Below are 112,513 nucleotides of genomic sequence, written 5' to 3'. Positions count from 1 at the left end.
TCGTGCGCCACCTCCGAGCTGGCCGCGGCCGGTGACGGCGGCATGCACGTCGAGCTGTCCGGCGTCCCGCTGCGCGACTCCACGCTCGCTCCCGAGGAGATCCTCATGAGCGAGTCGCAGGAGCGGATGATGGCCGTGGTCGAGCCCGGCGACGAGGCGCGCTTCATGGAGATCTGCGCCAAGTGGGACGTCGAGGCCGTCACCATCGGCACGGTCACCGGCACCGGCCGGCTGGTCATCGACTGGGACGGCGAGACCATCGTGGACGTCGACCCGCGCACCGTGGCCCACGACGGCCCGGTCTACGAGCGCCCCTACGCCCGCCCGTCGTGGCAGGACGCCCTCCAGGCGGACGGCGCGGAGTCGCTGCCCCGCCCGGCGGCCTCCGAGCTCAAGGACCTGCTGCTGACGATGGTCGGCTCGCCGAACCTGGCCGACAAGAGCTGGGTCACCGACCAGTACGACCGCTACGTCCGCGGCAACACGGTCCTCTCCCAGCCGTCCGACTCCGGCATGATCCGGATCGACGAGGAGAACGGCACCGGCGTCGCGCTGGCCACCGACTGCAACGGCCGCTTCGCCAAGCTGGACCCGTTCGCCGGCGCCCAGCTCGCGCTGGCCGAGGCCTACCGCAACGTCGCCACCGGCGGCGCCACCCCGCTCGCGGTCTCCGACTGCCTCAACTTCGGCTCCCCGGAGGACCCGGACGTGATGTGGCAGTTCGCCGAGGCCTGCCGCGGCCTCAAGGAGGCCTGCCTGACGCTCGGCGTCCCCGTCACCGGCGGCAACGTGAGCCTCTACAACTCCACCGCCGGCAGCCCGATCCTGCCGACGCCGGTCGTCGCGGTCCTCGGCCTCATCGAGGACGTCGCCAAGCGCACCCCGTCCGCGTGGAGCGCCGCCGGCGAGCGGGTGCTGCTCCTGGGCGCCACCCGCACCGAGCTCTCCGGCTCGGAGTGGGCCCACGTCGTCCACGGCCACCTCGGCGGCACCCCGCCGCAGGTCGACCTGGCGGCCGAGATGTCGCTCGCCGCGCTGCTGGCCGAGGGCTCCGCGCTCGACACCGGCCTGGTCACGTCCGCCCACGACCTCTCCGACGGCGGCCTCGCCCAGGCGCTGGTCGAGACGAGCCTGCGCCACATGGTCGGCGTGCGCGTGTCGGTGGCCGACGTCGCCGACGGCGACCCGTTCGTCGCGCTCTTCTCCGAGTCCACCGCCCGCGCGCTGGTCACCGTCGCCGAGGGCGACGTGGCCGCCTTCTCGGCGCTGGCCGAGAAGCACGGCGTGCCGGTCACCGAGCTCGGCGTCACCGGCGGGGACGACCTCGTCGTCTCCGGCGCGGACGGCGAGGTGCTCACCGCCGGCCTGCTCGAGCTGCGCGCGGCGTGGACCGCGCCCATCCCGGCGGCCATGGCCTGACGGGGCCCGGCCCGCCCCACGGCGGGCCGCCCCGCGCCGGGTGACGCCCACCCGGTGCCGCAGAACGACGTGGAGGACCCGTGGCCGACGACCTCCCGGTGACCCGCAGCCTCACGGTGCGCGGCGCCGACCTGACGGAGCGGTTCAGCCGCTCGTCCGGGCCCGGCGGCCAGGGCGTCAACACCACCGACAGCCGGGTCGAGCTCGTGCTCGACCTCGAGGCGGCCGACCTGCCCGAGCCCACGCGCGCCCGGCTGCTCGAGCGGCTCGCCGGGCGGCTGGTGGACGGCCGCCAGCTCGTGGTCGCCGCGAGCGAGCACCGAGCCCAGCTCGACAACCGACGTGCCGCCCGGGAGCGGATGACGGCGCTGCTGGCCCAGGCGCTGGCCCCACCACCGAAGAAGCGCCGCCCCACGAAGCCGACACGCGGTTCGCAGAGGCGGCGCCTCGACGCCAAGAAGCAGCGCGGTGAGATCAAGAAGGGCCGGCAGAAGGGACGCGGCGGCGACTGGTCGTGAGCCGGCCCAGCCGCCTCGCCGGCCGGACTCAGACGCCCGCGGCCAGCCCGAGGGCCGCGAGGTCGGGGTGGTCCCCGGAGTTGTCGACGACGACGTGCTCGGCCCCGTGCCAGGAGCACTCCCGGCCGCTCGCGCCGGTCCAGAACTCGTCCCAGTGGGCGAGCTTCCAGGAGTCGCGGGAGTAGCCCCGCTCGACGACCCGCCGCCGCACGGTCTCCCCGTCGGTGACGACGTGGACCACCCGCCACAGGGCGGGCGGCCAGCCGTGCGTCGCGGCCTGGCGGACGAGGAAGTCCGGCTGGTCCAGGTAGGCGCCGAACGGCGCGTCCAGCACCACCGAGCGCCCGAGCCGCAGGTTGTCGCCCGCGACCCGGAGCAGGGCCGCGTACTCCAGCGGCATCACCTGCTCGGTGTACCAGGGGTTGTTGTCGCGGTCGCGCGGGTCGTGCCCGGCCCCGGCCAGCAGGGCCTCGACGAACTCCTTGGCCAGCGAGTCCTTGTCCAGGTAGGCCGCCACGGAGCGCGTGGCGATCTCCCGGGAGACCGCGCTCTTGCCCGAGCCGGCCGGACCGATGACCACGTCGACCACGGGGAGGTCGCCCGCGGCGTCGGCCACCTGGCTCATGCGAGGACTCCCTTGCGGTCGCGGACGAAGGCGCCGTAGGAGACGGCACCCACCAGCAGCAGGATGCCCCCGACGAGGAAGACGAGCGAGTAGGAGCCCGTGGCGTCGAGGATCCAGCCGGTCACGACCGGGGCGAAGGCCGCACCGACGAAGCCGCCGAAGTTCTGGATCGCGCCGAGCGAGGCGACCTGGTGGGCGGGGGCGACGTCGCTGGCCAGCGTCCAGATGACGCCGATCGGGACCTGCGAGAAGAAGTAGCCCAGGCAGAGCAGGACGATGGTGAGGCCGGTCGAGCTCACGTAGGCGACGGGGAGCACGGACGCGGCGGCGAGGGTCGCGCCGACCACGATCGGCAGCTTGCGGGCCCGCAGGACGGGCATGCCGGACCGGACGAGCGCGGCCGACGTCCCGCCTCCGACGAGGACGCCCAGGACGCCGCACAGGTAGGGGAGCGCGGCCACCCAGCCGGCGGTGGAGAGGGAGAAGCCCTGGTCGGTCTCGAGGTAGCTGGGCAGCCAGGTGAGGTAGACCCAGACCGTGTAGAAGATGCCGAACGCGCCGAGCACCATGAACCAGGTGTTGGCCTCCTTGAGCAGGCCGCCCCAGGTGCGCAGGGACGACTTCTGCTCGCCCTCGGCGGCGTCCTCGGCCGCGAGCGCCTCGGCGCCCTTGATGGCGAGCGCCTCGTCGTGCGACGGGTCGCGGTAGGACAGCAGCCACACGGCGACGAGCACCACGCCCAGGACGCCGACGGCGACGAACATGCCCTCCCAGTCGAAGGTGAGCAGCAGCCAGGTCAGCAGGGGCGGCGCGATGGCGTTGGCGATCTGCGAGCCCGTGTTGATGAGCGAGATCGGCAGCGAGCGCTCGTCCTTGGCGTACCAGCGGTTGGCGACCTTGAGGCCGGAGGTGAAGAACGGGGACTCCGCCACGCCCAGCAGCACGCGGAAGGCGTAGAGCGGGCCGAAGGCGCGTGCCGTCGCGGTGAGCAGCGTGACCGCGGACCAGGCGGTCGCGGCACCGGCGTACATCCGCTTGGGGCCGAACCGGTCGACCAGGAAGCCGGCCGGCAGGTTGGCGATCGCGTAGGGCCAGGAGAAGGCCGAGAGGAGCAGCCCCATCTCGGTGTTGGAGAGGCCGAGCTCGGAGGCGATCGTCGTGTTGCCGACGCTCAGCGTGGAGCGGTCGAGGTAGTTGACGATGCCGCCGAGCACCAGCAGGGCGACGAACCACCAGCGCAGCCGCTTGACGGCCGGGGAGAGCCCGGAGGACGTCGCGGTGGCGACGGACTCCGGGGCGCGCATCTGGGTCATGGGGAGTGCTCCTTGTCTGGGCGGGGCGTCAGCGGCCCGCGCGGGCGTCGGCGACGGCGCCGACGAACTCGGCGGCGGCCTTGGTGATGAGGACGGGGTCGAGGTCGGCGCCGCCGGCCTTCGTGATGTAGCTGGCCGCACCCACGGCGGTGGCGCCGGCGGCGAACCACTCGGCCGCATTGCCGGGGGTGACCCCGCCGGTCGGGCAGATCGGCACGTGGGCGAGGGGGGCCTTGATGCTCTTGAGGTAGCTCGGGCCCAGCGCCTCGGCGGGGAAGAGCTTGACCACGTCCGAGCCCGCCCGCAGCGAGGCGAGGACCTCGGTGGGGGTGAAGGCGCCGCCCAGGGCCAGCGCGCCGGCGGCCTTGGCCACGGCCAGGACGTCGGGGGCGACGTGCGGGGTGACGATGACCGAGGCCCCGGCGTCCAGCGAGCGGTGCGCCGCGTCCGCGTCGAGGACGGTGCCGGTGCCGACGGCGATCTCCTCGCCGTACTCGTCGGCCAGCGTCCGCACGACCGACAGGGCGTCCGGGGTGGTGAGCGGGATCTCGAGCACCCGGACGCCGCCCTCGATCGCCGCGTGGGCGACGCGCTCGGCCTGGGCGGCGGAGCCCATGCGAAGGATGAGGACGGTGGCGGTCTGTTCGAGGAGTGCGGCGGCGTGGTTCGTGGTCACGGTCACACGATAGAACACGGATTAACAAATAGGAACACCCATGTGAATCCATGTGAACCTGTGATCATCGGATGTGAGGTCGCGTGACCTCTCCGCGGCTCGGGCTGACAGACTGGCCGGGACGCGGTCCGACGGAGGAGGTGGCTGGTGGCAGGCATGATCCCGGTGCAGCGGCACGAGCGGCTGCTGCAGCTGCTGAGGCGCGACGGGGTGCTCTCCACCAGGGCGCTGACCGATGCCCTCGACGTCTCGCACATGACGGTGCGGCGCGACATCGCGGCGCTCGAGGCGGACGGCCTCGTCGAGGCCGTCGCCGGGGGCGTGCGCCTCGTGGGCACCGGCGCCGGCGTCCAGCCGCCCCGCGGGCGCGCGCAGCGTGCTGAGCTCGAGCTCGACCGCAAGCAGGCGATCGCCGCGATCGGCGCAGGCATGGTGGAGGACGGGGCCACCGTCTACCTCGACGCCGGCACGACCTGCCAGGCGCTCGTCCCGCTCATCGCCCGGCGCGAGGGCGTCACGGTCGTCACCAACGACTTCTTCTCGGTGATCGCCCTGCTGGACCACCCCCACGTCGAGACCGTGCACATCGGCGGCCGCGTCGACACCGACTCCGGCTCGTCCTGCGGGGTGCTGGCCACCCGGATGCTCGAGGCCTTCCATCTGGACGTCTTCTTCCTCTCCACCGGAGCGTGGAGCGTCGCCCGGGGAGTCACCGCGCCGACGGCCGACAAGCTGGACCTCAAGCGCGCCGTGATGGAGCGCAGTCGCGCGACCGTCCTGCTGGCGGACGCCACCAAGTACGGGGCCGCGGCGACCTACCGCGTCGCCGGGCTCGACGACCTGGACTCGATCGTGGTCGACGACCGGCTCGACCTCGGCGCGCGGGACCAGCTCGCGGCGCTCGACGTGGACGTCCGGCTCGCGGCCACCGTCCCGCCGGCCTGAGGGCTGACACCTCGGGCGGGCCCCCATCCGAGGACGCCGCCCGCCCCGAACCCCCCGCATGCTGCCCCGACCCACCACCGGTGCGCTGAGCCGCCGCCGCGTCCTGTCGCTGCCCGCCCTCACCGCCGTCGGGGCGACGGGCCTGGCCGTGACAGGCTGCTCCCGGACCCCGGAGGTGCCCGACATGACCGACCCCGACGCCGACCCCGGCGCTGGCCCCGACGCCGCAGCCGCGGGCGAGCCGCGACAGGTCGCGTACGGCGACGACCCCAGCCAGTACGGCGAGCTCACGCTGCCCGACGGCGAGCCGGTCGGCGTCGCCGTCCTGGTGCACGGCGGGTTCTGGCGGGCGCAGTACGGCCTCGAGTACGCCCAGCCGCTGGTGCCGAGCCTCGTCGACGCGGGCTGGGCCACCTGGGTGGTCGAGTACCGGCGGGTCGGTTCCGGCGAGGGCGGGGGTGGCGGTGTCCCCGAGACCCTGGACGACGTGCGCGCGGCCCTCGCGCTGCTCACCGAGCCGTCGAGGACCGGCGTGGACCTGCCGCTCGAGCGGGTCGTGGGGCTCGGCCACAGCGCCGGTGGGCACCTGGTCACGTGGGCTGCCGGTCCGCACGGGCCGGGCGTGCTCACCCACGTCATCAGCCAGGCCGGCGTCCTCGACCTGGCGGGTGCGGCGACGGCCGGGCTCGGAGCCGGCGCGGTCGAGGAGTTCCTCGGCCATCCCTACGGACCCGAGGACGCCTGGGTGGACCCGCTCACGCAGGTGCCGCTCGACGTCCCCGTGTGGTGCGTGCACGGCGACGCGGACACCAACGTGCCCCCGTCGCAGTCGCTCGCCTACGTCGAGGCGGCCACCGCGGCGGGGGCACGTGCGGAGCTGGTCGAGGTCGTGGGCGACCACTTCGTGGTGATCGACCCGGGCTCGCAGGCGTGGTCGAGGACTCTCGTCCTCCTCGACGGCCTGGTGGACGGAGCCGGGACGGCACCGACCAGCTGACGCGGCGACTCGACGGTCCGGGTCGGGGGCCCGGGCCGACGGCTCCTCCCGCCGCGTGGTCCAGAAGGTCTCCAGTCGGGCGTCTCAGCCCTGGTCCTGGGCGAGGTGGGCCACCTCGTCGGTGACCTGCTCGGTGGTGCGGGCGACCGCCTGGATCGCGTTGCGGGCCGTGTCCGCGGCGGCCTTCTGCACGGCGGCCGCGCTGGAGATGACGGCCTGGGCCTCGGTCACCCGGGCGAAGACCGACTCGATCTCCCCGGCGCTGGCCAGGACGTCGCGGGTGCCGTTGCGGACGTCGTCCACGACCCCACCGATGAGCTCGGTGGCGCGGGCGGTCTCGCCGGCCAGCTCCTTGACCTCGCCGGCGACGACGGCGAAGCCCTTGCCGGCGTCCCCGGCCCGGGCCGCCTCGATGGTGGCGTTGAGGGCGAGCAGGTTGGTCTGCTCGGCGATGCCGGTGATGGTCTGCGCGATGGTGGCGATCTGGGCCGCGGACTGCTCCAGGCGGCGGATCACCGCGTTCGAGGAGGTCACCGACGCGTTGGCCGCGTCGGCGGAGGCGGTGGCCGTGGCGGCGGCGGACTCGATCTCGCTCGCGGCGGCGAGCAGCTCGGCCATCACGGTCTCGGACTCGTTCACGCTGCCGCGGAGGCTGTCGCCGGCGGCGTTGAGGCCCTGGAGGCGGCGCTCCATGTCGGCGCTGCGCGCGGCGCGGGCCTCCAGCTCCGTGCGGGCCCGCTCCGCGGCGTTCGCCTGCTCCTGGGCCAGCTGCTGCTGCGCGGCCACCTGGTCGAGGGCGACGGCCTCGGCGCGGGCCTGCTCGGCGCGGCGGGCGGCGTCGGCGCGCTCGGTGAACGTCCAGGAGACGGCGAGCGCGACGCACTCGGCGAGCAGGAGGCCCGCGTGCAGGAGCGAGAAGAGGATGGGGTGCGCCTGGGCGCGGGGGTCGGAGAAGACCATCATCGGGTCCATGAGGCTCATGCCGATGTGGTGCAGCGCGACCACGACGATGGCGAGCAGGAACGGCGACCAGGTCTGGTAGAGCGAGACCACCGCGACGGTGACGAAGAAGTGCAGGTGCAGGTCCGTCATGCCGCCCGAGATGTGGACGAGCACGACCGAGCACATGGTGAGGCTGAGCGACATGGCCGTGGCGCGGGCGGCCTGCGAGCCGAGCACCCGTCCGGCGAGGAACGCCAGCACGACGACGCCGATGCCGGTCCACGCCATCCAGCCGTGGTTGTCGGCGGCCGACAGGTGCATCGAGTCCTCGCCCGCGAACGGGTGCCACACCAGCGCGAGGACGACGAGGACCGGGATGTGCACCGCGGTGACCGCCGAGATGCCGTTGTGCCGGGCGCGGAACTCCGCCTCGCTCAGCTCGGCGCCGCGGGGGATCCACGAGCGTCGCTCGGAGGCCCCAGGTGCCGCGGCGACCGCGGGCGCGGCGCCTCGAGGGGCCGCGGCCGGGGCGGAGGAGGGCGGGTCTGCGAGCAGCGTCATGCCTGGTGGATCGGGAGGGGCACGGTGTGCCGTGAGGGGCTGCACAACTTCTTCACGTCCCCGGGACCAGGGTCCCTCGCGCGGGTGAGGCGCTCGGGGGCCGGTCGTGCGCTCCCGTCGTGCCGTCGCGTCGTGCGGGTGTCTCAGGTGCCGAGGCTGCGGCCGGTGAGCCGGGCCTCGGGGCCGGGGCCGGGCTGGCAGTGGGGGCACCACTGCGTGAGCCGGTTGGCCGGGTCGTTGGGGATCTCCTCGGCGCGGCGGATCGGCGTGCCGCAGCGCAGGCAGCGGCGACGCCGGGCGCCGTAGACCCAGTGGTCCTCGCCGGGCCGGCTGCGCCCGGTCGTCACCTGGTAGGCGCCCGGCACCAGCGCCGAGTGCCGCAGGGCGCGTGCGCTGCGGGCGACCAGGCGCTCGACGTCCACCTCGCCCACGGGGGTCCAGGGGCTGACGCCGGTGAGGAAGGCGATCTCGTTGGCCCACAGGTTGCCGAGCCCGGCCATCCGGGTCTGGTCGAGCAGGGCGCTGACCAGCGGCCAGCCGGGGTCGGCCGCGAGGCGCCGCACGGCCTCGTCGGCGTCCCAGTCCTCGCGCAGGGGGTCGGGGCCGAGGTGGCCCACGACCCGCGACTCCTCGCTCGTGGGCACCAGCTCCAGGCGATGCACGCGTCGGCCCCACGCGGTGGTGCCCGACTCGGTGGTCAGCGCCACCCGGACGTCGTCCTGCAGCCGGGCGGGGAGGCGCTTGCCCGGGCCGGTGAGCGACCACTCGCCGTCCATCAGGAGGTGGGAGTGCAGGGTGACGTCCCCGCTGAAGCGGGTGAGCAGGTGCTTGCCGTGGGTGTCGTGGCCGAGCACCTCGCGGCCCGTCAGGTCGCGCGTGGCCAGCTGCGGGACGCGGAAGTCGGAGGCGGCGAGGACGTGGCCGGCCAGCGCGCGGTCGAGCGTGCGCGCCAGCAGGTAGACGGTGTCGCCCTCGGGCATGACGGTGACGCTACCGAGCGGGACCCACCCGGCCGGGTGCGGCGCCGGTTGCGGCGCCCGGCGGGCAGAGCCCTGGAGGCAAGGATCGGGGCGGGCCGAGCAGGTGCCGTCCCGCTCGGACCGCCCCGACCGGATCGGGGTCGCCCGCGCGTGGCGGGCGAGGTCTCGCCGTGGTCAGTGTGCCCCGACGGGGCGCGGCGAGTCGTCGGTTCCCTCGACGTCCTGTGCGGCGGGAGAGCGCCGCACGGCCAGGGAGAGGACCACTGCGACGGCGGAGATGATGCCGCCCCAGACCAGCGCGGTGTGGGCGCCGGAGGCGACGGCCTCCGTGACGCTGCTGCCGGCCGCCAGGGAGGCGGCGCTCTCGCGGCTGAGCAGGGTCACGAAGAGCGCGGTGCCGGCGGCGCCCGCCACCTGCTGCACGGTGCCGAAGATCGCGCTGCCGTGGGAGTAGAGGTGCGGCGGGACGGCGGCCAGCGCCGTCGTCATGAGCGGGGTGAAGGCGAGCGCGAGGCCCAGCGACATGAGCACGTGCATGCCGATGACGGCGGGGATGCTCGAGCCGGTGTCGAGGGTGGACATCAGCCACAGCGCGGCGCAGGTGAGCGCCACGCCGGGCGGCAGCAGCGGGCGCGGCCCGTAGGCGTCGTAGGCGCGGCCGACGAGCGGGGCGAGCAGCCCCATCACCAGGCCGCCGGGCAGCAGGACCAGGCCGGTCGTGAGGACGTCCAGCTCGAGCGCCTGCTGGAGGAAGAGCGGGAGCAGGACGAGGGTGCCGAAGAGCGCCGCCATCACCACGGCGGTGAGCACGATGGAGAGGGAGAAGGTGGGGCTGGCGAAGGTCCGCAGGTCCATGAGGGCGCGGTCGCCGAGCGCGAGCTGACGCGCGACGAAGCAGGCCAGCGCCACGCCGCCGACGGTGAGCGGCAGCCACAGGGGCAGCGGGGCGTCGCCGGACTCGCCGATGGAGACGAGGCCGTAGATGAGCCCGGCGAAGCCGAGCGCGGAGAGCGCCACGGAGAGCACGTCGAGGGGGACGGCGCGGGGCTCGGTGACGTTGCGGACCCACCGGGCGCCGGCGACCAGGGCCACCAGGGCGATCGGCAGGACGAAGCCGAACATCCACCGCCAGCTGAGCGACTGGAGGATGAGGCCCGAGATCGTGGGGCCGATGGCCGGTGCCACCGAGATGACGATGGAGATCGTGCCCATCATCCGCCCGCGGTGCTCCGGGGCGACGACGGTCATGACGGTCGTGATGAGCAGCGGCATCATCACGGCGGTGCCGCTGGCCTGGACGACGCGCCCGAGGACCAGCACCCCGAAGGCGGGCGCCAGCATGCTGAGCAGGGTGCCCGCGCTGAACAGCGACATGGCCAGGACGAAGACGGTGCGCAGCGGCAGCCGGGTGAGCAGGTAGCCGCTCACCGGGATGACGACGGCCATGGTGAGCATGAACGCGGTGGTGATCCACTGCGCCGTGCTGGCCCCGACGGAGAACTCGAGCATGAGGTCGGGCAGGGCGACGCTCATGATCGTCTCGTTGAGGATCACCACGAACGCGGACGCCACCAGCAGCCCGATGAGCAGCCCGGTGCCGGAGGAGCCCTGGGTGGCCTGGGGCGAGTGGGGGGCGTGGGGCGCGGGTCGGCCGGCGGTGCCGGTCCCGGTGCTGGTTCCGCTGCTGGTTCCGCTGCTGGTTCCGGGGGCCTGGTGGTCGGCGACGGACGACACGGGGTGCTCCTGCTTCGATGACGAGGTGGGGGGGTGGCTGCCTGGCGGCTGCTGACATTGTGACAGTCAGTGCCATGTCTGCGCCAGATGCCAGGCGCGGGTCTACAGTGCTCGCATGGAGACGAGCGCCACTCTCGAGGTCGCCGAGCCCGGGCTGCGGGAGCGGCGGCGGCTCCAGACCGAGCGCGAGATCGCCCTGGCCGCCCTCGGGCTGTTCGAGGCCCAGGGCGTCGACGGGACGACGGTCGAGGACATCGCCCGCGCCGCAGGCATCTCCCCGCGCACGTTCTTCCGCTACTTCCACTCCAAGGAGCTCGCCGCGTTCGTCCCGGAGGTCGACATCGACCTGCGGTTCCAGAGCCGGTTGGAGCAGATGGACGCCGCGCAGCCGCTCGCTCCCCAGCTGGTGGGCATGTTCCGGGAGGTCCTCGAGGGCCTGGTCGAGGACGACGCGGCGGCCGTGGTCCGAAGGGTCCGCCGGCTCGAGCTCGCCGAGCCGGCCGTCCGGCTGGCCGGGATGCGGCGGGACGAGGAGCACACGGACGCGTTCGTCGCCCGGCTCGCCGAGGTGTTCGGCGCGGGCAGCGACCTCGAGGTGAAGGTCGTCGTCGAGGGCTGCCGGGCCGCGCTGCGCATCACGCTGGACCGCTGGGCCAGCGGCCTCGACCGCGGTGCCGAGGTCGACGTCTGCGCGACCTTCGACGTGTGCCTCGACGCGCTGTCCGCCCTCGGTCGCCGCGCCTGATCCCACTGCCGCGGGGGCTGATCCCGATCGGTCGCGGCCGATCCCGGCCGGCGTCCGCGTCTGCCGGGCAGACTGGGCCCGTGTTCCTGCGCTGGAAGCTCGCGGTGGTGACCGACGTCGGCAGCCCGGCCGGTCGTGACGCCGCGCTCCGGCTCGCCCGCGTGGGGGCGGGGCTGCTGTGCGCCGACCCCGACCGGGCCGCGGCCGAGGAGGTGGCGCGCGAGGTGGGCGCCCTCCGCGTCCAGGCGTGGACGTGGCAGGCCGACGTGACGGTGGCCGGCGACCGCGGGTGGCTCGCGGCCCGCGCCGAGGACCTGGGCGGGGCGGACCTGCTCGTGGCGAGCGGCACCGAGGCGCACGTGGCCGACCTGGCCAGGCGCCTGCGCCTCGACCCGGAGGTGCTCGAGGCCGCCGACCCCGCCGCCGCGATGCGGCACCTCACCGACGCCGAGCCCGGCACCGCGGTGCGGCTGACGGACTGACCCAGCCCCCCGGGGGCGTCAGTGCAGCGGAAGGTACGGCGAGAGGTCGGTGCGCTCGCCCGACGCGGAGACCTTGCCGGACTCCCGGGCCTCGGCCCAGCTCAGCGCACCGGTGGCGAGGCCGATGAAGGTGGCGCCGTCGGTCTCGACGACCGCCGGCGGCGTCCCGCGCGTGTGTCGGACCCCGGGGATGCACTGCACCGCCGCGAACGGCGGCACGCGGACCTCCACCGAGTGGCCCGGAGCCTTGTCCTCGAGCGTGGCCAGGTAGTGCTTCACGAGCAGCTTGAGGTCGGACTTCTGCGCCGTCCCGCCCTCCACGGCGGCCAGGGCCGCGCGGACGTCCTCGATCGGGGCGCGGCGGAGTCGGGCAGGCACGTCCTCGATCGTAGGCGGCGCTCAGGCCGCCACGGTCGCTGCCTCCGGCGGAGGGGTGGCCGGGGGGACTGGTGGGCGGTGTGTGGGCAACGGTTCGGCTGCCGGCTTCGGTTGGTGGGGCACCGCCGCATGTGGGACGTCATACGAACGGTGGCTTCGTAGGGCCGGTTCGTATGACGTCCGACCGAGGGGGCGCGGGACGTCATACGAGGCGGTGTGCCCCAGGGCCGGTTCGTATGACGTCCACGGCAACCGGCAACCGGCAACCGGCAACCGGCGGCCGGCGACGGGCGCCGGGGGACCGAGGACGCGGGCGGCTAGGTTGGCCCCATGAGCACCCCTCAGACCACCCCCCTGACCACGGAGGCCGCCCGCGAGAAGGTGGCAGCGATCCTGCCCGGCATCCGCAGCGACCTCGAGGACCTGGTGAAGATCGAGTCCGTCGGCGCCGACCCGGCCCGCCGCGGCGAGGTCGACCGCTCCGCCGAGGCCGTGCGCGCGCTGTTCGCCGCCGAGGGCTTCGACGCCGAGATCGTCTCCCACGAGGGTGGCTTCCCCGCCGTCCTCGCGCACAAGAGGACGACGGTCGAGGGTGCTCCCACCGTCCTGCTCTACGCCCACCACGACGTGCAGCCCGAGAACGACCACGCCGACTGGGACACCCCGCCGTTCGTCCCCACCGAGCGCGACGGCCGCCTGTACGCCCGCGGCGCCGCCGACGACAAGGCCGGCATCGCGGCCCACCTCGGCGCGATCCGCGCGCTCGGCGACGACCTGCCGGTCAACGTCACCATGTTCATCGAGGGCGAGGAGGAGCTCGGCTCCGAGACCCTGCCCGACCTGCTGGCCACGTACAAGGACCGGCTCCAGGCCGACGTCATCGTCATCGCCGACTCCGGCAACTGGGACATCGGCATCCCCGCGCTCACCACGAGCCTGCGCGGCCTCGTCCGGCTCGACGTGGAGGTGCGCACCCTCACCCACGCGGTGCACTCCGGCATGTGGGGCGGCCTCGCGCCCGACGCCCTCATCGCGCTCTCGCGCCTCATCGCCTCCCTGCACACGGACGCCGGCGACGTCGCCGTCGAGGGCCTGCACTCCGGCCCCGCGGCCGACGTCGACTACCCCGAGGAGCGGCTGCGCGCCGAGTCCGGCGCCGCCCCGGGCCTGGAGTGGATCGGCAGCGGCTCGGCCGTCGAGCGGCTGTGGACCAAGCCCGCCCTCAGCATCACCGGCCTGGACGCCCCGAAGGTGGACGGCGCCTCCAACACCCTCGTCCCCGCCGCCCGCGCCCGGATCTCGATGCGGATCGCCCCCGGCGACACCACCGCCAACGCCGAGGCGTGCCTGCGGGCGCACCTGGAGAAGCACGTCCCCTGGGGTGCGACCCTCTCGATGCGCACCGTCGACACCGGCGAGGCCACCGCCATCGACGCCACCGGCCCGCACTACGACGTCGCCCGCAGCGCCTTCACCGACGCCTGGGACGGCACCGAGCCGGTCGACATGGGCGTGGGCGGCTCGATCCCGTTCATCGCCGAGTTCCTCGAGTCGTTCCCGGCCGCCAGCGTGCTGGTCACCGGTGTCGAGGACCCGGACACCCGCGCGCACGGCGCGAACGAGGGCCTGCACCTGGCCGAGTTCGAGCGCGTCCTCGTCGCAGAGACGCTGCTGCTCTCGCGCCTCGGCGGGGCCTGAGCCACCTGCGGGGCGCTCAGCCCCCGGGCAGCGCCACGGTGAAGGTGCTGCCCCGGCCGAGGGTCGAGGCGACGTCCACGACCCCGCCGTAGCGCTCGGCGGTGCGCCGGACGATCGCCAGGCCGAGGCCGGAGCCGGGGCGGTCGGCCGCCACGGGGTCGCTGGAGCGGAAGAACTCCTCGAACAGGCGGAGCCGGTCCGCCTCGGGGATGCCGATGCCGTCGTCGCTCACCGACAGGGCGACGCTCGGCTCGTCGTCCTCCGTGGCGGTGAGCCGCACCCGCACCTGCCCGCCGTCGTGGGAGTACTTCACCGCGTTGCCGACGAGGTTGGTGACGAGGGTGACGAGGTCGTCCCGCTCGGCCCGCACGAGCACCTCGCCGTCGGGGCCCTCGCTGGCCAGGCGGACGTCGCGGGGCAGCGCCTGCCCGGCCATGACCGTGAGGACCTCGGCGACGACCGCCGTGAGGTCCACCGGCTCGAGCTGCGCCGGCTCGGGCGCCTGCTGCAGCCGGGCCAGGGCGAGCAGGTCCCCGACGATCCCGGTGAGCCGCTCGGAGGCCCGGTCGATGCCCGCCAGCGAGCGGACCAGCTGGTCGGCGATCGCGGTGGGCAACATCGGGCGGGCGTCGTCGACGAGGTCGCCCATGACGACGCCGAACCCGCTCACGGCGGCGAGCGGGTTCTTCAGCTCGTGCGCCATCGTGCGGACGACCTGCTGGCGGTAGCGGGCCAGCTCCGCCTCGCGCAGCCGCAGGCGGTGGTTGAGGACGGCACGGCCGAGGTCGTGGCCGATGTCGAGGGCCGCGTCCGCCTCCTCGTCGCTCCAGTCCTCCCTCGTGTGCCGGACCAGCACGACGTGGCCCAGCACCTCCCCGCCGCCGCCGATGGGGGCGAGCAGCAGGGACGCGGCGCCCTTCTCCTCCAGCGTCCGGACCAGGGCGGTGTGCTCGGGGCCGCTGAGCAGGCCGGGGGCCGTGCGCTGCGGAGAGCAGATCGCGACGCGCTGCGCGCGCCAGCACCGGGCGGCGACCTCGTCGAGCAGGGCGGCGGTGCGGTCGGTCGTCCAGGTGCACGCGGGGCCGGCGGCGCGGGCGTACCCGTGGTGGTGGGCGTGGCCCTCCGCCTCCACCACCATGCCGGGCTCGAGCGGGACCTCGCCCTCGTCCAGCGCGACGTGCACCTCGTCGACGCCGAACCCGTCGCGCACGGTCTCCTGGACGGTGCGCACGAGCTGGTCGAGCCGCTGCTCGGAGTGGGCGACGGTCCGGACGACGCGGCGGGTCGCGCCTGCCAGCCGGACGGACTCGGTCAGGTGCTCGCGCTCGACCGCCTGGGCCAGGGCCCGGACGGCGCGGTTGACGTGGGTCTCGATCACGACCCGGCGCCGGCGCCCGGGGCGTCGGCCGTCGACGGGGCGGTCGAGCCACAGCAGGCCGACCAGCGTCCCGCGCTCGTCGCGCACCGGCGCCATGAGCAGGTCGTAGGGGTGCCAGGCGCCCTCGTCGAGCGGCTCGTCCTCGTCGGCGGTCCACACGTGGTCGGCGTACTGGAGCGCGCGCTCGTGCGGCACGAAGCGCAGGGGGCCCCAGTCCTCCGCCTGGGCCAGCATGCCGAGGATCTCCGCGGTCGGCGTGACGTCGCCCTGGAGCGCCGCCTGGGCGTCGGGGTCCCCCGCGATCGTGACGAACTCGAGCTCCTCGGACCCGCGGAACAGGCTGACCGCGGCGGTCACGAAGCCGGCGCGGGTCGCGACGGCCTGGGCGACGTCGTGGAGCGTGACCACCAGGTCGGGCCGGCGGGTGACGGGGCGCCGGGCCGGGGGAGCGGGGCGGTCCTCGGGGCGCGCGGGGGTGACCGTCGTGGACGTCCGGTCGGTCGGGCCGGGGGTCGGGACGGATTCCGCGCGGAGCGAGTGCTGGGTCACGTCAGGCCTTGGGGGAGGAGTCGGCGCAAGGTTAAGGGTTCACCCGACCCAGCAGGTCCTGAACACCTGTGCATTCCTGAAGGTCTGCGGAACCGCTGGCCAGAGGGCGCGCGGCGGTCCGCGCAGGCGGTGCCGGACGGCCCCAGCGGTCTAGTCGGCCGGGCGTCCTGCGGTGCGACAGCGGCCGGTAGAGGGCGGGAGAGGCCGGCGTCAGCGCCGCGGGGCCGGCGCGGAGGGCAGGCGGACGCGGAACGTGCTGCCCTGCCCGAGCTCGGACTCGACCTCGATCGCACCGTGGTGGCGCTCCACGATCCGCGCGACGATGCTCAGGCCCAGCCCGGTGCCGGGCTGCGCGAGGGCCTCGGGGTTGGTCGACCGGAAGAACTCGGTGAACAGCCGGGCACGGTCCTCCTCGGCGATCCCGAGGCCGGTGTCGATGATCTCCACGACGCACTCGCTGCCCTCGGTGAACAGCCGGGTGGAGACCCGGCCGCCCTCGCCGGAGTACTTCACGGCGTTGCTGACGAGGTTGGAGAGGACCCGCTCGAGCTCCTCGGGATCGCCCTGCGCCACGACCGGCTCGGTGCCCGGCTGGTTCTCCACGACGAGCCGCTTGCGCACGGCGCCCACCGAGCTGATCGCCCACACGTCGTCCATGAGCGCGCGCAGGTCGACGGGGCGGCTGGCCACCGGGTAGTCGGGGTCGCCCACGCGGCCCAGGAGAAGGAGGTCGTCGACGACGCGCACCAGCCGGCGGGCGGCCCGACCGATGGAGTGGACGCTGGTCTGCACGTGCCGCGGGAGGTCCTCGTCCTCGAGGATCTCCAGGTGCCCGGTGATCGCCGCGAGCGGGTTCTTCAGCTCGTGGGACACGGTCGCGATGAGGTTGCCCTTGTAGCGGTCGACGGCGCGCAGGTCGTCGAGCATGGCGTGCTCGCGGGCGAAGGTGCGGGCGTTGAGGACGACGCGGCCCAGGTCGTGGCCGATGTCCAGCGCGGCGGCGGTCTCGGCGGCGGTCCACTCCGGGCTGCCCGGGCGCCGCAGGAGCGCGAAGCCGCCGAGGCAGGCACTGCCGGCGCCGATCGGCACGAACATCACCGAGCCGACGCCGTACTCGCGCAGGTGCGCCCGGAGCGCCGCGGCCTCGGCGTCCTCCGGGAGGGTCGGTGCGTCGCGGGCCGGGTCGTCGCGCGGGACGGGCTCGACGCCGGTGCCGACCAGCCGCAGGAGCGGGGTGTCGGCGGTGGGGGAGGCGATGCGCATGGTGACGACGGTCTGCTCGGCCCACGCCTGGCGGGCGGAGCGCTCCCCGGCCCGGGCCAGGGCCGCGTCCACGCCACCGGCGGTGTCGCCGAGGAGGACGTCGCCGTCGTGGCCGTCGCCCTCGAAGACCTGGAGGGTCACGCCGTCCGCCTGGAAGCCCTCGACGAGGGCGTCGGTGACCTGCTCCAGCGTCTCCCGGACACCGCGGTTGGCGGGCGCGTTGCGGACGATCTCGCGCGCCGTCGTGGCCAGGCGCACCTGCTGCATGAGCTCGGCCCGCTCGAGCGCAAGGACGCCGGCGTGGGTGGCCTGGGCGGCGTACTCGGAGAGCACCCGCTGCTGCTCGGGGCCGGGGCGGCGGCCGTCCACCGGCAGGTCGATGAAGAGCAGCCCGAGGAGCTCGCCGTCGTGGCCGGTCAGCGGGGCGGAGAGGGAGTCCAGCGGGTGCCAGGCGTCCTCGCCCTCGAGCGGGGTGAAGTCGGGCACCCAGCCCCAGGTGTCGCTCTCGAGCCGGTCGTGCGGCTTGAAGCGCAGGACGCCCCACTCGTCCGCGCCCTCGAGGTCCGCGAGCGCCATCGAGAGCGGGGTGCAGGTGCCCAGGAGCTCGCCCCTGGCCTCCTCGCTGCCCGCGACGGAGACGATCTGGAGCATGTCGCCGCGGACCAGGCCGATGGCGGCGACGCCGAACCCGGCGATGCGCGTGACGCCCTCGGTGACGAGGTCGAGCATCTCGTCCGCCGGCAGCAAAGGCTCGGACTGCGCGTGGCTCTGCGTCACTGGGCCCTCCTGCCGTTCGGCGCCCATCCTAGGGCCCGAGGTGCCCCGGCCGTCCCGGAGTCCACGCAGGACGTGGCTCGGAACACCTGACGGGGGCCGGCTGAGCGGGCCCGCGGTCACCGAGGCGGCATATCGCGCGCGGGCCCGTAGACTGACGCCCGTGCCCTACGACTCTCGAGGCCATCGTGTCCGACGCGGGGACGGCCGCCTCACGGCCGCACTCGACCCGCAGGACTCCGGACCGCAGGACGCCTGCGGCGTCTTCGGCGTCTGGGCGCCGGGCGAGGACGTCGCGAAGCTGACGTACTTCGGCCTGTACGCGCTCCAGCACCGGGGCCAGGAGTCCGCCGGCATCGCCGTGAGCAACGGCCGGCAGATCCTGGTCTACAAGGACATGGGCCTCGTCTCCCAGGCCTTCGACGAGACGACGCTGGACTCGCTCCAGGGGCACCTGGCCATCGGTCACTGCCGCTACTCCACCACCGGCGCGAGCACCTGGCAGAACGCGCAGCCGACGTTCCGGCCGACGCCGGACGGCTCGGTGGCGCTCGGCCACAACGGCAACCTGATCAACACCCACGAGCTGCGGGAGGCCGTCGAGGCGCTGCCGGACCCCTCCGACCAGCTCGACCTGCACTCCCGCCAGCAGGAGACCGCCACCAACGACACCAGCCTGGTGACGGCGCTCCTGGCCCACCACCCGGACAGCAGCCTGGAGGACCGGGCGATGGAGGTGCTCCCGCAGCTGCGCGGCGCCTACTGCTTCGTGTGGATGAACGAGGACACCCTCTTCGCGGCGCGTGACCCGCAGGGCATCCGCCCGCTCGTGCTGGGCCGCCTCGACCGCGGCTGGGTCGTGGCCTCCGAGGACGCCGCCCTCAAGACCATCGGCGCCAGCGTCGTCCGCGAGGTCGAGCCCGGCGAGATGATCGTCATCGACTCCTCGGGCCTGCGCTCGCGCACCTTCGCGCAGCCGGAGCCCAAGGGCTGCGTCTTCGAGTACGTCTACCTGGCCCGTCCGGACGCCACCATCGCCGGACGCTCGGTGCACCAGGCCCGCGTGGAGATGGGCCGCCTCCTGGCCCGCGAGTTCCCCGTGGAGGCCGACCTCGTCATGCCCGTCCCGGAGTCCGGCACCCCGGCCGCCGCGGGCTACGCCGAGGAGTCGGGCATCCCGTTCGGCCAGGGCTTCGTGAAGAACGCCTACGTCGGCCGCACGTTCATCCAGCCGTCCCAGACCCTGCGTCAGCTCGGCCTGCGGCTGAAGCTCAACGCGCTGGAGCACATGGTCCGCGGCAAGCGCCTGGTGGTGGTGGACGACTCGATCGTCCGCGGCAACACCCAGCGCGCCCAGATCCGGATGCTGCGGGAGGCCGGCGCCCTCGAGGTGCACGTGCGCATCTCCTCGCCGCCGGTGAAGTGGCCGTGCTTCTACGGCATCGACTTCGCGACGCGGGCCGAGCTCATCGCCAACGGCCTCGACGTCGACGAGATCGCGGCCAGCGTCGGGGCGGACAGCCTCGGCTACATCTCCCTGGAGGGGATGGTCGCCGCCACCGGTCGCGAGCAGGGGCAGCTCTGCACGGCCTGCTTCACCGGCGAGTACCCGGTGGAGCTCCCGGAGGAGAGCCAGCTCGGCAAGCACCTGCTCGAGCAGAGCCTCTCCTCGCCCACGCTCGGCCGGGCCCTGCCCGTCCTGAACAACCCCTGATCCGCGCCCCGCGCACCCGCGAACACTGCGAAGACGCAGCGAAGACCCGAGAGGCTCGTGACGTGACCGAGACCAACGCCTACGCCCAGGCGGGCGTCGACATCGAGGCGGCCGACAAGGCCATCGAGCTCATGAAGGTGTGGGTGGAGAAGGCCAAGCGCCCCGAGATGATCGGCGGGCTGGGCGGCTTCGCCGGCCTCTTCGACGCCTCGGCCCTCACCCGGTACACCCGGCCGCTGCTGGCGACCTCCACCGACGGCGTCGGCACCAAGGTCGCCATCGCCCAGGCGATGGACGTCCACGACACCATCGGCCACGACCTCGTCGGCATGGTCGTGGACGACCTCGTCGTGTGCGGCGCCGAGCCGCTGTTCATGACGGACTACATCGCCACCGGCCGGGTCGTCCCCGAGCGGATCGCGGCCATCGTCAAGGGCATCGCCGAGGGCTGCGCGCTCGCCGGCTGCGCCCTCGTGGGCGGCGAGACCGCCGAGCACCCCGGCCTCCTGGCCCCCGACGAGTACGACGTCGCGGGTGCCACCACCGGCGTCGTCGAGGCGGACGACCTCCTCGGCCCGGCCCGGGTGCGGCCCGGCGACGTGGTGCTCGCGATGGCGGCCTCCGGCCTGCACTCCAACGGCTACTCGCTGGTCCGGCACGTCTTCCTGCGCCCGGCCGAGGCCGGCGGCGCCGGGTGGGCGCTCGACCGCGACGTCCCCGAGCTCGGGCGGACGCTGGGCGAGGAGCTCCTCGAGCCGACCCGCATCTACGCCAAGTCGTGCCTGGACCTGGCGCGCAGCGTCGAGGTGCACGCGATGTCCCACGTCACCGGTGGCGGCCTGGCCGCGAACCTCGAGCGGGTCATGCCCGTCGAGCTCGAGGCCCGGATCGACCGCGCCACCTGGACGCCGTCGCCGATCTTCGACCTCACCCGCAAGGTGGGTCGCGTCAGCCAGCCCGACCTCGAGGCGACCCTCAACTGCGGCGTGGGCATGGTGGCGCTGCTGCCGGCCGACGCCGTGGAGGCCGCTGTGGCGCTCCTGGCGGGTTACGGCATCGACGCCTGGGTCGCGGGCGAGGTGCACCCGGCCGGCGAGCGGGGCGGGGCCGTCACGCTGCACGGCCAGCACCCCGGCTGGTGATCCTCGACTCGCCGGGGCGCCGGCCCGCGCGGTGATCCCGGTCACGTGCGCGGGCCCTCCGGCGGGTCGTGCCCGCCGTCCGGCACGCTCCCGCGGGCCGTTCGGCGGCGAGGCGTCGCCGGTGGGTGAGCCCCGATCTGGCGACGGGTGTGCGTGAATCGGCGAGCAGCAGGTAACCTCTCCCCCACGAGTATTCGAGAGTCAGCCCGGGTGCCTTAGGCCCCGGCCAAGTGTGCGAGGGGGCTGGACCCTATGGGCCGCGGCCGTGCGAAAGCCAAGCAGACCAAGGTCGCTCGCGACCTGAAGTACCGGAGTCACGAGACGGACTTCGACGCTCTCGCCCGAGAGCTCCATGGTGACGAGTCCGGCAGTGATGCCGAGGACGACTCGGACGACTGGGCGGACTACTCGGGCCCCTCGGGTCGCGGCTGACCCGTCGCGGTCCGGACCCGGTGCCTCTCGGCCCGGGTCGACCCGCCGGTCCCTCCGGTGATCAGGCCTCCGTCGTCGACGGGGGTCGAGTGCTCAGGACGACCACGTCACCGTGGGTCCCGTACCCGAGCACCCGGCCTCCGGCGGCGGTGCCGTTGAAGGTCACCATCAGCCAGTGGGCGGCGTCCTGTGTGGGCACCAGCGTCGGCCACGGCAGGTTGGTCGGGTAGGGCGCGTCGAGCGTCCCGACCTCCGTGAGGTCGAGGTCCCACACCGGGTAGCGCTCGCGCTGCCCGCGCGGGTTGTCGCGCCCGTCGCTGGCCAGCACGCGCCAGCCCTCCTCGGTGCGCAGCAGCGTCGTCCCCTCGGTCGCGCGGCGGTCCGGCGCGGCCGCCCGCAGGCGCAGCGCGTCCAGGCTGGGCCCTTCCGCCACGACGGGGTGGAACTCGAAGAACTTGCGTGCACTGACGTAGCCGACCAGCCACCGGTCGCCGTCGCGGACGACGTGGCTGTCCCACACCGCCACCGACCGCAGCCCGTCCGTGGGCAGCGGCAGCTCCTCGGCGTCCAGGACGTGCTCACCCGTGGTGAGGTCCTCGCCGCTGCGGGCGAGCAGCACGGCGACGCGGGCGCCCTTCTCGTCGGGGTCGAAGTCGCCCCACGAGGACGTCGTGACGAGCCACCCGTCCGGCAGCGCCACCAGGTGGGTCGCGTGGTCGCCGTAGACACCCGGGACGGTCGCGCCGCCGGCCTCGTTGCTGGCCGCGGGGTCGTGGCGCCCCGGACGCCGGAAGAAGAGGTCGGCCCGGTGCTCGAGCCGGAGCCCGTCGAGGGCGAGGCGCCACACGGACGTGTGCGCGGTCGGGAAGAACCCGGGCCCGGCGCTGGTCGCGGTGAACCACCGTGCGTCCGGGTCGCCCTCGGCGACCCAGGGGCTGCCGTCCTCGGTGGTGACGAGGCGGACGTCGCGCAGCCCGAGCTGGCCGAAGCGTCCGGCCCGCAGGTTCCGCACCTCCCCGCGGTGGCGGACGACCAGGCCGGCCAGCCACGCGGGGTCGCGGACGAGCCGCTCGGCGCCCGGGGCGCTCCGGGTGAGCTCCCGCAGGTCGGTGCGGGCGCGGCCGGTCCACGTGCCGGTGCTGCCCGCGGCGTCCAGCGTGAGGGCGGTGACCTGGGTGCCGGTGAGCACCAGCGCGAGCGCGACCGGCGAGCCGGCGTCCCCTCCGCGGCGGCTGGCGTGCGTGGTGGTGCCGTGCGGGCCGTGGACCTCGAGGTGGCAGCGGCCGCCCTCGACGACTGCGACGCAGCGCAGGACGCTCTCCCCTTCCTCGCCATCGTCGTCGCCATCTTCGTCGCCGAGACGGGCGGAGAGCTCCAGCTCCACGCGGTCCCGGCCCCAGCCGACGAGCTCGACCGTCGCCGCCACACAGGCCGCCCGCACGGGCAGCGGGTGCTCGCCGGCGACGTCCGGCTCCGCGACGTCCACCTGGACGGCGTCCGGGCTCACGATCGCGACGGGGCGTCGCCGGGCGACCTGGGTGAAGCGGGCCGTGAGCGGATCGGTGCTGGTCATCGGCCCCACCCCATCACGGGCCGGGGCCGGCGGGCGGCAGGAGGTCGCGTGTCCCCCGCGCCCGTGGGCGAGGGCACCGGTCAGCCCAGCGACCGGCGCAGCTCCTCCACGGCGTAGGCGCACTCGGCCTCGACCCGCGCCAGCAGGGTGGGGGCGTCCTGGGTGCGGCCCCGGTGCGCCTCGTCCTCCAGCGCGAGGGCGGCCGCGGCGACCCGCGGGAGACCGAGGTTGAGCGCGCTGCCGCGCACCAGGTGCACGGCGGTGAAGGTGGTGTGCGTGTCGTGCGCCTCGACCGCCGCTCGGACCGCGGCGAGCTGCCCGTCGATGCGGCTCGCGAACGAGCGGGCCGTGCGGTCGAAGAAGCTCTCGCCGTCCTTGACCAGCTCGGCGAGCATCGACCGGCGCTCGGGGTCGATGACGGGCAGCGCCCCCGCGCCCGCGGCGGGGGAGGCGTCGGAGGGGAGGTCGCGAGCGGTGGCGGGCTGCGCGGCGCCGTCGTCGCCGGGCGACCCCGGCTCGGTGGCCCCCTCGGCCGCCGACGGGTCCGCCCCGTCGCCGGGGTCGGTCGTGCGGTCGGGCAGCCAGCGGCGCAGCGCCTCCTCGAGCCGCGCGGGGTCCACCGGCTTGGTGAGGTAGTCGTCCATCCCCGCGGCCAGGCAGCGCTCGCGCTCGCCGGTGAGGGCCGAGGCGGTCATGGCGATGATCGGGACGGGGGTGGCGCCCCTGGTGCGCTCGAGGGCCCGGACGGCGCGGGTGGTGTCGAACCCGTCGAGGCCCGGCATCCGGCAGTCCATCAGGACGAGGTCGGCGCGGGGGCCGTCCACCGGGTCGAGCGCGTCGAGGGCGGTCTCGCCGTCGTCCGCGAGCGACACCTCGACGCCGAGCGCCTCCAGCAGCCCGGTCGCGACGAGCTGGTTGACGGGGTTGTCCTCCACCACGAGCACCCGGACCGTCCCCCCGGGCGCGAGCAGCCGGACCGGCCGCCGCTCCTCGGCGACGTCCGCGTACCCGGCGATCCTGGCGAGGGCGGAGCGGAGCTCGTGGTGGCGGACCGGCTTGCTGAGGACGTCGCGGACGCCCGCGTCGTGGGCCGCTCGCGATCCCACGCCGTGGTCGGTGGTGAGCAGGACGACGAGCGGGGGCTCGGCCCCGGCGGCGGCCTCCTGCGCGGCGAGCAGCGCGACGGCGTCCAGCCCGCCCGGCCCGTCCTCGACGGGGAGGCCCGCGTCGAGTAGCAGCACCTGGTAGGGGCGGCCGGCGGCGCGCGCCCGGGCGACCTCCGCCAGCGCGGCCGTCGCGTCGGCGGCGACCCCGCCCTCGGACCCCCACGCGTCGAGCTGCGCCCGCAGCACGGTGCGCTGGACGGTGTGGTCGTCGACCACCAGCGAGCGCACGGAGGACAGGTCGACCTCCGCAGCGGCCTCGACGGACGCCCTGCCCAGCTGCGCCGTGAAGGTGAACTCGGAGCCGGTGCCGGGCGCGCTGCGCAGCCCGATCCGGCCGCCCATCGCCGCCACCAGCTGGCGGCAGATGGCAAGGCCCAGCCCGGTGCCGCCGTGGTGGCGGGTGGTGGCGAGCTCGGCCTGCGTGAACGCGTCGAACAGGGTGGCCTGCGCCTCCGGCGGGATGCCGATGCCGGTGTCGCGCACCCGGACGCGCAGCCAGACCGAGCGGCCCCGGGCCCGCTCGACCGTCGCCTCGACGACCACCTCGCCGGACTCGGTGAACTTCACCGCGTTGGAGCCCAGGTTGGTGAGGACCTGCCCGAGCCGCGTGGGGTCGCCGCACAGGTACGTCGGGACGTCGGGGGCGCACGAGACGACGAGCTCCAGGCCCTTCTCGTGGGCCCGTCCGGCGATCGCGGCCGCGGACTGCTCGAAGACGGAGCGGACGTCGAAGTCGACCTGCTCCAGCTCCAGGCCGCCCGCCTCGATCTTGGAGAGGTCGAGGACGTCGTTGAGGATGGCCAGGAGCCCGAGCCCGGCCTGCTCCACGCCGTGCGCCAGCCGCGCCTGGTGGTCGTCGAGGTCGGTGTGCAGCAGCAGGTCGTTGAGGCCGATGACGCCGGTCATCGGGGTGCGGATCTCGTGGCTCATCGTCGCCAGGAACTGCGACTTGGCCAGGCCGGCCCGCACGGCCTCGTCGCGCTCGTCCGCGAGGTCCGCCGTCGTCCGCTCCCGGGCGGTGACCGCCGCGAGGGCGCTGCCGAGCTCCACCAGCACCGGGTCGTCGACGGCCACGGGGTAGGAGTCCGCCAGCACCTCGAGCACGGCCACGACCGGCTCGGCCCCGCGGCCGGCGGGTGCCTCGGGCGCGAGCACCGGCAGGGCCACGAGGGCGCGGGCGTCCCCCGGGCCGGAGGCGCTCACCACGACGGGCCCGCGCTCCTGCCGGGCGCGCTCGGCCAGGACCGGGTCGGGCACGACGAGGCCCGACGGGTCGTGCACCCGTTCCAGGGCTCCGGCGCCCTGGGCCGGGCAGCGGTACGCGCCGACGCTGCGCCACCCGGTGCCCGGGACGAGCACCTCGGCCAGCGCCGGGAGCGCCGCCTCGAGGCCGGTGCAGGGCTGGACGGCGCGGTGCAGGTCGAGCAGCAGCCGCGTCACGTCCCCACGACCGCTCACGTGCACCTCCGGCCGTGCTCGCGCCGGGCGCCCGAGCGGCGCCTCACCTGGGAGGAGTCTGCCGCCTGGGGCCCGTTCGGGCGAGGGCGGGTGAGCCGTGTCGTCGTCGGCGTCAGCCCGCCGAGGACGGCGGTGCGGTGCTGGAGCGGACCACCAGCGTGTGGTCCAGGACGACGGACAGCGGCTCCGCCGCGTGACCGACCTGCTCCGCGGGGTCGACGGGATCGCCGTCCGCGGTGCGGCCGACCAGGTGGAGGACCGTGGTCACCGTGCGCGCGGCCTGCTCGGCCACGTGCTGGTCGACGGTGGTGAGGTCGAGGAGCTCGGCGATCGGGTGACCGTCGACGCCGATCACCGAGAGGTCCTCGGGGACCCGCAGCCCGGCCTCGCGGGCGCCGACGACCACGCCGGCGGCCAGCTCGTCGGAGTAGGCGAAGACGGCGGTCGGACGCTGCGGCAGGGCGAGCAGCCGCTGCACGGCCTCGACGCCGGCCCGGGGGCCGATCTCCACGGTGACCCGGAGCTCCTCGCGCGGTTCGAGCCCGTGGTGGCGCAGGCGCTCGGACCAGCCGCGGCTGCGCAGCAGGTCGGCCTCCCAGGGGGTCTCGTCGGTGTCGGAGGTGCGGACCATCGCGATGTCGCGGTGGCCGAGCCCGACGAGGTGGTCGACGGCGGTGTGCGCGACGGCGAGGTCGTCGACCTCGACGTGCGGCAGGTCGCGCAGCCGGCCGCCGGCCACGACCACGCGGACGCCGAGCAGGTCGAGGCGGTCGCGCTGGGAGGGCGTCAGCGGCAGCGCCAGCAGGACGACGGCGTCCACCTTGCGGCGGGCGGGGAGCTCCTCGACGAAGCGGCCGCGCTCCTCGGGGCCGTCCACCTCGTACAGGAGGGTGTCGAGGCCGGCGTCGCGCAGGAGGCGCACCACCTCGCCGACCATCGTGGCGTAGAACCACGGCGCCAGCTGGGGGACCACCACCGCCACGCGGCCGGTCTCCCGGCGCGAGAGGTGCGAGGCCTCGGGGGACACGACGTAGGCGAGCCGCTCCGCCACGGCCCGGATGCGGCGGCTGGTCTCCTCGCCGACGCCGGGGCGCCCGCGCAGCGCACGGGAGACGGTCGCGATGGACACGCCGGCCTCGCGCGCGACGTCCGCCATGTTGGCGTGGGGGAGGGGTCCGGACCCTGGGGTCCCGGGACCGTGGGAGGCATCCACCCTCGGCACCATATGACCAGGGAACCCTGCCGACCAGTGATCCCCCCGGCGGGTCGCGACCGGTCTCGACCGGTCCCTGCGTCCACGGGGGCGGGGCTACCGTGGCCCGTCATGAGGCGGGCGCCGCACGAGAACGTCGCCACGGTCCTGGTCGACCCGGGCCGGCTGGCGGAGCTCGAGCTCGCCCTCGTGGCGCACGACCTGTGGGTCTGGCCGGTCGCCACGGCCCCCATCTGCGTGGACGGGCCGCGCCAGGCGTTCCAGATCCGCCGCCGGCTGGTGGAGTCCCAGCAGGGCCGGTGGGACTGCGCCCGCGCCTGGGTGCCCGTGTGGGTCTCGTTCGGGGAGTCGTGGGGGCACCGGGACGGCCCGGTCACCTGGCCCGCCCGGCGCGCCCTCTACGACGTGCTCGACGCGTTCGCCGCCCACGTGCGCTACCGCCGGGGGCTGGGCGGGGTCGCGCCGCTCCCGCTGCCGCGGGAGCAGGCGGGCTGAGCGGGGCGCTTGCTTGCCGGGGTCAGCGCACGACGTCCAGGACCTGCATGGTGACGCCGTTGGCGTAGGCCTCGTGCTCGACCACCTTGAGGCCGGTCTTGGGGGAGTCGGCGAAGAGTCGCTTGCCGGAGCCGAGGAGCAGCGGGAACGTCAGCAGGTGGTAGCGGTCGACCAGCCCGGCCGCGGCCAGGCCCTGCGCCAGCGTCGCCGAGCCGTGGACGATCAGCGGGCCGCCGTCGGTCTCCTCCTTGAGCGCCGCGACCTCGTCGAGCGAGCGCAGGAGGTGCGTCTCGCCCCAGCCGTCGACGAGCTCGTCCTCGGCCAGGGTCGTGGACACGACGTACTTCGGCATCGCGTTGTACTGCGGGAACTCCTCGGTCATCGACGGCCACACCGGCGCGAACTCGGTGTAGGAGACCCGGCCGAGCAGCATGGCGCCCGCCTCGAGCTGCTCGCGGCCCTTGATCGCGTAGGCGGCGGGGTCGAACGCGACGTCCTTGAAGGTCCAGCCGGCGTGCGGGTGGTCCCCGTTGCCGGGGGAGTCGACGATGCCGTCGAGGGTGAGCATCTCGGTGACGACGAGGGTCCGCACGGTGGTCTCCTGGGGTGGTGGGTGGACGGTCGGGGGTACCGACCGGCGGGGACAGCCTGACTCATCGCCGCCGCTGGACCCAGTGCGGCCGGCCGGGGTGACAGTCCCTGACGAACGGACCGTCTTTCGGGCCGCGTAGCGGTCCGTTCGTCAGGGACCATCGCGAGCATCAGGACGTCGCGCGCGTCCGACATCTCACAGTTCCTGGTCTGGTGCGGGCCGTTCACGCACCCTTGACCGAGTGAGTGTCCTGTCCGCTGCCGACGTCGAGGTCGGCCCCGCCGACGGCGACCCGCGGCACCGGCCGGGGAGCGCCGGGTACCGCCGGCTCAATGTGGCGATGTTCTTCGCCGGGCTGGCGGCGTTCGGGCTCATGTACGGCACGCAGCCGCTGCTGCCGCAGCTGACGTCGACCTTCGGGGTGGACGCGACCCGCGCGGCGCTCACCGTCTCCGTCACCACCGGCGCCCTGGCGCTGTGCACCGCGCCCGCGGCGGCGCTGGCCGAGCGGGCGGGCCGGGTCCGGGTGATCCGGGTGGCGCTCGTCGTGGCCGCGCTCGCGTCGCTGGCCTGCGTCGTCGCGCCCACCTTCGAGGTGCTCGTGATCGCCCGGCTGGTCCTGGGCGCGGCGCTCGGCGGGGTGCTCGGCACGGCGATGGGGCACGTCGGCACCGAGGTCCACCCGGCCGGGCTGGGCGCCTCGATGGGGCTCTACGTCGCCGGCAACACCATCGGTGGGGTCAGCGGACGTGTCCTCACCTCGATCGCGGCCGACCTGGCCGGCTGGCGGGGCGGCCTGCTCACCCTCACCGTCTTCTGCGTCGTCGCCATGGTGCTGTTCTGGGCCCTGCTGCCGCAGCCGGTGCTGTTCACCGACGCCTCCCGCGGGGCCGCCGGGGCGGGCCGCGACAAGGTCCTCGCCCTCGTCGTGCTCGTGGTCGTCCCGTTCGCGCTCATGGGCGGCTTCGTCGCGGTCTACAACTACCTGACCTACCGGCTCACCTCCGCGCCGTTCGACCTCACCCCGGCCCTCGCCGGCCTCGCCTTCCTCGCCTACCTGGCGGGCACGGTCACCTCGGCCACCGCCGGACGCCTCGCCGACCGCGTCGGCCGGCTGCCCGTCCTCCTGGCGGGGACCGCGGTGATGCTGGTCGGGCTGGCGATCACGCTCTCGGGCAGCCTGGCGCTGGTGATCCTCGGCCTCGTGGTGTTCACCGCCGGCTTCTTCGCCGCGCACGCCACCGCCAGCGGCTGGGCGCCGCAGCTGCTGCCCTCCGCGCCGGGTCGCGCCTCGGCGTCCTACGTGATGACGTACTACGCGGGGTCGAGCATCTTCGGCGCGGCCCTCGGCTTCGCCTGGCACGGCGGCGGCTGGCCGGGCGTCGCGACGGCGGTGGCCTGCCTGACGGTCGTGGGGGCGCTGGCCGCCACCACCGCGTGGGCGCTGTCCCGCGAGCGCGGCTGAGCCGGTAGCTCCTCGCCCCACCCGCAGGGACCTGCTCGCGCTGCCCCCGGCGGGTCAGCCTGGGGGTGTGAGCACGCCCCGACTGTGGAGCACCGCGCTGTCCCCGGACCCGCGGGTGCTCCTCGCGCCCGACGAGCCCTGGCTGCTGCTGCACGCGTTCCCGCTCGGCTCGGCGATCTTCTCGCGCCTGGTGCCGGCGCTGCTGGGGTGCGGGCGGCGCGTGCTCCTCGCGGACCTCCCCGGTCTGGGCGCGAGCCCCGTTCCCTCCGAGGAGCCCACCATGGACGTCGTGGGGGATGCCGTGGCCGCGGTGCTCGACGCCCACGAGGTCGAGGCGGCCCACGTGCTCGGCATCTCGACCGGCGGCTACGCGGCCCTGGAGGTCACCCGCACGCGGCCTGACAGGGTCGCCGGGCTCGTCCTCGCCTCCACCACACCGTGGCGGATCGAGCCGGACGAGCCGGACGTCCGCCGCGAGACCGCCCGGACGGTGGAGCGCGACGGCTCGACCGCCTCGCTCGCGGACGTCCCGGAGGCCGCGCTGGGCCCGACCGCCCACCGCGAGCAGCCGGACCTCGTCGACCTGGTCGCGGGACTGGTGGCCGCCGCCGACCCGGCCGGCGTCGCCTGGATCGCCCGCGCGATCGCCGCCCGGCACGACACCGCCGACGTGGTCGCCGCGTTCCCGCGGGAGGTCCACCTGCTGTTCGGCGCCGAGGACCGGGACACCCCGCCCGCGCGCGCCGAGCAGATCGCCGCCCTGCGGCCCTCCGGCGCGCCCACGCGCGTCACCGTCCTGCCCGCGACCGGGCACCTCACCGTCCTGGAGCGGCCGCGGGAGGTCGCGGAGTCGTTGCTGGGCTGAGGTGCTCCCGCGGCTGGGCCGCGGCCGGCTGGGGCTGGCTGGTGGGCGGTGTCGGAGCAACCGGTGGGGTGCGGCAGTCGGTTGCTGGGGCACCGCTGGTGGTGGCGGGGCTGACTGGCGGTGTGTGGGCAACCGGTGTGGTGCGGCAGTCGGTTGCTCAGTCACCACCCGCGCCGCAGATGATCCGGCGCACGCGGCGCACAGCCGGAGAGCGTCCCGTAGCGGACTCACAGGTTTTACCCGGACGCACTGGACGCACCCGTCCCACGAGGACTAGACACTTGCCACTGTCAACTGGGTTCCGAGCATCTCGGGCCGTGAATCTCCAGGAGCGACAACAGTGAGAAGAAGTGTGTCCTCAGCCGCCCTCGCGGCGGCGTCCCTCGTCGTGGCGGGTCTCGTCGGGCTCGTCCCGCAGGCCTCGGCGGCACCCTCCCCCACGGGGCAGCTGCACAGCCAGCGGGTCTGCGCCTCGAAGGCCTCCGCCGGCGAGGCCACGTGCTTCGCCGAGAAGCTGGTCGACGCGGCCGGCAACGCGCCGAAGGCCACCGCCCCGCCCTCCACCGGCCTCACCCCCAGCGGCCTACAGGACGCCTACGGGCTGACCGGGCTGTCCTCCGGCGGTCGCACCGTCGCGATCGTCGACGCCTACGGCTACACCAACCTCGAGAAGGACCTGGCCACCTACCGCGCCCAGTTCGGGCTCCCGGCCTGCACCACGGCCAACGGCTGCCTCACGATCATGGACCAGAACGGCGGCACCAGCCTGCCGCGCATGGACGTCGGCTGGGCCCAGGAGCAGGCCCTCGACGTGGACGCCGTCTCGGCGGCCTGCCCCGACTGCAAGATCCTCGTCGTCCAGGCCAAGAGCCCGACGTTCGCCAACCTCGGCACCGCCGTGCAGACCGCGGCCAAGCAGCCCGGCGTCGTCGCGATCTCCAACTCCTACGGCGGCTCTGACGCCCCGGACTCCACCTACGGCGCCTACTACAACCACCCGGGCATCGCGGTCACGGCGTCCACCGGCGACAACGGCTACCAGGGCGGCAGCTACCCGGCGTCCTCCTCCTACGTGACCGCCGTCGGCGGCACCTCGCTGGTGCCCGCCTCGAGCACCGCGCGCGGCTGGACGGAGTCCGTCTGGGACGGCGCCGGCTCCGGCTGCTCCCAGAACGTCGCCCTCGCGGCGGCTGCCTCCTTCAACACCGGCTGCTCCGGCCGCGCCATGGCGGACGTGTCCGCCGCGGCCGACCCGAGCGAGGGCGGCCTGGCCGTCTACTACCCGTCCTCGCGCAGCGCCTCGACGTGGGGCCAGTTCGGGGGCACCAGCGAGTCCGCGCCGATCATCGCCTCGGTCTACGCCCTCTCCGGCAACACCTCGGGCTACGCCAACGCCAAGCCCTACGCCCACCCCGAGCTGCTCAACGACGTCACCTCGGGCAGCAACGGCACCTGCTCGCCGGCCCAGCTCTGCACGGCTCGCGCCGGGTGGGACGGTCCGACGGGCCTCGGCACCCCGAACGGCGTCGGCGCCTTCTGACGCAGCGGGAAGCAAGCAGGAAGCAACCAGGAAGCAAGCAAGCACCACCCGGCCGCACCGGCCGGGGCGTGATCAGGCGGGCCGTTCCCTCGGGGAGCGGCCCGCCTGCTCGTCCAGTCCCTCGCCGACGTCCCCGCCCCGCGCCGACCACCGCCGGGCCAGCCCGGGCACCGAGCTCAGCAGCAGCGCGGCGACCACGACCACCGCGAGGGCGACCTCCTGGTGCGGCAGGAACGAGCCGAGCACGCCCACGCTGGCGTAGCAGAGGGACCAGAGGGACGCGGCCCCGACGGCGGCCGAGGCGAACCGGTACCAGGGGTAGCCGGTCAGCGCGGCGACGAGCAGCACGGGCACGCGCCCGCCCGGCACCAGCCGCGAGACCAGCAGCGTGCGCAGCTCGTGCCGCTCGATCCGTGCCCGGAGCGTCTCCAGCCGGTCGTGGGCGGTCCCCTCCTCGAGCCAGCCGGCCCGCTCGGCCAGCCCCGTCCCGGCGACGAGCAGCGCGGCGTAGACGACGAGGTCGCCGGCGTAGGCACCGACGGCCCCGGCCACCACCACCGGCACGACCTCCCACACGTGGGTGTCGACGGCCAGGACGGCGGCCGCCGAGACCGCCGCCCCGGTGGGGACGACGGGCAGCACGGCCCCGAACGCCACCACGGCCGCGAGCACCAGCAGCGCCCACGGCGTCACCTGGTCGATCACGGCACGAGCCGCTCGCCGTGGCGCGCGATCACGGCGCGGGTCCGGGGCGCCCAGCGACCCATCGACGCGACGAAGCGCTCCCCGGGCGTGGCGAAGAAACGGTGGAACGTCCCGGGCGCGAGCCGCTGCAGCCCGATCGGCCAGAACGTCCCCCAGTGCACGGGGACCGCGGCCGCGGCGCCGAGCAGCGACACGGCCTCCGCGGCGTCCTCGGGACCCATGTGGCCCTCGTCCAGGCTCGGCCCCCACCCGCCCACGGGCGGGAGGGCGAGGTCGACGGGGGCGAGGTCGTGCAGCGTCCGGCGCAGGACGTCGTCCAGCTCGGTGTCGCCCGGGAACCACACGGACCGGCCGCCCGCCGCCACGTGGAAGCCGATCGCCGGGGCGACCAGCGAGCGGGGCAGCGGCAGCCGCCGCCCGTCGTGGGTGGCCGGCAGGACCGTGACGGTCACGGCCACCCCGCCGGCGGTGGTCAGCTCGACCACGTCGCCGGGCACCACGCCCCGCACCGCGCAGCCGCGCAGGCCGGCCCCGAGCAGCTTCTGCCCGCCGTCCGGGACGAGGACGACCGCGCCGGGCACCAGCCGGCGCAGCGACGGCACGTGGAAGTGGTCGGCGTGCAGGTGGGAGAGCAGGACGACGTCCGCCTCGTGCGCGTCGACGCCGGGCGTGGGCGTGCGGCGGCGCAGGTGGTGCAGCCGGTCGTCGAGCACGGGGTCGAGCAGGACGCGGGCGCCGCCCGGCTCGGCGGTGGCGGACGCGTGCCCCCACCAGGTCAGCGGCACGCTCATGCGACGACCTCGGGGGCCTGGGGCGTCTCGGGTGCCTGGGGAGCCTCGGGTGCCTGGGGAGACTCGCGGGCCGTCCGCGCCGCGGGACCCGCGTCCGGCGTGCCGGGGCGCAGCCCGAGCTGCTCGAGCCGGTGGACGAGCGCGGCGTGCACGTCGACGCCGCGCAGCGCCGCGTCCGGCACGTCCCAGGAGGCGGGGTGGAGGAAGAGCGCCTCGGTCTGGTCGCCGCCCACGCCGCCGTGGCTGCCCACCAGCTCCTCGAAGGCGACCACCTCGCCGAGGTCGGGGTCGCAGGCCCCCAGCAGCACCAGGTCGCCGACGCCGTCCTTGCCCTCGAGCTCGAGCAGGTCCGCGGCGGCCAGGGGGCCGAACGGCGTGAGCGGGTCGGGGCCCTCGCCGCCCTCCACCAGCACGTCCTCGGGGCCGGGCCGCACCAGCCTCCAGCCGGTCGGGCCGGTGACCCGCAGGTGGCCACCGCCGGTGCGGGTGACCACGAGCCCGATGCCCTCCTGGTGCGCGAGGCCGTCGACGAGGGCGGGATGGAGGCGGGCGAGGTCGTCGTGTGTGAGGCGTCCGGGCAGGTCGGTGCGGTAGACGTGGGCCAGACCGCCGGAGGCCGCCACGACGATCGGGGACGCGGGCTGCTCGGCGTGCCGGGCGCGGCTGCGCTCGGCGGCACCGGTGACGGCCCGGGCCGCGGCCTGCTGGCTGCGGGAGCCCCCGGCGAGCAGCAGCGAGGCCGGGAGCATCCGCTCCCCGCCGTCCAGGAGCCCCTCCGCCGCCGCCTGCGCCGCCGCCTGGGCCGCCCCCGCCTGCGTGGCCAGCGGCCCGCTGGGCTCGCAGGCCCCCGCGAGCCCCTGCACGACGTCGCGCAGCGGACGCCCGGTGAGCTGCTCGAAGGTGCGGCCCTGGGCCTGGCCGTGGTCGGAGACGACGACGATCTCGTAGGCGCGGTCGGCCTCGGCGGCGATGTCGGTGAAGAGCTGGAGGGTGCGGTCGAGGTTCTCCAGCACCCGCATCGACTCCGGCCGGCTCGGGCCGGCGTGGTGGGCGACCTCGTCGTAGTCGACGAAGTCCACGAAGATCGCGGGCGTCCCGGAGGTCATCAGGTCGGCGACGATCGACAGGTTCAGGTCCCGCAGGACGACGGTCGTGAGGCCGCGCAGGAAGAGGAACGGTCCCAGCCGGCTCACGCGGGGCTCGACGCCGCGGATGCGCTGGCGCCGCGCCTGGTGCAGCTCGGTGACGATCTGCCCGACGAACAGCACGATCGAGCGCAGGAAGCCGGAGCGATAGGTGGCGAACGCGGCCGCGCCACGTCCGCCACGGGGCAGGCCGGCCTCGCTCATCGTGAGCAGCTTGGTGGGGGCGTCCCCGGAGAAGAGGACGGCGACGCTCGCGCCGCCGTCGGCGAGCAGGCCGCGGTGCCCGGACGTCGCGGAGAGCCGCGGCTGGATCACCGCCAGGTCCGGCTGCTTGCTGACGACGAGGAGGCGGCCGAGGTCCTTGTCCCACCAGCGGTACCCGGGCACGGAGGTGTCGTCTCCGTGCAGCAGCACGGCCTGGCCCGCGGGGGTGGTCGAGGGGATGCCGGTGTGCCAGCGCCGCAGCCGGTAGTCGCCCGAGCGCAGCCAGCGCGAGACGGTCGGCACCGCGCCGGAGACCACCGCCTGCCGCAGCAGCGGCTCCGAGACGCCGTCGAGCTGGACGACGAGCAGTCCGGCGCCCGCGTGGCCCGGGTGTCCCGAGCCCTGGGTCGCGCGGCGCAGCACCTGGCCGAGGAACGCCTCGTCGCCGCTGGCGTCGAAGAGCCAGTTCACGCCCGCCGCGGCCACCGCCGCGCTCCAGGACGCCAGCAGGATCTCGGGCCACGGGAACGGGTCGACCGTCGGGATGACCGCGAGGGCCACCGCGAGCACGAGGGCCTGGGTGAGCAGGCCGGCGAGCAGCAGCCCGACGACGCCGGTGAGCACCGTCAGGCGCGTGAGCAGGGGGCGCAGCAGGGCGCCGACGACCAGCACCCCGACGGCCAGCGCCGCCACCGACTCGGCGCCGTGGTCCGCCTGCGTGCCGGGCAGCGCCCAGAGGCTGAGGGTGAGGGCGAGGAACGAGACGACGAACGAGCGGACGACGTCGAGGGCCCAGGATCGCGAGGGACGGAACCGGGCCAGCCGGGTCGCGCCCAGCCGGGCCCGACGCCAGCGCGTGCGCGTCAGCGACCGCTCGTCGCCGGCCCGTTCCCGCTGGTCCTGCCCCTGCCGTTGCCCCACCTGCCGATCGTAGTTCCGGGTGCCGACGCCGGACCTGTCCGCTCGGGTGGGCAGCGGGCGAGAGGCTGCTCACGCGTCCCCCGTCCCGCGTCTCGCGCAACCGCGCCGCGCGCCGGCTCGGCGCCCGGCCGAGGACCGCCCTGCGTAGGCTCGCCTCCGTGGACGCCCCCGACGACGCCTCCCGGGACCCCTTCCCGCCCGCCGCCACCGGCGCCGGTGGCCCGGCGTGGGCGGTCGGCTCGATCGTCGCCGGCCTCCTCGGCGTCCTGCTCTCGTGGACGGGCGTGCCGGGCCTCGTGCTCGGCCTCGTCGCCATCGGCCTGGGGGGCACGGGGACGTGGCGGTCCGGCCGGGGTCTCGCGACCGGACGACTCGGCGCGATCGTCGGGTGGGTCCTCGGACTCATCGCGACCGCCGTCGCCGGCGGGGCGCTGCTCCTGGACGCCTGGCTGCGCTGGCAGATCACCCGCTGACGCGCGTCCCGCTGCCCCGCTGCCCCCGGGACGTCATACGAGTCGGCCCTGGATCGCGCCGGGATGGATGACGTCTGCACCCTGCCGGCGGGAGGTCATACGAGTCGGCCCTGGATTGAGCCGGGATGGATGACGTCCGGGGGCAGCGGCCGCGGAGGGCGGTCCGACGGGAGGGGTGGTGTCGAGGTCCGGCGTTCCGGGTAGCAGGACGCCTGCAGCACTGACAGTCATGACCACCGACCCGGACCACTCCGAGGACCAGGAGCGACGATGAGCGGCGAGCAGCAGACCGGCGAGACCCCGTACCCCACCGAGGCGGGCACCGCCCCCACCCACGAGAACCACGCGGCCTACGCGGCCGGCCACGGCGCCCCGGCGACCGAGAAGCGCGGCGGACCCGGCCTCGCGATCGCGGCCCTGGCCGTCGGCATCCTGGCGTTCCTGCTGTCGTGGACCGTTGTCGGCGGCATCATCGGCGGACTCATCGCCCTCGTGCTCGGCCTGGTGGCCTCGAGCAAGGCGAAGAAGGGCCGCGCGAGCGGCCGGGCGATGGCCGTCATCGGCTGGCTGCTGGGCCTCGTCAGCATCCTCATCGGCGGCGCCGTCCTGGCGGCCGGTGTGGCGTTCTTCCAGTCCGACTCGGTGCAGAACCTCCAGGACTGCCTGACCCAGGCCGGCAGCGACCAGGCCGCCATCGACTCCTGCACCCAGGAGTTCGGGAACTCGGTCAGCGGTAGCTGACCCGCCGGCGCACCCCCGGACGCCCTGAGGGGCCGCCCCGCCGACGCACCCGCGTCAGCGGGGCGTCGCGCGCATCCGCTCGCCCAGCCGGATCGCGGCGGTGACGACCACGTCCGCCTCGTCGGGGTCCGTGGCCAGCACCTCCGGCACCGCGCCGCCCAGCAGCGCGGCCGGCTGCGTGAGCCACGACCAGACCGCGAACGGGTCGCCCTGCGCGGCCAGCAGCGGCTCGAGCACCGGCGAGAGCTCGGGCCGCGGCTCGCCGTCCTCGAGGAGCTGGAAGGCCGGCACGAGGACGTCCCCGCCGTCGGGCGCGGGCACCAGCAGCAGCCGCCGTTCCTGCGCGGCCTTGTGGACCGCGAAGCGCGCCGCGTTCTCGCTCACGCCGCGCAGGGCAGCGAGCGAGGCGTAGGTGTGGGTCGGGGAGGCGAGCAGCCGCGCGCGGGTCTCGGCGCGACGGGCCACCTGGATGAGCCCGACCGGCACGGCGTGCCGCGGGTCCTCGCCCTGGCCGCGCAGCTCGGTCTCGAGCTCGCGCAGCCGCTCGAGGCTGAGCGGCGTGCCGTCCGCCTCGCGCCAGACCGGCACCCCGGCGCCGGTGCGCTCGACCGTCGGCAGCCCGGCCTCGGCCAGGTGCGGCAGCAGGCCCAGCCCGTCCAGCCAGTCCGCCAGCTCGGTGCCCAGCCGCTGCGTCTCCTCGCGCTCGCTCACGCCCCCCAGCATGCCCCGCGCCCGGCCCCTCGGCCCTCACCGGCCCCCGTCGTCCACGCTGCTGCGCCAGGAACCGGCGATAGTCCCTGACCAACGGACCGCCGAACAGGCGGATCAAGGGTCCGTTGGTCAGGGACTATCCCCGGCCAGGGGAGGCCCCGCTCAGCGGCGCCGGGCGCGCAGGACGGCGTCGTGCCAGGTGAGGTCGCCGGAGCCGTCGCGGGCCGGAGCGACGCGCTCGCGGGTCTCGGCCAGGACGTCCCAGACGGCCGGGTCGAGCGCCGGCACGAGCGACTCGGGGGTGTGGGTGTGGCGGCCCGGCCCGGAGCCCGGCGGCATGTCGACCGGGTGGTGGCCGACGACGAGCAGCGTGCCGCCGGGGGCGACGGCCGCGGCCAGCCGCCGGGTCACCTCGACCATCCCGCCGTCCGGCAGGTGCAGGAAGTGGCAGGTGACGAGGTCCCAGGACTCCTCGCCGGCGTCGAAGGTGCGGACGTCGACGTCGCGCCACTCCACGCGGTCGCCGAGCCCGCGGCGCTCCGCCTCGGCCGCGGCCCGCGCCCGTCCGGTGGAGGAGAACTCGAACCCGGTCACGCGCCAGCCCCGCTCGGCCAGCCACAGGGCGTCGCCGCCCTCTCCGGAGCCGATGTCCAGGGCCCGCCCGGGGGTCAGGTCGGCCGCCTCGTCGGCCAGGACGGCGTTCACCCGCCCGCTCCACACGTGCTCGTCGCCGGCGTAGCGCTCCTCCCACGAGGGACGCTCGAAGATCCGCGCCCGCGCCGCGGTCACGGCGCGCTCGGCGTCCTCCGAGACGAGGTCGACCGTGATCTGCGCGCCCGCCCACGCGCCCCCGGCCATCGCCCCCACGACCTGCGCGTGCAGGTCCGTGACGTTGCCGGCGGCGTACACGCCGGGCACCGAGGTCTCGGCGGTGGGGGAGACCTCCACGCGGGTGCCGTAGGCCGTCCCGCCCACCTCGAAGGGCACGACCGGCACGCCCAGCCCGGCGAGCACGTCGCTGCGGGCGGTCATGGTGCCGGGGCAGACCACGACGTCGGCGGGCAGCGTCCGCCCGTCGTCGAGCAGGACGCCGACCACGCGGTCGTCCTCCACGACGACCTCGACGCAGCGACCGGTCTCGGTGCGCACGCCGCGCGCCTCGAGCCGCTCGGCGTCGGGTCCGCGGGGGTCGATCAGCGCCTGCCCGCCGTCCTCGACCGCGGGCACCACCAACGTGACGTCGTCGCTCCACTGCCGCCACAGCAGCCCGGCGTGCGCGGCCATCGGGGTCAGCCCGAGCACGACGAGCCGCCGGTCGGCCACCTCGAAGCCGTGGCAGAAGGGGCAGTGGACGACGTCGCGACCCCAGCGCTCGGCCAGCCCGGCCACGTCGGGCAGCTCGTCGACGAGGCCGGTGGTGACCAGCAGCCGCCGCGCGAGCACGGTGCGGCTGCCGCCGTCCGCGCCCTCGACGGTGACGGCGAACCCGGTGCCCGGGTGGTGCCACGGCGCGGCGGCGCTCACGCGTCCGGACTCCACCACGGCGCCGAACCGCTCCACCTCCTCGCGCCCGAGGCGGGCGAGCTCGGCGGGCGCGGTGCCGTCGCGGGTGAGCAGGTTGTGGACGCCCTCGGCGGGGGCGTTGCGCGGCTCGCCGGCGTCGACGACCAGCACGGAGCGGCGCGAGCGGGCCAGGGAGAGGGCGCCGGCCAGACCGGCGGCGCCCCCGCCGACCACGAGGACGTCGACGTCCTGCGGCCCGGGCGGCAGCTCGACGGGCGGCTGGGGCGTCCCGTGCCCGTGCCCGTGGCCGTGCCCGTGCCCGTGGCCGTGCCCGTGGCCGTGCCCGGTGGCGTGCGTGTCCTCTGGCGGCGTCATGGGGCGAGCCTGTCGCCCCCCGAAGAAAAGCGCAAACATTCTTGCCGTTCTGGCAATTCCTGACGCATCCTGGCGCGATGGGAGCGAGGCGAGCGCAGGACGAGGGGGCCACCGGCGGCCCGCCGGCGGTGGCGTCCACGCTCACGCCCACCCCGGCGCCCGGCGACGAGGACGGCACCCAGGCCGCCCTGGAGCAGGTCGGCCCGCGCCTGCGGCAGCTCCGACTCGAGCGCGAGGCGACCCTCGCCGACCTCTCGGCCGAGACCGGTATCTCCGTCTCCACGCTGTCGCGGCTCGAGTCCGGGCAGCGCAAGCCCACCCTCGAGCTGCTGCTGCCGCTGGCGCGCGCGCACCGGGTCGCCCTCGACGAGCTGGTCGACGCCCCCGAGACCGGCGACCCGCGGGTCCGGCTGACCCCGCTGACCCGGCACGGGCGCACCTACCTGCCGCTGACCCGGCGGCCGGGCGGCGTCCAGGCGTTCAAGATGGTGATCCCCGTGGAGCCGGGCGAGCCCGGCGAGCTGCGCACCCACGACGGCTACGAGTGGATGTACGTGCTCTCCGGCCGCGTGCGGCTGGTGCTCGGGTCGCGCGACCTGCTGCTCGGGCCGGGGGAGGTCGTCGAGTTCGACACGCGCACCCCGCACTGGTTCGGCAACCCCGGCCCGCACCCGGCCGAGGTGCTGGCGCTCTACGGTCCGCAGGGCGAGCGGATGCACGTCCGCTCCTGACCCGGCCTGCCCCCAGGTGGTAGGCAGGGCACCGCAGTCGTCGAGGGGGGTTCCATGAAGGTGCAGGGCAAGGTCGTCGTCATCACCGGAGCGGCACGCGGGCAGGGCCTCGCGGCCGCCCGGCTGCTGGCGGCGGAGGGGGCGCAGGTCGTCGCCACCGACGTCCTGCCCGCCGAGGTGGTGGTGGAGGGGGTCGAGCACCGGCACCTCGACGTCACGGACGAGGCGGGCTGGGCCGCTCTCGCCGAGGCGCTGCGCGAGCGGCACGGCCGCGTGGACGCGCTGGTCAACAACGCCGGCATCGCCGCGCGCGAGCGACTGCCGCACGTGAGCGCCGAGGGCTGGCGCCGGGCCCTGGACGTCAACGCCACGGGCCCGCTGCTGGGCATCCAGGCGCTGGTGCCGCTCATGCCGCCCGGCTCGAGCATCGTCAACGTCTGCTCGGTGGCCGCCGTCTCCGGTCACGCGGCGGCGGCCTACACGGCGAGCAAGTGGGCGCTGCGCGGGCTGACCCGCTCCGCCGCCCTGGAGCTCGGCAGCACCCGCGGCATCCGGGTCAACGCCGTGATGCCCGGCTTCATCGACACCCCGCTCATGGCGAGCGCGTCGGGGGCCTTCCTCGGCGCGGCGGTGGCGGAGGTGCCGCTCGGCCGGGTGGGCACGCCCGAGGACGTCGCTCCCACGATCGCGTTCCTCTGCTCGGACGACTCCGCCTACTACAACGGCGCGGAGCTCGTGGTGGACGGCGGGCTCACGGCCCACGTCTCGCACAAGCGGATCGCCGACGAGACGCGGCCGGCCGCCGAGGACGTCAGCCGCTGAAGGCCCGCAGGACGCGTCGGGGCGCGTCCTCCAGGCCCGGCTCGTGCTCCAGGTTCACGCGCTCGGGGCGGTAGTCCATCGTCATGGGCGAGCCGGGGGTGAGCGCGCGCACCTGGTGGCCGCGCTCCTCGGCGAGCCGGGTGGCCTCGGCCAGGGGGAGCCCGGCCAGGGAGTCCAGGAAGGTCTGCTCCGCGGGATCGGTCATGCCTCGAGCCTGGCACGGTCCTGCCCGGGGGGCGGTCACCCCTTCGCGTCCGACATATTCCTTGACGGGAATACGTGACGGCGCCTAGCGTCGCGCCATGACCGGGACAGGGGCGCGGCCGTGAGTGCCGCAGCCGCCACCTTCGCGGCGCTGGGCGAGCCCAGCCGCCTGCGGATCGTGGAGCTGCTGCGCACGGGCCCGCGCGCCGTCGGCGACATCGCCGACGCCCTCGGCCTGCGCCAGCCGCAGGTCTCCAAGCACCTGCGGGTGCTGGGGGAGGCCGGGCTCGTGCGGGTCCGGCCGCAGGCGCGCCGCCGGGTCTACTCCCTCGAGCAGGACGCGTTCGACGACCTCGCCTCGTGGCTCGACTCCTTCCAGCGGGTCTGGGAGACGCGGCTGGACGCGCTCGGTGCCCTGCTGGAGTCGGGCGCGGCCGACCTGCCTACCGATCTGCCGACCGACCTGCCGACCGACCTGCCGCCCTCACCACCGGCGCAGCCCGGCGCCACCTCACCCACCCAGGAGACCTGACGTGCCCGTCCTCAAGAAGCAGAAGACGTTCGACCTCGAGCGCACCTACGCCGCCCCCGTCGCCGCCGTGTGGCGGGCGTGGACCGAGCCCGACCTCCTCGCGCGCTGGTGGGGCCCGGACAAGACGTTCGTCCCCGAGTGCACCCTCGACCTCCGGGTCGGCGGGGAGATCGCCCTCGTGATGGAGGCCGGCCCCGAGATGGGCCGCTACGCCGGGACGCGGTGGCCGATGGCCGGCACGTTCACCGAGATCGAGGAGCACGCGCGGCTCGTGTGGTCCGCGCGCTCGTGGACCGACGGCAAGGACGACGTCACCACCATCGAGCACGTCAACACGGTGACCTTCACCGAGGTCGAGGGCGGCACCCACGTCCGCCTCGACGTGGCGATCAGCGCCATCGGCGCCAAGGCCCGGATGGCCGCCTTCGGGATGAAGTGGGGCTACAAGGCCCAGCTCGGCCGGCTGGACGGCGTCCTGGAGCCCGCGCCGGCGGGCTGACGCGCGCCGCCGGCGGGCTGGCGCCGACCCCTGCCCAGCCGCCACCGTCGGTGGTCCCCACCTCCCGGAGCCGTCCGGCGAGGCGTCCGCGCCGTTCGTCGCAGTTCTCGACGTCCGTCGAGTTCTGCCTTGAACGAGCGGCGCGCGCGGGCTTGCGTGGAGGTGACCACCCGCACGGACGGCCGGCGCCCGCCGGCCACGGCAGAGGAGCTGAGGACATGCGCGCAGCGCGCTACTACGACCGGGGCGACATCCGCATCGAGGACGTCGAGGAGCCGTCGGTCGAGGCCGGCACGGTCGGCATCGACGTCGCCTGGTGCGGCATCTGCGGGACGGACCTGCACGAGTACACCGAGGGCCCGATCTTCGTGCCGCCGCACGGCCACCCGCACCCGATCAGCGGCGAGTCGGCCCCCGTCACGCTGGGCCACGAGATGTCCGGCGTCGTCTACGCCGTGGGCGAGGGCGTGACCGACCTCGAAGTAGGCCAGCACGTCGTGGTGGAGCCCTACATCATCCGCGACGACGTGGACGCCGGCCCCGACTCGGTCGACTACCACCTCTCCGACGACATGAACTTCATCGGCCTCGGCGGCGGCGGTGGCGGCCTCGGCGAGAAGATCGTCGTCAAGCGCCGCTGGGTGCACCCCGTGAGCAACGACGTGCCGCTCGACCAGGCCGCGCTCATCGAGCCGCTCTCGGTCGGCTACCACGCCGTCCAGCGCTCGGGCGCGAAGGCCGGGGACGTCGCGCTCGTCGTCGGCGCCGGCCCGATTGGCCTGCTGACCGCGGCCGTCCTCACCGCCCTCGGCGTCGAGGTGATCATCTCGGAGATGAGCGCCCTGCGTCGGCAGAAGGCCGCCGAGACCGGCGTCGCCAAGCACGTCCTCGACCCCGCCTCCCAGGACGTCGTCGCCGAGGTCCGCGCGCTCACCGGGGGCAAGGGCGCGGACGTCGGGTTCGAGTGCACCTCGGTGCAGGCCGCGGTCGACACCCTCACCGACGCGCTGCGCCCGACCGGCGTCCTCACCGTCGTCTCGATCTGGGGCAAGCCCGCCCAGTTCGACATGCAGAAGATCGTCCTCAAGGAGCTCGACGTCCGCGGCACCATCGCCTACGTCAACTCCCACCCGGCCACGATCGAGCTCGTCGAGTCCGGGAAGATCGACCTCGCCCCGTTCATCACCGGCCGGATCGGCCTCGACGGGCTGGTCGACGAGGGCTTCGACACCCTCATCCACCGCAACGAGACGGCCGTGAAGATCCTCGTCTCGCCGTCGGGCAAGGGCCTCTGACCGCTCGACGCCGCGAGAACGGCGAAGGCCCCCACCGCACGCGGTGGGGGCCTTCGTTCGCGAGTCTGAGCCTCGCGGTGCTCGTGGGCAGGGGCGGGGTCGAACCGCCGACCTATCACTTTTCAGGCGATCGCTCGTACCAACTGAGCTACCTGCCCGAGCGGGGAAGACTCTAACGCAGCGGTGCGTCGGGTCACGAATCGCCCGGGGCTCCGGGGCGGAGGGGCCGGGCGGAGGGGGCTCTCAGCGCTGCGGCGGCGGGGCCGTGCTGCCCCGGACCACCACGCTCGTGGGCAGGACGTGGCGGGGCTGCTCGTCGGGGGTCTGGCCGTCGGGGGCCTGCTCGCCGGCCCGGGTGCTGGCGATCGCGTCGACGAGCAGCTGGACCGCGAGGCGGCCCTTCTCGGCCAGCGGCTGGCTGACGGTGGTGAGTCCCAGCGCCTGGGCCACGCTGCTGTCGTCGAACCCGACGACCGAGAGGTCGTCGGGCACCCGCAGCCCCAGCGACTCCGCCGCGCGGACCGCCTGCGCGGCCAGGGTGTCGGAGAAGCAGAGGAGCGCGGTCGGTCGCTGCTCGGCGTCCAGCATCTCCCGCACCACCTCGAACGTCCGGGTGCGGGGCTGGACGGGCACCAGCCGCACCGCGGCCGGCTCGACCCCGGCGGCGGCGAGGGCCTCGCGCCACCCGCTCATGCGCTCGGTGGCCGGCGGGTTGGAGATCTCCTGCGCCCGCTCGGCGGAGTCGGTGTCCTCCTGGACCGGCGCCAGCTGGACCAGCCCGATGCGTCGGTGACCGAGGTCGAGGAGGTGCTGGGCCGCGGCCCGGGCGCCGCCCCGGTCGTCGACGTTGATGGCCGCGACGTCGGGCAGCGGCACCTGGTCGATCGTCACCAGCGGCAGCTCGCGCTTGCGCAGCCACGCCACGTCCGGGGAGTCGGGCTCGCAGGTGTAGACGAGGGCGCCGTCCATCGGCACGTCCCGGGTGGGGACGACGTCCTCGCCGGCGAGCCCCGCCGGCAGCAGCGTGAGCGCGAGACCCCGCTCGGCGAGCGCGTCCGCGACGGTGACGAGCATCTGCATGCTCACCGCGTCGTCGGCGTTCTCGCCCAGCCAGCCGGTCCACAGCAGCCCGACGGTGCCGGTGCGGCCGCGCGCCAGGGCGCGGGCGGCGGGGTCGGGCCCGACGTAGCCCATCTCGTCTGCCGTCGCGAGGATGCGCGCGCGCAGCTCGGCGGAGAGCTTCTGCGGCCGGGAGAAGGCGTTGGACACCGTCATCCTGCTGACGCCCACGGCGTCGGCGATAGACTGGAGCGTCACCTTCGCCATGTCCTGCGCCCCTCGCCTGGCCGGTCGTCCGCGGTGTCTCGCCGACACCCGTGCACCGCCCAGCCTGCCACGTCCCCGCCGCGCCGGGCGGGTCCGCCGGGCGGCGCGGCTGATCGAGCGAAGGGATCGAGGCCTCCCTCGGGCCGGCGTTGCTTCAGGGGAACACGCACGAGCCCGGGGGAGGCGGGGACCGTGTCGGTCGGGGAGGCGTCACGGCCCACTCAAAACCTAGTGACCACTTGATTTAATGGTCAACGGTGATCCCGGTCATGCCGGCGCCCCCGGGATGGCGCGGGCCCCGCGGTGGCGCCGTAGGATGCCGCTCGTCCGGCCCCCATCGTCTAGCGGCCCAGGACCCCGCCCTTTCACGGCGGTAGCACGGGTTCGAATCCCGTTGGGGGTGCCACGTTCCTTGTTGGACGATGGGAGCCATCGTCGAGCGGGCGGGTCTCAGGACCGCGTCCTTTCCGTTCCCGACGGTGTGCGCTGCGTGCCGCGCGACCACGCGGGCGTGGGCGCACTTGTCCTCGCTGGATACAGTGGCCGCGTCGACATCGATCGCGCGCGCGTCCTGGGCGGCGCCGGTGTGCTGGCGGAGTCGATCCGGTGGTTCGGCGGCGAGGATCAGCACGACGGGCCGTGGGAGATCGACCTCGAGCTCTTCCTCGACCGCGTCGAGGGCCTCCGCGCCGAGTGTGATCGTGCTCGGCACGTCCTTCGGGGCCGAGGCCGCGTTGCTGACCGGCGCCTTGTCAGATCGCGTCGACGCGGTGGTCGCGTTCGCGCCGTCCGATGTCGTCTGGGCGGGCGTCACGGCCGAAGGGCGAGTCACCTCGCACTGGAGCCGTCACGGGCGGCCGCTCCCGTTCGTCTCGTTCGACGAGACATGGGAGCCCACGGAGGACCCACCCGCATACACCGACCTTACCGCCGTTCATTCCTGCGGTCCCCCGAGGCAGCCGAGGGCGCGACGATCCCAGTCGAGCGGATCCGTCGACTCGTGCTGGTCGCCGGGGGTGATGACCGGGTCTGGTCGTCGGCCGAGCACGCCGATTGGATCCGCGCACGCCGTGCCGCGCACGGGCTGGAGACGACGCTGATCACGGACCCGGAGGCGGGACATCGCACGATTCTGCCGGGCGAGCCGGTCGTGGCTGCGGGCGTGCGGATGCAGCGCGGCGGGACGGAGGCCGCGGACCGAAGGCTGGGGGCGGCCGCGTGGGGAGCGATCGAGACACTGCTCGCCTGAACGATTCCTCCTCGCGAGATCACCGCAACCGGATCCGCTTACGAGACGGCTTGGGGCGCCGTCCTATGGCTTCTTGAACACGTCGTGGTCGCCGACGCGGCGCCACCGGCATCGCAGTTCGCCATCGACGGTGACCAACTCGAACGTGGCTCGGCCGTCGGGGCTCGCGAAGGACCAGGTCATCTCCAGCACGCCGTCGGCGCCCTGAACCGACTTCACTCGGAGCGATGCCGGCCACGGCGTGCTGGGGTCGGCGGCGTAGGCGTCGCAGGCCGGTGCGAACTTGTCGCGGACGACCTCCTTGAAGGTGGCGAGGTGTTCGCGCTTGAGGCGCCGGACGTCGCTGTCGAACGCCGGCGTCGTCTCGAACTTCACTCCGCGGTGACGTCGTCGACGTGGGCCAGGAAGTCGTCGACATCGTCGTGGACGGCGACCTCGCCGGCGACGACGTGGGCGTCGACCTGGCGTTCCCGCTCTTGCCAGCGCTGGGTCCAGAACCAGGCCTGGTCGGCCGGAACGGGCAGGGCGGCGCGGAGCTCGAGGACGCCGTCCTCGCGCTCGGTGATCTCGAGCTGCGCTCCGGGCTCATCGAGGTGCATCCGCTCTCGCAGCTCTGCGGGCAGGGCGACGACGCCTCGCCGCTGGAGGCTCACATAGCCGTGGAACCGCTGCTTCGTGCCCATGTCTTCATTGTGCCGCGCCGTGCGATATCGCCGCAATGCCGCAAAGCGGCGATCCGGTGGAGCGTCGGGGGAGCGGTCGACCAGATCAGAGGTCGGAGGGGTGACCTTCGATGGGGCCTGAGGAGCCTCTGGGGCAACACTGGGGCAACACGAGGTCCAGATTCGGCCCGATTCCGCCATCGGCGACCAACCGCAGATAGAGGTTCTGGCCTGCAGTTTCATTGACCGTCAACGTCCTCCGGATACCCCTCGTTCGCCCTTTCACGGCGGTAGCACGGGTTCGAATCCCGTTGGGGGTGCCACGCGTCCGGCGGCGGCATTCCCAGGGGGAGGCTGCCGCCGAGTCGTTTCCCGGAGGGTTGGGGAAGTGTCCAGACAGCGCGTCCTTGCTGGTCAGACGCCCGGACGAGCCCTCCGCTCTCCCGAATTGGGTGCCGCGAGGTCTCTGGGTTAGAGTTCTCACGCTTCACCGGTTCGGCCGGGAAAGTCACCTGGCCCCGTAGCGCAGTTGGTTAGCGCGCCGCCCTGTCACGGCGGAGGCCGCGGGTTCGAGTCCCGTCGGGGTCGCCACCAGCACAGCCCGGTCCTCATCGAGGGCCGGGCTGCTGTCATTCTCGGGCACCCCGACCCGGTCGGGGTGCGCCTGGCAGGATCGTCCCCATGCCCCTGGAGCTGGACCCCGCGCAGTTCGACGCGCTGGTGGACGACGCGCTCGACGGCATCCCGCCCGAGCTCGCAGCCCTGGTCGAGAACCTCGTCGTGCTGGTGGAGGACGAGCCGCCGGAGGACGAGCCGCCGGAGGACGAGCCGGACGACCTCCTCGGCCTCTACGACGGGGTCGCCCTCACCGAGCGCGACCTCGGCGCCCCGCCGCAGCTGCCGGACCGGATCTTCCTGTTCCGCGGGCCGCTGCTGGACTTCTGCGACACCCCCGAGCAGCTCGCCGAGGAGGTGCGGATCACCGTGGTCCACGAGGTCGCGCACCACTTCGGCATCCCCGAGTGGCGGCTGCACGAGCTCGGCTACGGCTGAGCCCTCCCGCGTCCGGCGCGCCTCAGGCCAGGGCGGTGCCGGCCGCGTAGCCCAGGCTGCACAGGGCGAGTGCCGGCAGCAGCGTGAGCAGCGCGTAGGCGACGCCGATGCCCCAGCCGGCCCGGCCGGGGCGCCGCGCCTGCCCGTGCGTCTGCACGGCGAACGAGGAGTACGTCGAGAGCGCGCCGCAGAACCCGGTGCCCAGCAGCGCCAGCGGGTGACCGCCCAGGGCCAGGCCCGTCAGCAGCCCCAGGAGGGTGGAGGCGAGCAGGTTGGCGGTCAGCGTCCCGCGGTGGAACCCGGGGGAGTCCAGCCGGAGCCCCAGCCAGTACCGCAGCGGCGCGCCCACGGCGGCCCCGGCCGCCACGAGCAGGACGTCGGGGCTCACTCGTCGGCCCCCGCGGACTCCAGCTGGCGGCGCTGTAGTCGGGTGGAGAGCAGGTCGGCGACGGCCACCGCCAGGACGGCCGCGACCAACGTCCCTCCGACGTAGGCGACCGCGACGACCTCCTGGCCCGAGGCCAGGAGGGCACGCGTCTGCTCGGAGGCCGTGGAGAGCGTCGTGAAGCCGCCGAGGACGCCGGTGCCGAGCCCTGTCGCGAGGGTCGGGCGCCGACGGACGGCCGGGATCGCGGGGAGGAGCGCCAGCAGGAATGCGCCCACGACGTTGATGGTGAAGGTGGTCAGGGGGAACCCGGTGCCGTCCGGGGCCCACTGGCCCAGCGACCACCGGGCGACCGCGCCGACGGCTCCGCCCACGGCGACGGCCGCCAGGGCGGACGGTCGGGGGCTGGGCACGGTGCGAGGGTAGGCGACGGCGCCGGGGGCTCCCGAGGGAGGCCGGGCTCAGCCGGCCGCCTGGGCTCCCGGCTCGAGGGCGGGGTCGGGCACGAGGGTCTCCAGCCGCGGCGCGGGCGTCGGCGCGGCGCCGCGCGCCTGGGCGGCGAGCTCACCGAGCACCCACGTCTGGAAGGCGCGCTGGACGTTGTCCCGGGCCAGCGTGAGCAGCCGCTCGTCGCTGCAGAAGTGGTCGGCCAGGTCGAGGAGGGCGGGGAGCCGCTCGAGCGCGTCCAGGTGGTCGAGGTCGACGTGCAGCTCGAGGTCGAGCAGCCCAGTGGCCTCGTCGACGACGGCGCGGTCGGGCTCGGTGACGAGGGGGCGCAGCTGGGCGTCGAGGACGGCGAGCACCCGGTCGAGCTCGAGGATGACCGGGTAGTCGGCCCCGTGCGCCAGGGCCAGGAGGCGGACCTCGCGGCGCAGCGCGCCCTGCTGGAGGCCGAGGCCGTGCAGGAGGTCGCCGCGGACGCCGGCCAGGCGGACCGGGCGGACCTCCCCGGTCGCGACCGCCCCGGCGTCCTCGCCCGTGACGACGCCGTGCGGCCCCTCGTCCTCGGCGACGGTCTCCGCCGGCGAGAACCAGACGACCTTGCCGTGACCGTCGGCGTCGACGTCCACGCCCCACGCGTCGGAGCAGCGGGCCACGATGTCGAGCCCCCGGCCGAAGGTGGCGAGCAGGTCGGCCTCCTCGTCGGGGACGGACGGGCTCGGCAGGGAGGCCTCGTGCGGGAGGATCGGGAGCACCGCCGTCCCGTCGTGCACCTCCACCCGCGGGTGGAGGCGGGTGCCGCGCACCTGCACGGAGATGGGCTCGCGGGCGTGGAGGACGGCGTTGGTGACGACCTCGCTGACCGCGAGCTCGCCTGTCTCGACCAGGTCCTCCCGGTCGATGTCGCGGAACGTCCCGACGACCCATCGTCGGGCCTCGGCCACCGCCTGGGGACCCGGCATGAGACGCCGCGCGGGTCGGTTCAACGGCACGTCCGGTCCTTTCGCCAGCTTTTCTGCGCACCGAGAGGAGAACGCCTCGCGTTCCTCTCGGACCAGGTGTGCCCGGCCGATGGGGAACACAAACGCCCTTCTAGACCTTTCTGTTCTACAGATGTAGTTCAGGTGTGTCCGTGCCCGAAGAGGGTAGGTGCGTCTGGGAAGGCCGTGACCCGCGCGCAGCGCAGGTGCGACCTGGGTCACAGAGACTACCCACAGGCCCATGGGGGTAGTGCCGATCGACCCGAGGGAGCGCGACACTGAGTCGCGGGTAGGCCTGCGAACGTGGCCCGGAAGGGCCGATCAATGAAGGAGAAGTCGATGTCCAACGAGCAGGTACCGCAACCGACCGTCCAGCCTCTGTCCTCGTCGGGCAAGCACCGGGTGGTCGTGATCGGTTCGGGCTTCGGTGGGCTCTTCGGCGCCAAGGGGCTCAAGCACTCCGACGTCGAGGTCACGCTCATCGCGAAGACCAGCCACCACCTCTTCCAGCCGCTCCTCTACCAGGTGGCGACCGGCGTCCTGTCCGAGGGCGAGATCGCGCCCTCCACCCGCGAGATCCTGGCCAGCCAGGACAACGCGCGCGTCCTGCTCGGCACCGTGACCGACATCGACGTGGAGAACCGGCTCATCACGTCCGAGGTGCTGGGCCGCAAGACCGTCACCGGGTACGACTCGCTGCTGGTCGCCGCCGGCGCCGGCCAGTCGTACTTCGGCAACGACCAGTTCGCCGAGTTCGCCCCCGGCATGAAGTCGATCGACGACGCCCTCGAGCTGCGTGGCCGCATCTTCGGCGCCTTCGAGATGGCCGAGATCGCCGCCAGCCGCGGTGAGTCCGTCGACCACCTGCTCACCTTCGTGGTGGTGGGTGCCGGCCCGACCGGCGTCGAGATGGCCGGCCAGATCGCGGAGCTCGCCCACCGCACCCTGCACAAGGACTTCCGCGCCATCAACACCAAGCAGGCCCGCATCGTCCTCCTGGACGCCGCGCCGCAGGTGCTGCCGCCGTTCGGTGCCCAGCTCGGTGACAAGGCCAAGCGGGAGCTGGAGAAGGTCGGCGTCGAGGTGAAGCTCGGCGCGATGGTGACCGACGTCGACGAGCGCGGCGTCGAGATGAAGTACAAGGACGGCACGGTCGAGCGCATCGAGGCCGTCACCAAGATCTGGTCCGCCGGCGTGGCCGCGAGCCCGCTGGGCAAGACCCTCGCGGAGCAGACCGGCGCCGAGCTCGACCGCGCCGGCCGCATCGCCGTGAACGCGGACCTCACCCTCCCGGGCCACCCCGAGATCTTCGTCGTCGGCGACATGATGAGCCTCAACCACCTCCCCGGTGTCGCCCAGGTGGCGATCCAGGGTGCGAAGTTCGCGGCGAAGGAGATCGACGGGCGCCTCAAGGGCAAGCCGTCGCAGGGCACCTTCCAGTACTTCGACAAGGGCTCGATGGCGACGATCAGCCGCTTCAGCGCGGTGGCCTCGATCGGCAAGCTGAAGCTCACCGGCTTCGTGGCCTGGCTGATGTGGCTCGTCGTCCACCTCTTCTACATCACCGGCTTCAAGAACCGGGTCACGGCCGTGCTGCACTGGCTGGTCTCGTTCCTGGGTCGTGGACGCTCGGAGCGGACCACGACCGAGCAGCAGGTGTTCGGCCGCTCGGCGCTGGAGCGGCTCGATCGCGGCGCCTCGGACCTCATCTCCGACCCGGGCGTCTTCGACGCCAAGCGGGACCGGGACGAGGAGCGCCGCAAGGAGCTCGAGCACTGGGCGAAGGTCGAGGCGGACCTCACCGACTCCGGTCGTCGCGGCGTCGGCTCCGCCAGCGCCTGACGGCCCCACTCAGCACGACCCGGACCCCCGGGCGGCCCTCACCGGCCGCCCGGGGGTCCTGTCGTTCCGGGCCGCGCAGCGGGACGGAGTGGACTGGCCATTCGGCCGCGCGACAGCGGAGTCAGGTGCATAGTGACGCCGTCGGTCTCGGTGGGAGGTGTGCAGGTGGGTCTCGGGGAATGGTGGGCACGGCTGAGGGGTCGGGGTCCGGTCGGGCCTCAGCCGGCTCGGAAGACGTCGTCCGAGGGGAACGGTGTCCGGCCACGAGCCGCGGGAGATCCCTTCGGGTCGTCCGCGCGCTACGCAGTCCTGGACGTCGAGACGACCGGACTGTCACCGCAACGGGACCGGATCGTCGAGATCGCCATCGTCACCACCGACGAGTACGGCCGAGTGCTGGGTGAGTGGTCGACGCGAGTCAACCCGCAGGGTCCCGTGGGCGCGACTCACATCCACGGCATCACGGCCGCCGACGTGGCCGGTGCTCCCACGTTCGAGGCGCTGGTCCCCGAGGTCAGCACCCGCCTTGCCAGCCTGGCCGTGGTGGCGCACCACGCCCGCTTCGACCTGGCCTTCCTGCGAGCCGAGTACGAAAGGGCTGGGTGGCTGCTGCCGCACCTGCCTGCGATGTGCACGCTGCAGGCGTCCGAGTACCACCTCCCCGCGCTGGAGCGCCGGCGACTGGCGGACTGCTGCTGGGCGGTCGGGCACCCGCTGACCTCCGCCCACTCCGCCCTGGGCGACGCTCGAGCCACGGCCTTCCTGCTCGCGGCCTACATGCACCCCACGTGGGGGCGGGCTCCGTTGCTCGAGCACCGGGACCTGCCACGGGTCGCGGCCGCGGTGCGATGGCCGACGGGCCCCACGGGAACGACACGGTCACCAGCAGCTCGGCCGAGCGCCGTCGCGAGGAAGTCCGCCCCGCCGAGGACCGCTGCCCACCAGGCGAGGGAGGCCACCTCTGCCCAGCGGCGCGAGCTGGCAGCGCTGGTCGAGCGGTTCAGCCTGGACGACGCCTTGGACGAAGGCGCGCCGGAACTGTCGATCCCCTACCTGGAGAAGCTCGCGGAGGTGCTCGAGGACGGCGAGATCACTGCGGAGGAGGCGACCGACCTCGAGGCGGTGGCGGCCGTGGAGGGGCTCGATGACGCGTCCGTGGCTCTGGCCCATCGGGCCTTCGTCCAGGCGCTCGCTCACGAGGCGCTGCGCGACGGGGTCGTCACCAGAGCGGAGCGGCAGGAGCTGACCGGGGTGGCAACCCTCCTGCACGTCCCGAGCAGGGCGGTCGCCGCTCTGCTGGAGACGGCCGAGAGCGCCAGGAATGCGCGGTTGGCTGTGGGTCTGACCCCGCTGCCTGCGGACTGGAGGTGGGGGGAGCCCCTCCGGGTGGGGGACAAGATCGCGATCACAGGCTGTGACGACGCCTGGCGGACCAGGACCGAGGCCGCTGCCGAGAAGCGAGGCGTGCGTGTCATGGCCTCGGTCTCCCGCCGAACGGCTCTGCTCGTGTCGGACGGTGCCGTGGCCGGTGTGAAGGCGTCGCGAGCGGACGAGCTGGGTGTCCGCGTCGTCGCTCCTGACGTGTTCGACCAGTTGCTGCGACACCTCCAGCCTCAGACGTCGGTGACGCCGAGGACGGGTGCCGAGCCTGGCCCGCGGGTCGATGAACCCGTTGTCCGCGCGGTCTCATCCGAAGCCGAGCCGCTGCCGCCCCCCGCGGTGGTGCCTGCCTGGGCTCGGGAGGCTGGCTTGGAGGTCGGCGTCCGTGGGAGGCTGCCCGTCGAGGTCAGCGAGGCGTACCGACGCGCTCACGCCACCGTCTGATCGCGTCAGAGGGTGGGGCGGTGCCAGCGCAGCGCCTCGGTGAGCGGCACCGAGTCGACGTCCGCGGCGGTGAGGCGGACGCTCGCGCCGCCGAGCTGCTGGAGCGCGAGCTCCCAGCCCAGGCGGCCGGCGACGCCCTGCACCTCGACCAGCACGTAGGGGCTGGCGAGGTCGAAGGTGTGCCGGTGGGAGCCGGTCCGCACCTCGAGGAGGCCGTGCTTCAGCCGCACGTGCACGGGCGTGGTGCGGGCGCGGGCGATCCAGAGCGCCGCGACGGCGAGCCCGAGCACGGCCACGGCCACGGCGTCCGCGGGGCGACCCGAGGCGGTGGCCACGACGGCGGCTGCCGCGGTGGCGGCCACGGCGACGACCAGCGCCCCCGTCGCCAGCGAGTGGACACGGCGCCGCGGGGTCAGCACGAGGTCGGGGGAGGGGCCGCTGCGGCCAGGGTGCCGCCCGGGGCGCGGGCTGCGGGGGATGAGCGGGAGCCCGCCGGGCAGCCCGTGGGGCAGGCCGGTCGCGGTGGCTGCCGGCCGGCGGGGGCCGGTGCTGCGCGGCAACCAGATCCCCGGCGCGACGTCCTGGACGGCGGCGCCCGGCTCGGGTGAGGGCCCGGGGACGTCCGCGGGGCCGGTGGAGCGGCTCGAGGCGCGCGGAAGCGCCTCGGGGGCCGGGTCGGCGGCCGCCTCCCGTTCCGGTGGCTCCATGGTCCGAGAGTAGGGGTCCGCCGGGTCTCCCGTCGTCCCCCAATTCAGGAAACGCCTGTACTGGCACAGTCCTCAGGTGTCGGTCACCCCGGCCGAGGCGGCGTAGTCGATGACGTGGCCGGGTGGGGTCAGCGCTCCGGCAGGAGTCGCGGGCGCGCGGCGAGGACACCCGCGTTCACCGCCACGACGAGCCCCGCGGCGACCGCCACCCAGCGCAGGCCGGCCGTGTCCAGGACGAGGCCGCCCACCGCGGACCCCACGGCGATGCCGCAGTTCGACGTCGCGTTGACCCAGGCGCCGGCCATCTCGGGGCTGGCGTCGCGGGCGCGCACCGCGGCCGTCTGGAACAGCGTCGGCACCGCCCCGAACGCCGTGGTCCACACGAGGCCGAGGCCGAGCACCAGGACGGTCGCCGGGAAGGTCGCGCCGATCAGCAGCATCGCGGCGGCGATCGCCGACACGCAGGTCAGCAGGGTCGCCCGCAGGTGTGCGTCGATGAACCGGCTCGCGATGCCCAGGCCCACGAGCCCGGCCGCGCCGAACACGAGCAGCACCCCGCCGAGGAGCCCGGCGGGGGTGCGGGCGCCGAGCAGCAGCGTGCTCACGTAGGTGTAGAGCACGTACTGCCCGATGAACAGGGTCAGGTTCAGGGCGGCGACGGCGCCCAGCCGTCGCCCGATGACCCGCGGTCTGCCGGTGGGCGCGTCCGGCTCCACCCGCGGCAGGACGACGGCCGCCAGCACCAGGAGGAGCACCGCCAGGACCGCGAGCACCGAGAACGTCACGCGCCACCCGACGGCGTGGCCGAGCGCGGTGCCGAGCGGCACGCCGAGCACGAACCCGGCCGACGCCCCCGTCGAGACCAGGGCGAGGGACGCGCCCGTCCGTCCCGGGGGAGCCAGCCGGGCGGCGAGCCCGATGCAGACGGAGAAGAACAGGGCGTGCACGAGGCCCCCGACGGCGCGGCCCGCGGCGACCATCGCGAAGCTCGTGGCGGTGGCCACCAGCACGTTGCTGACGGCGTAGCCGGCCAGCGTCGCCAGCAGGAGCGCGCGGGCGCCGATGCGGCGGGTCAGCAGGGTCAGGGGGATGGCGAAGAGCGCCACCATGAGCGCGTAGACGCTGACCAGCAGACCGGTGGTCGCCGGGGAGACCGCGAACCTGTCGCCGATCTCGGGCAGCAGTCCGACCGGGAGGAGCTCCGTCGTCAGCGCCACGAACTGCGAGGCGGCGAGCACCAGGAGCCGCGGGAGCTGTCGCGAGTCGGCCGCGTCGGGGGCGACGGGGCTGCGTCGGGTGTCGGTCACGGCCGCAGTCAACCCCCGGAGCCGCGTCCACCACGAAACGGCGGCGCTAGCCCTCCAGGGCGCGCCGCAGCGCGGGCAGGACGGACTCCGCGTCCCGCGGCGTGCGCAGCACGAGGACGGTGGTGCCGGGGTCGTCCGCCGGTCCGGACCCGGCCGCGACCACCGCCATGGCGTCGGCGAACGCGGCGCGGGCCCGCGCGTCCACCTCGGGCCCGGTGGTCGCGCTGCGCAGCCAGGCGCGCAGCACGTGGTTGTGGGCGGTGCTCACGGACGCCGCCAGGAGCTCGGCGCGCAGGTCCGATCCCGGCTCCTCGCCGGTCCAGCCGCGCAGGGCGTCGCGGAAGACCCGCTGGTAGCGCAGGGAGCTGGCGGCCTCGCGGTCGCGCAGGGTGGGGACGTCGCGGATGAGGCGGTACCGCGCCCGCGCCAGCTCGCCCTCGGCCAGGTAGTGGGCGAGGACGAGACCCGTGGCGTCCGTGACGTCCGAGAGCGTGGTGGTGCCGGACAGGGGAGCGGCCAGCCGGGCCCGCACCCGCGCGAGGATCTCGTCGTGGTCGGGGAAGACCACGTCCTCCTTGGTGCCGAACGCGCGGAAGAACGTGGTGCGGCCGACGCCGGCCGCGGCGGCGATCTCGCCGACGGTCGTGGACTCGTAGCCCTGGGCGTCGAAGAGGCGGAAGGCCTCCTCGCGCAGCCGGTCGCGGGCGCTGGCGCCGGTGGCGGTGGTCGCCTCGGTCATGGCTGGTCTCCTCTCCGGCCGACGCCGTCGTCGTGCCGGTCATGGTGCCTCGCCCGGCCCGTCCGTCCGCGATCGAGGCGCGGGCGTGGGGCGGGACGATCTCCTGAGCGGACGCCGTCGTCCGACATCCGCCCCTTGGAAACGCTTGGTGATACGCAGTTCCAGGAGTAAGGTACTCCGTACCAAGCGAAAGGAAGTGGCGTGGGACACATCGAGCGGGTCGGGGTCGTCGGATGCGGCCTCATGGGGGCGGGCATCGCGGAGGTCTCGGCGCGGGCCGGGCTGGACGTGGTCGTCGTCGAGTCGACGCAGGCGGCGGCCGACGCGGGACTCTCCCGGCTGGAGTCCTCGCTGAAGCGGGCCGAGACGCGCGGCAAGATCGAGTCCGCCGCCGACGTCCTGGGTCGCATCACCCTCGCCACCGACCTGGAGGCGCTCGCGTCCCGCGACCTCGTGGTCGAGGCGATCGTCGAGGACGAGACGGCGAAGGTGGAGCTGTTCCGCACGCTCGACCGCGTCGTCGCCGGCGAGGACGCGATCCTCGCCTCCAACACGTCCTCGATCCCGATCATGAAGCTCGGCACCGTCACCCGACGCCCCGAGCAGGTCATCGGCATCCACTTCTTCAACCCGGTGCCGGTCCTGGCGCTGGTCGAGCTGGTGCCGAGCCTGCTCACCAGCGACGAGGTCACCGACCGCGCGCGGGCCTTCGCCGGCGAGCAGCTCGGCAAGCACCCGATCCTCAGCCAGGACCGGGCCGGCTTCGTCGTCAACCAGCTCCTGGTCCCGTTCATCCTCTCCGCGATCCGGATGCTCGAGTCGGGCTTCGCCTCGGCCGAGGACATCGACAACGGCCTGGTGCTGGGCGCCGCGCACCCGCAGGGGCCGCTCGCGCTGGCCGACCTCATCGGCCTCGACACGACCAAGGCCGTCGCGGAGTCGCTGTACGAGGAGTTCAAGGAGCCCCTCTACGCCCCGCCGCCGCTGCTGGCCCGCATGGTCGACGCCGGCCTCCTGGGCCGCAAGACCGGCCGCGGCTTCTACACGTACTGACCCACCCACCGCCAGGCCCGCAGCGTCGCGGGCGAGGAGGAGAACCACCCGATGTCCGACTTCCCCATGTACGGCCTCTCCGAGGAGCAGCAGGCGGTCCGTGAGGCCGTCCGCGAGCTCGCGGACGCCAAGATCGCGCCGTTCGCCGCGGAGGTGGACGAGCAGGCCCGCTACCCGCACGAGGCCGCGGCCGCGCTGCTGGCGTCCGACTTCCACGCCCCGCACGTGCCCGAGGAGTTCGGCGGCGCCGGCGCCGACGCGCTGTCCACCGTCATCGTGATCGAGGAGGTCGCGCGGGCCTGCGCGTCGTCCTCGCTGATCCCGGCCGTGAACAAGCTCGGCTCGCTGCCGCTGATGATCGCCGGTTCCGAGGAGCTGAAGAAGCACTACCTCGGGGCGCTCGCCCGCGGCGAGGGCGGCTTCTCCTACTGCCTCTCCGAGCCGGAGGCCGGCTCCGACGCCGTCTCCATGAAGACCCGCGCCGTGCGCGACGGCGACCACTGGGTCCTCAACGGCACCAAGCGCTGGATCACCAACGCGGGGGAGTCGCAGTTCTACACGGTCATGGCCGTCACCGACCCCGACGCCCGCTCGAAGGGTATCTCCGCGTTCGTGGTGGAGAAGTCGGACGCCGGCGTCTCCTTCGGCGCCCCCGAGAAGAAGCTCGGCATCAAGGGCTCGCCGACCCGCGAGGTGTACCTCGACAACGTCCGCATCCCGGCCGACCGGATGATCGGCGCCGAGGGCACCGGCTTCGCCACCGCCATGAGGACGCTCGACCACACCCGCGTCACCATCGCCGCCCAGGCCGTCGGCATCGCCCAGGGCGCCCTGGACTACGCGCTCGGCTACGCCAAGGAGCGCCAGCAGTTCGGGAAGCCGATCGCCGACTTCCAGGGCCTCCAGTTCATGCTCGCCGACATGGGCATGAAGGTGGAGGCGGCCCGCCAGATGACGTACGCCGCCGCCGGACGCTCCGAGCGCGGCGACGCCGACCTCACCTTCTTCGGCGCGGCCGCCAAGGCCTTCGCCTCCGACACCGCCATGCAGGTCACCACGGACGCGGTCCAGGTGCTCGGCGGCTACGGGTTCACCCGCGACTACCCGGTCGAGCGGATGATGCGCGACGCCAAGATCACCCAGATCTACGAGGGGACCAACCAGGTCCAGCGGATCGTGATGGCGCGCCAGCTCCTCGCCGGCGTGCAGTCGGAGCTCTGAGCAGGCATGACCGAGAAGATCCTCCTCGTCGACGGCGCCCGCACGCCCGTCGGCTCGTTCGGCGGCGTCCTCAAGGACGTCCCGGCCCACGAGCTCGGCGCGGCCGCCGCGACGGCGGCCCTCGAGCGCTCCGGCGTGCCGGCCGAGGCGGTCCAGGAGGTCGTCATGGGCTGCATCGGCCAGGTCGGCCCGGACGCCTACAACGCCCGCCGCGTCTCCGTCACGGCCGGGCTCCCGACGTCCACGCCCGCCTACACCGTCAACCGCCTGTGCGGCTCCGGCCTCCAGGCGATCTGGTCGGCGGCCATGGAGATGCGCTGGAACGGCCTCGACGTGGCCCTGGCCGGCGGCGACGAGTCGATGTCCCGCATGCCCTTCTACGACTTCGGCGCGCGCAACGGCTACCGCCTCGGCGACCGCGCTCTCGTCGACGGCACCGTGATGATGCTGACCGACCCGTTCCACGGCATCCACATGGGCGTCACCGCCGAGAACGTCGCGAACAGGTACGGCGTGAGCCGCGAGGAGCAGGACGAGTTCGCGCTCCTCTCCCAGCAGCGCGCCGCGACCGACGCGGCCCGCGCCGCCTTCGCCGAGGAGATCGTCGCGGTCTCCACCGGCGGGCGCCGACCCGTGACCGTCGAGACCGACGAGCACCCCAAGCCGGGCACGACCCTCGAGGCGCTGGCCGGCCTGCGGCCCGCGTTCGCGAAGGACGGCTCGGTCACCGCCGGGAACGCCTCCGGCATCAACGACGGCGCCGCGGCGCTCGTCCTGGCTTCGGAGAGGGCCGTCGCCGAGCGCGGGCTCTCCCCGATGGTGGAGCTGGTGGCCGTGACCACCGGCGCCATGGAGCCCGAGCTCATGGGGTACGCCCCGGTGCTCGCGCTCCAGGCCCTGTTCGAGAAGACGGGCACCAGCCCCTCGGACATCGGCTCGGTCGAGCTCAACGAGGCGTTCGCCTCGCAGGCGCTCGCGGTGATCCGCGACGCGAAGCTCGACCCCGAGCGGGTCAACCCCTACGGCGGAGCCATCGCGCTCGGTCACCCCGTGGGCGCCACCGGCGCGATCCTCTCCCTGAGGGTCGCGAAGGACATGGTGCGCCGCGACCTCGAGCTCGGCATCGTCACGATGTGCATCGGCGGCGGCCAGGCCCTGGCCGCCCTCTTCCGGAGGGTCTGAACATGACTGTCACCACCGTTCCCACCACGTCCGCCGCCACCACCGCGCCGCGGGTCACCGCGCGGCTCGGCACCATGACCCCGGCCGTGCCGGCCCCGACCGGACGGACCACCGCGCCGACCCGTCGCCCGGCGCCCGGCGCCCCTGCCCGGCCCGCGGCGCGCCCCGCCGTGCGTCCTGGTGCCCGCCCTGTCGGTCGTGGCGCCGCTGCACCGGCCGGCGCTCCTGCCGGCGCTCCTGCCGCCGGGGCGGGTGCCGCGGCCACCGCCGCGCCGCGACGCCTCCCGGCCTGGTTCGTCACCGGCCCGATGATCGAGTTCACCGTCCACGGCGACCCGGTCTCCCAGGGTGGCCTCGTGCACGCCAAGCGGCTGGGCACCACCGTGACGGCCTGCGGGATGCCCGCGCTGACCTGGGAGAAGGCCTACGAGCGGGCCTTCCCGCTGCCCGGCGCGGCCGCGTGCCGCGACTGCCACGACGTCGTCGCCGCCCAGCTCGAGCGCGCGCGCCGCGGGGGTCGCTGACCCGCAGCCCCCTGTCGCCACCGGACGCCGGTCACCCCACCTCGGGGTGACCGGCGTCTCGTCGTCCGGGTGGAATGAGGTCGCGTGGATCGGGGTTCCGAATAAGTGGAAGGCATCCTTCCACTTATCTGTCACCGATCTGAGGAGCCCTTGTGAGCCAGGCATCAGCCACTCCCTCGCAGGCCGCAGCCGGCGCGAACCACCGCTGGTGGATCCTCGCCGTCCTGGGCCTCGCCCAGCTGGTCGTCGTCCTCGACGCCACCATCGTCAACATCGCCCTCCCCGACGCCCAGGCCGACCTGGGCTTCGGGGACGCCTCCCGCCAGTGGATCGTCACCGGCTACTCCCTGGCCTTCGGGTCCCTCCTGCTGCTCGGCGGTCGCCTCACCGGCATGCTGGGCCGCCGCAACACGCTGATGATCGGGGCGGTCGGCTTCGCGCTGGCCAGCGCGGTCGGCGGCGCGGCACCCAGCTTCGAGGTGCTCGTCGGTGCCCGCGTCGCGCAGGGCGTCTTCGGCGCGCTGCTCGCGCCGTCCACCCTCTCCCTGATGACCGTGACCTTCGCCGGCAGCAAGGGCCGCGACAAGGCGTTCGCCGTCTTCGGCGCCATCGCCGGCGGTGGCGGCGGCGTCGGGCTGCTGCTCGGCGGGCTGCTCACGGAGTACGTCTCGTGGCGCTGGTGCATGTACGTGAACCTGTTCATGGTCGCCGTCGTCGTCCTCGGCGCGTTCGTCTTCATCCCGCAGCAGCCGCGTGAGGACCAGGGCCACGGGCTCGACCTGCGCGGCGCGGTCCTCTCGTTCGTCGGCGTCTTCGCGCTCGTCCTCGGCTTCGCCCAGTCCGAGACCGACGGCTGGGCCTCGATCACCTCGTGGCTCCCGCTCGCCGTCGGCGTCCTCGCCCTGGTCGCCTTCGGCCTGGCCGAGCACCGCAGCACCCACCCGCTCCTGCCGCTGCGCGTCCTCGCCGACCGCTCCCGCGGGGCGTCCTACCTCACCGTCCTGATCGCCGCGATCTCGATGTTCGGCGTCTTCCTCTTCCTCACCTACTACCTGCAGGAGACCCTCGGCTTCTCGCCGATCCGCTCCGGCGTCGCCTTCCTGCCGATGGTCGGCTCGATCCTCGTGACCGCCCCCGTCGTCGGTGCGGTGCTGCGCCCCCGCGTCGGCCCCCGCCCGCTCGTGCCCCTCGGCGCGCTCATCGCGGCGTCCGGCATGCTCTGGCTGACCCAGATCGGGGTCCACACCGCCTACCTCACCCACGTCCTGCCCGGGCTCGTGCTGTTCGGCGTCGGCATGGGCTTCGTGTTCTCGAACGCGATGAACTCCGCCACGAACAACGTGCGGCGTGAGGACGCCGGCGTGGCCAGCGCGGTCGTCAACACCTCCCAGCAGGTCGGCGGCTCGATCGGCACCTCGCTGCTCTCCAGCATCGCGGCGTCCGCCGCCACCGCCTACGCCGTCGACCACGCCTCCGACGCCGACGTCGCGATGGCGGCCGCGGTCCACAGCTACGCCACTGCGTTCGCCTGGTCGGCCGCGTTCTTCCTGGTCGCCGGCGTGCTGGCGGCGATCCTCTACCCGTCCGGCGCCCCCTCGGGCGACGCGGACTCCCACGCCGCCCCCGGCGAGGCGGCCGGCGAGGCGGCCGGCCCCCGGCACCTGTCGGCGCACCCCGCGGGCGTCCACAAGGACGGCGTGCCGACGCACGCCGGTGCGGGTGCCCCGTCCGGCTCCTCGGCCGGCTCCTCGGCCGGCTCCTCGTCCGGCAGCGCCGGGCACCGGGGCTAGGGTCCGGTCATGGCACTGCGGGCCGACGCGGCGGCGAACCGCGAACGACTCCTCGTCGCCGCCCGCGAGGTGTTCGCCGAGGACGGCCTCGAGTCCACGATGACCGAGGTCGCCCGGCGCGCGGGCGTGGGGGTGGGGACCCTCTACCGGAGGTTCCCCACCCGCGCCGACCTCGTCCTCGCCGTGGCCGGCCAGCGGGTCGCGGCACTCGTCGACACCGCCGAGCGCGCCCTCGCCGAGGAGGACGCCTGGGAGGGCTTCCTCCTCATGCTCCGCACCCTCGTCGACGCGTTCGGGGAGGACAGGGCGCTGCGGGAGCTCATCATGCAGACCAAGGACGACGGGCTGCCGGCCTCGCTCGCGGACGAGGCCCGGGTCAGCGCCGACCGGCTCCGCGCCGGCATCGCGGCCCTGGTGGCCCGGGCCCACGCCGACGGCGGGCTGACCGAGCGGTTCACCCCCACCGACGTGCCGGTGCTCGTCACCGCGCTGCTGGCGGCCCGCGAGTTCGGGGGCGACGTCCGCGACGATCTCGACCGGCGGCTCGTCGGTCTCCTCCTCGACGGCCTGCGCCCCGGCCTGCCGGCGCACGCGGGCCACGAGCGGTTCCTGGCGGTGCCGCCGCTGGAGCCGGCCGAGCTCCAGCAGATCATGCGGGCGCGGCCGGGCGAGGGTCGCTGAAGGGTCCTCGGGGTCGCTCCCCGGGCCGGCGGCCTCAGCCGCCGAGCGTCGTCTCGAGTCGGCCCAGCAGGTGGGCGAACCACAGGTCGTAGTCCAGCACCGCCTGGTTGAAGTGGCCGAACAGCTCCAGCGAGACGGCGCCGACCAGCGCCGACCAGGCCGCGAGTCCGTCCGCGGTGCGGCCGGCCTCGATGACCGGCCCGTGGCCGGCGTCCGCGAGGGCCGAGGAGACCGGGAGCAGCGCCTGCGCGAGCGCGGGCTCGGGGGTCCGCCCCCTGCCTTCGTCGCCGGCCTCCGCTCCGGCCTCCACGCCGGCTGTCTGCCGGTCCTGGAGCAGTCGCAGGAACGGCGCCACAACCCGGGTGGCCGGGCCGACCGTGGTCTCGGGCGCGGCGTACCCCGGCACCGGGCTGCCGTACAGCAGGGCCCACCGGTGCGGCTGTGCCCGCGCCCAGTCCCGCAGCGCGTGGCCGAGGGCGTGCCAGCGGCGCCCGAGGTCGTCCTCGGGTCGCTGGCTCGCCTCGAGGGCGTCGGCGAGGTCGTCGTACCCGGCGACCAGCAGCAGCGTGAGGAGGGCGTCGCGCGAGTCGACGTACCGGTAGACCGCCGAGCTCGCCATGCCGAGGTCGCGCGCGACGGCGCGCAGCGACAGTGCCGCGGGGCCCACCTCGGCGAGCTGCTGCTCGGCGCGCTCGAGGATCGCCCGGGTCAGCTCGACGCGGGCGCGCTCGCGGGCGGTGCGGGGGGCGGGCTCGTCCATCGCCCCCGATGGTGCCGTGCGAGAGCGCTGCACGCAAATGAGAGCAGTGCTCTTGCGTTTGCCTGCGGGCGGGTCCATGCTCGGTTTCGAGAGCAGTGCTCTCGAAGTTGTCGGAAGCGAACGAGGAGCGGACATGAGCAGGTACGTCGTGGTGGGGGCCGGGCCGGTGGGGCGGGAGACGGCGCGTCTCCTGGCCGAGCGCGGCGAGGAGGTGCTGCTGGCGAGCCGCAGCGGCCGGGGCGAGGAGGTGCCCGGGGCCCGACGCGTGGCCGTCGACGCGGCGGACGCCGAGGCGCTCACCGGGCTCGTCCAGGGCGCGAGCGCCTTCTTCAACTGCGTGAACCCCGGCGACTACACGCGCTGGGAGCGGGCGTGGCCGCCGGTCGCCGCCGCCCTCCTGACCGCGGCCGAGCGCACGGGCGCGCTCCTCGCGGTGACCGGGAACCTGTACCCGTACGGGCCGGTCGACGGGCCCATGACCGAGGACCTCCCGGACCGGCCGAACGGGCACAAGTCGGCCCTGCGGGCCCGGATGTCCGCGGACGCGTTCGCCCTGCACGAGGCGGGGCGCGCCCACGTCGTCGAGGTGCGCGGCTCGGACTACACGGGCCGCGGGGTCCGCGGCAACGGCCACCTCACCCTGGCCGGCTCCATGGCCATCGGCGGCCGGACCGCCTGGATGATCGGCGACCCCGGCGTGCTGCACTCCTGGACCAACGTGACCGACATGGCCCGCGCGCTCGTCGCGGTCGCCGACGCCCCTCGGACCTGGGGGCGCGTCTGGCACGCGCCGACCAACCCGGCGCGCAGCGGGCGCGACGCCGTCGCCGACCTCTGCCGCGCCGCCGGCGTGCCGGTGCGCGGGGTCCGCGGCTTCCCGCCGGGGACCCTCGGCCTCGGCGGGCTCGCCGTGCCGCTGCTGCGCGAGCTGAAGGAGACCGCGTACCAGTTCCGCCGCGACTACGTCCTCGACTCCTCAGCGATCACCCGCGAGCTCGGCCTGGCCCCGACCCCGTGGGAGGAGTCCTGCCGCGTCACCGCCGAGGACCTGCTCGCCCAGCGGGCCGAGCGCGCCGCGGCCTGAGGCTGCTCCGCGGCGCCGGTGCCCCCCGGGTGCCCGCGACGTCATGCGTCTGGGTGTGTCTCAGGGGCGGTTCGTATGACGTCCGGTGGGGCCGGGCGCGGCGGGGGTGGGACGTCATACGTCCGGGTGCGTCCCAGGGGCGGTTCGTATGACGTCCGGTGGGGTTGGGCGCGGCGCGGCCGCCGCGAGGAGGTCAGACGTAGCGCTCGAGGATCGTGGACTCGGCCAGCCGGGAGAGGCCCTCGCGGACGCTGCGGGCACGCAGCTCGCCGACGCCCTCGACGGCCTGGAGGTCGTCGATGCCGGCGGCGAGCAGCTTCTGCAGCGTCCCGAAGTGGTCGACCAGCCGGTCGACGACCGCGCCCGGGAGGCGCGGGACCTTGGCGAGCAGCCGGTAGCCGCGCGGTGCGACCGCGCCGTCCAGGTGCTCCCCGTTGCCCAGGCCGAGGATCTTCGCCGCGGCGGCGGGGTCGACGAGCTCGGTGGCGGTGAGCGCGGCCATCGCGGCGAGCGGGCCGTCGGGGGCCTCCTCGCGGCGGTCCGCGGGCAGGTAGTCGCGGACGACGAGCTCGCGCTCGGCGTCCACCCCGGTGACGAGCTCCTCCAGCTGCAGCGAGAGCAGGCGCCCGTCGGTGCCGAGCTCGAGGACGTAGTCCTCGATCTCCCGCGCGATGCGGGTGACCATCTCCAACCGCTGGGCGACGACCGCGACGTCGCGGACGGTCGCGAGGTCCTCGATCTCGAGCGCCGACAGGGTGCTGGTGACCTCGTCGAGGCGCATCTTGTAGCGCTCGAGGGTCGCGAGGGCCTGGTTGGCGCGGGAGAGGATCTGCCCGGAGTCCTCCAGGACGTGCCGGGTCTCGCCCACGTAGGCCGCGATGATCTGCATCGACTGGGACACCGAGATGACCGGGTGACCCGTCTGCCGGGCGACCCGGTCGGCCGTGCGGTGCCGCGTGCCCGTCTCGCTGGAGGGGATCGTGTGGTCCGGCATCAGGTGCACCGCGGCGCGCAGGATGCGCGTGAGGTCGGCGTTCACGATGATCGCGCCGTCCATCTTCGCCAGCTCCCGCAGGCCGGTGGCGGTGAACGGGACGTCGAGGGTGAACCCGCCGGTGGCGATGCCCTCGACCACCTTGTCGTGGCCGAGGACGATGAGCGCGCCGGTGCGCCCGCGCAGGATGCGCTCGAGGCCGTCGCGCAGGGACGTGCCGGGGGCGATCTTGGCGAGCGTCTCGCGCAGCCGCAGGACGTCGTCGGAGCGGTCGTTGGCGGGCACGGTCCTCCTTGGGGAGATGGCGCTGGGGGGTCCGCGGTGGAGTGGTGTGAGTGTAGGCCGTCGCGGCTCCTTGACGGCGATCGTCCCGCCGCGGGTCGCCCGGCGTGCCGGTCCGTGCGCCGGGCGGTGGCCGGGGCGTGACCGAGGTGGGTGGTGACCGGGGCGGGTAGGGACGTCAGCCGTGCTGCGGGCCCAGCCCGACCAGGCCCAGCGCCTGCCGGACGGTCGGGGCCTCGACGACGGCCATCCCCTCCACCTCACGCCGGCCCGGGCGGCTGCCCGGCTCGGGCGGCACGACGGCCAGCGAGAAGCCGAGCCGGGCAGCCTCGGCGAGCCGCTGCGGCAGGTCTCGGACCCGACGGAGCTCGCCCGAGAGGCCGATCTCGCCGATGGCCACCAGCCCCTTGCCGGGTGCCTCGCCGCGGAACGAGGAGGTGAGCGCGATGGCGGTCGCGAGGTCGCTGGCCGGTTCGTGCAGCCTGGCCCCGCCGACGGTGGAGACGAAGACGTCCTGCCGGGGCATGGGCAGGTCGCAGTGCTTCTCGAGGACGGCGAGGACCATCGCGACGCGGGAGCTGTCGAGGCCGGAGAACGCGCGGCGGGGCTTCTCGGTGGACTGGCTGGAGACCAGCGCCTGGACCTCGGCCAGCATGGGCCGGCGGCCCTCCATCGTCACCGCGACGCAGGTCCCCGAGACGAGGGCGTGGTGCTGCTCGACGAAGAGGCCGGTGGGGTCGGCGACGGCGAGGATGCCGGACTGGGCGAGCTCGAAGCAGCCCACCTCGTCCACCGGCCCGAAGCGGTTCTTCATCGCCCGGACCATCCGGAACCGCGAGTTGCGGTCGCCCTCGAAGTGGAGGACGACGTCGACCAGGTGCTCGAGCACGCGAGGCCCGGCGATGGAGCCGTCCTTGGTGACGTGGCCGACCAGCACGGTCGTGATGTTGCGGGTCTTCGCCACCCGGATGAGGGCCGCGGCGACCTCCTTGACCTGGGTGACGCCGCCCGGGACGCCGTCGATGCCAGCGGCGCCGATGGTCTGCACCGAGTCGACGACCAGCAGCTCGGGCCGGACCTGCTCGATGTGCGTGAGCAGCGCGCCGAGGTCGGTCTCGGCGGCGAGGTAGAGCTCCTCCTGCACGGTGCCCGTGCGGTCCGCGCGCAGCCGCACCTGCGAGGCCGACTCCTCGCCCGTCACGTAGAGCGTGCGCCGCCGGTAGCGGGCGGTCTGTGCCGCCACCTCCAGCAGCAGCGTCGACTTGCCGACGCCCGGCTCGCCGGCGAGCAGGATCGCGGCGCCCGGGACGAGGCCGCCGCCGAGCACGCGGTCGAGCTCCGGGACGCCGGAGCTGCGGAACGCCGACTCCTCCACCGAGACCGACCCGATGGGCACGGCCGGGGTCGCCACGGGTGCCGCCTCCGTGCGGGGTGCGGGGGAGGCGGCCGCCTCGGCCACGGAGCCCCACGCCTGGCACTCGCCGCAGCGTCCGACCCACTTCACGGTCTCCCACCCGCACTCCGAGCAGCGGTACGCGGGGCGGGTGCGGGCGGTGGATCGGGCCATGGCGCAGACCCTAGGCGGCGGCGCCGACAGGGGCGGCGGGCCGGGTGGTGCGGCGGGGCCGGGAGCCGGCCACGGGCCACCGGGACGTGCGGCCCAGGTCACGCCTCGGGCGGGCCGCCGCGTCGATATGCTCACGAGGTGAAGGCGTGACCCGGGGCACACCCGGGCCGGCAGAGGGGAGTGGAGGTGGCGATGGCGCGCGGTGCACGCACCCCGTCCGGCCCGCCGACGCTCGCGGACGTCGCGGAGCGCGCCGGGGTCTCCCGGCAGACCGTCTCGAACGCGGTCAACAACCCCGACCTCCTGCGGGCCGACACGCTGGCCCGCGTCCAGGCCGCGATCGCGGACCTCGGCTACCTGCCCAACCGGGCGGCGCGGAACCTGCGCACCCGGACGTCGCACCTGATCGGCCTGCGCATCCAGCCCGCCCAGGAGGGCACGGCCAACGCGACGATGGACCGCTTCGTCCACTCGCTGGTCGAGACCTCGCGGGAGGCCGGCTACCACGTCCTCCTGTTCACGGGTGATCCCACGGACCCGCTCGCGGGCTACGACGACCTGCTCCGGTCGACGGCGGTCGACGCGTTCGTCGTGACCGACACCTACCTCGGCAACCCGCAGGCCATGTGGCTCGACCAGCGCCGCGCACCCTTCGTCGCCTTCGGCCGGCCCTGGCAGCAGCCGGGTGCCACGCACGCGTGGGTCGACGTCGACGGGGCGGCCGGGGTCGCCCTCGCCACCGACCACCTCCTCGACAAGGGCCACCGGCGCGTCGCCTGGATCGGCTGGCGCAAGGACTCGGCCATCGGCGAGGACCGTCGCTCCGGCTGGACCCGGGCCATGCACCTGCGCGACCTGCCGACGACGGGGCTCGCCTCGCGGGTCGAGGACACGGTGACGTCGGGACGCAGCGCGGCCGGCGTCCTGCTCGACGAGGCCGCGCCCACCGCCTTCGTGTGCGCCTCCGACACCCTCGCCATGGGCGTGCTGCACGCCCTGGCGGAGCGCGGCCTGCGGGCGGGCGACGACGTGGCCGTGGTGGGCTTCGACGACAGCCAGGTCGCCCAGGTCGTCCGCCCTGGCCTCTCCTCCGTGCGCCAGCCGCTGGAGCAGGTGGCGGTCGAGATCGTGGCGACCCTCGAGGGGCTGCTCGCGCACCCCGCGGTGCCGCAGGCGCAGGGCGTGCTGCTCACGCCCACGCTCGAGGTGCGCGACACCTCGGGCCCGGTGCGCGGCTGAGCCGCTACCAGGTGCGGTGCCAGAGGTTCACCGCGTAGTCCACGGTGAGCGGCGCGCCGGCCGCGCGGTGCTCGCCGAGCACCTCCTCGGCGACCGGCGCGGGGAGCTCGATGCGGACGACGGCCTCGAGGTCCTCGAGGGACTCGAACTCCCACCGGGTCAGCACCGGCACGCGGGCGAACCCCTGCGCCTCCCAGAAGGCCTCGACGACGGCCGGGGCATGGAACTGCGGGTAGCCGCGGCGGAACCAGCCGCCGAACGTCGAGCGGGTGGCGTCGTTGTCGATGACGAACGCGGTGCCCCCGGGGCGCAGGACGCGCGCCACCTCGGCGAGCCCGGGCTCGCAGCCGGGGCCGAAGAAGTAGGCCCAGCGGGCGTGGACGACGTCCACCGACGCCGCCGGCAGGCCGGTGGCCTGGGCGGTGCCCTCCAGGACGCGGACGTGCTCGAGGCGGCGGGTGCGCCGGGCGGCGATCGCGCGGAGGTCGGGGTGCGGCTCGACGCCGGCCACGCTCGCGGCGGCACGCCCGAGGCGCGGGAGGTGGAAGCCGGAGCCGCAGCCGAGGTCGAGGACGTCGGTGCCGGCCCAGTCGCGGACGCCGCGCATCGCCTGCTCGACGAGCCCGTCGGGGTCGAAGGCCCGGTTCTCGGTCTCGTAGACGTCGGTGTGGTGCCAGATGTTCGGGCTCGGGCGCGTGCCCTCCGGCAGCCGCTCGCGCAGCTCGTCCGGGACGCCGGCCCACGGCTGCGCGCCGGGCCCCGAGCCCTCCGGGGCGGTCGCGCGGCCGTCGTCCTGCCCGCGCTCGGGTGCCTGGCCGCTCACGGCTGGTGCCAGGGGCGCCCGCTCAGAGGCGGACGAGGCCGTTCGGGGTCTGGACCTGGACGGCGACGATGCCGGGGGTGCCGTGCGGGGCGACCCACTCGACCTTGACGTCCTCGAGGGGCTTCTCGACGGGCTCGCCCATCCAGTCGCTCACGCGCTGCGGGTCGCCGGCGATCTCGAGGGCCACGAGGCTGAAGCGCTCGTCCGCGCCGACGGAGGGGTGCAGCGCGGGGTCGATCTCCCAGTGCAGGAAGTACGGCAGCTGCGGGTCCGCGGCGGTGCTGGTGAGGCCCATCTGCTTCCAGCGGAGCTCGACGCCGTCGGGGCGGTGCCGGCTGCCCTGGTACGCCTTGCGGCCGAGGCGCTCCTCGATCGTCGGGAGGTCGGAGACGGCCACGGCCCAGCCGAGCCAGCCGCCGCCGAGGCTGGAGCGCGCGCGCACCGCCTGGCCGAAGGAGGCCTTCTGCGAGGCGGGGTGGTCGAGCACCTCGACGACCTCGAGGTACATGGAGCCCGCCAGCGGCAGGATCATGTTGCGCGTCCCGAAGCGGGGGTGGATGCCACCGTCGAGGAACGTGGCCCCGAGCAGGGTCCCGATCCGCTGGGCGGTGCCCTCGAGCCCGTCGGGTCCAGCGGCGTAGGAAAGGTGGTCCAGGCGCATGCAGGCATTGTGGACACCGTCGTCCCGTCGGGTCACATCGGGGTCGAGGTCTCTCGATGTCGAGACTTTTTACCGTGCCCGGTGAGGTGTCCGGCGCGTCGGGTTGACGCCGCGGCGCCAGGCGTCTTCGGACAGGTCGTCAGGGCTGGTGCGGAGAGCTCTCGGGGCACGGCGGCCACCCGGTCGGGTGGGCGCGCGGCGTCCTGCTGCGTCCTGCTGTGCCCGCTCTTTCGTGAGCTGCGCTGCCTCAGCGCGGGCCGTGCGACGGGTCGGCCGGGTGCAGGAGGACGGGCAGCCGACGGCGCTCGTGGGCCTCGCAGTGCCGGACGAGCTCGTCGTAGGCGGCCTGCCCCATGAGCTCGACGAGCTCGGCGGCGTTCGAGCGGTAGACGGCGGTGCTCCCGCCGTGGGCCTCGGTGGCGCCGGAGCAGTACCAGTCGAGGTCGTGCCCGCCCGGACCCCAGCCGCGGCGGTCGTACTCGCCGATCCCGACCTCGGTGTAGGCGGTGCCGTCCGGCCGCTCGACCTCGCGGAACGTGCGGCGGATCGGCAGCTGCCAGCACACGTCCGGCTTGGTGGTGAGGGGCTCGACGCCCCGCTGGAGGGCCAGGCCGTGCAGGGCGCAGCCGGCGCCGGCGGCGAAGCCGGGTCGGTTCTGGAAGACGCACGCGGTCTGACCGTCCACCTCGACGGTGCGGGTGACGCGGGCGCCCTCGTCGTCGGTGACGACCCAGTCCTTCCGGCGGACCTTCCCGCCCGGCTTCACGCTCGGCCGCAGCTGCCAGGTCTCGGCGTCCAGGTCGGCCACGTAGGCGGCCACCCGGTCCTCGTCGTCCTTGTCGGTGAAGTGCGCGCCCAGGGTGCAGCAGCCCATGTCGGGGCTGTCGGCGTCGATCCCGGCGCAGCCGCGGCCGAAGATGCACGTCCACGTGGACGTCAGCCACGTGAGGTCGCAGCGCAGCACCTCGGTGTCGTCGTCGGGGTTGACGAACTCGACCCAGGTCCGCGCGAAGTCCAGGTCCACCTCGGGCACGGCGCCAGCGTAGGGGACCGACTGGCGGTGCGTGGGCAACCGGGTTGGTGGCTGCTGGGGTTGCTCTGCCACCTCTGGTCGGCCGCGGGGTGGGTGGGCGGTGTGTGAGCAACCGGTGGGGCGGCTGGCTGGGTTGGTGAGGCACCTCCGGTCGGTGGCGGCTGGGGACGTCATACGCCTGGGTGTGTCTCAGGGCCGGTGTGGATGACGTCCCGGGGCGGCGGTGTGTGAGCAACCGGGTTGGTGGAGGGGTCGGTTGGTGGGGCACCTCCGGTCGGTGGCGGCTGGGGACGTCATACGCCTGGGTGTGTCTCAGGGCCGGTGTGGATGACGTCCCGGGGCGGCGGTGTGTGAGCAACCGGGTTGGTGGAGGGGTCGGTTGGTGGGGCACCTCCGGTCGGTGGCGGCTGGGGACGTCATACGCCTGGGTGTGTCTCAGGGCCGGTGTGGATGACGTCCCGGGGCGGCGGTGTGTGAGCAACCGGGTTGGTGGAGGGGTCGGTTGGTGGGGCACCTCCGGTCGGTGGCGGCTGGGGACGTCATACGCCTGGGTGTGTCTCAGGGCCGGTGTGGATGACGTCCCGGGGCGGCGGTGAGTCAGCAACCTGGCCGGTGGAGGGGTCGGTTGGTGGGACACCGCCGGTCGGCCGCGGGGTGGGTCGGCGGTGTGTCAGCAACCGGGTCGGTGGCGGGCTGGGTTGGTGGGACACCGCCGGTCGCCCCACGGACGGGCGGCGGTGTCCCAGCAACGCCCCAAGCGTCCAGGCACGTTGCTGACACACCGCCCATCAGCACCCCCACGCACACCGCCCATCAGCACACCACCGCACCGACCCGAGGAGGCGGATCCGCAGGGGGCGGGCGCGCAGGGACGCCGACGAGTAGCGTGGGCCCCATGCGCTTGGGCGTCCTGGACATCGGCTCCAACACCGGTCACCTGCTCGTCGTGGATGCCCACGGCGGGGCGCGGCCCCTGCCGGCGTACTCCTACAAGGAACCGCTGCGGCTGGCCGAGCACCTGGTGATGGAGGGTGACGACGCGGGCGCGGTGTCGCCCAAGGGCGTGAAGGCGCTGACCCAGTTCGTCGCCCAGGCGCTGGTCGTGGCGGAGGACAAGGGCTGCTCCGACATCCTCGCCTTCGCCACCTCGGCGGTCCGGGACGCGACCAACTCCGACGCGGTGCTCGAGCACGTCGCCGAGTCGACCGGGGTGCGCATCGGCGTCCTCTCCGGCGAGGACGAGGCGCGGCTGACGTTCCTGGCGGTCCGCCGCTGGTTCGGCTGGTCGGCGGGTCGGCTGGCGGTCTTCGACATCGGCGGCGGCTCCCTGGAGATCGCCGGCGGCGAGGACGAGGCGCCGGAGGTGGCGTGGTCGCTGCCGCTCGGTGCCGCGAGGCTCGCGCGCGAGCACCTCGCGGGCAGCATCGACGAGGACGTCATCCGCGGGCTGCGCCGTCGCATCCGGGCCGACATCGCCGCGGACGCCGGCCACCTGCTGCGCGCCGGCGCGCCCGACCGGGCCGTCGCGACGTCCAAGACCTTCCGCTCCCTGGCCCGCATCTGCGGCGCCGCGCCCTACTCCGACGGGATGCTCGTGCCCCGGAGCATCCCGAAGAAGACGCTGTCGGACTGGATCCCCAAGCTCGCCGCCATGGGCGAGGACGAGCTGGCGGCGCTGCCGGGCGTCTCGGCCAGCCGGTCGCACCAGATCCTGCCCGGGGCCCTCGTGGCCGAGGCGTGCATGGACATCTTCGACCTGACCGAGCTGGAGATCTGCCCGTGGGCGCTGCGCGAGGGCATCATCCTCGAGCGCCTCGACCAGCTGCCGTTCCGCTCCCGCTGAGGAGCGCTGGAGACCCACCGTGCCCACCCGTATCGGCCTGTCCACGTCCTCGGTCTACCCCGAGTCGACCGCCCACGGCTTCGCGTACGCCGCCCGCCTCGGCTACGACGCGGTCGAGGTGATGGTCGGCATCGACGCGCTCTCCCAGCAGACGTCCGCGGTCAAGCAGCTCTCGGAGCACCACGAGATCCCGATCTGCGCGATCCACGCCCCGACCCTGCTCTTCACCCAGCAGGTCTGGGGCCTGGAGCCCTGGGGCAAGCTCGAGCGCTCGGCGGAGATGGCCCACGAGGTCGGCGCCGGGACGGTCGTGGTGCACCCGCCGTTCCGGTGGCAGAAGGAGTACGCGCGGGGGTTCGCCGAGGGTGTCGCGGCGCTCGAGGCGTCCACCGGCCTCGTCTTCGCCGTCGAGAACATGTACCCGTGGCGGGCGACCCAGAAGCGCGGCATGGAGATGTACCTGCCGCACTGGGACCCCACCCACCAGCCGTACGCGCACACCACGATCGACCTCTCGCACGCCTCGATCGCGCACGACGACGTCCTGGACATGGCGGCCGCCCAGGGCGAGCGGCTGCGCCACGTCCACCTCACCGACGGCACCGGCTCCGCCAAGGACGAGCACCTCGTCCCCGGCCGCGGCTCGATGCGGGCCGCGGAGTTCCTCCGGCAGATCGCCACCAGCGGCTTCGACGGCGACATCGTCCTCGAGATCAACACCCGCCGCTGCGACTCCCGCGAGGAGCGCGAGGCCGACCTCGCCGAGTCACTGGCGTTCGCCCGCGAGCACTTCGCCCCTGCCGTCGAGGGCGCCTGAGGACGAGGCTGGTCCCATGACCAGCGAGGAGCCGTCATGACCAGCGAGCAGCAGCCGGGCTCCCCGCCGCCACGGCACGCTGCTGCCCGCGGGGTCGTGGAGGTCCGCGGCCTCGTGGTGCGGCGCGGTGGCCGCGCCGTCCTGGACGGCCTCGACCTCGAGGTGGGCGCCGGCGTCACGGGGCTCCTCGGCCCGTCGGGGTGCGGCAAGTCGACGCTCATGCGGGCGCTCGTCGGCGTCCAGCGCACGCACGGCGGGGACGTCACGGTCCTGGGCGAGCCCGCGGGCAGCGCCGGGCTGCGCGAGCGCGTCGGCTACGTGACCCAGGCGGCCGCGGTCTACGACGACCTCACGGTCGCCGAGAACCTCCGCTTCTTCGCGCGGGTCCTCGGCCTGCGGCGAGGGGAGGGGACGTCGGCCGTCGACCGCGTCCTGGGCGAGGTCGACCTCGCCGGCCACCGCGACGACGTGGTCGGTCGGCTCTCCGGCGGCCAGCGCTCCCGCGTGAGCCTGGCGGTCGCCCTGCTGCGCCGGCCCGACCTCCTCGTCCTCGACGAGCCCACCGTCGGCCTCGACCCGGTCCTCCGCCAGGACCTCTGGGCCCTCTTCCACCGCCTCGCCGCCGGTGCCGACGGCGAGCCGGGCACCGCGGTGCTCGTCTCCAGCCACGTCATGGACGAGGCGGAGCGCTGCGACCGCCTCCTGCTCATGCGCGAGGGCCGGGTCATCGCCGACGACACCCCCGCCGCGGTCAAGGCCGCCGCCGGGGTCGCCAGCGTCGAGGAGGCGTTCCTCGCCCTGGTCCACGACGCCCCGACGGAAGGAGGCGCGGCATGAGCGCCCCGGTCACCGGCGCGGTCGCCGCCCGCGTCCTCACCCAGCTGCGGCGCGACCACCGCACCGTCGCCATGCTGCTGGCCCTCCCGACGATGCTCATCGTCCTGCTGTGGTGGGTCTTCTCGGACGTCGCGGGCGACTCCTTCGACCGGATCGGCCCCGCCCTCCTCGCGATCTTCCCCTTCACCGTCATGTTCCTGGTGACCTCGGTGACCACGCTCCGCGAGCGCTCCTCGGGCACGCTGGAGCGGCTCCTGGCGATGCCGATGGGCCGCGTCGACTTCCTGCTCGGCTACGCCGCCGCCTTCGCGCTCACCGCGGTGGTGCAGTCGGCGCTGGCGGTGGGGGTCGCCGTCGGGCTCCTCGGCCTGGACGTCGAGGGCCCGCTGTGGCTCCTCCTGCTCGTGGCCGTCGTGGACGCCGTCCTGGGCACCGCGCTCGGGCTCTTCGTCTCGGCCTTCGCGACCACGGAGTTCCAGGCGGTCCAGTTCATGCCGCTGGTCGTCATCCCGCAGCTGCTGCTGTGCGGGTTGTTCGTGCCGCGCGACGCCCTGCCCGGCGTCCTCGGTGCGATCTCCGACGTCCTCCCGCTCTCCTACGCCGTGGACGCCATGGACCTGCTCACCCGGCCCGACCCCGGCCTCGGGGAGGTCCTCGGCGACCTCGCCGTGGTCGCCGGCTTCGCGCTCGCCGGCCTCGTGCTCGGCGCGGCCACGCTGCGGCGTCGCACTCCCTGACCGAAACTTCTGTCCGAGCTCTGAGGCCGGACCCCGGAGGCTGAACCTCGAGGCCGGACCCCCGGAACAGGGCGCGCCCTGCCCGTTCCGTGCCCGTAATGTGGGTCACATGCCCCTGCTGCGAGCCCCGCTCCTGATGCTGGCCCGCAACGACCGCGCCCGCCAGGCGCTCACGTCCGTGCCCGCGACGGCCGCGCTGGTCGCCCGGTACGTGCCCGGGCCGTGGCTGGAGGACGCGCTCGACGCGGCGGCCGCGCTCCAGGCAGAGGGACTCACCGTCTCGCTGGACCACCTCGGCGAGGACGTCACCAGCACCGAGGACGCCGAGGCGACCGTCGAGGCGTACCGCGCGCTCCTCACGGGGCTGGTCGAGCGCGGGCTCGCCCCCGGCGCCGAGGTGTCGCTCAAGCTGTCCGCGCTGGGTCAGGGACTGCCCGGCGGCCAGCGCGCCAGCCTCGAGCGCGCCCGCACGATCTGCCGCGCCGCCCGGAACGCGGGCACCGCGGTCACGCTGGACATGGAGGACCACACCACCACCGACGCCACGCTCGCCACGCTGCGCGAGCTGCGCAAGGACTTCCCGGAGACCGGGGTGGCCGTCCAGGCGCAGCTGCACCGCACCGAGGGCGACGTCCGGCTGCTCACCGGGGAGGGCTCCCGGGTGCGGCTGTGCAAGGGCGCCTACGCCGCCCCGGCCTCGGTCGCCTTCACCGACCCCCTCGACGTGGCCCGGTCCTACGTCCGCTGCCTCAAGGTGCTCATGGGCGGCTCCGGCTACCCCATGGTCGCCACCCACGACCCGCGGCTGGTGGGGGTCGCGCTCGCCGTGGCCGCTCGGCACGGCCGCGCCCCGGGCAGCTACGAGTTGCAGATGCTCTACGGCATCCGCGAGGTCGAGCAGCGACGCCTGGCCGCGGCCGGCGAGACCGTCCGCGTCTACCTGCCGTACGGGTCGCGCTGGTGGGGGTACCTCGTCCGCCGGCTCGCCGAGCGCCCCGCGTCCCTGCGCCTGTTCCTCACCAGTCTCGTCCGACGGGGCTGACGGGCGGCCGCCCTCGTTGGCTGCCCCGGGACGTCAGACGAACCGGCCGTGGGACGAGCCTGGACGGATGACGTCCGGTGACGGCAGGCTGCAGCAGCCGCGGGACGTCATACGAATCGGCCGTGAGACGCACCAAGACGTATGACGTCCGCGACCCCGGGAGGGTCCAGCAGGTGACCCGAGGTGCGGTCGGCGGGGCGGACCGGCGACAGTAGGCCCCATGAGCGAGCAGACGGCCGTCATCGGGGCCGGCGTGATGGGGGAGACCCTCATCTCCGGCCTGGTCCGTTCGGGGCACGCCCCCGCCGACCTCCTGGTGGGCGAGCGCCGACCGGAGCGGGCGGCCGAGCTCCAGGAGCGCTACGGCGTTCGCGTGGTCGACAACCTCGAGGCCGCGCGCGCCGCGCAGACCGTCGCGCTCGTCATCAAGCCGCAGGACATGGGTGCCGTCCTCGACGAGATCGCCCCGGCCCTGCGCCCCGGCCAGCTGCTCGTCAGCCTCGCCGCCGGCATCACCACCGCCTTCGTCGAGTCGCGGGTCCCCGAGGGCGTCGCGGTCGTGCGGGTCATGCCGAACACCCCGGCGCTCGTCGACGAGGGCATGGCCGCGGTCTCCGGCGGCTCGAGCGTCACCGAGGAGCAGCTCGCCTACGCCGAGTCGCTCATGGCGAGCGTCGGCAAGGTCGTGCGCATCCCGGAGAAGCAGCAGGACGCCGTGACGGCCATCTCCGGCTCCGGCCCGGCCTACGTCTTCTTCGTGGTCGAGTCGATGATCGAGGCCGGGGTGCACCTCGGCCTGCCCCGGGCCACGGCCACCGACCTCGTCGTCCAGACCCTCGTCGGTTCCGGCGCCATGCTCAAGGAGACCGGGACCCACCCGACCGTCCTGCGCGAGCAGGTCACCTCGCCGGCGGGCACCACGGCCGCCGCGCTGCGCGAGCTCGAGGTGCACGGCGTCCGCGCCGCTTTCCTCGCCGCGATGGAGGCAGCGCGCGACCGCTCGGCCGCCCTCGGCAGCTGACCCCGCCACCACCAGCGGCCGGCAGCCCGCCGGCCCACCCGGCCGGCCCGCCACCCAGCAGCCCTCACAACCCCATGGCGGCCGTCGCGGCGGCGAGGACGGGCTCGCTGACGGCCCGCGCCCGGGCCGCCCCCTCGGCGTAGACGGCCGAGACGTGGGTGAGGTCCGCGGCCAGCGCGCGGTACCGCGCCTGCACCGGCTCGAGCTCGGCGACGACGGCGTCGGCGACGGTCCGCTTGAGCGCGCCGTAGGTGGTGACGCCGGCGGCCGACCCGCCGCACGCGGCCAGGATCTCCAGCAGGTTGGTGACGCCGGGCTTGGCGTCGCGGTCGCGGCGCACGGCGTCCGGGCCGGTCTCGGAGTCCGTGACGGCGCGCGAGACCTTCCGGACGATGGTGTCGGGGTCGTCGAGCAGGTGGATCGTGCCCGCCTCCTGCGAGCCGGTCTTGCCCATCTTCCGGGTCGGGTCGTCCAGGGCCATCACGCGCGCCCCGGCGGCCGGGGTGGCGATCTCGGGCACCACGAACACCTCGCCGTAGGTGCGGTTGAACCGCAGCGCCAGGTCGCGGGTGAGCTCGACGTGCTGGCGCTGGTCCTCGCCCACGGGCACCTGGCGGGGGGAGTAGAGCAGGATGTCGGCGGCCATCAGCACCGGGTAGGTGAACAGCGAGGTGCGCGTCGAGTCGACCCCGCGTCCCTTCTCCTTGAACTGGATCATCCGGTTCAGCTCGCCCGTCGAGGCCACGCACTCCAGCAGGTAGGAGAGCTGGCGGTGCGCCGGCACGTGGGACTGCACGAACAGCGTCGAGGGCTCCAGCCCCACGGCGAGCAGCGTGAGGGCGAGCTCGAGGCTGCGGGAGCGCAGCTCCTCGGGGGAGTGCTCGACGGTGAGGGCGTGGAGGTCCGCGATGCCGTAGAAGCACTGGGCGGACGGGTCGGGCAGCGCGTCCTGCGCCGCGACCATCGGCCGCAGGGCGCCCAGGTAGTTGCCCAGCGTCAGCCGGCCGGTCGGCTTGAGCAGCGACAGGCGGCGGTCGGGCACCGCGGCGAGCGCTCCCGGCGCCGGCCGGGCGGCAGTGGTGGCAGCGGTGGCGGCACCGGTGGTGGCGAGCGTGGTCATGAGAGGTCCTCTCGGCCCGGGGCGACCGGGCCGGGGCTCTTCCCCGGACACGCGAACGGCCGCCCGTGGGCGGCCGTGCGTGGGTGCTGTGAGTCCCTGGTGGCCGCCTCAGGCGGGCCACCAGTCCAGGGATCGCGTGAACTGCAGCACGTCTGCAGCGTACTCCAGCGGTAGCGTGCGGGTGTGCCCGAGTGCCAGACGCCCGCGGTCGCCGTGTTCGACGACTCGCTGACCCAGTACGACTTCGGGCCTGCCCACCCCATGTCGCCCGTCCGCGTGGACCTCACGATGCGCCTGGCGCACGAGCTCGGGGTCTTCTCCGGGCCCCGCGCGCTGCGCCTGGTCGACGCCCCGGTCGCCGACGACGACCTCCTCTCCACCATCCACCTCCCGCGCCTCATCACGGCGGTGAAGGAGGCCGGCCGCACCGGTGAGGCCAACGAGCGGCTGGGCATCGGCACCGAGGACAACCCCGTCTTCTCCCGGATGCACGAGGCCGGCGCGCACGTCGTCGGCGCCACCGTGGAGGCCTGCCGGCAGGTCTGGGAGGGTCACGCCGGCCACGCCGCGAGCATCTCCGGCGGCCTGCACCACGCGATGCCGCACCGGGTGAGCGGGTTCTGCGTCTACAACGACGTGGCCGTCGGCATCCGCTGGCTCCTGGACCACGGCGCCGAGCGGGTCGCCTACGTCGACGTCGACGCGCACCACGGGGACGGCGTGGAGCGGATCTTCTGGGACGACCCCCGCGTCCTCACCATCTCCCTGCACGAGACGGGCCAGGTGCTGTTCCCGGGCACCGGCTTCCCAGCGGACACGGGCGGGCGCGGGTGCGAGGGCTCGGCCGCGAACGTGGCGCTGCCGCCCGGCACGGCGGACGCCGGCTGGCTGCGGGCCTTCCACGCGGTGGTGCCGGACCTGCTCGCCGAGTTCAAGCCGGACGTCCTGGTCTCCCAGCACGGCGCGGACTCGCACTCCCGCGACCCGCTCACCCACCTCGGCCTCTCCGTCGACGGCCAGCGGGCCACGCACGCCGCCCTGCACGAGCTCGCCCACTCCACGGCCGGCGGCCGGTGGGTCGCGGTCGGCGGCGGTGGCTACGAGCTGGTCGGCGTCGTCCCCCGCACCTGGACGCACCTGCTGGCCGAGGTCGCCGGGGCGCCGCTGCCCCCGGAGGCCGAGGTGCCGTCCGCGTGGCTGCGGTACGTCGACGAGCGCTTCGGACTCGCCGGGCCGACGCTCATGACGGACGGCGTGACGCCGGAGTACCGCCCCTGGTCCCAGGGCTACGACCCCGCCCAGTGGCTCGATGCGGCCGTCCACGAGACCCGGATGGCGCTGTTCCCGCTGCACGGGCTCGACCCGATGCCCTGATCGATGCCCTGACCCTGCATGTGGGGGGCCTTGGCCCACCGAGGAAACTGGGGTCGAAGTGACCCCTCGGGTTCTTGACAGCGAGTGCCTGAACGCCGATCTGGGTACGAGATCAACTCGACACGCCGAGTCCTTGGCTAAGAATCAGGTCCAGCCTTCCCCACCAGTCACATCAGGCACTAGGCTCCCGCACAACGAGCCCGCGTGGCCGACGGTGGGGAAGCCGTCGGGCGGGCCCACGAGAAAGCGGTGGCACATGGCGTCCAACCCGTCCGGGGACATCTCCGAGGCGAAGTTCCTGACCGTGGCCGAGGTCGCGCAGATGATGCGCGTCTCCAAGATGACCGTGTACCGCCTGGTGCACAACGGCGACCTGCCCGCCGTCCGCGTCGGTCGCTCCTTCCGCGTCCGCGAGGAGGACGCGAGCGAGTACCTGCGCCGCAGCTTCTACGACGCCGGCTGAGCCGACCGCCCGGGGCTGCCCCGGGCCGCGTCCACCGGTCGCCGGCTGGGAATTCTGCGCCCCTGAGTCCGCCCGCTAGGCTGGGCCGGTCCTCCGTGCACCCGGAGCGACCCAGGAGTCTGAAAGGTTCACCGTGGGATCTGTCATCAAGAAGCGTCGCAAGCGTATGGCGAAGAAGAAGCACCGCAAGCTGCTGAAGAAGACGCGCGTCCAGCGTCGCAAGCTCGGCAAGTAAGCCCGAGCGCACAGCAGCACGGCTGACGTTCGGGGGCTGCGGATGGGGCGCGTCGTTCTCGTCACCGGGGTCTCTCGTGACCTCGGTCGGCGGTTCGCGCGCTCGCTCGCGTCCGACCCCGAGGTCGACCGGGTCATCGGCGTCGACGTCGTCCCGCCCCGCGGGGACGTCGGCGCCGTGTCGTTCGTGCGGGTCGACATCCGCAACCCGGTGATCGCCAAGGTGATCGCCAAGGAGGACGTCGACACCGTCGTCCACATGAGCGTCATCGCGACCCCCGGTACCGCCGGGGGTCGGCACACGATGAAGGAGCTCAACGTCATCGGGACGATGCAGCTCCTGGCCGCGTGCCAGCGGGCCCGCACCGTCCAGCGGCTGGTCGTGAAGTCGACGACCACCGTCTACGGGGCGTCCCCGCGTGACCCGGCGATGTTCACCGAGGACATGCAGCCCCGGCGCGCCCCGCGCTCGGGCTACGCCAAGGACGTCGCCGAGATCGAGGGCTACGTGCGCGGGTTCGCCCGGCGCCGCCCCGACGTCGGCGTCCTGACCCTGCGCTGCGCCAACGTGGTGGGCCCGCACGTCGCGAGCCCCATCACGTCCTACCTCCGGCTCCCCGTGGTGCCGACGGTCCTCGGCTACGACCCGCGGATGCAGTTCCTCCACGAGGACGACCTCTTCCGCGTGCTGCGCCTCGGCGCCGTGGGCGACGAGCGTGGCCGGGCGACCGGCACGGTCAACGTCGCCGGCGACGGGGTCGTCGTGCTCTCGCAGGCGCTGCGCCGGCTGGGCCGGCCGATGGTCCCGATGCCCGGCTTCGCCGTGGGACGTCTGGGCCAGGTGCTGCGCAGCGCGCACGTCGCCGACTTCTCGCCCGAGCAGCTGGCGTTCCTCACCTATGGTCGGGGTGTGGACACCACCCGGATGCGCGAGGTGCTCGGCTTCGAGCCGGGCTTCTCCACCGAGGACGCCCTCGCGGACTTCGGCTCCACCCTCAGCCCGACCCTCGACGCCGTGCTCGCGCCCGCCCAGGCCGGCGCGCAGCAGGCGCTCGACGCCCTCGGCCGGCTCGTCCCCGCGGGCGGCACCCGTGGGTGACGCCGAGATCATCCCGATCGGGACGCGCGGCCGACCCGGCCGCGGCACCGGCACCACCCCCTCCTCCGCCGCGCGCGGCCTCGCCCCCGGCGGTCGGCCCCCGGCGGACCGTTCCACCGGGCGTCCCACCGCCCCCCGGGCCACGCAGGACGGCGCGCACGACGGCTGGGTCGACGAGGAGTCGATCGGCGGCCCCCGGCCCGTGGAGGACACGGCCCCGGCCGCCCCCGACGCGGCCACCGCCGATTCCGGCCCCGAGCCCGCCGCCCCGGCCTCCGAGGCCCCCGATGCGGACGACGCCGGCACCGCCACGTCCGGGACGACGACCGCCGACCGGCACCCGCTCGGCGCGGTCTCCCCGGCCGAGCTGATGGCCGCGCTCACCTCGGCGGCCAAGGAGGTGCTCGGCCCCGACTGGGAGGACGAGCTCGCGCGGCTGCTGGCGTTCGTGCGCCGCCGGCTGACCGGCGACTACGCGGTCGACGAGTACGGCTTCGACCCCGAGGTCACCGAGCGCTTCTTCCTCACCGCGCTGCGGCCGATGGCCAGCAAGTGGTTCCGGATCGAGGTCCGGGGGATCGAGAACATCCCGACGGACTCGGGTGCCCTCATCGTCTCCAACCACTCCGGCACGCTGCCGTGGGACGGCCTGATGACGATGGTGACCGTCCACGACCACACCGGGCGCTTCGTCCGGCCGCTCGGCGCCGACCTGGTCTTCCGCACGCCCCTCGTCGCGCAGCTCGCGCGGATGGGCGGCGCGACGCTGGCCTGCAGCGAGGACGCCGACCGGATGCTCGCCGGCGGCGAGCTGGTGGGCGTGTGGCCCGAGGGCTTCAAGGGGCTGGGCAAGCCGTACTCGGAGCGCTACAAGCTCCAGCGCTTCGGCCGCGGCGGCTTCGTCTCCGCGGCGCTGCGCACCCGCACGCCCATCGTGCCGCTCTCGGTCGTGGGCGCCGAGGAGATCTACCCGATGCTGTCCTCGATGCCGACGCTGGCGCGCATCCTGGGGGTGCCGTACTTCCCCGTGACCCCGCTCTTCCCGTGGCTGGGCCCGCTCGGCATGGTGCCGCTGCCCAGCAAGTGGCTGATGGAGTTCGGCGAGCCGGTGCGCACCGACGAGCTCGAGGAGGGCGCGGCGGACGACCCGATGCTGGTCTTCGACGTCACCGACCAGGTCCGCGAGTCGATCCAGCAGACCCTCTACCGGCTGCTCATGGAGCGCCGGTCCGTCTTCGGCAGCTGAGCGGCTGACCGGCCGGCTGGGCTGGTCAGTGGCTGCTCAGTGGCGGCTCAGTTGCCGAGCAGCGGGTCGGTGAGGTCACCGATCCCGGAGGTGGCGTCGTCCACCACGCCGCCCACCGCCGACGTGGCGCCGTCGACGACCTCGCCGACGGCCGAGGTCGCGTCGCTGACCACGGCACCGGCGCCGTTGCCGGCGCTGGCACCCCCGGTGAGGGTGTCGCCGAGGTCGCTGACCAGCCCGCCACCGGTGGCCTGGGCCGTGGGCACGGAGACCGGGTCGTCCTGCGTGGTGGTGGACCCGGAGCCACCGCTGCTGCCGGAGTCGGAGGACGACGTCCCCGAGCCCCCGCCGGTGGTGGAGCCCTCGGCCGTGCCGCCGCCGGTGCTCTTCGAGCCGGAGCCCTTCTTCGTGCCGCCGCCGGCCGCGGGCTTCACGGTGATGCCCTCGACGAGGCTGCCGTCGGTGAGGTCCTCGACGCTGCTGGACAGGAACAACGGGACGTCGACCAGCGACCCGCCCGTGCAGGACGGGCACAGCTTGCTGGTCTGCGCGTCGAGGTCGGTGAGCACCTCGCCGGCCGCCACGAGGGCGGCGTCGGCCTGGCCCGGGAGGAGGTCGGCGAGGGTGTTGAGCGAGTCCATGCTCTCGACCGTCCAGGCCTGGAGCTGGGTGATGGTCTCGGCGTCGCCGCTGCTGGCGTAGTCGCCGAGCAGCAGCGCGCTGCCGGCCTCGGTCTGCTCGCGGAAGTCGGCCAGGACCTCGTCCGCGGCCGCGCCGGTGCCCTTGCCCTGCTTCGACAGCTCGGTGAGCTCGGCGAGGCGGTCGCTGGCGCTCGCCAGCAGGACCTCGCCCTTGGCGGTGTCGCCGACGGTGAGGTCGGAGTGGACGTTCTCGATGGCCCGCTTGACGGGGTACAGGGCCTCGCCGGGCAGCGCGGACTGCGCGGCCACCGCCACGGACGTCGTCGCGCCCAGGACGGCGAGGCCACCGACGGCGACGGCGATGCGCCGGTCGCGGCGACCGGTGGTGCGGGTGCCGCCCAGGCGCAGCGGGTCGGCCGCGGCCTCCTTGCCGGGGACGAGCTCGACGGCGGCGGCGGCCATGAGGCGCTCGCGCAGCTCGCCGGCGAACGCGGGACGCTGCGGCGGCGGGGGCGCCGTCCGCAGGGCGCTGACGACGCCGACCAGCTCGGCGTAGCGGGGGTCGGGCACAGGGCGACCCGCGAGGGCGGCCTCGACGATCGCGTCGAACTCCTCGGCTCGACGCCGTGCGGCGAAGACGGGGCTCATCAGCGGGTTCCCTTCCTGGGAGCGACGGGGTGCGGCGTACCGGACCCCGCGACCGGGTGGGGGAGACCCGGCACGCTGCTCAACGACGCGCCCGGGTACACGGTTACGGCCCGCCCCGCAGTGGCGTGCGTCACGTGCAGCCCGGCGCTCATCGGATGCCCTCCGGCATGAGCTTGGCGAGGTTGCGCACGCCCCGCAGCTGGAGCTGCTTGACGGCGCCCTCGCTGCGCCCGAGGGCCTCGGCGACCTCGGCGATGCTGAGCCCCTGGAGGAACCGCATCACCACGCAGTCCCGCTGCTCGTCGGGCAGCTGCCGCAGCGCGTCGACCAGCACCTCGTGGGTGAGCCCCTCCAGCGCCAGCGCCTCGGGGGTGGCGTCGTCCGCGTCGTCGTGGAGGCCCATGTCCTCCGTGGTGAGCTCGAGCCGCGTCCGGCTGGCCTTGAAGTGGTCGGTGGCGAGGTTGCGCGCGATCGTCATCAGCCAGGCGCCGAAGTCGCGGCCCTGCCAGCGGAAGCCCTGCATGGAGCGCAGCGCCCGGAAGAAGGTCTCGGACGTGAGGTCCTCGGCCAGCTGCACGGAGCGGGTCCGGTAGTAGAGGAACCGGTACACCGACGACTGGTAGTGGTCGTAGAGGAGCCCGAACGCCTCGGCGTCGCCCTTGCGCGCCAGCTCGACCAGCGCGATGAGCCGCTCGCGGTCGGCGGCGGAGGTCTCCGAGGACGCCGCGAGGTCGGAGTCGTCACCGGCTGAGCCCTGGCCCGATCCCTGGCCCGCTGCAGGTCCCGACCCAGGAACCGGGTCACCGGGGGAGCCGCCCACCTGGACGCCGCCGGACAGGGCCTCGGAGAGCACGCCCAGGACGAGGTCGGCGCGGGCGCCGGGACGCGGTCGCGGCGCGGGGGAACCGGCGGGGCCGGCGAGCGCGAGCGCGGGCGTCGGGGGGAGGCTGGGGGTCCAGAGGCCGTCGGTGACGGCGGCGAGCACGCGTGCGTGCAGGGCGCGGAGCCCCTCGAGCCCGCGCACCACCTGGGTGGCGTCCACCGCCATGTACAGCTGTCCCTCCCACTCGACGCTCCCCCCAGAGCGTTCATCGACTGTAAGGGTCATCCGTCCCGACCGGAACAGCCTCGCGGGAAACCTGACCGCCCGTCGAGCGGGGGTAGTCCGTTCGGGCCATGCCCGGCCGGGTGTCGCCGACCGCCGCCCGGCCACTCGTGTGCACTGAGCTCGGCGGGAGGGCCGGCGGGAGGGTCAGCGGCGGTTGCGCAGGGCGCCGGCGGCGGCCGCGGCGCCGGCGGCCGCTCCGGCGGTGGCACCGGCGGCCGCGCCGACCATCAGCCCGGCGCGGGCCGCCTTGCGCGCGGTGCGGTAGTCACGGACGCGCCAGCCGTGCTCCTTCGCGTGCTTGCGCAGCCGCCGGTCGGGGTTCACCGCGCACGGGTCGCCGACCAGGGTGAGCATCGGCAGGTCGTTGGCCGAGTCGGAGTAGGCGGAGCAGCGGTCGAGGTCCAGACCCTCCCGCTCGGCCAGCGCCCGGACGGCCTCGGCCTTCGCGGGGCCGTGCAGCATGTCGCCGACGAGCCGGCCGGTGTAGACGCCGTTCTCGTGCTCGGCGACGGTGCCCATCGCGCCGGTGAGGCCGAGCCGGCCGGCGATGATGCGCGCGATCTCCACGGGGGCGGCGGTGACGAGCCAGACCCGCTGGCCGGCGTCCAGGTGCATCTGCGCGAGCGCCCGCGTGCCGGGCCAGATCCGGTGCGCCATCGCCTCGTCGAAGATCTCCTCGCTCAGCTCCTCGAGCTCGGCCACGGTGTGGCCGGCGATGAACTGGAGCGCCGAGTTGCGGGCGTCGGCGACGTGCTCGGGGTCCTCCACGCCCATGACGCGGAAGTAGGCCTGCTTCCAGGCGGCCGAGGCGATCTCCCGGGTCGTGAAGAACTCGCGGCGGTACAGGCCGCGCGCGAGGTGGAAGATGCTCGCGCCCTGCATGATCGTGTTGTCGACGTCGAAGAACGCCGCGGCGCGCGGGTCGGCCGCGTCCTCCAGGGCACGCTCGACCTCCGCCGACGCCGCCGAGGCCTCGCCCGCGAGCGTGGACCGTGCCTTGAGGTCGAGCAGGCGTCGGCGTTCCGACGACCGCCGCTCCGAGGGTGCTGCCACGCGCTCACTGTAGGCCCCGGCGGCATGGCGTGGGACGCCCTCGACCGGACCAGTCCGGACAGGCGTCGTGCAGCGTCCCCACGGTGGGGTAGGGAACGTCGCGGTCCGATGGGGAAGGGGACCCCTGCGGGCGCGCTCGGCGTGGCAGAGTGGCCTCCATGCCCGCGAGCCCGGTCGCCGACCTCACCGACCTCCTGGCCTCCGCGGCGCGGGAGGCGCCCGAGCGGGTCGCCGTGGTGGAGTCGGGCGGGCGCCGGGTCACGTGGGCCGAGCTGGACGCCGAGACGAACCGCGTCGCGCACGGCATGGTCGCCGCCGGGCTGGTGGCCGGGCACCGGGTCGCGATCGCCTCGGCCAACCGGCTGGAATTCGTCACCACCTACCTCGCGGTGCTCCGCATCCAGGCCGTCGCGGTGCCGCTCAACCCGCGCAGCTCGCCCGCCGAGGTCGAGCACGCGCTCGCCGACTCGGGCGCCGTCATGGTCGTCGCCGACGAGGTCGCGGTGGGCGCGGTGCGGACCGCGGTCGCGGCGCTGGCCGAGCGGGCCGCCGGCGACGGCACCCTGCCGCGCCCCGGCGTGCGTCGCGCGCCCCGGATCGTGCTCGTCGGCAGCACCCTCGCTCCCGGCGAGCGCTCCTACGACCACCTGCGGGCCACCGGCACCCAGCTCGTCCGGCCGGTGCTCGACCCCGAGAAGCTGGCGGTGCTCCTCTACACCAGCGGTGCCACCGGCCGCCCCCGCGCGGCGATGCTCAGCCACCGCGCCCTGCTGGCCAACGTCGACCAGCTCGCGCAGGTCGACCCGCCGCTCATCCACGGCGACGACGTCGTGCTCGGCGTCCTGCCCCTCTTCCACGTCTACGGGCTCGGCGCCGTCCTCGGGTCGGTGCTGCGGCACCGTGCGCGGCTGGTCCTCGTCACCGCCTACGACCCCGTCGACACCCTGGAGCTGGTGGAGGACGAGGCGTGCAGCGTCGTCCCCATCGCCCCCGTCGTCCTCCAGCAGTGGCGCACCGCCGAGAACCTCGCCGAGCGCCTCGGGCCGGTCCGGCTGCTCCTCTCCGGCTCCTCCATGCTCGAGCCGGCGTTCGTCGAGGAGGTCACCGCGCTCACCGGCGTGCCGGTGCACCAGGGCTACGGCCTCACCGAGGCGGCCCCGGTGGTCACCTCGACCCTCTGCTCGGTCCACAACCACGCCGGCTCCGTGGGCGCGGCGATCCCCGGGGTGGAGATCCGGCTCGAGGACGGCGCCGGCCGCGCCCCCGAGCCGGGCGACCCCGGGCAGGTGCTCATCCGCGGGGACAACCTGTTCTCCGGCTACTGGCCCGACGGCGCGGACGGGCCCGGCCCCGAGGGCTGGTGGAACACCGGCGACGTCGGCTTCCTCGACGAGGAGGGCGACCTCTGGCTCGTCGACCGGGTCAAGGACCTCGTCATCGTCTCCGGCTTCAACGTGTACCCGGTCGAGGTCGAGGAGGTGATCCTCGACGTCGAGGGCGTGCGCGCCGCGGCCGTGGTCGGCGTCGCCGACGCCCGGACCGGCGAGGCGGTCGTGGCCTACGTCCTCGCCCCGGGCCTGGACGAGGCGGGCGCCGCGGCGCTGGCCGAGCGGGTCCGCGCCCACTGCGCGAGCCGGCTCGCCCGGTTCAAGCAGCCCGCCCACGTGGCGGTCGTCGACGAGCTGCCGATGACCGTGACCGGCAAGGTGCGCAAGGGCATCCTGCGGGCGGCCGCGCGCCGACGGGACACGGAGCTGTTCTCGTGATCGGCGCGGACGGGGCGCCGGCCCCCCGCGTCCGCCTCTACACGCGCGCGGGCTGCCACCTCTGCGAGGTGGCGGAGGCCGTGGTCGCCGAGGTCTGCGCCGAGACGGGGGAGTCCTACGACACCGTGGACGTCGACACCGACCCCGAGCTGGTCCGCCGGTTCACCGACGAGGTGCCCGTGACCTTCGTCGACGGGCGGCAGCACGACTTCTGGCGGGTCGACCCCGTCCGCCTGCGGGCCGCGCTCGACCGCTGAGCGGTGCGCCGGGCCGCGCGGGCCCGGCTCGGCGCGGCCGACCAGGGCACCCCCGCCCGCCCCCCGCCGTCCACCCTGTGGTACCTCTGTGGCGAGAGTGGGCCCTCACGCGTTTTGTTCCTGCGTTCACGAACTCCTACAGTGATCGCGCCGAGCGCCGGGGGGTCGCACCGATCCCTGTTCCGCGCCCGGCTGGCAGGGAGTGGACCAGTGTCGGAGCGGAACCCCACGGAGGCGGGCCGGGACATCCCGGAGGCCACCGTCGCGCGGCTCCCGCTCTACCTGCGTGCGCTGACCGCCCTCGCGGACGCCGGCACGGCGACCTGCTCCTCGGAGGACCTCGCCGTCTCGGCGGGCGTCACCAGCTCGAAGCTGCGCAAGGACCTCTCGTACCTGGGCAGCTACGGCACGCGCGGGGTCGGCTACGACGTCGACTACCTGCGCCACCAGATCGCCCGGGAGATCGGCCAGACCCAGGACCACGCCGTCGTCATCGTCGGCATCGGCAACCTGGGCCACGCGCTGGCCACCTTCTCCGGGTTCCGGAGCCGCGGCTTCCGGGTGGTCGCGCTCCTCGACGCCGACCCGCAGCGTCAGGGCGACGTGGTCGGCGGCCTCGCCGTCCGGTCCTTCGGCGACCTCGCCGAGGTCGTCGCCGAGCACCGCGTCACCATCGGTGTCGTCGCCACGCCCGCGCAGGCGGCCCAGTCCGTGGCCGACTCGCTGGTCGGGGCGGGCGTCCGCAACATCCTCAACTTCGCGCCGACCGTGCTGACCGTCCCCGAGGGCGTGGACGTCCGCAAGGTCGACCTCTCGATCGAGCTCCAGATCCTGGCCTACCACGAGCAGCGGAAGGCCCAGGCCGAGGAGAACGAGCAGGACCTGGAGAGGGGTCTGGCATGAGCGTCCTCGTCGTCGGGATCTCGCACAACACCGCACCCGTCTCGTTGCTCGAGCGCGTGGCCGCCTCCGACCCGGGTGCCGTCTCGGCCCTGGTCAAGCAGGCCGCCGACTGCGCGCACGTCACCGAGGCCGCCATCATCTCGACCTGCAACCGGCTCGAGCTCTACGCGGACGTCGACCGGTTCCACGGCTCCGTGGAGGAGCTGAGCAGCCTGCTCGTCGAGCGGGCCGGCGAGCGCACCGAGACGATGCTCCCGCACCTCTACGTCCACTACGACGACGGCGCGGTCTCGCACCTCTTCCAGGTCGCGGCCGGCCTGGACTCGATGGCCGTCGGCGAGGGCCAGATCCTCGGCCAGACCCGCGAGGCGCTGCGGGTGGGCCAGGAGCTCGGCACCGTCGGCCCCGCGCTCAACTCCCTCTTCCAGCAGGCGCTGCGGGTCGGCAAGCGCAGCCGCGCCGAGACGGACATCGACCGGGCCGCCCCGACCCTCGTCGGCGCCGCGCTCGCGCAGGCCGGCGCGGCCCTGCCGCTGGCAGGTACCGCGGCGGACGACACGGACGGTGCGGACGGCGCCGGCCCGCTCGCCGGGATCAGCGTCGCCGTCCTGGGTGCCGGTGCCATGGCCGGCCTGGCCACGGCCACGGTCCACCGCGAGGGCGTCCGCGACCTCGTCGTCCTCAACCGGACGCCGGCGCGCGCCGAGCGCCTGGCCGAGGCCTACGGCGGCCGCCCCGCGCCCGTCGCCGACCTCGAGGCCGAGCTCGGCCGGGTCGACCTGCTGCTCACCTGCACGGGCTCGACCGGCGCCGTCGTCACCGCGGAGATGCTGCGCCGGGCCCGCCCGGACGGCCGCCCGCTCACGATCATCGACCTGGCGCTGCCGCACGACGTCGAGCCGCACGCCGGCTCCGTCGAGGGCATCACCCTGGTGAACCTGGCCTCGCTGGCCTCGGAGGTGCACGGCTCGGACGCCGCCGCCGAGATCCACGCGGTGCGCGAGATCGTCACCCAGGAGGTCGCGGCCTTCCTCACCGCGCGGCGCCAGGCGTCCGTGACCCCCACCGTCGTCGCGCTGCGCACCATGGCCACCGGCGTGGTGGAGTCCGAGATGACCCGCCTCGAGGGCCGCCTGCCGGAGCTGGACGAGCGCACCCGGGGCGAGGTCCTGCACACGGTGCGCCGGGTCGTCGACAAGCTCCTGCACGAGCCGACGGTCCGCGTCCGCGAGCTGGCGAACTCCGGCGGCGCGGTCTCCTACGCCGCCGCGCTCGCCGAGCTGTTCTCGCTCGACCCCGAGGCCGTCACCGCCGTCACCCGCCCCGACATGCCCTCGCCGGGCACCACCCCCGCCGGGGGTGACGCGTGAGCGAGCGCCCCCTGCGGCTGGGCACCCGCCGCTCCCTCCTGGCCCGCACCCAGTCCGGCCACGTGGCCGACCTGGTGCGCGCGGCCCTCGGCCGCGAGGTCGAGCTCGTCGAGGTGACCACCGACGGCGACCGCAGCCAGGCCAGCAACACCAGCCTCGTCGGCTCCAGCGCGACCGGCGTCTTCGTCTCCGCGCTGCGCGAGGCCCTCCTGGCCGACGAGGTCGACCTCGTCGTCCACTCGCTCAAGGACCTGCCGACCGGCGCGCACCCGGGACTCGCCCTGGCCGCCGTGCCCCCGCGGGAGGACTCCCGCGACGTGCTGGTGGCCCGCGACGGGCTCACCCTCGGCGAGCTGACCCCGGGCAGCCGCGTGGGCACCGGCTCGCCGCGGCGCGCCGCGCAGGTGGCCGCGCTCGGCCTCGGCCTGGAGATGGTGCCGATCCGCGGCAACATCGACACCCGGGTCGGGTACGTGACCTCCGGCGAGCTCGACGCCGTCGTCCTCGCCCGGGCGGGCCTCGCCCGGATCGGCCGGCTCGACGTCGTCACCGAGACCCTCGACCCGATCCAGGTGCTGCCGGCCCCCGGCCAGGGCGCCCTGGCGGTCGAGTGCCGCGAGTCCGACACCGACCTCCTCGCCGCCCTGCGCGAGCACCTGGACGACGCGGGCACCCGCGCCTGCGTGCTCGCCGAGCGGGCGGTGCTCTCGACCCTCGAGGGCGGCTGCTCGGCGCCGATCGGCGCGCTCGGCGAGGTCGTCGAGGGCGAGGACGGGGACGAGCTCTGGGTGAGGGCCGTCGCGCTCTCGCCCGACGGGGCGCTGGCCGTGCGCAGCTCGGCCGCGGGCCCCCTCTCCGACGCCGTCGGCGTCGGCACCCGGCTGGCGACAGAGATGCTCGCCGACGGGGCAGGACAGCTGGGCCAGCCAGGTCCGGATGACACGCAGGAAGAACAGGTGGAAGAACGATGACGCGCACCACCGAGTCGCCCACGCCGCACGGCTGGGTCTCGTTCGTGGGGAGCGGCCCCGGTGACCCCGACCTGCTGACGGTCCGCGCCGTGGAGCTGCTGCGCGGCGCCGAGGTCGTGGTGACCGAGGTGCCGGAGCAGGTCGAGATGGTCACCCGTCTCCTGGGCGAGGGCTGCCCCGAGGTCGTGGACGGCGGCTTCGGCGAGGACGGCCAGCCGCTCACGCACGCCGCGCGGGCGAAGGTCGTGCTCAAGCACGCCAAGAAGGGCCTCCGGGTCGTCCGGCTCCTCGCCGGTGACCCGTTCACCTACGCCTCGGGCCCCGAGGAGGCCCAGTCGGTGGCGAAGGCCGGCATCGGGTTCGAGATCGTCCCCGGCGTCTCCTCGATCTCCGGCGTCCCGGCCTACGCGGGCATCCCGCTGACGACCCGCGACCACCGCGAGGTCACCGTCGTGACCTGCGACGGGACGGTCGACTGGTCTCGCTACGCCGACGACCGCACCCTCGTGCTGCTCTCCGGCGTCGGCCAGATCGGCGACACCGCCCGCGCCCTGATCGCGGCCGGCCGCTCGGCCGACACCCCGGTCGCCGTGACCCGCGTGGGCACGACCACCGAGCAGGCCACCGTCTCCTCGACCCTCGAGCACGTCGCCGAGGACGTCCGTGCCGCCCGGATCGCCCCGCCGGCGATCATCGTGATCGGCAAGGTCGTCGGCCTGCGCGACACCCTCAGCTGGTTCGAGACCAAGCCGCTGTTCGGCTGGCGCGTGCTGGTGCCCCGCACCAAGGAGCAGGCCGGCACGCTGGTCTCCCGCCTGCGCGGCTACGGCGCGGTGCCCGAGGAGGTGCCCACCATCTCGGTGGAGCCGCCCCGCAACCCGCAGCAGATGGACAAGGCCCTGCGCGGCCTCGTCGAGGGCCGCTACGAGTGGATCGCCTTCACCTCGGTCAACGCCGTCAAGGCGGTCCGGGAGAAGTTCGAGGAGTACGGCCTGGACGCCCGCTCCTTCTCCGGTCTCAAGATCGCGGCCGTGGGCGAGAAGACCGCCCAGGCGATCGCGGCCTGGGGCCTGCGCGCCGACCTCGTGCCCGAGGGCGAGCAGTCCTCGATCGGGCTGCTCGAGGACTGGCCGGAGTACGACGAGGACCTCGACCCGATCAACCGGGTCTTCCTGCCCCGCGCCGACATCGCCACCGAGACGCTGGCCGCCGGCCTGGTCGAGCTCGGCTGGGAGGTGGACGACGTGACGGCCTACCGCACCGTCCGGGCCGCCCCGCCGCCGGCGCCGACCCGCGAGGCGATCAAGACCGGCAAGTTCGACGCGGTCGTGTTCACGTCGTCCTCGACCGTGCGGAACCTGGTCGGCATCGCCGGCAAGCCGCACGCCTCGACGATCATCGCCTGCATCGGCCCGGCCACCGCGAAGACCGCGGAGGAGCACGGCCTGCGGGTCGACGTGCTCGCGGCGAAGCCGAGCATCGAGGAGCTCACCGACGCGCTGGCCGACTTCGGCTCCGCCCGCCGGGCCGCGATGGTCGAGCAGGGCCTCCCGGTCACCCGGCCCTCGGACCGCAAGCCGTCGGCACGGCGCAAGGCCACGTCCTCGCGCTGACGCCGCACCAGCACCACCTCGCAGCACCACCCCGCAGCACCAGCACCAGCACCCTGCGACCGGGTGCCGCCGCCCCGCGGCGCCCGGTCGCACCCGCCGGTCCGGCACGCCGCTCCGACGGGTCCTGACACGACCCCGGAGGAGAACCACCCGTGACCGACCCGCAGCTGCCCCCGCTCGCGCCCGCGCCCCGCGCCACCGCCCCGATCGTCCGGCCCCGTCGGCTGCGCACCTCGGCGACGATGCGCGCGATGGTCCGCGAGCAGGAGGTCCGCGGCCGGCAGCTGATCCTCCCGGCGTTCGTGAGCGAGACGCTCACCGAGCCCAAGCCGATCTCCTCGATGCCGGGCGTCGTCCAGCACACCCAGGACACCCTGCGCCGGGCGGCCGCCGAGGCCGCCGAGGCCGGGATCGGCGGGATCATGCTCTTCGGCGTCCCCGCCGAGCGGGACGCCCGCGGCACGGCCGGCATCGACCCCGACGGGGTGCTCAACCGCGCCATCGCCGGGGTGAAGGCCGAGGTGGGCGACGCCCTCACCGTCCAGGCCGACCTCTGCCTCGACGAGTTCACCGACCACGGCCACTGCGGCGTCCTCACGCCCACCGGTGCCGTCGACAACGACGCGACCCTCGAGATCTACGCCGAGATGGCGCGCGCGCAGGCCGCCGCCGGCGTCGACGTCATCGGGCCCAGCGGCATGATGGACGGCCAGGTCGCGGTGATCCGCGACGCCCTCGACGGCGCCGGGCACCTCGACGTGGCGATCCTCGCCTACGGCGCGAAGTACGCCTCGGCCTTCTACGGCCCGTTCCGCAAGGCCGTCGACTCCGAGCTCCAGGGCGACCGTCGGACCTACCAGCAGGACCCGGCCAACGCCCGCGAGGGCGTGCGCGAGGCGGTGCTCGAGGTGGAGCAGGGCGCCGACATCGTCATGGTGAAGCCCGCGCTGGCCTACCTGGACGTGATCCGGCGGGTGCGGGACACCGTCGGCGTCCCGGTCGCCGCCTACAACATCTCCGGCGAGTACGCGATGGTCGAGGCCGCCGCGGCGAACGGCTGGATCGACCGCCAGCAGGCCGTGCTCGAGACGCTCACCTCGATCCACCGCGCCGGCGCCGACGTCATCCTCACCTACTGGGCCGTCGAGGCCGCGGGCTGGCTGCGCTGACGCGGCCGGTCCGGCGCGGGCTCCCGGGGCCGGACGTCAGTCGACCGCCGGGAGGGTGACCTCGAACCGGGCCCCGCGCCCGCCCTCGCCGCGCGGCTCGTCCCGGGGCTCGTCCCGGGCCTCGTCCGGGGCCAGCAGGACGACGTCCCCGCCGCCGGTCCGCGCCACCCGGCGCGCCAGCGGGAGCCCGAGGCCGCCCTCGGCGAACGGGTCGCTGCCGGGGGCGACCCCCGGCCCGTCGTCCTCGACGAGGAGCGCGACGAGCGCGCCCGTGCCGGTGCCGGCCGTCGTGCCCGTCGTGGCCTCCGGCGCCCGCAGGCCCACGCCCAGCCGCACCGCGCCCGGCGCGTGCCGCCGGGCGTTGTCGAGCAGCGGGGAGACGGCGCGGACCGCGAGGTCGACGGGGACGTCGAGGTCGGGCAGCCCGTCGTCCACCGCGACGTCGACACCGGTGAGGTCGAGCGCGGTGAGCAGGTCGGCGACGCTGCACCGCCCCTGGACCCCGCCGGAGCGGGCCAGCGAGACGAGCGAGGTGACGGCGTCCGCCGTGCGGCGCGCGCCGTCGTGGATCTCCTCGAACGCCTCCCGCACGTCGTCGTCGAGGTCGGTGCGCAGCAGCATCAGGTCGGCGGTGGCGAGGACGGCGGTCAGCGGCGTCCTCAGCTCGTGGGCGACCTCGGCCGTGAGCCGGCGCTCGGCGTGCAGGGCGCGCTCGACGCGGCCCAGCAGCCGGTCGAGGGTGGCGCCGAGCGCCGTGAGCTCGTCGCGTGGGGTGCCGAGCCCGAAGCGCCGGGACAGGTCGGTCTCGCTCCAGCCGTCGGCCGCGGCGGCCATGACGGTGACGGGCGCCAGCGCGCGGCCGACCGTCCAGGCGGCGGTGGCGGCGACCCCGCCGACGGTGAGCACCGCCAGCACCGCGGTGGCGATGAGCGCCAGGTGCTCCGCGGACTCGTAGGGGCCGGTGGCCTCGGCGGCGACGAGCACCGCGTCGGTGAGGGTCCCGCCGTCGGCGGAGGGCAGGTCCACCTGCCGCGCGCGCACCTGCCAGTCCTCGGCGATCTCGCCCTGGGGCAGCACGCCCCTGGCCAGGAGCCGGTCGACCGGGTCGCGCAGCGACGCCGGGAGGTGACCGGCCTGGACGACGCCGTCGGCGTCGAGGAGCACGACCGGGCCGTCGAGCTCGTCGAGCGGGTCGTCGTCGCTCTGCGTGCCGGCGTCCGTCGAGGTCCACACGGACACGGCCTCGTCGAGCCGGTCCGACAGCGCGCCGCGCATCCGGTGGTCGACCACCTGCTCGAGCACCCCGTAGAGGACGAGGAGCAGCAGGAGCATCGCCAGTGCCGCGGCCGCGGCCGTCGTGCGGACCACGCGGCGGCGGACGCTGCGGGGCGGCCGGGCGGACGCGCTCACCGCAGCACCAGCCCGACGCCGCGGACCGTCTCGATCACGGCCGGGGCGCCGGCGTCCGCGAGCTTCGTGCGGACCCGGCGGACGAACGAGTCCAGGGTGTTCTCGCTGACCCAGGCGCCGTCGGGCCAGGCCGCGGCCACGAGCTCCGCCCGGCGGACCACCTCGCCCGGGCGGCCCGCCAGGGCCGCCAGGAGCCGGAACTCGGTGGGCGTGAGCGTCACCTCCCGCTCGCCGACGAGGGCGTGCCGGGCGGGGTCCAGGTCGAGGCCGGAGGCGGACGCCGCGCGGACGGGCCGGTAGCGGCGCGCGAGGGCCGCCACCCGGAGCAGCACCTCGGTGAGCTCGAACGGCTTGACCACGTAGTCGTCGCCGCCGGCGTGGAAGCCGGCCGCCACGTCCTGCGGGGCGTCGTAGGCGGTGAGGAAGAGGACGGGCGCCTGCTGGCCCGCGGCCCGCAGGGCCTGGCAGACGTCGCGGCCGTCGGCGTCGGGCAGGCCGATGTCGAGCACGAGGACGTCGATCGGCGCCGTGGCCAGGACGCGCCGGGCCTCGCCGCCGTCGTGGGTCATGACCACCTCGTGGCCGGCCTGCTCGAGCGCGGCCCGCAGGACCCGCCGGATCGCCGCGTCGTCCTCGCAGACGCCCACCCGGACGCCGGTGCCTGCTGCTGCGCCCGCTCCCGGGCCCGGTCCGCTCACGCGGCCACCCTAGAGAGGTGGACGCCGTGGCGGGCAGGGCCTCAGCGCCCGTCGGGGGACGTGTCGGTCACGCCGTCCACCCCGCCGTCCACCCCGCCGTCCACGTCGCGGTCGTGGTCCGTGCGGCCGCCGACGGCCCCGGGGGTGTCGCCCCACACGGCGCGAGTGCCGGTCTCCACCACGCGTCCGACCTGGACCACCGCGACCACCGCGGCCACCACGGCCAGGGCCGCCACGGTGCGCTCGACGGTGCGCCACGGCACACCGTGCGCGGATGCCGGGCGGTCGCCGGTGGGAGATGGGGACGCCGGCCGCCCCGGACCGGTCGCGGCCGACGGGGACGCCGCGCGACGGTCCAGGGCGACCAGCGCCGCGGAGAGCAGGAGGAGGGGGAGCACGTACCAGAGGAGGCTCTCGCCCAGCCTGGCGTGCTGCTCCGGCTCACCCACGTACCGCTCGAGGCCCTCGCCGCTCTCCACGGCCACCGGCAGCAGACCGACGGCGACCACGGAGCAGGCGACGACCAGGGGACCGTACGGCCGCCGCCAGGAGGGGCGCAGCGCGACGGCGAGGGTGCCGAGGGCCGCGAGCGGGACGAGCACGGCGACGGCGTGCACCACGAGCGGGTGCACGGGGAGTCCGTCGATCGTCCACGTCACCCGGGGAGGGTAGGAGGGAGAACCTGACGGCGACCTGACCGCGACCTGACCGCGACCCGTGGCCGAGGGGCTGCCGTCAGCCCAGCAGCCCCTGGATGCACTGCTCGAGCTCGTCCGCGCTGGTGAGCGGGTTGTCGATGACGCCCTCGAGCGTGCACTGCGCGAGGGCCTCGGCGCGGGTGAGGGTGTCGTCGACCGGCTCGCTGCCCGTGCTCGGCACGGCCGAGGTCACGGTGCCGACGGCGGAGGAGACGGCCTCCGCGGCGTCCTGGGCGGCTCCGCCGGAGGTGCCGGAACCGGAGCCCGAGCCCGAGCCGGAACCGCCGGAGCCGCCGGAGCCGCCGGAGCCGCTCGAGCCGGACCCGCTGCCGCCGGAGGTGCTGCCGGAGCCGGAGGACGCGCCGCTGGTGGCGGGCGCGCTCGGGCTCGTGGACGTCGAGCCGCCGGACGTGCCCGACGCGCCGCCGTGCCCGCGGGTGCCCTGGTGCTTCTTCCCCTGGTGGGCGACGACCGGCTCCGGCTCCGGGAGCGCGGCGATGAGGTCGCCGCCGCGCACCGAGGTCGGCACCGCGCTGTAGTCGCCGGCCGTGTAGGAGTCCATGATCTGCTCGACCAGCGCGACGTAGGCGTCGGAGTGGTTGTAGCGGTAGACCGCCTCGCGCACGCCCGAGGCGCTGCTCAGGTCGGAGTCGCCGGAGCAGAGGTAGACGCCCGCGGCCAGCGCCGCGTCGTCGATGTCCTGCGGGTTGCGCTGCCCGTCGCCGTCCCCGTCCACGCCCACGAGGCTCCAGGTGGACGGGATGAACTGCATGGGGCCGACGGCGCGGTCGAGGTCGGCGTCGCCGTCGAGGCGGCCGCCGTCGGTGTCGGCGACGCGGGTCGTGCCGTGCGTCCCGTCGAGGGCGGGGCCGAAGATGCCCGGCCGGCTCACGCCGTCCGCGCCCAGGACGCTGCCGCCGTAGCGGCCGTGGTCGGACTCGACGCGGCCGATGGCGCCCAGGAGCGCCCAGCCGAGGTGGCAGCCCGGGTCGGCGGCGGCCATGACGGACTCGGCTCGCTGGTAGGCGACCAGCGCGGCGTCGGGGATGGCGGCGCTGGAGGTGGAGGCGGCGGTGACGCCGGCGCTGCGGCGCGCCAGGGCGGTCGAGCTCGACCGGCCCCCGGAGACGGTGGCGGGGTCACGGAGGACGGAGGTGGGCAGCGTCGTGCCGTCCGGCAGCGTGCCCTCGGCGGCCCCCGGGGCCTGCTCGGAGGTCTGCGCCGTGAGCGCGGGCCCGACGCCCGTGCCGGGGTTGACCAGCGCGGCGGTGACCGCGGCCGAGACGATCCCGAGCGGGACGAGCGCGCCCGCCCTGCTCCAGCCGGTGCGGCGGCCGCCGGCCCCGGTCGAGCCGGTGCGGCGCGGGGTGCGCGTGCTGCGCTGCGTCATGGTGGTGCTCCCTCGTGGTGCTGCGGTGCCGTGCCCCGGTCGTCGTGACCGGTGGGCACCTGTCTCCCTTACCCGTGCTGAGACCAACGACACATCCCTGTCGACGTTACGGGCCGGGGTACCGCGTGCGGCTCCGCCGATCGGTCAGACCTGGACCACCCGCGGGACGCCTCGGGTCGGGGCGGAGGCTGCCACCGGCGCCCTGACGTTCCCCCGGCACCGCTCTCAGGTGTGGCTCCACCGGCTCTCCTCAGGGGTCCCACAGCGTCGGGGAGCGATTCGGCGGCTAGCCTGCCGCCTTGCACAATGACGGGGTGACCTCCTCCGAGCAGCAGTCAGCCGGCCACGTCACGGGTCGGGGATCCGACGCCTCCGCGGTGCTCTTCGACCGCGCCCGTGCCGTCACCCCCGGTGGCGTGAACTCGCCCGTGCGCGCCTTCAACGCGGTGGGCGGGACGCCCCGCTTCATCCGCTCCGCGCAGGGCGCCTGGCTCACGGACGTCGACGGGAACGAGTACGTCGACCTCATCTGCTCCTGGGGCCCGATGCTGCTCGGCCACGCGCACCCGGAGGTGCAGGCGGCGGTCGCGGCGGCCGTCGCCCGCGGCACGTCCTACGGGACGCCCACCGAGCCCGAGGTCGAGCTCGCCGAGGAGATCGTCTCCCGCACGCCGGTCGAGCGCGTCCGGTTCGTCTCCTCGGGGACCGAGGCCACGATGAGCGCGATCCGGCTGGCCCGCGGCTTCACCGGCCGCGACGTCGTCATCAAGTTCGCGGGCTGCTACCACGGCCACGTCGACGCCCTGCTCGCCAGCGCCGGCTCCGGCCTGGCGACCTTCGCGGTGCCGGGCACGCCGGGCGTCCCGGCGTCCTCGACGGAGCTCACGCTGGTGCTGCCCTACAACGACCGGGAGGCGGTGACCGCGGCCTTCGCCGAGCACGGCCCCCGCATCGCCTGCCTCATCACCGAGGCCTCCCCGGGCAACATGGGCGTCGTCCCGCCGGAGCCCGGCTTCAACGAGTTCCTCGCGCGCACCTGCCGCGAGCACGGCGCGCTGTTCATCTCCGACGAGGTGATGACCGGCTTCCGCGTCACCCGCGAGGGGCAGTGGGGCCTCGACGGCAAGCCCGAGGGCTGGGTGCCCGACCTCGTCACCTTCGGCAAGGTCATGGGCGGCGGCTTCCCCGCCGCGGCCTTCGGCGGTCGCGCGGACGTCATGCACCACCTCTCCCCGGAGGGCCCCGTCTACCAGGCGGGGACGCTCGCCGGGAACCCGGTCGCGACGACGGCCGGCCTCACCACCCTGCGCCTGGCCACCCCCGAGGTCTACGACCACGTCGCCTCGGCGGCCGACGCCATCAAGCAGGCCGCCTCGGAGGCCCTGACCGCGGCCGGCGTCGCGCACACCGTCCAGGCGACCGGCACGATGTTCTCGGTGTTCTTCACCGAGGGGCCGGTGCGGGACTTCGCGGACGCCTCGCGAACCGACTCGGGCGCGTACAAGGCGTTCTTCCACGCGATGCTCGACGCGGGGGTCTACCTCCCGCCGTCGGCCTACGAGGCCTGGTTCCTCTCCTCCGCCCACGACGAGCGGGCCGTCACCACCGTCCTCGAGGCGCTGCCCGGCGCCGCCCGCGCGGCGGCCGCGGCCGGCCAGGACGCCTGAGCCGGGAGCACCCATGTCACGCACCGTCGTCCACCTGCTGCGTCACGGCGAGGTCCACAACCCCGGCGGCGTCCTCTACGGGCGCAGCCCGGGCTTCCACCTCTCGGCGCTCGGACGACGGATGGCCGAGCGGGTCGCCGACCAGGTCGGCGACCGCGACATCGTCCACGTGGCGGCCTCCCCGCTGGAGCGGGCGCAGGAGACCGCCGCCCCGCTCGCGACGGCGCTGGGCCTGCCCATCGGCAGCGACCCGCGGCTGATCGAGTCGTGGAACGTGTTCGCCGGCGAGACCTTCAGCCAGGGCGGGCTGCTGCGCAGCCCGAAGGCGTGGAAGCACCTGCGCAACCCGTTCCGGCCCTCGTGGGGCGAGCCGTACCGCGAGATCGCGACCCGCATGCTCGCGGCGATCGAGTCGGCCCGCGTGGTGGCGGAGGGGCACGAGGCCGTCCTGGTCTCCCACCAGCTGCCCATCTGGACGACCCGCCTGCACCTCGAGGGCCGTCGCTACCTCCACGACCCGCGCCGCCGCCAGTGCACGCTGTGCTCGCTGACGTCGCTGGAGTACGAGGACGCCACGCTGCTGCGCATCACCTACTCCGAGCCCGCCGGCGACCTCGTCCCCGTGCAGGCCCGCCGCGACGCGTTCTCCGCGGGGGGCACGGAGGAGGCGCCGCCGGCGCTCGCCGCGCCCGCGGAGGACGACCCCGGTTACGCCGCCGACCACGGCGGCAACCCCGACCCTGCGCACGACCCCGCGCACGCCACCGCACACGACACCGAAGAGGAGGGCGGCCGGTGAGCCTGTCCCGGAGCTCCACCCGGACGGGCCGGCGCCGCCGCGTCCTGGCCCCCGCCCTCGTGGCGGTCACCGGGGTGCTCGCGCTGCTCCTGGCCGGCTGCTCCTCGCTGGGCAGCACCGGTGACCTCGACTACGTGGCCGGCGACGGCTCGGTGGTCGAGTACGACCAGGCCGACCGCCTCGGGCCCGTCGACCTCTCCGGCGACACCGTCGACGGCGGCACCTACGACCTCGCGGACCACCGCGGCACCGTCGTGGTCGTCAACGTCTGGTGGAGCCTGTGCGGGCCGTGCATCAAGGAGATGCCGATGCTCACCGAGCTCTCGGACGCCTACGGCGACGACGTGGACTTCGTGGGGATCAACATCCGCGACAACTCCATCGAGCTCGCCCAGGCCTTCGAGCGCGACCGGGGCGTCGACTACCCCTCGATCTACGACCCGACCGGCAAGGCCCTGCTCTCGTTCCCGGGCAGCACCGCCCCGCGCTCGATGCCGACCACCCTCGTGATCGACACCGACGGCAAGGTCGCCTCCGTCATCGCCGGCCCCGTGCCGTCCGAGCTGACGCTGGAGTCGCTCATCGAGAGCGCCGGCGGCCCCGCGGCCGGCTCGATCGACGTGGGTGGCTCCTCGGCGTCGGCGTCGGCGTCCGCGTCCGCTTCCGCGAAGGCCTCGGCGAAGGCGTCGGACGGCGCGGATGACTGAGTGGTTCGAGGCGACGACCTACTCCGGGTCGCTGCTGCTCGCCGTGCCGGTCGCGGTGCTGGCGGGTCTCGTCTCGTTCTTCTCCCCGTGCGTGCTGCCCCTGCTGCCCGGTTACCTCTCGTACGCCACCGGGCTGTCGGGGGCCGACCTCGCGGCCGGCACGGTGCGCCGCGGCCGGATGCTCGCCGGGTCGATCCTGTTCGTCCTGGGCTTCACCGTCTGGTTCGTCATCCTCGGCGCGCTGGTCGGCTCGCTGCGGACGTGGGTCCTCCTGAACAAGGACCTCCTGGACGTCGTCCTGGGCGTGGTCGTCATCGCGCTGGGTCTCGTCTTCCTCGGCGTCCTGCGCGTGCCGTGGCTGCAGCGTGACGTCCGGGTGCACCGGGTGCCGGCGGTCGGGCTGGCGGCGGCGCCGCTGCTCGGCTTCCTCTTCGGCCTCGGCTGGGCGCCGTGCATCGGCCCGACCCTGGGGGTCATCCTCGGGCTGGGCTACGACCAGGGCACCGCGCAGCGCGGCGCCCTCCTCCTGACCTTCTACTCCCTGGGTCTGGGCATCCCCTTCGTCGTGGCGGGCCTCGCCTGGCGGCGGATGCTCGGGGCCGTCGGCTGGGTCCGTCGGCACCAGGTGTGGATCACGCGTGCGGGCGGGGCGATGCTCGTCCTCGTCGGCGTGCTGATCCTGACCGGTTGGTGGGACTGGGCCGTCACGTGGCTCCAGTCCCGCGTCATCAGCGACTACGAGGTGAGCGTGTGAGCACCACCGAGGGCCGGCTCTCCGACCTCGACCCGACGGCCGACGACGCGGACGGCCCCGACGGGCCGGAGGCCGGGGCGGGTACCGGCGGCGACGGGGGTGCCGGCACGGCGTCCACCTCGAAGGGCGGGGACGACGGGCGACGACCCGGCGAGCTCGGCGCCCGCGAGATGCTGCGCTGGGCGTGGCGCCAGCTCACGTCCATGCGGACGGCGCTGGTCCTGCTCCTGCTGCTGGCCCTGGCCGCCGTGCCGGGCTCGATCATCCCGCAGACGGACGTCGACTCCCTGGCGGCGAGCAACTGGAAGACGGCGCACCCCACCCTGGCGCCGATCTACGAGAAGCTCGACCTCTTCGCGGTCTACGACTCGCCCTGGTTCGCGGCCGTCTACGTGCTGCTGATGATCAGCCTGGTCGGCTGCATCGTGCCGCGGCTGCGGGTCTACGCGAAGGCGATGCGCGCGAAGCCGCCGAAGGCGCCGCGCCACCTGACCCGGCTGCCCGTCCACTCCGTCTTCCTCACCGACCGGTCGGCCGACGAGGTCCACGAGGCCGCCCGCGCCGTGCTGAAGAAGGGCCGATACCGGCTGCGTCCCGTCACCGAGGGCGAGGACGGCGCGGTCTCGGCCGAGCGGGGCTTCCTCCGCGAGGCCGGCAACCTCGTCTTCCACCTGGCGATCCTCGTCGTGCTGGTCGGCTTCGCGCTGGGCTCGCTGTTCGGCTACCAGGGCGCCGTCATCGTCGTGGTGGGCAGCGGCTTCTCCAACAACCTGACGCAGTACGACGACTTCAACCCGGGGACGCTCTTCGACTCCGACTCCATGGAGCCGTTCAACTTCAGCGTCGACGACTTCGACATCACCTGGCTCGACGACGGCACCAGCCAGGGCTACTCGGCGGCGCTGACCTACACCGACTCCCCGGGCGCCGAGGAGCAGACCTACGACCTCAAGGTGAACCACCCGCTCACCATCGGCAGCACCGAGGTCTTCCTGGTCGGCCACGGCTACGCCCCGGTCATCACGGTCACCGACGGCAACGGCGACGTGGCCTACTCCGGGCCGACGATCTTCCTGCCGCAGGACTCCACGCTGCTGTCCTTCGGCGTGGTGAAGGCGCAGGCCGCCTCGCCGAAGGCGATCGGCCTCGAGGGGCTGTTCTACCCGACGTACGTGCTCGCCAACGGCGACCCGATCAACGTCATGGGCAACGACCTCAACCCGACCCTCTCGATGCTGGCCTACTACGGCGACCTCGGCCTGGAGGACGGGCAGTCCCAGTCGGTCTACGTGCTCGACAAGGACAACGCGACCCAGATCCTGAAGAAGAACGGCAAGCCGTTCCGCCTCGACATGCAGGTCGGCGACACCATCAAGCTGCCGAACGGCCTGGGCAAGGTCACCTTCGAGGGCGTCGAGCCGTGGGTGCGCGTCCAGATCAGCCAGACGCCCGGCAAGAAGATCGCGCTGTCGGGCGTGATCCTGATGCTCATCGGCCTGATGGGCTCCCTCTTCATCCGCCCCCGCCGTGCGTGGGTGCGGGCCCGCGAGACCGACGAGGGCACCCTCGTCGAGCTCGCCGTCCTCGACCGTTCGGGCGGCGGTGACGTCGATGCCGTGCTCGCCGGTATCGTGGCCGACCTGAGGGCCGAGGACGACCGCGACCCCGAGCCGGCCGCCGACGCGACCGAGCCCCCGGTCGCCACCCCCCACCCCACTGACGAGCCGGGCACTGCCCCGGACGACAAGGAGCAGGCATGAGCCAGACAGCCTGGGAGGGCCTGAGCAACCAGGCCATCGCCGCGGCCGGGATCGTGTACTTCCTGGCGCTGCTCGCGCACCTGGCCGAGTGGGCGCTGCTGCGCACCGTCGCCCAGTCCGAGGTGAAGGCCGAGCAGCCCGTCGCGGTCGGCGCGACGTCCTCTTCTTCTTCCGCCTCCTCCGCCTCGGCCTCGGCTGACTCCGCGGACGCCCCCGCCCTGAGCGCGGAGGACGTGGAGCGCCAGGAGGACCGGGTCACGATGGCCGGCACCTTCGGCGTGCTGCTCACGTGCATCGCCGTGGCCGTGCACCTCGTCGGCCTGGTCGCGCGCGGCATGGCCGCCGAGCCGCACCGCGTGCCCTGGGGCAACATGTACGAGTTCACGCTGACCGGCACGTTCGTCGTCGCGCTGATCTACCTGCTGGTCCGCCGCAAGTTCGGCCTGGACTGGATGGCCCCGGTCGTCCTCACCGTCGTCCTCGCCATCCTCATGGTCGCGGTGCTGTGGCTCTACGCGCCCGTCGAGCCGCTGATGGAGTCGCTGCACTCGTACTGGCTGGTCATCCACGTGGTCTCGGCCGTGATCGCGACCGGTGCCTTCACGGTCGGCGGCATCACCTCGGTCTTCTACCTGATCCAGTCGCGCCGCGAGCGCAAGAGGGCCGAGGCCGTGGCCGCCGGCGAGGAGGTGGGCCCCGACCGCGGTTGGTGGGCCCGCGTCCCCGGCACCGAGCGCCTCGACCTCGTCTCCTACCGCCTGCACGCCTTCGCGTTCCCGGTGTGGACGTTCGCCGTGCTCATCACCGGCCCCATCTGGGCGCACGAGGCCTGGTCCCGCTACTGGAACTGGGACCCGAAGGAGGTCTGGGCGTTCATCACCTGGGTCGTCTACGCGGCCTACCTGCACGCCCGCGCGACCGCCGGCTGGCGCGGCCGCTCCGCCGCGATCCTCGCCCTCGTCGGCATGGGCACGCTGTGGTTCAACTTCATCGGGATCAACTACTTCTCCACCACGTCGCAGCACTCCTACGCGGACGCCCCGACCGGCTCCCCGGTCGTCGCCACCGCGGGGGTGTCGCCCGGCGACTGACCGCGTTCCTCACGCAGCAGGGCCGGCACACCGTTGTGGTGTGCCGGCCCTGCTGCGTTGGGGGGGTGTGTGAGCAACGTGGCGGCGCGGGTGGCTGGTGGGCGGTGTGTGAGCAACCTGCTGGTGCGGGTGACCGGTTGGTGGCGCACCGCCGGTGGTGCCGGTGGCTGGTGGGCGGTGTGTGAGCAACCTGCTGGTGCGGGTGACCGGTTGGTGGCGCACCGCTCACCGGCGGCGCGGGTCAGACGTGGTCGGAGCCGTCGCCGTGCAGTCGACGGTCGAGCTCGGCCATGAACTCCGGGTCGTCGTCCGGCGGGACGAAGGAGAGCGGCTGGTTCCAGGCGCGCCGACCCCGCTCGCGGCCGGGTCGGGCCTGGCGCGGCTGGCGGGGCGGGGTGGCTGGTCGCGGTCGTCGCGGCTGCAGCACCGTCGCTCCGGGTTCGAGACGCCCCGCCCGCTGCAGCGCGCGCACGACGAGGTAGGTCGCACCGGCGACCAGGACCATCATCAGCACCAGCCCTAGCATGCTTGTCACTGTAGGACGGTGGTGGTGACGCGGGCAGGGGTCGTTCCGCACCGGACCGCACCACGTTCGCCCTTCCCGGATACCTCGCTACCGCCCGCGCCCACCGGTCGCCCGGGACGTCATACGTCGAGGCTCGTTCTGTGGCCGGTTCGTATGACGTCCCGTGGAGGCCGTCCGGGACGTCATACGTCGAGGCTCGTTCTGCGGCCGGTTCGTATGACGTCCGGGGGCGGGCGGCCGTTTCGTATGACGTCCGGCGACGGCCACCCGGGACGTCATACGTGGGGGCTCGTTCTGCGGCCGGTTCGTATGACGTCCAGTGGCGGCGGCGCGGGTCGGGGCGTCGGGGGCAGATCCACGCCGATCAGGACGCCGGGACGGGCTGCACCTACCCTGGTGGCGTGAAGGAGTTCGCGTTCTACACCGCCCTGCGCCTGCTGCTGTTCCTGGCGACGCTCGCCGTCGTGCTGGGGGTGTGGGCGATCGTCGCCGGCACGCCGAACCTCTTCCTCTCCGCCATCATCGCCCTGCTGATCAGCGGCATCGCCGGCGTGAAGATCCTCGACGCCCCCCGCAGGGCGTTCGCGGCCCGGGTCGACGAGCGCGCGCGCAAGGCCGCGACGAAGTACGAGGAGATGCGCGCCCGCGAGGACGTCGACTGACCCAACGGTCGGCCCCGGCTCACTCGGAGACCCCGCCGCCAGCCGGTCCGCGGCGTCCCCGCGAAGAGGGCGGACGTCGCGACGACGGTCCGCGACCAGCCGCCCCGGGCGTACGGTGGACGCATGCTGAAGCTGTTGATCGTGCTCGTCCTCATCGGACTCGTCGTGGTCGCCTGGCGGATGCGCGCCGAGATCCTGGGCAAGATCCTGGGTCAGGACCCCGCCCGCGTGCAGCGCCACCTCGACCGCAAGCGCAAGTAGGACGCCGGGCGCCCGGCTGAGCCCAGGCACAGCCCGACCGGCGGCATCCCGACGTCGGAGCGGCCGGCCAGCCCGCGCCCCGCTCAGACCAGCAGCAGCGGGACGGCCGCGCCGAGCGACCAGAGGAGCTCGGCCGCGCCGGTCGAGGCGAGGACGGGGATGAGGGCGGGTCCGGCGGCGCCGCCGAGGACGGTCCGCACCCCGCGCAGCGCCGGGAGCACGAAGGCGAGGCCGAGCAGCGCCCACCACGACGTGAGGGCGGCGAGGACGACTAGGCACACCCCGGCCCCGACGATCATCGCGACGTAGCCGACCCGCGTGGCCCGGTCGCCGAGCAGCACGGCGAGGGTGCGCTTGCCGGTCTCGGAGTCGGTGGGGATGTCGCGCAGGTTGTTGGCGACGAGGATCGCGCAGGCCAGCAGCCCGATGCCGACGGCTGCCACCCACGCGCTGCCGGGTGCGGTGCCGGTCTGCACGTACGTCGTCCCGACGACGGCCACGAGCCCGAAGAACACGAACACCATGACCTCGCCCAGGCCCGCGTAGCCGTAGGGCCGCGGGCCGCCGGTGTAGGTCCAGGCCGCGATCACGCAGACCACGCCGAGCAGGACCAGCCACCAGGCGCTCGTGGCGGCGAGGACGAGCCCGGCGACGCCCGCGACGCCGAAGGCGAGGAACGCGGCGCGCTTCACCGCGGACGGGGTGGCGGCACCGGAGCCGACGAGCCGCATCGGACCCACGCGCACCTCGTCGGTGCCGCGCACGCCGTCGGAGTAGTCGTTGGCGTAATTGACCGCCACCTGCAGCGCGAGCGCCACGACGGCCGCCAGCAGCGCCTTCCACCACACGGCCTCGCCGGCCGCGGCGGCGACGCCGGTCCCGGCGATGACGGGGGAGACGGAGGCGGGGAGGGTGCGGGGCCGCGAACCGGCGACCCACTGTGCTGCGGTGGCCACGACGGACGATTCAACCAGTCGTCCTGCCCACCCGACGTCGGTGGGGCGCCGCGGCGCGTCCGAGGGAGTGACCCAGCGCAGGCCCCGCCCACCGCGGCGGGCAGAAGCGGGCACCCGGACGGCGGGCACCCGGAAGAGCGGCACAGAGAACAGAGCACAGGACGGCGGAGGGGGCGTGGGACCCGGGAGCACCGGATCCCACGCCGGTGCCGTCTGTGCGGCTGCGGCCACCGGAGGGAGAAGTGGGGGGACCCTCCGCGCGACCGCACCGGCCCAACGTCCGCGACGCGTCGGGGTCACGACTGCCACCCGGACGGTCTGGACGTCGTGCCGGCACCACCCGGCCACCGGCCAACGGGCTCACCCGCCCCGCGGGCGGGCACGCGGCAGGGCTAGGTTCTCAGGGTGGACGTTCCGCAGAGCCCGGCCGAGGTCGTCGACGCCCTGGAGGCCTGGCTGGCCCCGGCCGGCGACCCGGGAGCGCACCCCGAGCCGCTGGTGGTCACGACGAGCGGCTCCACGGGGGTCCCGAAGCGCGTGCGGCTGTCCCGCCGGGCGGTCCTCGCCTCGGCGGCGGCCAGCGCCCGGCGCGTGGGAGCGGCGGGCCCGTGGCTCCTCACGCTGCCGGCCGGGTACGTGGCGGGCCTCAACGTCATCGCCCGCTCCCTGCTGGCGGGCCACCGGCCGGTGATCGCGGACGAGCACCCCTCCTTCGCGGCGGCCGCGCACGCCCTCGTCGCCGCGCACCCCGACGCCGACCGCTTCGTCTCGCTCGTCCCCACGCAGCTGCACCGGATGCTCGACGGCAGCCCCGAGCACGCGACCGACGTCGAGGCGCTCCGCTCGTTCCACACCGTCCTGTTGGGCGGCGGCCCGGTCGACGCCGCGCTCCGGGCCCGCGCGGCCGCGGCGGGGGTGCGGGTGGTCGCGACGTACGGGTCCGCCGAGACCTGCGGGGGCTGCGTGTACGACGGGGTCCCGCTCGACGGCACGGGCCTCGCGCTCGGCACCGACGGCCGGGTCCGCCTGTCGGGCCCCACGCTCTTCGACGGCTACGAGACCCCCGCGGGCACGCTCGACGAGCAGCTCACCGCCGGCAGCCTGGTCGACGGCTGGTTCCTCACCTCCGACGCCGGTCGGCTCGACGACGACGGTCGGCTCCAGGTCCTCGGTCGGCTGGACGACGTGGTGGTCACCGGTGGCGTCAACGTGCCCGCCCCCGCCGTGGCGGCGGTGCTGCGGGCCACGGCCGGGGTGCGGCAGGCCGAGGTGGTCGGCGTCCCGGACGAGGAGTGGGGGAACGCGCTGGTGGCCCTCGTCGTCCCCACGGACGCCGGGCACCCGCCCGACCTGGAGCGGCTGCGCGCCGCGGTGGCTGCCGAGCGCCCACGCTCGTGGGCGCCGCGCCGCCTCGTCCTGCTCGAGGACCTGCCGCTGCTCGCCAACGGCAAGCCCGACCGGCTGGCTCTGCAGCGCCTGGCCCGGGCGACGGGCGGCGAGGCGTGAGCGGCCTCGACGGCCCCGGCGGCACCGTCGGCACCGCGGAGGTGCACGTCTGGTCGGTGCCGCTGCGCAGCAGGTTCCGCGGCCTGACCGTGCGCGAGGGGGTGCTGCTGCGCGACCCCGCGACGGGCGGGTGGGGCGAGTGGAGCCCGTTCGCCGAGTACTCCGACGAGGTGGCCGCGCCCTGGCTCCGGTGCGCCCGCGAGGCGGCGAGCGGCGCGTGGCCCGCGCCCGTGCGCGACGGGGTGCCCGTCAACGTCACCGTGCCGGCGGTCGGCCCGGAGGAGGCGCACGCGATCGTCCTGCGCGGCGGGTGCCGCACGGCGAAGGTGAAGGTCGCCGAGCGCGGCCAGGCCGAGGGCGAGGACGAGGCGCGGCTCGAGGCGGTGCGCGACGCGCTCGCCTCGCTGCACGGCACCGACGCCCGGGTGCGGGTGGACGTCAACGGCGGCTGGGACGTGGACACGGCCCTGCGTCGCCTGCCGCTGCTCGACAGGGCGGCGGGCGGGCTCGAGTACGTCGAGCAGCCGTGCGCGTCGGTGGAGGAGCTCGCCGAGGTGCGGCGCCGTCAGGGCGTGCCGGTGGCGGCGGACGAGTCGATCCGCCGGGCCGCGGACCCCTACCGCGTCCGCGACCTCGAGGCCGCCGACGTCGCCGTGCTCAAGGTGCAGCCCCTCGGCGGGGTGGCCGCGTGCCTGCGGATCGCGGAGGACATCGGCCTGCCCGTGGTCGTCTCCTCGGCGCTGGAGTCGTCGGTCGGCATCGCCGCCGGTGTGGCGCTGGCCGCCGCCCTGCCGGAGCTGCCGCACGCCTGCGGCCTGGCCACCGTCCAGCTCTTCACCGCCGACCCGGCCGTCACCCCGGCCCTGCCCGTCGACGGCCTCCTGCCCGTCGCCCGCCCCGACGTGGACGTCGACGCGCTCGCCCGGCTCGCCGCCCCGGCCGACAGGACGGCATGGTGGACGCAGCGGCTCGCCCGCACGGCCGCCCTCCTGGACCACGAAGGACCCGCATGACCGCCCACCCCGACCCCGCTGAGCCCGCAGACGCCGCAGACACCGCTGACCCCACCGAGCCCGGCGCGGTCCTCGCCGCCCGCGCGGTGCTCGCCGCCCTGGTGCGCGCGGGGGTGCGCGAGGTCGTGCTGTCCCCGGGGTCGCGCAACGCCCCGCTGGCGCTGGCGCTGGTGGACGCCGATCGGGCCGGCGTCCTGCGGCTCCACACGCGCCTGGACGAGCGCTCGGCCGGCTTCACCGCCCTCGGCCTGGCCCGCACCGGCCCGCCCGCGGCCGTCGTGTGCACCTCGGGCACTGCCGTGGCCAACCTGCACCCGGCGGTGCTGGAGGCGGCGCACGCGGGGGTCCGGCTGGTCGCGCTCACGGCCGACCGCCCGGCGCGGCTGCGCGGCACGTCCGCCAACCAGACCACGGAGCAGGAGGGGATCTTCGGGCGCCTCGTGCCGACGCTCGACCTGGACGCCTCCGCGGGGCTGCCGGTGCCGCTGGAGCTGAGCGTCGCGGGCGGGCCGCTGCACCTCAACCTGCGCCTGGACGCGCCGCTGGTGCCGCACGCGCCCTGGCCCCCCGCCGACCTCGCGGCGCTGGCGGCCGTGCCCGCCTCCCCGCCGCCCCCGGTGGTGCCGCCGGGCAGCCTGCCGCTCCTGGACCCGGCCCCCCGCACCGTCGTCGTCGCGGGGGACGATGCGGGCCCGTGGGCCCGCATCCTGGCCGAGCGGGCGGGCTGGCCGCTGCTGGCCGAGCCGTCCTCGGGGGCGCGGACCGGCACCCACGCGATCCGCACCTACCGGCTGCTCCTCGCGGGCCCGCTGGGCGCGCAGGTCGAGCGGGTCGTGGTGGCCGGCAACCCGACGCTGTCGCGGCCCGTGAGCGCGCTGCTGGAGCGTCCGGGCTTGGAGGTCCTCGCCGGGCCGCTGCGCGGCGCCTGGACGACCCGCCCGCACCCCGTGGCGGGGGTCCTGGAGCCGGCACGGCCCCACCCCGACCAGCCGACGTCCGACCCCGCGTGGCTGGAGGCCTGGCGAGCGGCCGACGCCGACGTCTCGCGGCGCCTGGACGCCCTGCTGGCCGCCGAGGACGGGATCACCCCGCACGAGGTGGCCGGGGCCGTCGGGGCCGCGCTGCCCGCCGGCGGCCTGCTGGTGCTGGGGCCGTCCAACCCCGTGCGCGACCTGGACCTCATGGTGCCGCGCTACCGGGTCGGTGATCGCCGCAAGGTGATCGCGAACCGCGGCCTCGCGGGCATCGACGGGATCGTCTCGACGGCGATCGGGGCCTCGCTCGGCCGCGACTCCTCGCGCGCCCTCGCGCTGCTGGGCGACGTGACGTTCCTGCACGACGCGGGCGGGCTCGTGCTGGGCCCGCGCGAGCCGCGTCCGGACCTCACCCTGGTCGTCGTCAACGACGACGGCGGCTCCATCTTCGCGACCCTGGAGCAGGGGGCACCGGCCTACGCCGACTCCTTCGAGCGGGCCTTCGCCACCCCGCACGGCGCGGACCTCGCTGCCCTGTGCGCCGCCACCCGGACGCCGCACTGGCGGGTGGAGTCGCTGCCGGAGCTGCACCAGGCGCTGGCGTCGCCGAACGGCGGCCTCGAGGTGGTGGAGGTCCGGGTGGGCCGGGCCGACCGGCGCGAGCTGGACGCGCGGATCAGGGCGCTGGCGACCGACGCCTGAGCGCGGCCGGGTGTGAGCCCGGCTACGGGCGAGGCGCGCGGCCGGTGGGCCCTGGGAGGATGCCCACGTGGAGGTCGCGCTGCTGCTCATCGTCCTGACCCTGGTGGTGCTGGCGGTCACCGGCGTCAGCCGCCGGCTCGACCTCCCGGCGCCGCTGGTCCTGACGGTGGTCGGGCTGCTGGCGTCCTACCTCCCGTTCGTGCCCGACCTGGCGCTCGAGCCCGAGATCGTGCTGCTGTGGCTGCTGCCGCCGCTGCTGTACTCGGCGGCCCTGGAGACCTCGCTGGTCGACTTCCGCGCCCAGCGGCGGCCGATCCTGCTGCTGTCGGTCGGGCTGGTGGTGTTCACCGCGGCCGGGGTCGCGGTGGTGGTGCACGCGCTCACCCCGATCGGGTGGGCGGCGAGCTTCGCGATCGGCGCGGTGGTGGGCCCGCCGGACGCGGTGGCGGCCATCGCGATCGGCCGCCGTATCGGGCTGCCGCGCCGGATCGTGACGATCCTGGAGGGCGAGTCGCTCTTCAACGACGCCACGGCCCTGGTCGCGCTGCGCACCGCCATCGCCGCGGGCGCGGTGGGCATCAGCGCCTGGGACGTCGGCTGGGACTTCCTCGTCGCCGCGGTGGGCGGCTCGCTCATCGGGATCGCCGTCTACAAGCTCGTCGCGCTGGTGCGCAAGCACCTCGACGACTCCCACGTCGACGTCGGCATCTCGCTGGTCATCCCCTTCGGCGCCTACGTGCTCGCGGAGGAGGTGGGCGCCTCCGGGGTGATCGCGGTCGTGGTCGCGGGCCTGCTCCTGGGCCACCAGGCGCCCGTGCTCCAGACGGCGCAGTCGCGGATCGCCGAGCGGACCACGTGGGGCACGGTGGCGTTCCTGCTGGAGAACGCCGTCTTCCTGCTCATCGGCCTCCAGG

General features: G+C 74.7%; 106 protein-coding genes, 3 tRNA genes and 1 pseudogene (2 of these 110 running past the window's edge). 65 read left to right on the top strand and 45 right to left on the bottom strand.

The genetic code is table 11. The features are described 5' to 3' along the window. Nucleotides 1-1,419 carry the 3' portion of a phosphoribosylformylglycinamidine synthase subunit PurL gene (gene purL / locus E8D37_RS16515; protein WP_136570883.1) on the top strand. 855 nt of this gene lie to the left of the window's left edge, so 1,419 of the gene's 2,274 nt are visible here — the last part of the coding sequence; the start codon falls outside the window, past its left edge; it ends in the stop codon at nt 1,417-1,419. A gap of 80 nt (nt 1,420-1,499) precedes the next feature. Next, nucleotides 1,500-1,937 carry an alternative ribosome rescue aminoacyl-tRNA hydrolase ArfB gene (gene arfB, locus E8D37_RS16510; protein ID WP_136570882.1) on the top strand — a complete coding sequence of 146 codons (438 nt, stop codon included), beginning with the start codon at nt 1,500-1,502 and terminating at the stop codon, nt 1,935-1,937. 28 nt (nt 1,938-1,965) lie between these two features. On the opposite strand, the gene E8D37_RS16505 is transcribed toward arfB, so the two are convergent. From E8D37_RS16505 to eda, 3 genes are read right to left on the bottom strand one after another with little or no spacing between them, the layout of a single operon-like run. Beyond that, nucleotides 1,966-2,562 carry an AAA family ATPase gene (locus E8D37_RS16505; protein ID WP_136570881.1) on the bottom strand — a complete coding sequence of 199 codons (597 nt, stop codon included), beginning with the start codon at nt 2,560-2,562 and terminating at the stop codon, nt 1,966-1,968. Further along, nucleotides 2,559-3,875 (bottom strand): MFS transporter, encoded by a 1,317-nt coding sequence (locus E8D37_RS16500; protein ID WP_136570880.1) that lies wholly within the window; start codon nt 3,873-3,875, stop codon nt 2,559-2,561. The genes E8D37_RS16505 and E8D37_RS16500 overlap by 4 nt, the downstream gene beginning before the upstream one ends. Nucleotides 3,876-3,903: 28 nt before the next feature. Then, a complete protein-coding gene (gene eda, locus E8D37_RS16495) occupies nt 3,904-4,551 on the bottom strand; it encodes a bifunctional 4-hydroxy-2-oxoglutarate aldolase/2-dehydro-3-deoxy-phosphogluconate aldolase (RefSeq protein ID WP_206055803.1) in 648 nt (215 codons plus the stop codon). A 156-nt stretch (nt 4,552-4,707) separates the two neighbouring features. Between eda and E8D37_RS16490 the strand changes: the two genes are divergently transcribed. Together E8D37_RS16490 and E8D37_RS16485 are read left to right on the top strand one after the other, a co-directional pair. Beyond that, nucleotides 4,708-5,496, top strand: coding sequence for a DeoR/GlpR family DNA-binding transcription regulator (locus E8D37_RS16490; protein WP_136570970.1), 789 nt, complete (start codon nt 4,708-4,710; stop codon nt 5,494-5,496). A 58-nt stretch (nt 5,497-5,554) separates the two neighbouring features. Continuing rightward, complete coding sequence (locus E8D37_RS16485; protein ID WP_136570879.1) at nt 5,555-6,493, top strand: prolyl oligopeptidase family serine peptidase; 939 nt, start codon at nt 5,555-5,557, stop codon at nt 6,491-6,493. Nucleotides 6,494-6,577: 84 nt separating this feature from the next. On the opposite strand, the gene E8D37_RS20640 is transcribed toward E8D37_RS16485, so the two are convergent. From E8D37_RS20640 to E8D37_RS16470, 3 genes are all read right to left on the bottom strand, one after another. Beyond that, nucleotides 6,578-7,996 carry a methyl-accepting chemotaxis protein gene (locus E8D37_RS20640; protein ID WP_136570878.1) on the bottom strand — a complete coding sequence of 473 codons (1,419 nt, stop codon included), beginning with the start codon at nt 7,994-7,996 and terminating at the stop codon, nt 6,578-6,580. 143 nt (nt 7,997-8,139) lie between these two features. Next, on the bottom strand, nt 8,140-8,976 hold the full coding sequence (locus E8D37_RS16475; RefSeq protein WP_136570877.1) for a DNA-formamidopyrimidine glycosylase family protein: 837 nt from the start codon (nt 8,974-8,976) through the stop codon (nt 8,140-8,142). A 174-nt stretch (nt 8,977-9,150) separates the two neighbouring features. Further along, nucleotides 9,151-10,710 carry an MDR family MFS transporter gene (locus tag E8D37_RS16470; protein WP_240770503.1) on the bottom strand — a complete coding sequence of 520 codons (1,560 nt, stop codon included), beginning with the start codon at nt 10,708-10,710 and terminating at the stop codon, nt 9,151-9,153. Between the two features lie 115 nt (nt 10,711-10,825). Between E8D37_RS16470 and E8D37_RS20150 the strand changes: the two genes are divergently transcribed. Both E8D37_RS20150 and E8D37_RS16460 read left to right on the top strand, forming a co-directional pair. Beyond that, nucleotides 10,826-11,455, top strand: coding sequence for a TetR family transcriptional regulator (locus tag E8D37_RS20150; protein WP_206055801.1), 630 nt, complete (start codon nt 10,826-10,828; stop codon nt 11,453-11,455). 80 nt (nt 11,456-11,535) lie between these two features. Further along, nucleotides 11,536-11,937: an SDR family NAD(P)-dependent oxidoreductase gene (locus E8D37_RS16460; protein ID WP_136570876.1), complete on the top strand. Its 402-nt coding sequence runs from the start codon at nt 11,536-11,538 to the stop codon at nt 11,935-11,937. Nucleotides 11,938-11,955: 18 nt separating this feature from the next. Here E8D37_RS16460 and E8D37_RS16455 read toward each other — a convergent pair whose 3' ends face one another. Next, nucleotides 11,956-12,315: a sterol carrier family protein gene (locus tag E8D37_RS16455; protein ID WP_136570875.1), complete on the bottom strand. Its 360-nt coding sequence runs from the start codon at nt 12,313-12,315 to the stop codon at nt 11,956-11,958. A gap of 330 nt (nt 12,316-12,645) precedes the next feature. Between E8D37_RS16455 and E8D37_RS16450 the strand changes: the two genes are divergently transcribed. Continuing rightward, nucleotides 12,646-14,013, top strand: coding sequence for a dipeptidase (locus E8D37_RS16450; RefSeq protein WP_136570874.1), 1,368 nt, complete (start codon nt 12,646-12,648; stop codon nt 14,011-14,013). Between the two features lie 16 nt (nt 14,014-14,029). Here E8D37_RS16450 and E8D37_RS16445 read toward each other — a convergent pair whose 3' ends face one another. After that, nucleotides 14,030-15,940 (bottom strand): GAF domain-containing sensor histidine kinase, encoded by a 1,911-nt coding sequence (locus tag E8D37_RS16445; protein WP_136570873.1) that lies wholly within the window; start codon nt 15,938-15,940, stop codon nt 14,030-14,032. A gap of 210 nt (nt 15,941-16,150) precedes the next feature. Then, nucleotides 16,151-17,980, bottom strand: a complete 1,830-nt coding sequence (locus tag E8D37_RS16440) for a HAMP domain-containing sensor histidine kinase (RefSeq protein WP_168929792.1) — start codon at nt 17,978-17,980, stop codon at nt 16,151-16,153. 160 nt (nt 17,981-18,140) lie between these two features. On the opposite strand from E8D37_RS16440, the gene purF reads away from it, so the two are divergent. From purF to E8D37_RS16425, 3 genes are all read left to right on the top strand, one after another. Next, nucleotides 18,141-19,691, top strand: coding sequence for an amidophosphoribosyltransferase (gene purF / locus E8D37_RS16435; protein WP_136570871.1), 1,551 nt, complete (start codon nt 18,141-18,143; stop codon nt 19,689-19,691). A gap of 62 nt (nt 19,692-19,753) precedes the next feature. Further along, entirely contained in the window at nt 19,754-20,833 is a 1,080-nt protein-coding gene (gene purM, locus E8D37_RS16430; protein ID WP_206055800.1) for a phosphoribosylformylglycinamidine cyclo-ligase, read from the top strand. A 252-nt stretch (nt 20,834-21,085) separates the two neighbouring features. After that, a complete protein-coding gene (locus E8D37_RS16425) occupies nt 21,086-21,265 on the top strand; it encodes a DUF3073 domain-containing protein (protein WP_136570870.1) in 180 nt (59 codons plus the stop codon). Nucleotides 21,266-21,326: 61 nt separating this feature from the next. On the opposite strand, the gene E8D37_RS19950 is transcribed toward E8D37_RS16425, so the two are convergent. The 3 genes from E8D37_RS19950 to E8D37_RS16410 all read right to left on the bottom strand — a co-directional run bounded on the left by E8D37_RS19950 (nt 21,327) and on the right by E8D37_RS16410 (nt 26,675). After that, nucleotides 21,327-22,838 (bottom strand): hypothetical protein, encoded by a 1,512-nt coding sequence (locus E8D37_RS19950; RefSeq protein ID WP_168929791.1) that lies wholly within the window; start codon nt 22,836-22,838, stop codon nt 21,327-21,329. An 80-nt stretch (nt 22,839-22,918) separates the two neighbouring features. Next, the gene (locus E8D37_RS16415; protein ID WP_136570869.1) at nt 22,919-25,462 is read right to left on the bottom strand and encodes a response regulator; all 2,544 of its coding nucleotides are present in this window, start codon (nt 25,460-25,462) and stop codon (nt 22,919-22,921) included. Nucleotides 25,463-25,574: 112 nt separating this feature from the next. Next, complete coding sequence (locus E8D37_RS16410; protein ID WP_206055799.1) at nt 25,575-26,675, bottom strand: LacI family DNA-binding transcriptional regulator; 1,101 nt, start codon at nt 26,673-26,675, stop codon at nt 25,575-25,577. A gap of 111 nt (nt 26,676-26,786) precedes the next feature. On the opposite strand from E8D37_RS16410, the gene E8D37_RS16405 reads away from it, so the two are divergent. After that, a complete protein-coding gene (locus E8D37_RS16405; protein WP_136570867.1) occupies nt 26,787-27,170 on the top strand; it encodes a hypothetical protein in 384 nt (127 codons plus the stop codon). Between the two features lie 22 nt (nt 27,171-27,192). Here the strand turns inward: E8D37_RS16405 and E8D37_RS16400 are convergent, their stop codons facing one another. Beyond that, nucleotides 27,193-27,762 carry a dihydrofolate reductase family protein gene (locus tag E8D37_RS16400; protein WP_136570866.1) on the bottom strand — a complete coding sequence of 190 codons (570 nt, stop codon included), beginning with the start codon at nt 27,760-27,762 and terminating at the stop codon, nt 27,193-27,195. 241 nt (nt 27,763-28,003) lie between these two features. Here E8D37_RS16400 and E8D37_RS16395 point away from each other — a divergent pair, with 241 nt between their 5' ends. The 3 genes from E8D37_RS16395 to E8D37_RS16385 all read left to right on the top strand — a co-directional run bounded on the left by E8D37_RS16395 (nt 28,004) and on the right by E8D37_RS16385 (nt 31,632). Then, on the top strand, nt 28,004-29,227 hold the full coding sequence (locus tag E8D37_RS16395) for an MFS transporter (protein WP_136570865.1): 1,224 nt from the start codon (nt 28,004-28,006) through the stop codon (nt 29,225-29,227). 67 nt (nt 29,228-29,294) lie between these two features. Beyond that, the gene (locus tag E8D37_RS16390; RefSeq protein ID WP_168929790.1) at nt 29,295-30,092 is read left to right on the top strand and encodes an alpha/beta fold hydrolase; all 798 of its coding nucleotides are present in this window, start codon (nt 29,295-29,297) and stop codon (nt 30,090-30,092) included. A gap of 352 nt (nt 30,093-30,444) precedes the next feature. Then, complete coding sequence (locus tag E8D37_RS16385; protein ID WP_206055798.1) at nt 30,445-31,632, top strand: hypothetical protein; 1,188 nt, start codon at nt 30,445-30,447, stop codon at nt 31,630-31,632. A gap of 72 nt (nt 31,633-31,704) precedes the next feature. Here the strand turns inward: E8D37_RS16385 and E8D37_RS16380 are convergent, their stop codons facing one another. The 3 genes from E8D37_RS16380 to E8D37_RS16370 are packed head-to-tail and all read right to left on the bottom strand — an operon-like array spanning nt 31,705 to nt 35,398. After that, the gene (locus E8D37_RS16380; RefSeq protein WP_206055797.1) at nt 31,705-32,337 is read right to left on the bottom strand and encodes a VTT domain-containing protein; all 633 of its coding nucleotides are present in this window, start codon (nt 32,335-32,337) and stop codon (nt 31,705-31,707) included. Beyond that, a complete protein-coding gene (locus E8D37_RS16375; protein WP_136570862.1) occupies nt 32,334-33,128 on the bottom strand; it encodes an MBL fold metallo-hydrolase in 795 nt (264 codons plus the stop codon). The genes E8D37_RS16380 and E8D37_RS16375 overlap by 4 nt, the downstream gene beginning before the upstream one ends. After that, entirely contained in the window at nt 33,125-35,398 is a 2,274-nt protein-coding gene (locus E8D37_RS16370) for an alkaline phosphatase family protein (RefSeq protein WP_136570861.1), read from the bottom strand. Before E8D37_RS16370 ends, E8D37_RS16375 begins: the two co-directional genes overlap by 4 nt. 158 nt (nt 35,399-35,556) lie before the next feature. Between E8D37_RS16370 and E8D37_RS16365 the strand changes: the two genes are divergently transcribed. Further along, entirely contained in the window at nt 35,557-35,871 is a 315-nt protein-coding gene (locus E8D37_RS16365; RefSeq protein WP_136570860.1) for a hypothetical protein, read from the top strand. A 270-nt stretch (nt 35,872-36,141) separates the two neighbouring features. After that, the gene (locus E8D37_RS16360) at nt 36,142-36,612 is read left to right on the top strand and encodes a DUF4190 domain-containing protein (protein WP_136570859.1); all 471 of its coding nucleotides are present in this window, start codon (nt 36,142-36,144) and stop codon (nt 36,610-36,612) included. 54 nt (nt 36,613-36,666) lie between these two features. On the opposite strand, the gene E8D37_RS16355 is transcribed toward E8D37_RS16360, so the two are convergent. Both E8D37_RS16355 and E8D37_RS20440 read right to left on the bottom strand, forming a co-directional pair. Beyond that, nucleotides 36,667-37,323, bottom strand: coding sequence for a hypothetical protein (locus tag E8D37_RS16355; RefSeq protein WP_136570858.1), 657 nt, complete (start codon nt 37,321-37,323; stop codon nt 36,667-36,669). A gap of 162 nt (nt 37,324-37,485) precedes the next feature. Continuing rightward, nucleotides 37,486-39,201: an FAD-dependent oxidoreductase gene (locus E8D37_RS20440; protein WP_136570857.1), complete on the bottom strand. Its 1,716-nt coding sequence runs from the start codon at nt 39,199-39,201 to the stop codon at nt 37,486-37,488. Between the two features lie 77 nt (nt 39,202-39,278). Between E8D37_RS20440 and E8D37_RS16345 the strand changes: the two genes are divergently transcribed. Both E8D37_RS16345 and E8D37_RS16340 read left to right on the top strand, forming a co-directional pair. Then, entirely contained in the window at nt 39,279-39,932 is a 654-nt protein-coding gene (locus E8D37_RS16345) for a helix-turn-helix transcriptional regulator (protein ID WP_136570856.1), read from the top strand. 54 nt (nt 39,933-39,986) lie between these two features. After that, nucleotides 39,987-40,754, top strand: a complete 768-nt coding sequence (locus tag E8D37_RS16340) for an SDR family oxidoreductase (protein ID WP_136570855.1) — start codon at nt 39,987-39,989, stop codon at nt 40,752-40,754. Here E8D37_RS16340 and E8D37_RS16335 read toward each other — a convergent pair. Next, nucleotides 40,744-40,959 (bottom strand): I78 family peptidase inhibitor, encoded by a 216-nt coding sequence (locus E8D37_RS16335; RefSeq protein ID WP_136570854.1) that lies wholly within the window; start codon nt 40,957-40,959, stop codon nt 40,744-40,746. The genes E8D37_RS16340 and E8D37_RS16335 overlap by 11 nt on opposite strands. A gap of 120 nt (nt 40,960-41,079) precedes the next feature. Here E8D37_RS16335 and E8D37_RS16330 point away from each other — a divergent pair, with 120 nt between their 5' ends. From E8D37_RS16330 to E8D37_RS16320, 3 genes are all read left to right on the top strand, one after another. Then, a complete protein-coding gene (locus tag E8D37_RS16330; protein WP_136570853.1) occupies nt 41,080-41,490 on the top strand; it encodes a metalloregulator ArsR/SmtB family transcription factor in 411 nt (136 codons plus the stop codon). Nucleotide 41,491: 1 nt separating this feature from the next. Next, nucleotides 41,492-41,989: an SRPBCC domain-containing protein gene (locus tag E8D37_RS16325; protein WP_136570852.1), complete on the top strand. Its 498-nt coding sequence runs from the start codon at nt 41,492-41,494 to the stop codon at nt 41,987-41,989. 218 nt (nt 41,990-42,207) lie between these two features. Continuing rightward, a complete protein-coding gene (locus tag E8D37_RS16320; protein ID WP_136570851.1) occupies nt 42,208-43,284 on the top strand; it encodes a 2,3-butanediol dehydrogenase in 1,077 nt (358 codons plus the stop codon). Between the two features lie 84 nt (nt 43,285-43,368). On the opposite strand, the gene E8D37_RS16315 is transcribed toward E8D37_RS16320, so the two are convergent. Next, nucleotides 43,369-43,442 (bottom strand) — tRNA-Phe (locus E8D37_RS16315). Nucleotides 43,443-43,527: 85 nt separating this feature from the next. Continuing rightward, nucleotides 43,528-44,610: a LacI family DNA-binding transcriptional regulator gene (locus E8D37_RS16310; RefSeq protein ID WP_136570850.1), complete on the bottom strand. Its 1,083-nt coding sequence runs from the start codon at nt 44,608-44,610 to the stop codon at nt 43,528-43,530. 330 nt (nt 44,611-44,940) lie between these two features. Here E8D37_RS16310 and E8D37_RS16305 point away from each other — a divergent pair. Beyond that, nucleotides 44,941-45,016: transfer RNA gene (locus E8D37_RS16305), tRNA-Glu, on the top strand. A 480-nt stretch (nt 45,017-45,496) separates the two neighbouring features. Continuing rightward, nucleotides 45,497-45,859 carry an acyl-CoA thioester hydrolase/BAAT C-terminal domain-containing protein gene (locus E8D37_RS16295; RefSeq protein WP_136570848.1) on the top strand — a complete coding sequence of 121 codons (363 nt, stop codon included), beginning with the start codon at nt 45,497-45,499 and terminating at the stop codon, nt 45,857-45,859. Nucleotides 45,860-45,922: 63 nt separating this feature from the next. Here E8D37_RS16295 and E8D37_RS19945 read toward each other — a convergent pair whose 3' ends face one another. Both E8D37_RS19945 and E8D37_RS16285 read right to left on the bottom strand, forming a co-directional pair. Further along, the gene (locus E8D37_RS19945; RefSeq protein ID WP_168929789.1) at nt 45,923-46,234 is read right to left on the bottom strand and encodes a hypothetical protein; all 312 of its coding nucleotides are present in this window, start codon (nt 46,232-46,234) and stop codon (nt 45,923-45,925) included. Next, nucleotides 46,231-46,542: an AbrB/MazE/SpoVT family DNA-binding domain-containing protein gene (locus E8D37_RS16285; protein WP_136570847.1), complete on the bottom strand. Its 312-nt coding sequence runs from the start codon at nt 46,540-46,542 to the stop codon at nt 46,231-46,233. Before E8D37_RS16285 ends, E8D37_RS19945 begins: the two co-directional genes overlap by 4 nt. Before the next feature lie 493 nt (nt 46,543-47,035). On the opposite strand from E8D37_RS16285, the gene E8D37_RS16280 reads away from it, so the two are divergent. Beyond that, nucleotides 47,036-47,112, top strand: a tRNA-Asp gene (locus E8D37_RS16280). A 90-nt stretch (nt 47,113-47,202) separates the two neighbouring features. Then, the gene (locus E8D37_RS16275) at nt 47,203-47,574 is read left to right on the top strand and encodes a metallopeptidase family protein (protein WP_136570846.1); all 372 of its coding nucleotides are present in this window, start codon (nt 47,203-47,205) and stop codon (nt 47,572-47,574) included. A gap of 22 nt (nt 47,575-47,596) precedes the next feature. Here E8D37_RS16275 and E8D37_RS16270 read toward each other — a convergent pair whose 3' ends face one another. The 3 genes from E8D37_RS16270 to E8D37_RS16260 are packed head-to-tail and all read right to left on the bottom strand — an operon-like array spanning nt 47,597 to nt 49,362. Then, a complete protein-coding gene (locus E8D37_RS16270) occupies nt 47,597-47,962 on the bottom strand; it encodes a CrcB family protein (protein WP_136570845.1) in 366 nt (121 codons plus the stop codon). Continuing rightward, nucleotides 47,959-48,372 (bottom strand): CrcB family protein, encoded by a 414-nt coding sequence (locus E8D37_RS16265; protein WP_206055796.1) that lies wholly within the window; start codon nt 48,370-48,372, stop codon nt 47,959-47,961. Before E8D37_RS16265 ends, E8D37_RS16270 begins: the two co-directional genes overlap by 4 nt. A 48-nt stretch (nt 48,373-48,420) precedes the next feature. Further along, nucleotides 48,421-49,362 carry an ATP-binding protein gene (locus E8D37_RS16260; RefSeq protein WP_240770502.1) on the bottom strand — a complete coding sequence of 314 codons (942 nt, stop codon included), beginning with the start codon at nt 49,360-49,362 and terminating at the stop codon, nt 48,421-48,423. Between the two features lie 357 nt (nt 49,363-49,719). Between E8D37_RS16260 and E8D37_RS16255 the strand changes: the two genes are divergently transcribed. Together E8D37_RS16255 and E8D37_RS16250 are read left to right on the top strand one after the other, a co-directional pair. Further along, nucleotides 49,720-51,222 (top strand): NAD(P)/FAD-dependent oxidoreductase, encoded by a 1,503-nt coding sequence (locus tag E8D37_RS16255; protein WP_136570843.1) that lies wholly within the window; start codon nt 49,720-49,722, stop codon nt 51,220-51,222. A gap of 132 nt (nt 51,223-51,354) precedes the next feature. Next, complete coding sequence (locus E8D37_RS16250) at nt 51,355-53,046, top strand: exonuclease domain-containing protein (RefSeq protein ID WP_136570842.1); 1,692 nt, start codon at nt 51,355-51,357, stop codon at nt 53,044-53,046. Nucleotides 53,047-53,051: 5 nt separating this feature from the next. On the opposite strand, the gene E8D37_RS16245 is transcribed toward E8D37_RS16250, so the two are convergent. From E8D37_RS16245 to E8D37_RS16235, 3 genes are all read right to left on the bottom strand, one after another. Then, nucleotides 53,052-53,753 (bottom strand): hypothetical protein, encoded by a 702-nt coding sequence (locus E8D37_RS16245; RefSeq protein WP_136570841.1) that lies wholly within the window; start codon nt 53,751-53,753, stop codon nt 53,052-53,054. 128 nt (nt 53,754-53,881) lie between these two features. After that, nucleotides 53,882-55,060: an MFS transporter gene (locus E8D37_RS16240; RefSeq protein ID WP_168929788.1), complete on the bottom strand. Its 1,179-nt coding sequence runs from the start codon at nt 55,058-55,060 to the stop codon at nt 53,882-53,884. Between the two features lie 46 nt (nt 55,061-55,106). Next, nucleotides 55,107-55,799: a TetR/AcrR family transcriptional regulator gene (locus E8D37_RS16235; protein WP_136570839.1), complete on the bottom strand. Its 693-nt coding sequence runs from the start codon at nt 55,797-55,799 to the stop codon at nt 55,107-55,109. Between the two features lie 210 nt (nt 55,800-56,009). Between E8D37_RS16235 and E8D37_RS16230 the strand changes: the two genes are divergently transcribed. From E8D37_RS16230 to E8D37_RS16200, 6 genes are all read left to right on the top strand, one after another. Further along, nucleotides 56,010-56,852, top strand: a complete 843-nt coding sequence (locus E8D37_RS16230; protein ID WP_136570965.1) for a 3-hydroxybutyryl-CoA dehydrogenase — start codon at nt 56,010-56,012, stop codon at nt 56,850-56,852. Between the two features lie 51 nt (nt 56,853-56,903). Then, the gene (locus E8D37_RS16225; protein ID WP_136570838.1) at nt 56,904-58,073 is read left to right on the top strand and encodes an acyl-CoA dehydrogenase family protein; all 1,170 of its coding nucleotides are present in this window, start codon (nt 56,904-56,906) and stop codon (nt 58,071-58,073) included. A 6-nt stretch (nt 58,074-58,079) separates the two neighbouring features. After that, nucleotides 58,080-59,255: a thiolase family protein gene (locus E8D37_RS16220; RefSeq protein WP_136570837.1), complete on the top strand. Its 1,176-nt coding sequence runs from the start codon at nt 58,080-58,082 to the stop codon at nt 59,253-59,255. 2 nt (nt 59,256-59,257) lie between these two features. Continuing rightward, the gene (locus E8D37_RS19940; RefSeq protein WP_168929787.1) at nt 59,258-59,779 is read left to right on the top strand and encodes a hypothetical protein; all 522 of its coding nucleotides are present in this window, start codon (nt 59,258-59,260) and stop codon (nt 59,777-59,779) included. 152 nt (nt 59,780-59,931) lie between these two features. Then, nucleotides 59,932-61,569, top strand: coding sequence for an MFS transporter (locus E8D37_RS16205; protein WP_136570835.1), 1,638 nt, complete (start codon nt 59,932-59,934; stop codon nt 61,567-61,569). A 9-nt stretch (nt 61,570-61,578) separates the two neighbouring features. After that, on the top strand, nt 61,579-62,250 hold the full coding sequence (locus tag E8D37_RS16200) for a TetR/AcrR family transcriptional regulator (protein ID WP_136570834.1): 672 nt from the start codon (nt 61,579-61,581) through the stop codon (nt 62,248-62,250). Nucleotides 62,251-62,284: 34 nt separating this feature from the next. Here the strand turns inward: E8D37_RS16200 and E8D37_RS16195 are convergent, their stop codons facing one another. Then, the gene (locus tag E8D37_RS16195) at nt 62,285-63,010 is read right to left on the bottom strand and encodes a TetR/AcrR family transcriptional regulator (RefSeq protein WP_136570833.1); all 726 of its coding nucleotides are present in this window, start codon (nt 63,008-63,010) and stop codon (nt 62,285-62,287) included. A gap of 133 nt (nt 63,011-63,143) precedes the next feature. On the opposite strand from E8D37_RS16195, the gene E8D37_RS16190 reads away from it, so the two are divergent. Next, nucleotides 63,144-64,094 carry an NAD-dependent epimerase/dehydratase family protein gene (locus E8D37_RS16190; RefSeq protein WP_136570832.1) on the top strand — a complete coding sequence of 317 codons (951 nt, stop codon included), beginning with the start codon at nt 63,144-63,146 and terminating at the stop codon, nt 64,092-64,094. Nucleotides 64,095-64,287: 193 nt separating this feature from the next. Here the strand turns inward: E8D37_RS16190 and disA are convergent, their stop codons facing one another. Both disA and radA read right to left on the bottom strand, forming a co-directional pair. Further along, on the bottom strand, nt 64,288-65,373 hold the full coding sequence (gene disA, locus E8D37_RS16185; protein WP_136570831.1) for a DNA integrity scanning diadenylate cyclase DisA: 1,086 nt from the start codon (nt 65,371-65,373) through the stop codon (nt 64,288-64,290). Between the two features lie 175 nt (nt 65,374-65,548). Then, a complete protein-coding gene (gene radA, locus E8D37_RS16180; RefSeq protein ID WP_136570830.1) occupies nt 65,549-66,937 on the bottom strand; it encodes a DNA repair protein RadA in 1,389 nt (462 codons plus the stop codon). A gap of 192 nt (nt 66,938-67,129) precedes the next feature. Between radA and E8D37_RS16175 the strand changes: the two genes are divergently transcribed. Then, on the top strand, nt 67,130-68,176 hold the full coding sequence (locus E8D37_RS16175) for a LacI family DNA-binding transcriptional regulator (protein WP_136570829.1): 1,047 nt from the start codon (nt 67,130-67,132) through the stop codon (nt 68,174-68,176). Nucleotides 68,177-68,180: 4 nt separating this feature from the next. On the opposite strand, the gene E8D37_RS16170 is transcribed toward E8D37_RS16175, so the two are convergent. The 3 genes from E8D37_RS16170 to E8D37_RS16160 all read right to left on the bottom strand — a co-directional run bounded on the left by E8D37_RS16170 (nt 68,181) and on the right by E8D37_RS16160 (nt 70,693). Then, the gene (locus tag E8D37_RS16170; protein ID WP_240770501.1) at nt 68,181-68,999 is read right to left on the bottom strand and encodes a class I SAM-dependent methyltransferase; all 819 of its coding nucleotides are present in this window, start codon (nt 68,997-68,999) and stop codon (nt 68,181-68,183) included. A 22-nt stretch (nt 69,000-69,021) separates the two neighbouring features. Next, nucleotides 69,022-69,660 (bottom strand): VOC family protein, encoded by a 639-nt coding sequence (locus tag E8D37_RS16165; RefSeq protein WP_136570828.1) that lies wholly within the window; start codon nt 69,658-69,660, stop codon nt 69,022-69,024. Nucleotides 69,661-69,907: 247 nt separating this feature from the next. Beyond that, on the bottom strand, nt 69,908-70,693 hold the full coding sequence (locus E8D37_RS16160) for a hypothetical protein (RefSeq protein WP_136570827.1): 786 nt from the start codon (nt 70,691-70,693) through the stop codon (nt 69,908-69,910). Between the two features lie 895 nt (nt 70,694-71,588). Here E8D37_RS16160 and E8D37_RS16155 point away from each other — a divergent pair. From E8D37_RS16155 to proC, 6 genes are all read left to right on the top strand, one after another. Continuing rightward, nucleotides 71,589-72,536, top strand: a complete 948-nt coding sequence (locus tag E8D37_RS16155) for a Ppx/GppA family phosphatase (RefSeq protein WP_136570826.1) — start codon at nt 71,589-71,591, stop codon at nt 72,534-72,536. Between the two features lie 19 nt (nt 72,537-72,555). After that, complete coding sequence (locus E8D37_RS16150; protein WP_136570825.1) at nt 72,556-73,353, top strand: sugar phosphate isomerase/epimerase; 798 nt, start codon at nt 72,556-72,558, stop codon at nt 73,351-73,353. A gap of 36 nt (nt 73,354-73,389) precedes the next feature. Continuing rightward, complete coding sequence (locus E8D37_RS16145; protein ID WP_136570824.1) at nt 73,390-74,190, top strand: ABC transporter ATP-binding protein; 801 nt, start codon at nt 73,390-73,392, stop codon at nt 74,188-74,190. Further along, entirely contained in the window at nt 74,187-74,927 is a 741-nt protein-coding gene (locus E8D37_RS16140) for an ABC transporter permease (protein WP_136570823.1), read from the top strand. The genes E8D37_RS16145 and E8D37_RS16140 overlap by 4 nt, the downstream gene beginning before the upstream one ends. A gap of 109 nt (nt 74,928-75,036) precedes the next feature. Beyond that, entirely contained in the window at nt 75,037-75,969 is a 933-nt protein-coding gene (locus tag E8D37_RS16135; protein ID WP_240770500.1) for a proline dehydrogenase family protein, read from the top strand. A gap of 220 nt (nt 75,970-76,189) precedes the next feature. Further along, nucleotides 76,190-76,990 (top strand): pyrroline-5-carboxylate reductase, encoded by an 801-nt coding sequence (gene proC, locus E8D37_RS16130; protein ID WP_136570822.1) that lies wholly within the window; start codon nt 76,190-76,192, stop codon nt 76,988-76,990. 64 nt (nt 76,991-77,054) lie between these two features. Here proC and trpS read toward each other — a convergent pair whose 3' ends face one another. After that, nucleotides 77,055-78,110 carry a tryptophan--tRNA ligase gene (gene trpS / locus E8D37_RS16125; RefSeq protein WP_136570821.1) on the bottom strand — a complete coding sequence of 352 codons (1,056 nt, stop codon included), beginning with the start codon at nt 78,108-78,110 and terminating at the stop codon, nt 77,055-77,057. A gap of 183 nt (nt 78,111-78,293) precedes the next feature. On the opposite strand from trpS, the gene E8D37_RS16120 reads away from it, so the two are divergent. From E8D37_RS16120 to E8D37_RS16100, 5 genes are all read left to right on the top strand, one after another. Beyond that, on the top strand, nt 78,294-79,484 hold the full coding sequence (locus tag E8D37_RS16120) for an acetoin utilization protein AcuC (RefSeq protein WP_240770499.1): 1,191 nt from the start codon (nt 78,294-78,296) through the stop codon (nt 79,482-79,484). Nucleotides 79,485-79,740: 256 nt separating this feature from the next. Next, entirely contained in the window at nt 79,741-79,947 is a 207-nt protein-coding gene (locus E8D37_RS16115; protein WP_136570820.1) for a helix-turn-helix domain-containing protein, read from the top strand. 133 nt (nt 79,948-80,080) lie between these two features. Beyond that, a complete protein-coding gene (locus E8D37_RS16110; RefSeq protein ID WP_008356322.1) occupies nt 80,081-80,182 on the top strand; it encodes an AURKAIP1/COX24 domain-containing protein in 102 nt (33 codons plus the stop codon). Between the two features lie 42 nt (nt 80,183-80,224). After that, the gene (locus tag E8D37_RS16105; protein ID WP_136570819.1) at nt 80,225-81,280 is read left to right on the top strand and encodes an NAD-dependent epimerase/dehydratase family protein; all 1,056 of its coding nucleotides are present in this window, start codon (nt 80,225-80,227) and stop codon (nt 81,278-81,280) included. Then, nucleotides 81,273-82,526, top strand: coding sequence for a lysophospholipid acyltransferase family protein (locus E8D37_RS16100; RefSeq protein ID WP_240770498.1), 1,254 nt, complete (start codon nt 81,273-81,275; stop codon nt 82,524-82,526). Before E8D37_RS16105 ends, E8D37_RS16100 begins: the two co-directional genes overlap by 8 nt. 47 nt (nt 82,527-82,573) lie before the next feature. Here the strand turns inward: E8D37_RS16100 and E8D37_RS16095 are convergent, their stop codons facing one another. The 3 genes from E8D37_RS16095 to E8D37_RS16085 form a co-directional block, all read right to left on the bottom strand. After that, nucleotides 82,574-83,815, bottom strand: coding sequence for a DUF5667 domain-containing protein (locus E8D37_RS16095; RefSeq protein ID WP_136570818.1), 1,242 nt, complete (start codon nt 83,813-83,815; stop codon nt 82,574-82,576). Between the two features lie 148 nt (nt 83,816-83,963). Further along, entirely contained in the window at nt 83,964-84,863 is a 900-nt protein-coding gene (locus tag E8D37_RS16090) for a sigma-70 family RNA polymerase sigma factor (protein ID WP_240770497.1), read from the bottom strand. Between the two features lie 204 nt (nt 84,864-85,067). Further along, a complete protein-coding gene (locus E8D37_RS16085; protein ID WP_136570817.1) occupies nt 85,068-85,976 on the bottom strand; it encodes an HAD-IB family hydrolase in 909 nt (302 codons plus the stop codon). 158 nt (nt 85,977-86,134) lie between these two features. On the opposite strand from E8D37_RS16085, the gene E8D37_RS16080 reads away from it, so the two are divergent. From E8D37_RS16080 to hemB, 7 genes are all read left to right on the top strand, one after another. After that, nucleotides 86,135-87,742: a class I adenylate-forming enzyme family protein gene (locus E8D37_RS16080; protein ID WP_136570816.1), complete on the top strand. Its 1,608-nt coding sequence runs from the start codon at nt 86,135-86,137 to the stop codon at nt 87,740-87,742. Then, nucleotides 87,739-87,999, top strand: a complete 261-nt coding sequence (locus E8D37_RS16075) for a glutaredoxin family protein (protein WP_240770496.1) — start codon at nt 87,739-87,741, stop codon at nt 87,997-87,999. Before E8D37_RS16080 ends, E8D37_RS16075 begins: the two co-directional genes overlap by 4 nt. A gap of 210 nt (nt 88,000-88,209) precedes the next feature. Further along, a complete protein-coding gene (locus E8D37_RS16070; RefSeq protein ID WP_136570815.1) occupies nt 88,210-88,902 on the top strand; it encodes a redox-sensing transcriptional repressor Rex in 693 nt (230 codons plus the stop codon). Beyond that, nucleotides 88,899-90,272: a glutamyl-tRNA reductase gene (locus E8D37_RS16065; protein WP_136570814.1), complete on the top strand. Its 1,374-nt coding sequence runs from the start codon at nt 88,899-88,901 to the stop codon at nt 90,270-90,272. The genes E8D37_RS16070 and E8D37_RS16065 overlap by 4 nt, the downstream gene beginning before the upstream one ends. After that, on the top strand, nt 90,269-91,243 hold the full coding sequence (gene hemC / locus E8D37_RS16060) for a hydroxymethylbilane synthase (protein WP_240770495.1): 975 nt from the start codon (nt 90,269-90,271) through the stop codon (nt 91,241-91,243). The genes E8D37_RS16065 and hemC overlap by 4 nt, the downstream gene beginning before the upstream one ends. Next, nucleotides 91,240-92,856: a uroporphyrinogen-III synthase gene (locus tag E8D37_RS16055; protein WP_136570813.1), complete on the top strand. Its 1,617-nt coding sequence runs from the start codon at nt 91,240-91,242 to the stop codon at nt 92,854-92,856. The genes hemC and E8D37_RS16055 overlap by 4 nt, the downstream gene beginning before the upstream one ends. A 152-nt stretch (nt 92,857-93,008) precedes the next feature. Next, nucleotides 93,009-94,025, top strand: a complete 1,017-nt coding sequence (hemB, locus tag E8D37_RS16050) for a porphobilinogen synthase (protein ID WP_276606506.1) — start codon at nt 93,009-93,011, stop codon at nt 94,023-94,025. A 36-nt stretch (nt 94,026-94,061) separates the two neighbouring features. Here hemB and E8D37_RS16045 read toward each other — a convergent pair whose 3' ends face one another. From E8D37_RS16045 to E8D37_RS16030, 4 genes are all read right to left on the bottom strand, one after another. Next, nucleotides 94,062-95,435 (bottom strand): HAMP domain-containing sensor histidine kinase, encoded by a 1,374-nt coding sequence (locus tag E8D37_RS16045; RefSeq protein WP_136570812.1) that lies wholly within the window; start codon nt 95,433-95,435, stop codon nt 94,062-94,064. Then, on the bottom strand, nt 95,432-96,133 hold the full coding sequence (locus E8D37_RS16040; RefSeq protein WP_240770494.1) for a response regulator transcription factor: 702 nt from the start codon (nt 96,131-96,133) through the stop codon (nt 95,432-95,434). Before E8D37_RS16040 ends, E8D37_RS16045 begins: the two co-directional genes overlap by 4 nt. 41 nt (nt 96,134-96,174) lie before the next feature. Then, entirely contained in the window at nt 96,175-96,792 is a 618-nt protein-coding gene (locus tag E8D37_RS16035; RefSeq protein WP_136570811.1) for a DUF2231 domain-containing protein, read from the bottom strand. A 76-nt stretch (nt 96,793-96,868) separates the two neighbouring features. Beyond that, nucleotides 96,869-98,221 carry a lytic murein transglycosylase gene (locus E8D37_RS16030; protein WP_136570810.1) on the bottom strand — a complete coding sequence of 451 codons (1,353 nt, stop codon included), beginning with the start codon at nt 98,219-98,221 and terminating at the stop codon, nt 96,869-96,871. 377 nt (nt 98,222-98,598) lie between these two features. Here E8D37_RS16030 and hemL point away from each other — a divergent pair, with 377 nt between their 5' ends. From hemL to ccsB, 6 genes and pseudogenes are all read left to right on the top strand, one after another. Continuing rightward, on the top strand, nt 98,599-99,888 hold the full coding sequence (gene hemL, locus E8D37_RS16025) for a glutamate-1-semialdehyde 2,1-aminomutase (RefSeq protein ID WP_240770516.1): 1,290 nt from the start codon (nt 98,599-98,601) through the stop codon (nt 99,886-99,888). 13 nt (nt 99,889-99,901) lie between these two features. Further along, nucleotides 99,902-100,498: pseudogene (locus tag E8D37_RS16020) on the top strand (histidine phosphatase family protein); the annotation flags it as partial. A gap of 185 nt (nt 100,499-100,683) precedes the next feature. Beyond that, entirely contained in the window at nt 100,684-101,394 is a 711-nt protein-coding gene (locus E8D37_RS16015) for a TlpA disulfide reductase family protein (RefSeq protein ID WP_240770493.1), read from the top strand. Beyond that, a complete protein-coding gene (locus E8D37_RS16010; RefSeq protein WP_136570807.1) occupies nt 101,387-102,148 on the top strand; it encodes a cytochrome c biogenesis protein CcdA in 762 nt (253 codons plus the stop codon). The genes E8D37_RS16015 and E8D37_RS16010 overlap by 8 nt, the downstream gene beginning before the upstream one ends. Further along, nucleotides 102,145-103,908, top strand: a complete 1,764-nt coding sequence (locus tag E8D37_RS16005) for a cytochrome c biogenesis protein ResB (RefSeq protein ID WP_240770492.1) — start codon at nt 102,145-102,147, stop codon at nt 103,906-103,908. Before E8D37_RS16010 ends, E8D37_RS16005 begins: the two co-directional genes overlap by 4 nt. Then, a complete protein-coding gene (gene ccsB, locus E8D37_RS16000) occupies nt 103,905-104,999 on the top strand; it encodes a c-type cytochrome biogenesis protein CcsB (protein WP_136570806.1) in 1,095 nt (364 codons plus the stop codon). Before E8D37_RS16005 ends, ccsB begins: the two co-directional genes overlap by 4 nt. A 241-nt stretch (nt 105,000-105,240) precedes the next feature. Here the strand turns inward: ccsB and E8D37_RS15995 are convergent, their stop codons facing one another. Continuing rightward, a complete protein-coding gene (locus E8D37_RS15995) occupies nt 105,241-105,525 on the bottom strand; it encodes a hypothetical protein (RefSeq protein WP_136570805.1) in 285 nt (94 codons plus the stop codon). A gap of 401 nt (nt 105,526-105,926) precedes the next feature. Here E8D37_RS15995 and E8D37_RS19935 point away from each other — a divergent pair, with 401 nt between their 5' ends. Together E8D37_RS19935 and E8D37_RS19930 are read left to right on the top strand one after the other, a co-directional pair. Further along, entirely contained in the window at nt 105,927-106,187 is a 261-nt protein-coding gene (locus E8D37_RS19935; RefSeq protein WP_168929786.1) for a DUF4229 domain-containing protein, read from the top strand. Between the two features lie 123 nt (nt 106,188-106,310). Continuing rightward, nucleotides 106,311-106,448, top strand: a complete 138-nt coding sequence (locus tag E8D37_RS19930) for a hypothetical protein (RefSeq protein WP_168929785.1) — start codon at nt 106,311-106,313, stop codon at nt 106,446-106,448. Between the two features lie 83 nt (nt 106,449-106,531). Here E8D37_RS19930 and E8D37_RS15985 read toward each other — a convergent pair whose 3' ends face one another. After that, nucleotides 106,532-107,404, bottom strand: coding sequence for a 1,4-dihydroxy-2-naphthoate polyprenyltransferase (locus E8D37_RS15985; RefSeq protein ID WP_136570803.1), 873 nt, complete (start codon nt 107,402-107,404; stop codon nt 106,532-106,534). A 405-nt stretch (nt 107,405-107,809) separates the two neighbouring features. Between E8D37_RS15985 and E8D37_RS15980 the strand changes: the two genes are divergently transcribed. From E8D37_RS15980 to E8D37_RS15965, 4 genes are all read left to right on the top strand, one after another. Continuing rightward, nucleotides 107,810-108,910, top strand: a complete 1,101-nt coding sequence (locus E8D37_RS15980) for an AMP-binding protein (protein ID WP_136570802.1) — start codon at nt 107,810-107,812, stop codon at nt 108,908-108,910. Next, the gene (locus E8D37_RS15975) at nt 108,907-109,923 is read left to right on the top strand and encodes an o-succinylbenzoate synthase (RefSeq protein WP_240770491.1); all 1,017 of its coding nucleotides are present in this window, start codon (nt 108,907-108,909) and stop codon (nt 109,921-109,923) included. Before E8D37_RS15980 ends, E8D37_RS15975 begins: the two co-directional genes overlap by 4 nt. Then, a complete protein-coding gene (menD, locus tag E8D37_RS15970; RefSeq protein ID WP_136570801.1) occupies nt 109,920-111,599 on the top strand; it encodes a 2-succinyl-5-enolpyruvyl-6-hydroxy-3-cyclohexene-1-carboxylic-acid synthase in 1,680 nt (559 codons plus the stop codon). The genes E8D37_RS15975 and menD overlap by 4 nt, the downstream gene beginning before the upstream one ends. A gap of 67 nt (nt 111,600-111,666) precedes the next feature. Continuing rightward, nucleotides 111,667-112,513 carry the beginning of a Na+/H+ antiporter gene (locus E8D37_RS15965; protein ID WP_136570800.1) on the top strand. Its footprint extends 1,064 nt past the window's final position, so only the first 847 of its 1,911 coding nucleotides appear in the window; the start codon lies at nt 111,667-111,669; its stop codon lies beyond the right edge, outside the window.

Origin of the sequence: Nocardioides sp. GY 10127, from assembly GCF_004919085.1 — a bacterium.
In the GTDB taxonomy this organism is placed as follows: Bacteria; Actinomycetota; Actinomycetes; order Propionibacteriales; family Nocardioidaceae; genus Nocardioides.
This window is presented reverse-complemented; position numbering and strand designations above follow the sequence as displayed.

Excerpts from the sequence above, each read along its gene's own strand:
- E8D37_RS16505 (WP_136570881.1), bottom strand. The coding sequence starts at position 2,562 with ATGAGCCAGGTGGCCGACGCCGCGGGCGACCTCCCCGTGGTCGACGTG.
- E8D37_RS16500 (WP_136570880.1), bottom strand. The coding sequence starts at position 3,875 with ATGACCCAGATGCGCGCCCCGGAGTCCGTCGCCACCGCGACGTCCTCC.
- E8D37_RS16490 (WP_136570970.1), top strand. The coding sequence starts at position 4,708 with ATGATCCCGGTGCAGCGGCACGAGCGGCTGCTGCAGCTGCTGAGGCGC.
- E8D37_RS16485 (WP_136570879.1), top strand. The coding sequence starts at position 5,555 with ATGCTGCCCCGACCCACCACCGGTGCGCTGAGCCGCCGCCGCGTCCTG.
- E8D37_RS20640 (WP_136570878.1), bottom strand. The coding sequence starts at position 7,996 with ATGACGCTGCTCGCAGACCCGCCCTCCTCCGCCCCGGCCGCGGCCCCT.
- E8D37_RS16475 (WP_136570877.1), bottom strand. The coding sequence starts at position 8,976 with ATGCCCGAGGGCGACACCGTCTACCTGCTGGCGCGCACGCTCGACCGC.
- E8D37_RS20150 (WP_206055801.1), top strand. The coding sequence starts at position 10,826 with ATGGAGACGAGCGCCACTCTCGAGGTCGCCGAGCCCGGGCTGCGGGAG.
- E8D37_RS16450 (WP_136570874.1), top strand. The coding sequence starts at position 12,646 with ATGAGCACCCCTCAGACCACCCCCCTGACCACGGAGGCCGCCCGCGAG.
- E8D37_RS16425 (WP_136570870.1), top strand. The coding sequence starts at position 21,086 with ATGGGCCGCGGCCGTGCGAAAGCCAAGCAGACCAAGGTCGCTCGCGAC.
- E8D37_RS19950 (WP_168929791.1), bottom strand. The coding sequence starts at position 22,838 with ATGACCAGCACCGATCCGCTCACGGCCCGCTTCACCCAGGTCGCCCGG.
- E8D37_RS16405 (WP_136570867.1), top strand. The coding sequence starts at position 26,787 with ATGAGGCGGGCGCCGCACGAGAACGTCGCCACGGTCCTGGTCGACCCG.
- E8D37_RS16375 (WP_136570862.1), bottom strand. The coding sequence starts at position 33,128 with ATGAGCGTGCCGCTGACCTGGTGGGGGCACGCGTCCGCCACCGCCGAG.
- E8D37_RS16360 (WP_136570859.1), top strand. The coding sequence starts at position 36,142 with ATGAGCGGCGAGCAGCAGACCGGCGAGACCCCGTACCCCACCGAGGCG.
- E8D37_RS20440 (WP_136570857.1), bottom strand. The coding sequence starts at position 39,201 with ATGACGCCGCCAGAGGACACGCACGCCACCGGGCACGGCCACGGGCAC.
- E8D37_RS16345 (WP_136570856.1), top strand. The coding sequence starts at position 39,279 with ATGGGAGCGAGGCGAGCGCAGGACGAGGGGGCCACCGGCGGCCCGCCG.
- E8D37_RS16340 (WP_136570855.1), top strand. The coding sequence starts at position 39,987 with ATGAAGGTGCAGGGCAAGGTCGTCGTCATCACCGGAGCGGCACGCGGG.
- E8D37_RS16335 (WP_136570854.1), bottom strand. The coding sequence starts at position 40,959 with ATGACCGATCCCGCGGAGCAGACCTTCCTGGACTCCCTGGCCGGGCTC.
- E8D37_RS16320 (WP_136570851.1), top strand. The coding sequence starts at position 42,208 with ATGCGCGCAGCGCGCTACTACGACCGGGGCGACATCCGCATCGAGGAC.
- E8D37_RS16310 (WP_136570850.1), bottom strand. The coding sequence starts at position 44,610 with ATGGCGAAGGTGACGCTCCAGTCTATCGCCGACGCCGTGGGCGTCAGC.
- E8D37_RS16295 (WP_136570848.1), top strand. The coding sequence starts at position 45,497 with ATGGGAGCCCACGGAGGACCCACCCGCATACACCGACCTTACCGCCGT.
- E8D37_RS16285 (WP_136570847.1), bottom strand. The coding sequence starts at position 46,542 with ATGGGCACGAAGCAGCGGTTCCACGGCTATGTGAGCCTCCAGCGGCGA.
- E8D37_RS16275 (WP_136570846.1), top strand. The coding sequence starts at position 47,203 with ATGCCCCTGGAGCTGGACCCCGCGCAGTTCGACGCGCTGGTGGACGAC.
- E8D37_RS16260 (WP_240770502.1), bottom strand. The coding sequence starts at position 49,362 with ATGCCGGGTCCCCAGGCGGTGGCCGAGGCCCGACGATGGGTCGTCGGG.
- E8D37_RS16255 (WP_136570843.1), top strand. The coding sequence starts at position 49,720 with ATGTCCAACGAGCAGGTACCGCAACCGACCGTCCAGCCTCTGTCCTCG.
- E8D37_RS16245 (WP_136570841.1), bottom strand. The coding sequence starts at position 53,753 with ATGGAGCCACCGGAACGGGAGGCGGCCGCCGACCCGGCCCCCGAGGCG.
- E8D37_RS16235 (WP_136570839.1), bottom strand. The coding sequence starts at position 55,799 with ATGACCGAGGCGACCACCGCCACCGGCGCCAGCGCCCGCGACCGGCTG.
- E8D37_RS16225 (WP_136570838.1), top strand. The coding sequence starts at position 56,904 with ATGTCCGACTTCCCCATGTACGGCCTCTCCGAGGAGCAGCAGGCGGTC.
- E8D37_RS16220 (WP_136570837.1), top strand. The coding sequence starts at position 58,080 with ATGACCGAGAAGATCCTCCTCGTCGACGGCGCCCGCACGCCCGTCGGC.
- E8D37_RS19940 (WP_168929787.1), top strand. The coding sequence starts at position 59,258 with ATGACTGTCACCACCGTTCCCACCACGTCCGCCGCCACCACCGCGCCG.
- E8D37_RS16200 (WP_136570834.1), top strand. The coding sequence starts at position 61,579 with ATGGCACTGCGGGCCGACGCGGCGGCGAACCGCGAACGACTCCTCGTC.
- E8D37_RS16195 (WP_136570833.1), bottom strand. The coding sequence starts at position 63,010 with ATGGACGAGCCCGCCCCCCGCACCGCCCGCGAGCGCGCCCGCGTCGAG.
- E8D37_RS16190 (WP_136570832.1), top strand. The coding sequence starts at position 63,144 with ATGAGCAGGTACGTCGTGGTGGGGGCCGGGCCGGTGGGGCGGGAGACG.
- radA (WP_136570830.1), bottom strand. The coding sequence starts at position 66,937 with ATGGCCCGATCCACCGCCCGCACCCGCCCCGCGTACCGCTGCTCGGAG.
- E8D37_RS16175 (WP_136570829.1), top strand. The coding sequence starts at position 67,130 with ATGGCGCGCGGTGCACGCACCCCGTCCGGCCCGCCGACGCTCGCGGAC.
- E8D37_RS16165 (WP_136570828.1), bottom strand. The coding sequence starts at position 69,660 with ATGCGCCTGGACCACCTTTCCTACGCCGCTGGACCCGACGGGCTCGAG.
- E8D37_RS16155 (WP_136570826.1), top strand. The coding sequence starts at position 71,589 with ATGCGCTTGGGCGTCCTGGACATCGGCTCCAACACCGGTCACCTGCTC.
- E8D37_RS16145 (WP_136570824.1), top strand. The coding sequence starts at position 73,390 with ATGACCAGCGAGCAGCAGCCGGGCTCCCCGCCGCCACGGCACGCTGCT.
- E8D37_RS16140 (WP_136570823.1), top strand. The coding sequence starts at position 74,187 with ATGAGCGCCCCGGTCACCGGCGCGGTCGCCGCCCGCGTCCTCACCCAG.
- E8D37_RS16135 (WP_240770500.1), top strand. The coding sequence starts at position 75,037 with ATGCCCCTGCTGCGAGCCCCGCTCCTGATGCTGGCCCGCAACGACCGC.
- proC (WP_136570822.1), top strand. The coding sequence starts at position 76,190 with ATGAGCGAGCAGACGGCCGTCATCGGGGCCGGCGTGATGGGGGAGACC.
- trpS (WP_136570821.1), bottom strand. The coding sequence starts at position 78,110 with ATGACCACGCTCGCCACCACCGGTGCCGCCACCGCTGCCACCACTGCC.
- E8D37_RS16115 (WP_136570820.1), top strand. The coding sequence starts at position 79,741 with ATGGCGTCCAACCCGTCCGGGGACATCTCCGAGGCGAAGTTCCTGACC.
- E8D37_RS16105 (WP_136570819.1), top strand. The coding sequence starts at position 80,225 with ATGGGGCGCGTCGTTCTCGTCACCGGGGTCTCTCGTGACCTCGGTCGG.
- E8D37_RS16095 (WP_136570818.1), bottom strand. The coding sequence starts at position 83,815 with ATGAGCCCCGTCTTCGCCGCACGGCGTCGAGCCGAGGAGTTCGACGCG.
- E8D37_RS16090 (WP_240770497.1), bottom strand. The coding sequence starts at position 84,863 with ATGGCGGTGGACGCCACCCAGGTGGTGCGCGGGCTCGAGGGGCTCCGC.
- E8D37_RS16080 (WP_136570816.1), top strand. The coding sequence starts at position 86,135 with ATGCCCGCGAGCCCGGTCGCCGACCTCACCGACCTCCTGGCCTCCGCG.
- E8D37_RS16065 (WP_136570814.1), top strand. The coding sequence starts at position 88,899 with ATGAGCGTCCTCGTCGTCGGGATCTCGCACAACACCGCACCCGTCTCG.
- E8D37_RS16055 (WP_136570813.1), top strand. The coding sequence starts at position 91,240 with ATGACGCGCACCACCGAGTCGCCCACGCCGCACGGCTGGGTCTCGTTC.
- E8D37_RS16030 (WP_136570810.1), bottom strand. The coding sequence starts at position 98,221 with ATGACGCAGCGCAGCACGCGCACCCCGCGCCGCACCGGCTCGACCGGG.
- E8D37_RS16010 (WP_136570807.1), top strand. The coding sequence starts at position 101,387 with ATGACTGAGTGGTTCGAGGCGACGACCTACTCCGGGTCGCTGCTGCTC.
- ccsB (WP_136570806.1), top strand. The coding sequence starts at position 103,905 with ATGAGCCAGACAGCCTGGGAGGGCCTGAGCAACCAGGCCATCGCCGCG.
- E8D37_RS15995 (WP_136570805.1), bottom strand. The coding sequence starts at position 105,525 with ATGCTAGGGCTGGTGCTGATGATGGTCCTGGTCGCCGGTGCGACCTAC.
- E8D37_RS19930 (WP_168929785.1), top strand. The coding sequence starts at position 106,311 with ATGCTGAAGCTGTTGATCGTGCTCGTCCTCATCGGACTCGTCGTGGTC.
- menD (WP_136570801.1), top strand. The coding sequence starts at position 109,920 with ATGACCGCCCACCCCGACCCCGCTGAGCCCGCAGACGCCGCAGACACC.